The organism is Streptomyces sp. NPDC005722 (assembly GCF_040630935.1).
Taxonomy (GTDB): Bacteria; Actinomycetota; Actinomycetes; order Streptomycetales; family Streptomycetaceae; genus Actinacidiphila.
In genome coordinates, this window is the sequence record NZ_JBEXYN010000009.1 from 1 (window position 1) to 112,793 (window position 112,793).

Sequence of the window (112,793 nt, forward strand, 5' to 3'; positions counted from 1 at the left end):
GCTGAAGGGTCCGGCGGTGCGTGGGACGGGTCATCACAGGGCTGCTCCTCCGAGTCTCGGTCTCTACGGTCTCTCGACGACCACGTTGGTCGACTGTATGCAATGACCGCGAGGTGATCATAGCCAACGCAGATGCGGGCTTGAATACCCCTACCCCATTGCATCGGCAGGCTCATCGCGAGAAGAGGCTCGCAAGTGCCGTACCCGGCTCCCGAGTCGGTGCAGGTGTGTGCGACCGTGAGCCATGCTGCTTCGTCAACTGGAGTACCTGGTGGCCCTGGCCAGGGAACGGCACTTCGCGCGTGCCGCCGACGCCTGCTTCGTCTCGCAGCCCTCGTTGTCGGCGGGCATCCGCAAGCTGGAGCGCGAGCTGGACGTGCCGATCGTGCGGCGCGGCCGCCGTTTCGAGGGGCTGACCCCGGAGGGCGAACGGGTGCTGCTGTGGGCGCACCGCATCCTGGCCGAGCGGGACGCGCTGCAGCAGGAACTCTCCGAGATGCGAGGGGGGTTGACCGGCACGTTGCGGCTCGGCGCGATACCCACCGCGCTGACCGCCGCCTCCTTGCTGACGACGCCGTTCTGCGAGCGGCACCCGGGGGTGCGGGTCAGCCTGGAGTCACTGTCCTCGCGCGAGATCAGCGACCGGCTCGGGGAGTTCGAGCTCGACGTCGCGATGACGTACCTGGACGACGACGCCCTGCGCCAGGTGCGCCGCTTCCCGCTCTACGAGGAGCGCTACCTGCTGCTGACCCCCGACGACACGCCGCCGGCGGCGTTGCCGGTGGCGCGCTGGGAGCAGGCCGCCGCGCTGCCGTTGTGCCTGTTGTCGTCACGGATGCGCAACCGCCGGATCATGGACGAGTGCTTCGCCGCGGACGGGGTCACCGCGGCGCCGGCCGTCGAGACGGACTCCGTCGCCGGGCTGTACGCGCACCTGGCGGGTTCGGGCGGGCGCTGGTCGAGCGTCATCTCGCACGCCTGGCTGCACATGTTCGGGGTGCCCCCGGGGATGCGCGTGGTGCCGTTGGAAGGACCGGCGCACGGGCCCCGGGTGGGGTTGGTCATCGCCGACCGGCGGCCCGAACCGGTGCTGGCCAGGGCCCTGTTGGCGATCGCCCGCCAGGCCCGGGTGCGCGACGCGCTCGACGCCCTCGTGGAAGCGCACCTGGGCGGCTGACCGGCCATAGGGCACGGCCTGGTGAGCCGCGCGCCGCGCATCGGTCGGCTGCCTGGTGACGGAGTCGGTCACCGCGCGTTCCCGCCGGCACGGGCCGCGGCGACCGTCACGTCGAGGACGGCCGGCCCGGAACCTGCGCCGCCGATCCGTACGCGTGCGCCGACTCGTGCCACCGAACGCGGCCCTTGCCCTTCGGGCCCCGCCCCCGCGACCGCCGTTCGCGCAGTCGTCTGTTCGCGCGGCCGCCGTCAGCGGGCCGCCCTCCCGTCCTCGCCGGCGACCTTGCCGGTGCTGAGGGCGATGCGGTTCCAGGTGTTGATGGTGAAGATCAGGGCGAGGACGCGGGCCAGCTCCGCGTCGTCGAAGTGGCGGGCCGCCTCGGCGTAGACGTCGTCGGGCACGCCGCCGTGGGAGACGAGGGTGACGGCCTCGGTCAGGGCGAGGGCGGCCCGCTCCCTCTCCGTGAAGAAGGTACGGGCCTCCCGCCACACACCGATCATGTGCAGCCGGGCCTCGTCCTCGCCGGCCTTCCGGGCGTCGGAGGTGTGCATGTGCAGGCAGTAGGCGCAGCCGTTGAGGAGTGAGGCGCGGATCTGGATCAGCTCGACGAGGGCCGGGTCGAGGCCTTCGCGCGCGGCGGCGTCGAAGCCGATGAGGGCCTTGAAGGCCTTGGGGGCGGCCCTGGCGAAGTCGACGCGCGGGGCGTGGCCGTGGGCGGTCGTGGCGGCGGTCGGGGTCTGCGTGGTGTTCGTCATGACCATGAATCTACGGCCGGGAAAGACCTCGGTTAGGGTGCATTCCCGTGCCGGATTCATGGGTCAATTCAGCGGAGCGCGTCAGCAGCGACCTGCACCTGGACCTGTCCGGTCCGGGCAGTCGCCGCGCCGTGCTCATCCGCGCCCTGCGGGAGGCCGTGCGCGAGGGACGGCTCGCGCCGGGTACCCGACTGCCGCCCTACCGCTCGCTCGCCGCCGACCTCGGCCTGGCCCGCAACACCGTCGCCGACGCCTACGCCGAGCTGGTCGCCGAGGGGTGGCTGACCGCACGTCAGGGCTCCGGGACCCGCGTGACGGAACGCGCCGCGCCGCCCGGGCGCCCCCGGAAGCCGAAGCCCGCCCCCGGACGGCCCGTCCCGCACAACCTGCGCCAGGGCACCCCCGAGGCCGCCTCCTTCCCCCGCACGGCCTGGCTCGCGGCTGCCCGGCGAGCCCTGGGCGCCGCACCCGACGACGCCTTCGGGGCCGGTGATCCGCGCGGCCGCGTCGAGTTGCGCCGCGCGCTCACCGACTACCTGTCCCGGGCCCGCGGGGTGCGCGTCGACCCGGAACGCATCGTGGTGTGCTCCGGGTTCGCCCACGCGCTGCGGCTGCTGTTCGCGGGCTCGCGTGGCGTCGGCGGCGGGGTGCTGCGCGGTCCCTTCGCGGTGGAGTCGTACGGGCTCGGCTTCCACCGCGGGATCCTGGAGGGCGCGGGCGTACGCACGGTGCCGCTGGGCCTGGACGGGCAGGGCGCCCGCGTCGAGGAACTGGCCGCGGATCCACGGGTGCGCGGCGTCCTGCTCACCCCCGCCCACCAGTTCCCCACGGGCGGCCCGCTGCACCCGGCCCGGCGCGCCGCCGTCGTCGACTGGGCCCGCACCACCGGCGGCCTGGTCCTCGAGGACGACTACGACGGGGAGTTCCGCTACGACCGCGAGCCCGTCGGCGCCCTGCAGGGCCTGGACCCCGAACGGGTCGTCCACCTCGGCTCGGTCAGCAAGAGCCTTTCGCCCGCGGTACGGATCGGCTGGATGGTGCTGCCCGAGCACCTCGTCGACGGCGTGCTGGCCGCCAAGGGCGATCGCGAGGCATGGGCGAGCGTGCTCGACCAGCTCACGCTCGCGGAGTTCCTCGCCTCCGGACAGTACGACCGGCACGTCCGCCGCATGCGGCAGCGCTACCGGCGCCGCCGCGACCAGCTCGTCACCGCCCTCGCCGAAGGGGCCCCGCACATCGGCGTCACCGGGATCGCGGCGGGTCTGCACGTGGTCCTCCGGCTGCCGCCCGGCACGGAGGCGTCCGCGGTCAAGGCCGCCGCCTGGCAGGGGATCGCCCTGGACGGCCTCGCCGAGTTCCGTCACCCGGGGGCCGCCGATCCGGCCGGCGACGGTCTCGTCATCGGCTACGCCACCCCGGCGGAACACGCCTACCGGGCGGCGCTCGAAGCCCTGCTCCGCGCCCTGCCGCCCCCCGACGCCTGAGCCCTCCCACGGAGACCGCTGCCGCGGGGCCGCCCGGCAGCCGACCCCCCGGCCCACGGCCGACGTCCGCCCGGTCACCCGGTCACCCGGTCGGGCGGCGGGGGGTGCGGCGGTGATCTCCCGGCGTGAACCTTGCTGGGGATCGCCCCCCGTCCCCAGTCCCTCCGGGAGGACACATGCGGAACCGCGCAACCGGGCCCTCGCCGGAGAGGACGCAACGGTCGCGCCGGGTGGGCGCATGGGTGGCGGCCGTGGCACTGGCCTCCGGCACCGTTGCCGCCGCGGCACCGACGGGCAGCGCCCGGGAGGCTCCCGCGATGCCCGCAGCGGCCCGCGGGGGCGAGCAGAGCACGGCACACCCGTGCTTCTTCTCACCGGCGTTGCCCGGCTACTGCCCGGGGCCCCCGGGCCGGCACGGGCCTCCCGGGCCTCCCGGCCCCTCGGGCCCGGCCGGCCCTGCGGGACCCCCGGGCCCGTCAGGGCCGTCGGGTGCGCCGGGCTCCGCGGGCCCATCGGGTCCTGCCGGTCCTGCCGGTCCTGCCGGTCCCTCCGGTCCCCCTGGTCCGCCCGGACCTGTCCGTACGACGAGGGTCACCAGCCAGCCGGTACCCACGGACACGGAGGGCGACTCCGTGGCCACCGCCCAGTGCCCGCCGGGCACCACGGTGACCGGAGGGGGCGTCGCCTTCCTCACGGGACCGCCCGTTCCCGTACGGTCCTCGGACCTGGTCGGCAACGGCTGGACGGTGGTCGTCCCCGCGTCGGAGCAGCCCAGCACTTTCGTGGCGTCGGCGGTCTGCGCCCAGTGAGCGAGGCGCCCGCTGCCGGCCCGGCCCGGGGAACGGCCGGGCCGTCTCAGGCGGACGGAGGCCCGAACGCCGCCACGAGCAAGGCCAGTTCGGTGGGGTTCATGCCCTCGCCCTTCGCGTCGGTGGCACCGACGTTCACCACCATCGTGCGGGACAGGTCGCGGGTCGCGGCGATGACGCTGGTGTAGCCGTACCGGCTGCCCGTCTTGCCCCAGACCTCGCGGCCGCCGAGGGTGACCACGGACAGCCCCGCGCTGTACGAGGCCGGGGCGCCCGAACCGTACTCGCGCACCGACGGCGCGGGCAGGGTGAACATCTCCTCCAGCTGCGGCCGCGGCACCACGCGGCCGGTGAACAGCGCCCGCAGGAACCGTTCCAGGTCTGCGGTGGTCGAGATGACATCACCCGCCGCGTAGCCCTCCGTCTGGCCCCACACCGTCACGTCGCGGAGCTCGGTCGAGCCGTCGGGGCGCGGAAAGGCCTGGTAGCCGTGGTTGTGGGGGCCCTTGATGCGCGGGTCGGTGCCGGGGTAGGAGGTGTTCCGGAGCTGCAGCGGCCGCAGTATCCGCCGGCCGACCTCCTCCTCGTAGGCGTGTCCGGTGACCTTCTCGACGAGCAGACCCAGCACGGTGTAGTTGATGTTGAGGTAGTGCTGTTGCGTGCCGGGCGCGAACTCGGCTGTCTTCGCGGTCGCGTTCGCGACCATGTCCTCGGGCGTGAAGAGGTCGAACCGGTGGGCGTAGGCCCCCTCGACGGTGTCGGCCGGCATGTCCGCCGCGGGGATGCCGCTCGTGTGGTCGAGCAACTGCCGTACGGTGACGCCCCCGTACGCCGCGGGGATCAGCGCCGGCAGGTAGTGGCGCGCGGGCGCGCCGAGGTCCACCTTCCGCTCGGCAGCGAGTTGCAGGACCACCGCCGCCGTGAACACCTTCGTCACCGAGCCGGCCCGGAAACGGCCCCGCGGATCGGCCGGGCGTCCGCTGTCCAGGTCGTGCACACCCGCGCTGCCGCGCCAGGTGCCGTCGGTGCCGCCGACGCGGACGAGCGCCGCGGTGGTGCCCGAGTCGGGCAGCGAGCCGAGCGCCGCGCACAGCGCCGCGGTGTCGAGCCCGCCCGTGTGCGCGGTGGAAGCGCACGCGGACGGCGACAGGGGTGGAGCGGCCACCGCCGCCCGGGCCGCCGGGAAGGTCACGGCGCTCAGGGCGAGGACGGCGGCCAGGGCGGTACGGGTGCGCGTGGAGGTGCGGGCACGGGTGTTCATCGTGTGGTCTCCTGACGACGGGGAACGGCTCGAGCCGTTGCCTGCCATCCTGTTGATCACCGCCCCCGAGCGGATCGCCCGGGCGAGCGGTCTTGCCGCGGGCCCCGGCTCGCCCGCGCGGGGGAGGGGGCCGGACCGGCTCCCCCGGGCGGGGGATCGCCGGCCGGGTGCCCGGCGGCGGCCGCTTCCCCCGCGGTCACGAGTCCGGTCTCGTACGCGCAGATGACGGCCTGGATGCGGTCCCTGAGCCCCAGTTTCGCCAGCACGTTGCCGACATGGGTCTTCACGGTGTGCTCGCTGACCGTCAGCGCGGCCGCGATCTCGGCGTTGGACAGCCCCCGGGCGAGGTGCAGCAGCGTCTCGCGCTCCCTGGCGGTCAGCGCGTCGAGCGGTGCCGAGGGAGGCGCCCAGGACGGCCGGGGCCGGCGCCGGTACTCCTCGACCAGCCGGCGCGCCACGGTGGGGGCGAGCAGGGAGTCGCCCGCGGCCACCACCCGCACCGCGTGCACCAGGTCGTCACGTCTGACGTCCTTGAGGAGGAAGCCGCTCGCCCCCGCGCGCAGCGCCTCGTACACGTACTCGTCGGAGTCGAAGGTGGTGAGCATGATCGTCCGGCAGCCGGTCGCGGCGCTGATGGCGCGGCACGCCTCGATCCCGTCCGTGCCCGGCATCCTGACGTCCAGGAGCGCCACGTCCGCGCCCTGGAGCCGTACGGCCTCCGCCGCCGTGGCGCCGTCAGCCGCCTCCGCGACCACCTCGATGCCGGGCTGGGCGTCGAGGATCATGGCGAAGCCGCTGCGCACCAGCTCCTGGTCGTCGGCCACCACCACGCGAATCGTCACCCGTCCACCTCCGTGAAGTCGTCCGCCACCGGGAAGCGCACCCTCACCCGGAATCCCGTGCCGCCCGGGCCCGGGCCCGTCTCGACGGTCCCGCCGTGCGCCGCGGCCCGCTCGCGCAGCCCGATCAGACCGTGCCCCGTGCCACCGCCCGGCCCTCCGGCGGTGCCGGCCACGGCGCCCCTGCCGTCGTCGGTGACCGTCACCTCCACTGCCCCGGCGCCCAACTCGACGCGCACCACGGCCGATTCGGCGGAAGCGTGTCTGACCACGTTGGTCAGCGACTCCTGCACGATCCGGTAGACGGTCGCCTCGGCAGCCGGCGACAGGGACCCCGGAAGGCCCACGGGCACGTACGTGACGGCGAGACCGCCGGAGACCACCTGCTCCACGAGCAGCGGAAGGTCCACCAGGGCGGGCAGCGGCTTGCGGGACGCGGGCTCCGGGACCCCCGTGTCCTGCCTGAGCACCCCCAGCATCCTGCGCAGCTGCGCCATCGCGTCGCGCCCCGTCCCGGAGATGGCCTCGAACGCCGCCTCGGCACGCTCCGGCGCCGTACGGACCGCGACCGGTCCCGCCTCCGCCTGCACCACCATCAGGCTCACCGCGTGCGAGAGGATGTCGTGCATCTCCCGCGCGATCCGGGCCCGTTCCGCTGCCGCCGCCTGCTCCCGTTCGATGCGGTTCGCCCGTTCCAGCTGGGCCGCCCGGTCCTCCAGGGCGGCCGTGTAGGCCTTGCGGGTGTGCGTGAGACGGCCGAATCCGTAGGCCGCGCCGAAGAGGAACAGCGAGAACAGCAGCTCCCTGGCCTCACCGGAGTTCAGCGCCACCGACGGGAAGATCAGCGCCAGCGTTCCCGCGGCCACGGGGACGCGCCACCTGGCCGGCGTCAGCTCGGCGACCGTGTAGAGCGCCACCAGCGCGTTGTACGGCAGGGGCTGCCCCGGCCCGTCGACCGTGAACCGGTAGAGCGCCTGCGCGGCGAGGACGGCGGCGAGCACGGCCACCGGCGCCCGGCGCCGCCACAACAGGGGCAGCACGCCGAGCGCCGTCAGGCCGTACGACGCCCAGGTGGCGGGCGGCAGTGACGGGGAGCGGGGCACGACGAACGGGATGGTCTCGGCCGCCAGTACGAGCAGCGTCAGCCCTGCGTCCACCGTCCAGGGGCCGGCGAGCGGCAGCCGCATGCGCGATGCGAGGAGCCTCGAACGGTCGGTCACCGGCACGGCCTCCCCGCTCCCGCCCTCAGCCCGAACCGCGCAGCCCGCGGCCCCGGTCCCGGCCGGCCGCCCGGGCGGGACGCGGTTCCGGGAACCGGCAGGTCCGGGCGCTCGGTCGCCGTGCACCCGGTCATCCCTGCCACTCTCGTACCCCCGCGCCGTGAACGCCGGTCCCGACCCTGCCAGGACGCGGCCCGATACGTCGACCCTGCCGGGCGGTGATCGCCGGCGGGACCATCATCTCGCGGCCGGTCGTGCACCCGAACGACACCGAGGGAGGGGCGTCTTGCGTCGCCGGTGTCTCTCCAGGCCGCAAAGGGGGCGCGTGGGGCGCCTGTTGACGGCGGTCAGCCGGTCATACAGGGGCTGGTGGCCGAGACACGCACTTCCAGGTAGCCGGTTCGGGCGAGCACGGGCCCGGCCGTGTCGACGACGTCGCCGTTCGCGTGGACCGTGATGCGGATCTCGCCCCGCATGACGATCTCCGGGCCCGGACAGCCGCTGGAACGCGTCCTGTACGACGTGTCGCGCCCCGGCCGGCGGCAACCGGACCGCTGACCGGGCCCGGTCAGCGGTCGGGGTCCGGCCCGCCCCTGACGCCGCCTCACGCACCGCCGGGCTCGGGCGCCCAGGAAGTGCGGCCCACCGCGCCCCGGACCGCGGGGAACGAGGAGTGGAAGTCCAGCCGCCGGTCCGCGTCGGCGGCGACGCCGGAGAGGAACCCGTCCAGTGCCAGGAACACCTCCCAGCGCTCGTCGCCGGTCGCCCCGGCCAGCCGGTCCACGACCAGGTCCTCCAGTTCCGTGACGCGCTTTCCCTTCCATACCTTGTCGGCCACGCTCACCAGCAGGTCCTCCATGGTGACGGCCGCGTCCGTCCACGAGCCGTGGGTGGCCGCGAACCGTGCCAGGCGCGGCGTGACGCCCCGCGCCAGCAGCAGCGCGCGGCCCGCGTCCTCGTGGGCGCTGCCCGGGCCCGACAGTTCGGCGACGTGCAGCGCCTTGCCGATGTCGTGGGTGGCCGCGCCGAAGAGCACGGCTTCCCGGTCGACGGCCAGGACCGGGCTGTACCGCCCCACCCACGCGACCAGTTCGTACGCCACGTCGTGCACCAGCCGCAGGTGGGCCGCGAGCCTCGGCGGGGCGTCCACGTCCCGCAGCAGGCGCGCGACCTCCGGCGGCAGCGGCCGTTCCCGACCCTGGGTGAGAGCCCGGTCCAGCCGCGACCCCGGCCCGGAACCGCCGATCCCGGCGGTGGCCCCGGCGGCGCGCAGTGCGGCGACGGCCGCCTCGGCGTCCGCCTCCGGCACGTCCCGCAGCACGGCCACCGGGCTCCGGTCCGTGAGGGACCGGCACCGCTCCGCGTCCAGACCCGTCAGGAGCCCCAGCGCGGTCACGACGTCCGTCACGCGCGGCCCCACGTCCCCGAGCACGACCGTCGCCGGCATGCCGTCCCCCGTTCCCGTCTGCCCTGCCCCGCCCATGCGTCCTCCCCGTCGCTCCCCGTACGTTCCCGTCGCTCCCCGTACATCCCCGTGCATCCGGGCGGGTCCGACCCGCTCCCGGCCGACCCGCCGCGGACAGCGTGCCCGAGGCCGCGCCGGAGGGGAACCGCGCGTGCCGCACGGCCGCGTACGGCCTGGATGCCCCACTTCCCCTCCGCTTCCTGTGACAATGCCCGCGACGGCTGCCCCGCCCCCGACCGCTGGAGGACGACGACGCATGGGTGGACACCCCGAGGACACCCCCGGCCCCCGGCTCCCGCAGGCACCGGCGATCACCTGTGACGAGCCCGGGTCCTTCGCCCGGAGCGTCTTCCAAGAGCGGCACCCCGTGCTGGTACGGCGCATCCTGGACGCCGTCCCGTACGGCCCGGAGCGCCGCCGGGGCTTCGCGGCACTCCTGGAGGAGTCGCGCTCCGGCACGGTCGCCGCGTTGCCGCAGGACGCGCCGGACCGGGCGGCCTGGGAGGAGTGGGGCGAGGGCCGCTTCGGGCGGCCGTGGCCCGAACTGCCCTTCCTGTGGTCCGAGTCGTACTTCTACCGCCGGCTCCTCGACCCCGCCGGATACCTCGCCGCGGGGGCGTGGCACGGCGTCGACCCGTTCGCCCCCTTCAAGGACGCCGAGCTGGACGGTCCCGGCTTCGCCGCCGACCTCGCCGCCCTCGACGCGCTGCCCGGGCTCGCCCCCGCCGAGCGGGAACGGACGCTGCTCGCGGCCGCCGTGTGGGGCAACCAGGCCGACCTCGGCTTCACGATGGTGGCCGGGTCCGCCGACCCCGAGGCCTCCGGCACGTTCGTCGCCGACGAGTCGGAGCGGCTGTGGTCCCTGCTGGACGGCGGCACCGTCGTCGTGGTCGCCGACAACAGCGCCCGCGAGATCCTGGCCGACCTCGCCCTCGTCGACCACCTCCTCGCGAGCGGACGCGCCCGCGAGGTCCAACTGCTCGTCAAACCACGCCCGTACTACGTCTCCGACGCCACCACCCAGGACGTCCTGTCCTGCCTGCGCCGGATGACCGCCGCCCCGGGTGAGACCGGGGAGGCCGCCCGCATCGGCGGACGGCTGCTCGCGGCCCTGCGCGAGGGCCGGCTCGCCCTGGTCGCGCACCCCTTCGCCTGCGCGCCGCTCGGCTACCGCGACACGCCGGACGACCTGCGGGAGCGGTTCGCGGCGGCGCGGCTGACCGTGATGAAGGGCGACCTCAACTACCGGCGCCTGGTGGACGACCGGCTGTGGCCCCCGACCGTGCCGTTCGCCGACGTCACCGCATGGTTCCCGGGCCCGCTCGCCACCCTGCGCACCCTCAAGTCCGACACCGTCACCGGGCTCGCCCCGGAGACCGTGGCCCGGCTGGACGCCGGCGGCACCGCGTGGCGCACCAGCGGTACGCACGCCCTGGTCCAGGTCACGGTCCCGGGGTGACGGCCCGTCCGGTCAGTGCGCCGCAGGCACGGTCCGCCCGGAGGAGGCCAGCCCCGGCGGGGCCGCCGCAAGGGCGGAGCGGATCGCGTCGACCAGCGCCAGCGCCGCCTCCTCGGTGAGCTCGACGGCGACCCGGGCCGAGGGGCCGAGCGCCGGGTTGAGGAAGTCGATGTTGACGGTGTGCTCGTACGGCGCGTGCTGCGGGTGGTCGACGTAGACCATGGCCTCGGTCAGCCCGAAGTAGCCCTGGGCGCCCTTGCCGCTGCCCTCGATGCGGATCTTCTCGGTGAGGTACGTGCACATCAGAGGTTCTCCCTGAAGAAGGCCAGGACCTTCGACCAGCCGTCGACCGCCGCGTCGGGGCGGTAGCTCGGACGGTTCACGGCGAAGAAGGCGTGGCCCGCGTTCTCGTAGGTGTGGAACTCGTACGGCTTGCCCTGCGCCTTGAGCTCCGTCTCCAGTTCGGCGACGTGCTCGGGGGAGGGGTAGCTGTCCTCGGCGCCGAACAGGCCCAGCAGCGGGCCGCGCAGGTCCTTCGCCAGGTGGACGATCGGCTCGACCTGGAGCGGGAAGCCCTCCGGCGGCCGGCCCGCGACGAAGGCGCCGTAGCAGTCGACACCGGCCTGCACGTCCAGCGAGGCCAGGGCGAGGAACGCCTGACGCCCACCGGAGCAGTAACCGATCACGCCGACCTTGCCGTTGGACGACGGCAGGCCGCGCAGGTACGCGGCGGCGCCCGCGGCGTCACCCAGGAACCGCTCGTCGGGCACGCCGCCCTGGGCGCGCGCCGCCGCGGCCGCGTCGTCCGGCGAGGCGCCCGGTGCCTCGCGGCTGTAGAGGTTCGGGCAGACGGCGGCGAAGCCCTCCGCCGCGAGCCTGCGGGTGATCTCCTTGGTGGGGTCGTCGTAGCCGGGCATGTGGTGGATAACCACGACGCCGCCGTACGGACCGGGGGCCATGGGGCGGGCGGAGTACGCCTCGATGCGGTCGCCGCCGTGACCGGTGACGGTCACGGTCTCGGCGAGGAGTGCGTCATACATCTGCGTCGGTCCTTCCGGGGGACGGATGATCAGCACTCTATGCCGCACGCGCTTTCCCCCCGCCCCCGCCCCGCCCTGGCGGACGGCCGGCAACGTACCCCTCCGGGGCGGGAGCCCCGCGGCAGCGCTTAGGGTCGTCGCATGAGGGAGCGGCCCGAGGGGATCGGCGAGGCGGAGCTGGGTGACGCGCTGCGCGCGTGGGGGATCGACGTGGCGTCGTGGACGCACGAACCCGTCGGGTTCGGCGACCACCACTGGACGGCGGCCGACGTGCACGGCGGCCGGTGGTTCGTCACCGTGGCCGACCTGGTGCACAAGGGTCACTGCGGCGCGGACGCCGACGCGGCCTTCGCGGGGTTGAGCCGGGCCATGGACACCGCCCTCGCCCTGCGGGCACACCCGGGACGGGACTTCGTGGTCGCCCCACTGCCCGCCGCCGGGGGCGGCACGGTGCTCCGGGCCGGCACGCGGTACGGGGTGAGCGTCTTCCCCCACGCGGACGGCGTCGCGGGGCAGTTCGGCGACCGCCTCGACGCACGCGAACGCGGCGCCCTGCTGGACACCCTCGCCGTTCTCCACCGGACGCCGCCTCCGGCCCCCATACCGCGCCCGCGGCTCGCCCTCCCCGGGCGCGCCGCGCTGGAGTCGGTCCTCGCCGGGCTGGACGACCCCTGGCACGGCGGCCCGTACGCCGAGCGGGCCAGGGACCTGACGAGGGAGCACGAAGGGGTGCTCCGGCGCCGGCTGGCGGAGTTCGACCGGCGTGCCGCCGCCCTCGAACGCGACGGAGCGGGACGCGTCGTCACCCACGGCGAACCGCACCCCGGCAACCTGTTGCGCCAGGGCGCCGGGTACGCGCTCGTCGACTGGGACACCGTGGGCCTCGCCCCGCCCGAGCGCGACCTGTGGCTGGTCGCCGCCGGGCCCGGGGACCTCGACCGCTACCAGGACGCGACCGGCCACCGCCCGGACCGGGAGGCCATCGCCCTCTACGCCCTGCGCTGGCAACTGGACGACGTCGCCGCCTTCCTCGGCGACTTCCGCTCCCCGCACGCCGCCACGCCCGACTCCGACCTCGCCTGGCGGTCCCTGGCCGGCACGGTGTTCGCCCTGGCGCAGGCGTAGCCGCGGGCACCGGCACCGGCACCGGCACGCCCGCCGGCGGGCGTCACCGGTCGGTGGGGCGCAGCGACTCCAGGACGCGGGTGGCGGTCTCGACGTCCTGCCCGGACAGGGTGACGGCGACGCCGTCGTGCTCGAAGGTCAGCTCTGGCGCCGAGGCGCGCGCGGCGTGCCAGGCGAGCCATGCCAGGGCGAGGTTGGCCAGCCGGAAGCCGCTGTCGAGGGCGATCCGGACACCGTCCAGGGTGCCGCCGCCCACGCGGCCGGGCGCCGGGCCGCGCCCGTCGAGGGTGACCTTGGCGTTGCGCCGCACATAGGAGTCGTCGAGCAGCCAGGTGTGGAACGAGCGCAGCTCGTCCTCGGCGTCTCGCGCCTGTGTCGTGACGATGAGGTCCATCGGCACCGTTCCCCCCGGGGTTGAGCACCGTCGTGCCGTCACTGTGGCACAGCGGCGCGCGCCGACGCAGGCGTCCGCGCGAAGCCGCACGGGACGCACCGCACGGTGTCCCCGGCCGTTCCCCGCCGTCGCTTGCCGCGGCAGGACACGGGGCGCAGGCTGGAGTCATGGCTGCTCAGGGCGGGCCGACGCTCATCACGTCCGTCCAGCGGGCCTTCCGCCTGCTGGAGGCGGTGGGTGCACACGAGTGCGGCGCGCCGGCGAAACAGCTGGCGCGCGAGACCGAACTGCCGCTCGCCACCGCCTACCACCTGCTGCGGACCCTGACCCACGACGGCTACGTGCGCAAACTCGACGACGGCGGCTTCGCCCTCGGCGAGAAGCTGGACGCCCTGCACGCCGCGAGCCGGCCCCAGATGCCGCTCAGCCGCGTCCGGCCGGCGCTGGCCGCGCTGCGCGACGAGCTGTCGGCCGCCGCCTACCTCACGTTCTACGAGGACGGCGAGATCCGGGTGGCGGACATCGTCGACGGCCCCCGGACCCCGCGTGTCGACCTGTGGGTGGGCTTCGAGGAGGCGGGACACGCCACCGCGCTCGGCAAGTGCGTGCTGCGCGAGCTGGACGAGGAGGCCCGCAACGACTACCTCTCCCGGCACCCGCTGGCCGATCTCACCCCGCGCACGATCACCCGCCGCGCCGAGCTGCTGCGGCGCCTGGAGGACGTCCCCGCCCCGCCCGCCGTCATGGACCTGGAGGAGTACGCCCTCGGCACGGTCTGCATCGCGGTGCCCGTCTACTGCGGCGCCACCCTGGGCTCCCTCGGTGTGTCGCTGCGCGCGGACCGCGTCGCCGCCCTCGACGCGGTACGCGCCAGGCTGCTCCCCACGGCGAGCCGTGTGACGCGGGGCCTGTCGCTCACTATCTGAAATCCCCACCCTTGTGGCCTGGGTCATACACCCATTAACTGGTTGAAACGGACAGCGGCGGTGTGACGCCTCGCACAGGCAGGGATTGCGGACGAACATGAGTCAAGCCCCGGACCAGCCCCACGGCGGCCGCCCGACGTGGCACGTCGCCACGGGAGCGCCGTTCCTGATCATCTGCGCGGTGGCCCTCGTCGCCTTCGTCAGCAGCAGCGGGCCCGACTGGCTGCCGCTGCTCGCCGTCGGCCCGGCGCTCGCCGCGGCCATCGGGGGCCCCTGGCGCGTACTGCGCGTCGGGGTGCTCACCGTGGCGCTGGCCGCCGTCCTCGGCGCGTACACGGGCATGCCGGGCGACAAGCTCGCCATCGTGCTGGGCGCGCTGACCGCCGTCACCCTGGCGAGCGGGCTGGGGGCCGCCGCCCGCAAGCGCCGTGAGCGCGTGCTCGCGGCCGTCCGCTCGGTGGCCGAGGCCGCCCAGCAGGCGCTGCTGCTGCCCGTGCCCGAGACCGTCGGCCCCTTCCAGGTGGCGGTCCGCTACAGCGCCGCCGCGGCGGAGGCCCGGATCGGCGGCGACCTGTACGCGCTGGTGCCCACGCCGTACGGGGTGCGCCTGATCGTGGGCGACGTCCGCGGCAAGGGACTGCCGGCGGTCAGCACCGCCGCCCTGGTGCTGGGCGTGTTCCGCGAGGCCGCCTACGACGAGCCCGACCTGCTGGACGTCGTCGACCGGATCGAACGCAGCCTGGCCCGCAACCTCGGCCCCGACGACTTCGTCACCGCCGTCGTCGTCGGGCATCCGGGCCCGGGCCGCATGGAGATCGTCAACTGCGGCCACGCCCACCCCCTCCTGCTGCGCGGGGGCGACGTCGTCGCCGTCGAGTCCTCCGGCCACGTCCCGCCGCTGGGGTTGCGCGCCCTCGCCGGGGAGGACCCGGTCCTCCAGGTGCTGCCCTTCTCCGAGGGCGACCAGCTGCTGCTGTACACCGACGGCGTCATCGAGGCCCGCGACCACGGCCGCCGCTTCTACCCCCTGGACGAGCGCGTCACCCGCCACCTGACCGACGACCCCGCACGGACCCTGGCCGCGCTCCACGGCGACCTGCTCGACCACGTCGGCGGCAGGCTGCACGACGACGCCGCGCTCCTCCTGCTGCGCAACACCTGCGGCGCCGACGCCGTCACCGAGGTGCCCGTCGCCGCGGTGCCCGGCGGCGCGTACGGGGTCCGTGCGACCCGCGCGGCTGATCCGGCGGTCTGATCCGGCGGCCGGGGGAGGAGGCCGCGGCCCGGAGGAGGCCGCTCGGGCCTGGCCGGCGCCGGCCGTCAGGCGTCCTCCGCGGCCCCGTCCGGCGCGGGCAGCGGCTGCTCGGCCCAGAGGGTCTTGCCGCGGGCGTGGTAGCGCGTCCCCCAGAGCGACGCGACCTGCGAGACCAGGTAGAGCCCGCGGCCGCCCTCGTCCGTCTCCAGGGCACGCCGGACGTGCGGGGAGGTGCTGCTGCCGTCGCCGACCTCGCAGATCAGCCGGCGGTCGCGGATCAGCCGCAGCCGCACCGGCGGCGAGCCGTAGCGGATCGCGTTCGTGACCAGCTCGCTGACCAGCAGTTCGGTGGTGAACTCCAGCTCCTCCAGGTGCCACTCGGCCAGCTTCCCGGTCACCAGCCCCCGCGCCCGCCCGACCGACTCCGGCGCGTCCCTCAGGTCCCAGGTGGCGTACCGGTCCGGCGGCAACCGGTGCAGCCGTGCCACCAGGAGCGACACGTCCTGCCCGCAGCGCCCGCCGGGCACGAGCCGGCGCAGTGCCTCGTCCGCGACCTCACCCGGCCCCTTCCGGGCGGAGGCCCCGGCCCCGGCCAGCGCCCGGCCCAGCCGGAGCGCCGTCCCGTCCCCCGTCTCCGGCGCGAGCAGCCCCTCGGTGTAGAGGGCGAGCAGGTCGCCGTCGGCGTGGGCCACCTCCACGCACTCGAACGGCACCCCGCCGGTGCCCAGCCCGGGCGTCGCGGGGGTCCCGGGCACCGACACCTGGCCGTCGGGGCTCACCCGCGCCGGCATCGCGTGCCCCGCGCTGGCGACGAGGGAGCGCATGGTGATCGGGTCGAAGATCGAGTAGAGGCAGGTCGGGGCGCCCGCTCCGGGTGGCGTCGGCCAGCCCTGCTCGTCGCGCAGGCGCTTGACCTGGTCGCTCAGGTGCGTGAGCAGTTCCTCCGGCGCCATGTCCAGGTCCGCCAGCGTCCGCACCGCCGTCCGCAGCCGGCCCATGGACACCGCCGAGTGCAGCCCGTGCCCGCCCGCCTCGCCGATGACCAGGGCGGTCCGCGCGCCGGACAGCGGGATGACGTCGAACCAGGTGCCGCCCAGCCCGGGGTGGCCGCCCTGCGACAGGTGGCGTGAGGCCGCGTCCACGGTGGCCAGGGTGGGAAGCCGCTGCGGCAGCAGGTTGCGTTGCAGGGCCAGGGCCGTGGCGCGTTCCCGGGTGTAGCGGCTGGCGTTGTCGATGCAGACCGCGGCGCGTGCGACGAACTCCCGGGCGAGCAGGACGTCGTCCGCCTCGAAGGCATGGGCCCGGGTGAACCGTACGAACAGGGCCACGCCCAGCGCGGCCCCGCGGGCGAACATCGGCACCAGCAGCCAGGACCGCACGGCGAAGCCGCGGACCATCTCCGCGCGGGCGGGATCGGCGGCCTCCAGCTCGACCAGCAGCTCCTCGCCCGTCAGCAGGACCGGCTTGCCGTTGGCCAGGGCCCTGGCGGCAGGGGTGCCGGGCAGGGACGCGAAGTGGTCCACCTCGCCCGGCGAGACCACCGTCTGCGCCGGGCCGTCGGGGACCATCGTCGCCGCCGCGCGGCGCAGGGGCACCGCCTCGGCGACCGGTCCGGGCAGCGGCTCCTCACCGCCCATCACCGGGTCCAGCAGGTTGACGTAGCTGAAGTCCGCGAACCGCGGCACCGCCACGTCCGTCAGCTCCTGGGCGGTGTGCAGCACGTCCAAGGTGCTGCCGATCCGCGCGCTCGCCTCGTTGACCAGGTCGAGCCGCTCCCGGGCCCGGGCCTCCGTGGTCAGGTCGAAGACCATGTGCGCCAGGGCCACGACGTCGCCGTCGGCGCCGCGCAGCGGCAGGATCGTCTCCGACCAGACCGTGTCCCGGTCCGGGTCGCGGGGGTCGCGGCCGCGCACCTCGCTGCCGATCATCGCCCGGCCCGAGGTGAGCACCAGCCGCTGGCGCGCCTCGAAGGCGTCCGTGTCCAGCAGCCCGGTCGGGGCCACCTCGCGCATGGTGAGCCCGACGAAGTCGTCGGGGAAGCCCGTGGCGCGGATCTGGGAGTCGTTGCGGGCCAGGAAGCGCAGGTCCGTGTCGAAGACGTCGATGATGAACGGCGACTCGGTGAACAGCCCGCGCAGCAGCGCGCCGAGCAGGTCGTCGTGGCGCACCGCGTCGGCGTTCTCCGCCTGCAGCAGCCACAGGTCCCGCGCGAGGGGGTGCCCCCACAGCAGCACCCCGACGGGTGCGCCCTCCCGGTGCCGCAGCAGCAGGGGGCCCAGGAAGACCGAGTGCTCGGGGCACACGATGCCCGCGAGGCGGGCGCCGTCGGAGCGGGACCACAGCAGCCGGGACACCGGACCGCGGGCCTGCTCGGCCGCCCAGCCGAGCAGCCGTTCCGCGCCGGGGGTCCAGTTCGTCACCGTGCCCCGGGCGTCCACGACGGCGAAGGCGTCGCCTCTGGACCGGGGGAAACCGTCAGGGGCGTCGGCGAACAGCGTGCCGCGCATGTCCACCCGTCACGCCCACCCGGCCCTGGCACACCCAAGGATTCCCACAGACCAATACTGCCCGCCGTCAAGATCTGAGGCACGCGGTGCGTGCCCCACCGCTGTGACCTGCGAGGACGCGCCGTGACAGGGGCATTGCGGCGGCACACCGATGAGTTCGCGGCGCCGCACCGGTCCCCATCGTGACGGCCACCGACCCGGACGACCACCGACCCGGACGACCACCGACCCAGGGGACCCCATGACACGTCATCCCGACCTCCGCCCGGCCGCCCGGGACGTGAGCGCCCTGCTGGAGCAGATCGCCGACAAGCAACTCGACGCCCCCACGCCCTGTCCCGACTACACCGTGGCGCACCTCGTCGGGCACGTCGCCGGGCTCTGCGCGGCCTTCCGGGACGCCGCCCGCAAGGACTTCGGCCCGGCCACGGACACCGATCCCGGCTCCTCCGTCCCCGGGCTCCCGGACGCCTGGCGCCAGCTGCTGCCCGTCCTGCTGACGGAGCTGTCCGGCGCCTGGGACGCCCCCGGGGCGTGGGAGGGCGAGACCCGCGCCGGCGGGATCACCCTGCCCGCGCAGGCCGCGGGCCGGTTCGCCCTGAACGAGCTGCTGGTGCACGGCTGGGACCTGGCCCGGTCCACCGGGCTGGAGTACCGCCCCGACGAGGCGTCCGTGCAGGTCGTGCTCGCGCTGCTCACCTCGTTCGGGGCGGCGTCCGGCGACGGCTCGGGGCCCTTCGGCCGGCCCGTGCCCGTCCCGGACTCCGCGCCGCCGCTGGACCGGCTGCTCGGCCTCACCGGCCGGGATCCGGGCTGGACGCCGCCGGGCTGAGCGGCCGGCGGCCCCAGGCGGAGACCATCGGCGCCGTGGCCAGGTCGAGCGTGCCGGTCGCGACGTTCGCCAGATGGCGGTCCACCTCCTCGTCGGTGGCCAGACCGGCCGCCACGAGGCGGTCCCTGATGTGCCGCACGGTGGCCGCCTCCAGGACGGCGCAGGCCGGTGACGTGATCGGGAAGTAGGCGTCGGCCCCCACGTCCTCCAGCCCGGCCTCCCGCAGCAGGCGCGGCAGCGTCCGCCCGTAGGCCAGGTCCGCGCCCCGCTCGGCCATCAGCGCGCGGAAGCCGGAGCGCAGACGGTTGGCGAGCCGCTGCTCCGGTCCGGACTCGTCCGGGCAGAGCAGCGGCTGCAGCCCGGGGTCCGCGTCCTCCAGCAGCAGCGCCCCGCCGGGGCGGAGCGCGCCGACCATGCGGCGCAGCGCCTCCGCCCGGTCGGTGACGTGCACCAGCACCAGCCGGGCGTGGACGAGGTCGAAGCCGCCCGGTGGCGGCGGGTCGGCGGCGACGTCGTGCCGCAGCACCTCGACCACGCCGCCCGCGGCGCCGCGGGCCCACGACACGTCGATGTCGGTGGCGACCACCGCGCCGCCGGGGCCGACGCGCGCGGCCAGCCCGAGCGGCACGGAGGCGCCCCCGGCCCCCACCTCCCAGCAGCGCATCCCCGCGCCCACGCCCAGGGCGTCGACGTGCCGGAACGTCACCGGGTCGAAGAGCTCGGCGAAGGCCGCGAAGCGTGTCCCGGCCTCGGCCCGGCGGTTGTCCAGCAGATAGCCGTGGTCCTGTCCGGGGGCGTTCCCGTGGCCCGCGTCGCGTGTCGTCATGGCGCGATTCTCCGTTACCGGGGCCCTTCTCCGGCCGCCGGGGGGCGCCCGGCGATCAGGGCACTCGTGTGGGTGACAGCGAGAAGCCCGGAAGGCGGTACCCGGCGGATGGGTGCATCACGCAGTCAGTCGACATGTCGCCCGAGACTGACAGATGTCGCTTACAGCTAACAGTTACGGATATGTCCGCATTCTGTAACGCGAAGCGATTGTTCCGGTTGTGTGCGTCGCCGGTGGGCCAGAGTTGGGTCATCGGCAACCGCCGAAGCATCCGCACCGCGGGAACGGCCCGAAAGGGCCGGGAACGCACCTTGTTTGAGGGGGCATCATGTCTGCTCGTATCACCCGCCGCGTCATCGCCACCGTCCTCGCCTCCGGAGCGGTCGTGGCCGCCGCCTCCCTGCCGGCCACCGCGGCCGACCACCGCGACCACGGACGGTCCCGGGTGGTCATCGGCGACGTCAACACCCGCGACGGCCACGGCCGGTTCGGCCGCGGCGGTGACGAATGGATCGAAGTGGTGAACACCGGCCGCGGTACGGTCAACCTGCGTGGCTGGACCCTGTCGGACCGCGAGGGCAACCGCTACCGCTTCAACAACGTGCGGCTCGTCGGCCACTCCAAGGTGCGCGTGCACACCGGCTTCGGCCGCGACAGCCGGCGCGACGTCTTCCAGGACCGCCGCAACTCCGTCTGGGACCGCCGCGACGCCGCGACCCTGCGCAACGACCACCGCCAGGTCGTCGACGTGAAGTCCTGGGGCGGCCGCCGCTGACCGGCAACCGATCCGGGCCGTGCCGCCGCATCCCCGTGGCCGGCACGGCCCACCCCGTCCCCCCTCGACGGCGTGCCGCGGCGAAATCCCGCTGCGGCACGCCGTCGTGCTGCGCGAGCATGGGGGCATGGACCGTGAACCGGACGCATGGGTGACCCTGTTCAGCTACGAGAACCTGCCGGGTTGCCCCCGGCCGGCCGAGCTGATGGTCCATTGACTGCGGGACCGGGGTGTCGACTGGTGGCCGTTCGCCGGCCACGAGCTGGTGATCCACCTCATGTGCGGGATCGGGGCGGACGGGCACTGGCACGGCACCTTCGACGTACGGGTCGACGCGGCCGCCCTGCGCCGGCTCGGACTCCACCCGGACCAGCCGACGTCCGCCCCCGCCGATCCGCCGATCCCGGCCTGGTGGGGTTCGTGGGCGTACGGCCGCGGACGCCGCGGATGACGGGGACGACGGAGCGCCGTGGTCCCGGCCGGAGGACCGGCCGGGACCACGGCGCTCGCGCGTCCGGCCGCTACGGGTTGGTGTTGATGGTGAAGGTCGACGTGGTGTTCTTGATGTTCAGGTAGTTGTCGTTCATCGTCAGGTTGTTGAAGGTGACGGAGCCGACCGCCGGACCCTGCCCGGCCTCCGGCATCTCGTTGGCCCACAGGCCGAAGCCCGACTTGGCGTCGTAGGCGTCACCGCTGCGGTGGGCGCCGGTGATGGACACGTTGGTGAGGACCGTGTCCTTGATCGGGTTCTGCGGCTGGCCCCCGACGTAGTTGGTCTGGAACATGATCCCGCTGTAGGTCGGGTCCACGATGTCCACGTCGCTGACGCGGATGCCCTGGAAGACCTTCGATGCGGAGAAGAGCCAGATGCCCGGGAAGGTCTGGCTGCCCCAGAAGTGCCCGCCGCAGCGGACGATGGAGATGTTCTGGAGGTTGGTCGGGTCGGTCCCGAAGCCGTTCATCGGGTAGCCGAAGTCCAGGGAGCTGATCGTGACGCCCGAGTAGACCAGCGTGTCCGCGACGAGGATGTTGCGGAAGGTGTTGGCGTAGCCGCCGTAGACGGCGATGCCCGCGGCGCGCCAGGTCAGCAGGGACGTCAGGTTCTCGTAGAGGTTGTTCTTCTCGTCCGCCCCGCCGGCGTCGATCGCCGAGAAGAGGGCGAAGCTGTCGTCACCCGTGGCACGGGCCTCGATGTTGTCGAGGTGGTTGTCCGTGCTGCCGTTGGTCATGTTGACGCCGTCGGCGAAGGTGTCGCGGATCCGGGAGTTCGTGATCGTGACGTTGTCGGTGTTGGCGCCCCAGTACAGGCAGACCGTGTGCTCGTTCCAGACGTTGTCGATCGTCATGTTCGCGACGTTCGCGAAGTCGAAGACCTTGCCGGGGCCGTCGATGCGCGAGGTGTAGTTGCCGAAGAAGGAGAAGCCCGAGAAGGACGAGCCGTTGGCGGTGGAGTCGGCGCGGAAGCCCGCGTCGGTGTTGGACTGTGCGGACGGGGTGTGGAAGCGGGTGTACCAGGGACCGGCGCCGATGATCTTGACGGTCTTGCCGTAGACCTGGAACTTGCTGCCCGTCTCGTAGTCGCCCGGCGGCAGGTAGACGCCCTTGAGGGTGCCCGTGGTGTCCATCCGGGCCTTGTCCAGGGCGTTCTGCACGTCCTGGTGGGTGAACCCGGTCGGCGCGGTGTAGGCCGCGGGGTCGGGGTTGGCGATCGGCGAGACCTGTTCGGTGTTGACGAAGTCGATCGCGTACTGGCTGCCGTTGGCGGCGTCCTTCTGCAGCTTGATCTTCGCCCCGGCCGGCACGGTCGTGCCGAGCATCATGTTGGCCTCGTCGTAGATGTGGCGGGGGCTGCCGTCACCCGGGTTGTTGCCGGGGGCGGTCTCGCTGCCGTACAGCCACGCGTACTTGGAGGTGAGGTCGACGGCCTTGAGGAACGTGCCGTTGACGTAGACGTTCAGGGTGGAGTTGATCCCGCCGCCGCCCGCGGCGTCGGGGATCGAGTAGCGCACGACCAGGGTGTTGGTGCTGGCCTTGGTCGTGAACTCCACCGAACTGCCGGTGCTGTTCAGCGTGACGGCCTTGCGCCCGGACGCCTCGCCCGCGAGGTCGCCGACGGTGCGGTTGGGGCCGGTCACGGCGGCGCCCCCGCCGAGGACCCCGTCCTCCGCCTCGTACATGTCGTACGGCATGTTGGCGCCGCGCCCCACGAACAGGGACTTGGTGCTGGTGTTGTTCTGCTGCTTGACGGCCAGTTCGTTCGCGTCGGGCGCGATGACGGTCTTGACCGTGTACTTGCCGTTGGCGGCCGTCCAGGTGCCCAGGGAGACCGGGCTCGTGGTGCCGCCCGCGGCGATGGCGCCGCTGTAGGAGCCGGTCAGCGTCTTGACGACGGAGCCGGAGGCGGTGTCGGTGACGGTCAGGGTGATGCCGTGGGAGCCGCCCGCGGACGCGACGGTGCCCTGGTTCTTGATCGCGACGGAGAAGGTGACGGTGTTGCCCTTGGCCGGGTTGCCGGGGGACCAGCCGGTGGGCGAGGCGATCAGGTCGGAGCTGTCGACGGGCCTGACGACCAGCGGGGCCGGGCTGCTGTAGGCGTTGTTGGTGTCGTTCTGCTCGATCACGTCCCCGGCCTCGTCGACCGCGGCGCCCAGCGGGTAGCTGCCCGCGTCCCGTACGCCGATGTTCGCCGTCACCGTGGTCGAGGCGCCGGCCGCCAGCGCGCCGACGGAGGCGGTGCCGACCTTGGTGGTGCCCAGGTAGAAGGCGACGTTCGTGGTGCCCGAGGCCAGTTCACCGATGTTGCGCACGGTCGCGGAGAGGCTGACCGCGTCGGTCTCGACGGGTGCGCTCGGGGACACGGACATGCCGCTGATCGTCAGGTCCGGGTTCGGCGCCGGGGTGCCGATCACCTGGAACTCCGCCAGCTGGCCCGCGGCGGCACCGCTGTTGGCGGTGAACTGCAGCCGTACGTCGGCGACCCGGGCGCTGACCGGGATGGTCACCGTGTTGCCCGAGGACGGGTTGAAGGTGTAGCCGGCTGCCGCCTTGAGGCTGGTGAACCCGCTCGCGCCCTGCTCCCTGCCGAGCAACTGCACGGTCTGGGTGCGGGTGCCCCAGGCGCCGTCGGGGTTGAGCTTGAGGACCACCGAGGTGACGTCGGCGTTCGCCCCGAGGGAGACGGTCAGCGTGTTCGGGTAGCTGCCGCCGGCACCCTCCCAGTAGGTGGTGACGTTGTTGTCGTTGGCGTTGGCCGCGACGAAGTTCTGCGTGCTGGACGAGGCCGTGATCGGCTTGCCCACGGCCAGGTCGGAGCCGTTGCCGCCGGAGCCGTTGCGCGTGACCGTGGCGCTGGCGACGCTGCGGTTGCCCGCCGCGTCCTTGGCCTTCACGTAGTAGGAGACGGTCGCGGTGTCGGGCTGGTTGTCGGTGTACGTGAGCGTGCTGCCGGACACCGTGGCGCGCAGCACCTCGTTGGCGTAGACCTCGTAGCCGGTGACGCCGACGTTGTCGCTCGAGGCGGTCCAGGTCAGCTTGACCTGCCCGGAGCCGGGCTGGGTGAGGGCGAGGTCGCCGGGCCGGCTGGGCGCCTGCGTGTCGCCGCCGGAGCCGGTCCGGGTGACGGTGTTGCTGTTGCCGGAGACGTTGCCGGCCGCGTCCTTGGCGCGCACGAAGTAGCTGACCGTGGCGTTGTCGGGCTGGTTGTCCGTGAAGGTGAGCGTGCTGCCGGAGAGGCTGGTGCGCAGCTCGCCGTTGGCGTACACGTCGTAGCCGGTGACGCCGACGTTGTCGCCGGCGGCGTTCCAGCTCAGCCGGATCTGGCCGGAGCCGGGCTCGGTGTAGGCCAGGCCGGTCGGCGCGTTCGGCGCGGTGGTGTCACCGGAGGCGGGGCCGTACACCTCCAGCTCGGACAGCTGGGCGGCGGCCCATCCGGTGTTGCCGGTGACGTCGACCCGCAGGTAGCGGGTGGTCGTGCTGCTCAGGCTGATGGTGACGGTGTTGTTGTCGGCCGGCTTGAACGAGTAGTCGCGGGACGCCACCAGGTCGCTGAAGGACGAGCCGTTGGTGCTGCCGCGCAGCGACAGCGTCTGCGTCCGGGCCTCCCACGTGGGCGGCAGTTTCAGCACCACCTTGGTGACGGCGACGGAGGACCCCAGGTCGGCCTGGATCCACTGGGGGAAGGCGTTGTTGTTGCTCTCCCAGTAGGTGGTCTGGTTGCCGTCGTTGGCGTTGGCGGCGATGTAGGGCGCGTTGCCGCTGCTCGCGGTGAGGCTGCGGCCCCGGGCGAGGTTGTCGGTCGAGGTGGCGGAGCCGTGCACCTCGAGCTCGGAGACCTGGGCGGCGGGCCAGCCGGTGTTGGCGGTGACGTTCAGCCGTACGAACCGGGTGGGCGTGGCCGCGAAGTCGATGGTCACCGTGTTGCCCGAGCCGGGGCCGAAGTTCCGCCCGGCCGAGCCGGAGAGCGTGGAGAAGGTGGTGCCGTCGGGGCTGCCCTGGACCGCGAAGGTCTCGGTCCTGGCCTCCCAGGAGGCGGGGAGCCTGACGACGACCTGGTCGACGCTGGTGCTGCTGCCCAGGTCGACCTGGACCCACTGCGGGAAGGAGCTGCCCGCGCTCTGCCAGTAGGTGTTCTGGTTGCCGTCGGTGACGTTGGCCACCCCGTACTCGGCGTGCGAACTGCTCGCGGTGGCCGGCGCCCCCGCCGCGAGGTCGGGGCCGCCGGCGGCCGCGGCGGGCAGGGCCGACAGGCCGAGCAGCACCAGGCCCGCCGCGATCACCCCCGCCAGCAGCCGTCTGATGAACCGTTCCTTTGGCATGTCGTCCCTGTACCTCTCGTCAGAGTTGTTGGTGCCATGACATGTCGCATGTGATACGGCTGCCACGCGGAGAAAATTGCATCGATTGCTTTGGTAATTGCGCGGCCCGAGCCGATAGTTGCAGAGGTGTTTCCGGGCGTCTATGCCCCCGACCGGGCTTTCGTCTCAGTCGACACGGGCTTGCGCTGGAGTGTCGTTCAGCCGACAGACCGTTGCGGAAGCTCCGCAAGAACTTGCGCGTCCTACTCCGCGGTGCGCAGCGCCTGGTACATCGACCAGAGGACGGAGACGAGCGGCACCGCCACCACCGCGCCGATCACCCCGGCGGCGATCGCGCCGCCGATGACGGTGAGCGCGACCACCACGGGGTGCAGGCGCACCGCCCAGCTCATCACGAGCGGGTGCAGCACATGGCCCTCGATCTGGCCGATGACGACGATCAGGCAGACGACGATCGCCGCGATGAGGGGCCCCTTCGCCGCCAGCGCCACCACGGCGGCGACCGCCAGGGCGATGGGCGAGCCGATCAGCGGTACGAAGGCGGCGAAGAACTCCAGCAGCGCCAGCGGCAGCGCGAGCGGCACCCGCAGCAGGTACAGGGCGACCCCGACCAGGATCGCGTTGGTCGCCGCCACCAGCACGATCCCGTGCGTGTAGCCGGTGAACGTACGCCACGCCGCGCTGCCCGCCAGCGACACCCGGCCCCGCACGCTCCCCGGCAACTGCCCGCAGAACCAGGACCACTGACGGTCGCCGGAGTGCAGGAAGAACACCGAGCAGAACAGCGCCAGCGCGAAGACCGTCAGCACCTCGACCAGGCGCCCGGCGCCGCTGAGCGCGGTGCTGATCAGCGTCGCCCGGTGGGTGGAGAGCCACTGCCCGATCTTCGACTGCAGGTCGTTCAGCGCCTCGGGGTCGAGCCGGAACGGCGGGGCCTCGAGCCAGCGTTCGATCCGGGCCAGCCCCGCGCTGAACTCGCGCTGCAGCCCCGCGGTCTCGCCGGCGACCACCTCGCCGACCATGGCCAGGATGCCGAACACGACCAGGATGCTGCCGATCAGCGACGCGGCGACGGCCAGCGAGCGCGGGATCGCCCGGGCGAGCAGATCGGCCACCGGCCGCAGCATGGCGGTGACGACCAGCCCGAGGAAGACGGCCACCGCGATCTCGTGGAAGCGTCCCAGGGTGGCGAAGACGGCGTAGACGACGGCCCCCACGACCAGCAGCCGCCAGGAGTAGGCGGCGGCCGTGTTCAGTGCGGGGAACACCCGGACGCCGGGCCGCCTGGCCGGCCCGCGCACCTCCCGGCGCCCCGCGCGGATCCGGATCCGCCGTCCTTGGGACACCGTCCCGCACCTCCCCGTCGTGCCCGGCCGTACGCCACGCGTCCCGCGCGCCTGTCCCTGCTTGCTACCACCGGCGGCGTGCCCTCCAACGCGGCGTGCGCCGTATTCGCCCGAAGGCACCCCCGGGCCGGCGGTGGATCTGCGGGGGCCCGGCTGCTAAATTGGTCTAAACCAGTTAGCGGTCTTCCTCACCAGATCGGCGGTCCCGAAGTGGAAGTCGTCATCGTTCCGGACGCCACCGCGGGCGGCGAACTCATCGCGGGCGCCCTCGCGGACCTGCTGCGCCGCAAGCCCGACGCGCTGCTCGGCGTCGCCACCGGATCGACCCCGCTCCCCGTCTACCGCGCGCTCGCCGGACTGGCCCGGGAGGGCGCCGCCGACGTCTCGCGCGCCCGGATCTGCCAGCTGGACGAGTACGTCGGCCTGCCCGCCGGGCACCCCGAGTCCTACCGCTCCGTGGTGCTGCGCGAGGTCGTCGAGCCCCTCGGCCTCGCGCCGGAGTCGTTCATGGGACCTGACGGCACCGCGGAAGACGTCGTCGAGGCGTGCGCCGCGTACGAGCGGACCCTGGCGGGCGCCGGCGGCGTCGACCTGCAGCTGCTCGGCATCGGCACCGACGGCCACATCGGCTTCAACGAGCCGTGCTCCTCGCTGGCCTCCCGGACCCGGATCAAGACCCTCACCGAGCAGACCCGCAAGGACAACGCGCGCTTCTTCGACCACCCGGAGGAGGTGCCGCACCACGTCATCACCCAGGGCATCGGCACCATCCTGGAGGCCCGGCACCTCGTCCTGCTCGCCACGGGCGAGGCCAAGGCGGAGGCCGTCGCCCTCGCCGTCGAGGGCCCGCTGGCGGCGGTCGTCCCCGCCTCCGCGCTCCAGCTGCACCCGCACGCCACCGTCGTCGTCGACGAGGCCGCCGCGTCCAAGCTGAAGCTGGCCGACTACTTCCGGGCCACCTACGCCGCCAAGCCGGCCTGGCAGGGTCTGTGACCCCGGCGGTTCACGCGCCGGGTGCCGGGGCGGGCGGCGCGAACAGCGTGCCGCGCGCCCCGGCGTGCACGGTCCGTGCCGCGACCAGCGCCCACGCCGCCACCAGGCCCGCGTAGAGGACCAGCGCCGCCCCCTGGTAGGCCGTCGAGTGCAGCCGCAGCGCCAGCGCGCTCGTCCCCGTCACGCACGTGCCCAGCGGGAAGGTGAAGCTCCACCAGGTCAGGGTGAACGGCAGGCCGCGCCGCGCGGTGCGCAGGGTGAGCGCCGCCGCCAGGGCCAGCCACATCATCGCGAAGCCCCAGACGGGTACGCCGTAGAGGTAGCCGAACACCTCGGCCCCGGTGGCGTACGGACGGGGCAGGGCGGCGGGCGCCACGCCTCCCAGGAGGTTGGCCGCCGTGACGGACTGGCCCAGCGGGCCGAGCACGATCCACAGGGTCGGCACCATGGCCGCCGGGCCCGTCTTGTGGCGCACCAGCCTGCCCCAGATCTGCGGGATGATCACCAGGCTCGCGAGCAGGCTCATCCCGAACATCGCGTAGCACGCCAGCAGCAGCGTCAGCCGCGCCTGCCCCGCCGGCAGGTGCGGGACGAGGGCGGCCCCGGTGGCCGCGGACACCATGGGCGGCACGACCGGCATCAGCCAGCCGCCGAACGCCGAGTCGTCGGCGACCCGGTGGTCGGTCATCGCCCGGTACGGGATCCACACCCAGGTCAGCAGGCCCAGCACCGTGCCCGCCGACCACAGCGCCCCGGCCACGGCCAGGGCCGCGTGCGGCCCGGTCCAGTCGGAGCCCAGCGCCAGGGTGCCCGCGCCCACGGTCAGCAGCGCCATCGCCGGGGCGCCCCAGAAGTGCGCCATCACCGGATGGCCGGCGTGCGCCAGCGCGCGGTCGCGGTGGCGGGTCCAGTGCACCGCCCAGGCCGCGGAGAGCACCACCAGCCAGCCGGCCGCCAGCGCCCATACGACCGTGGCGGCCGTCCGCAGCCCCGGTACGTGCGCGGGCAGCCCGGCCGCCGCCGTGGCGACGATGCCGGTGCCCATCACGGAGGCGTACCAGTTGGGGCCGAGGTCGCGGAAGAGCCGGGAGGGGTGGGCCGGCTCCCGCTGCGGCCCGGTGCGCGGATGGGCGCCGGGCCGGGAGGGGACTGCGAGCTTCGAAGGCATGTCCTCAGCCTCGCCCCAGCGGGTGCGAGGCCGGTAGGGACCACTTCCGGATGGGCTCATAGACTGGGCTTATGCCCCTGCCCGAGCGTGTGAGCGACCTGGCGGCGTACGACCTGCTGCTGTCGGTCGCGAGCCTCGGCAGCGTCGGCGCCGCCGCACGCGCCCACGGGGTCAGCCAGCCCGCCGCCAGTTCCCGCCTCCGGCACCTCGAACGCCGGCTCGGCCTGGACCTGCTGGAACGGTCCCCACGCGGCTCGCGGCTCACCGAGTACGGCGCGCTCGTCGCCGACTGGGCGCGCACCGCCGTCGACGCCGCCGCCTCGCTGGACGCGGGGATCACCTCGCTGCGCGGCACCACCGAGTGCCGGCTGCGGGTGGCGGCCAGCATGACCGTGGCCGAGTACCTCCTGCCGCAGTGGCTGCTGGCCCTGCGGGCCGGCGCCCCGCGCACCACGGTCGCGCTCACCGCGGGCAACTCCGAGGACGTCGCCGCCGCCGTCCTGGCCGGCGAGGCCCACCTCGGCTTCGTCGAGGGCCCCGACGTCCCGCGCGGGCTGGTCGCCCGGCCGGTCGCGCACGACGAGCTGACCGTGGTCGTCGCCCCCTCCCACCCCTGGGCACGCCGTCGTTCCGGCGTCGGCGCCGCGGAACTCGCGGCCACCCCGCTGGTCAGCCGCGAACGGGGCTCCGGCACCCGCCGCCACCTCGAACACGCGCTGACCCGGGCGGCGGGGCTCACGCTCGCCGACCCGCTGCTCGAACTCCCCTCCACCACCGCCATCAAGACCGCCGTCGCCGACGGCCTCGCCCCGGCCGTCCTCAGCTCCCTCGCGCTCACCGCGGAACTCGCCGGCGGCAGCGTCGTCGCCGTCCCCGTGGCCGGACTCGACCTCACGCGGACGCTGCGCCTGGTGCGGGCCCACGGGCGGGAACTGACCGGGCCGGCCCGGGAACTGGCCGGGATCGCGCGCCAGGGCGCCGTCAGCGCCGGGCGGCTGGGGGCGGGAAGCGCAGGTTCCGCAGGTCGGGCGGGACCGGGGCGGACGGCCGGTACAGCGGAGGCACCTCCCCGTCCGCGGCCGCGGCCGGCGCGTCACTGAGCCGGAAGCGGTCGCGCACCCGCCCGTAGAAGTCGGTCGGCCCCAGCCGGACCAGCCGCAACCGGTGCCGCGCCTTGTACACCCCGACCCAGTCGCCGGGATCGAGGACGCCCCTCAACTGGCCGTCGATGCTGACCGCGACCCGGCCCGAACGCGTCAGCACACGCACCCCAACGACCTCGTCCGGGGCCGCCACCAGGGTGCGGTCGAAGGCCATGTGCGGCGCGACCGGCGTGAACACGATCGCGTCCATGTGCGGCGAGACCACCGGGCCCCCGGCGGCGAAGCTGTACGCGGTGGAACCCGTCGGTGTGGCCGCCACGACCGCGTCCGCGGAGTAGGACGCGAACAACCGGCCCGCCAGGTACACCGCGAGGCTGGCCTGCCGGTCCCGGGCGAGCTTCTCGAAGACCACGTCGTTGACGGCGTTGACGGCCATCGGCACGCCCCAGCCCACGTCGTCGGGATCGCTGGAGCGCACCCGCGGCGGCGGCAGCGCGGGCCCGCGCCCGTACCTCAGCAACGACTCGATGCCCTCCGGGATCTCCAGCGGCCGCGACGCCCGCAGCGTGAGCGTCATGCGGTCCTCGACGGACGCCCGGCCCTCGTGCACGCAGTCCAGCGCGTGCTCCACGTCACCGGAGCACACCTCGGTCAGGAAGCCCACGCGTCCCAGGTCCACGCCCAGCACGGCCGCCCCGCACGCCGCGGCCACCCGGGCGCCGCGCAGGAAGGTCCCGTCGCCGCCCAGGGTCACGACCAGGTCCGGGTAACCGGCGGCGGCCGCCTCCTCCTCACCGCTGTGCCGGGGCTCGTCCCTGCGCCACACGTCGATCTCCACCGCGGGGACCCCGTGGCGCGCGGCCCAGTCGTGCACGGTCGCGGCGGCCTCGCTCGCGTCCTCGCGCGCCCCGTGCACGACCATCCCGATCCGGCCCACTGGCATCACTGCCTCCCCGGCGGCGTCCGTTCCGGCGTCATGACCCCATCGTCCGCCTCCCCGGTGCGCGCGTCGCGTCGGGACGCCGCGGCCTCGCCGCCGTGCGGTGGCACGCGGGGCGGAGTACCGTTCGGCTGTTCCACAGGTGCAGGGAGGACGAACGTGGAGACCAAGCCCGCGCCGGGTGTCCTCGCCCAAGTGGCGGACCTGATCGGCCGTACGCCCGTCGGACAGCGCGGAGCGCTGTGGCGGCTGGGCGCGGACGGCCGCCAGCTCGACGCCAACGTCATCCGCCTTCCGGCGGGCACCGAGGTCCGGCCGCACGTCGAGGCCGACCTGGACGTCCTGCTGTACGTCGTCGACGGTGGCGGACACCTCTCCGGCGACGACGGCGGACGCCAGACGACCCTCGCAACCGGCGCCCTCGCCTGGCTGCCGCGCGGCACGTGCCGCGCGCTGTCCGCCGGCGCGACGGGGCTGACCTACCTCACGGTCCACGCCCGCCGCCCCGGCCTGACCATCGCCGCCCCCGCCCCGGCGCCGGAAGCGGGCGACGCGGCGTGCCTGCTGCACCGCGTGTGCCCGGACTGCGGCCGGCTGTCCGGCGAGAGCGACGCCCTGTTCTGCTCCCGCTGCGGCACCGGACTCCCGCCCCGCTGAGCCGGTCCCCCTCATGCGGCGCCCCCCCCGGTGGGGCACCGGACCCGGTCCGTGCGGCGGGACGGCGCCCCCGGCCGACCGGCCCGGCGTCCCGTCGCCGTGTTGCTCGGGTCAGGTCCACGGGCCCTGACCCGGGCCGTTGCCGCTTTAGGGCCGGCCGCCCCCGAAGGGCGGGCGTCGGGCGCACGGGTGCCGACGCCCAGGTGCCGTACAGGCTCAGAAGTCCCCCTGCAGGGGCTGCTCGGCCCAGATCGTCTTGCCCTCGCGCGTGTAGCGGGTGCCCCAGCGCTCGCTGAGCTGGGCCACCAGGAAGAGCCCGCGCCCGCCCTCGTCGGTCGTGCGCGCCCGGCGCAGGTGCGGCGAGGTGCTGCTGGTGTCGGACACCTCGCAGATGAGGTGGCTGTCGCGGATCAGCCGCAGCGTGATGGGCCCGCCCGAGTAGCGGTACGCGTTGGTGACCAGCTCGCTGACGATCAGTTCGGTCACGAAGGCCGCCTCCTCCAGCCCCCACTCCGCGAGCTGGGACTCCACGAGCGAACGGGCCCGCCCGGCGGCGGTGGCGTCCGGCGGGAGGTCCCACGTGGCGACCTGCTCCGGCGCCAGGACGCGGGTCCTGGCGAGGAGGAGGGCGACGTCGTCGGCCGCCTCGGTGGACCGGCGCCCCTTGAGCAGGGTGTCCTCGACCGCGCCGCAGGTCTCCTCCAGCGAGCCGGACGGCGCGGTCAGCGCCTCGCAGAGCATCGCCAGGCTGTCGTCGACGTCGCGGCAGCGGGTGCAGAGCAGCCCGTCGGTGTACAGCGCGAGGGTGCTGCCCTCGGCGAGTTCGATCTCCGCCGTCTCGAAGGGGAGGCCGCCGAGGCCCAGCGGCGGCCCCGGGGGGATGTTGACCAGGCTGGCCCGGCCCTCCGGGGTGACGACCACGGGGGGCGGATGGCCGGCCCGGGCGAGCGAGCAGCGCCGGGAGACCGGGTCGTAGACGGCGTAGACGCAGGTCGCGCCGACGACCGGCGGGGCGTCCTCGTCGCAGTCGCGCTGCTCCGAGGCCAGCCGGTCCACGAGGTCGTCGAGGTGCGACAGCACCTCGTCCGGGGTGGGGTCCAGGTGGGCCAGGGTGTGGACGGCGGTGCGCAGCCGGCCCATGGTCGCGGCCGCGTGCAGCCCGCGGCCGACGACGTCGCCCACCACCAGCGCGATGCGCAGCCCGGAGAGCGGGATGACGTCGAACCAGTCGCCGCCGACCCCGGTGGCGGTGTTGGCGGGCAGGTAGCGGTGCGCGACCTCGGCGGCGGGGTGCCGGGGCACGTCCCCGGGGAGCAGGCTGTGCTGCAGGGTGAGGGCCGCCTGGTGCTGCTGGGTGTAGCGGCGGGCGTTGTCGATGCTCAGGGCGGCGCGGGCGGCGAACTCCTCGGCGAGGGTGAGGTCGTCGGCCTCGAAGGGCTCGCGGCCGCGGTTCCGCCACAGGCTGATCAGGCCGAGCACGAGGCCGCGGGCGAGCAGCGGGACCACCATCAGGGAGTGCGCGCCGACCTCGCGGGCCGCCCGGGCCCGCGCGGGGTCCTCGTCGAGCCAGGCCATGGCCCGGTCCATGTCGGACTCGAAGACCGGACGGCCCTCGGCCAGCGACCGCGCCTGCGTGGAGCCCCGGGGGATGACGATGGTCCGGCCCACCGGGTACATGATCCTCTCGGTGTCCGGCAGGACCGACTGGACCGCCGCGCGGCAGACCACGGGGAAGGCGTCCTGGGCGGGCTCGTCCCCGTGCGGCACGGCCTCCAGCAGGTCGACGGTGGCGCTGTCGGCGAGCCCCGGCACGGCCACCTCGGCCAGTTCGCGGGCGGTGCGGCCGACGTCCAGCGTGGTGCCGATGCGGGCCCCGGCCTCGCTGAGCAGCGCCAGTCTGCGGCGGGCCCGGTGGCGTTCGGTCACGTCCTCGACGGTCTGGGTCACCCCGAGCACGTGCCCGCCCGCGTCCTGCATCCGGAACGCCGATACGGCCACGTACAGTTCGCGCTGCGGGTCCCGGCGCAGCCGGCAGGGCTGCTCGGAGAAGATCGAGGAACGGCCCGTCGCGAGCACCTGCCGCAGCTGTTCGTCCACGGCCTCGGCGTCCGGACCGTAGAGGAAGTCGGCCGTGCGCAGGCCCTGGTGATGCTCCGGCGGGACGCCGCTGAACTTGGTGATCGCCCGGTTCACGCGCAGGAAGGTCAGGTCGGGCGCGAAGACCGCGAGCCCGATGGGGGAGCGGCGGAACAGCCCGTCCAGCACCCACCGGTCGGTCTCCCACTGCACGACCTCGGCGGCCGGCGCCGCGACCACGTACCACTCGCGGCGGTCGTCCTGCCGCGCCACGGCGCGCACCCGGCAGGCGACCTCCACCCGGCGCCCGTCACGGTGCAGCACGGGCACGATCCCGAACCAGCCGCCCTCGCGGACGCACGCCGCGGTGACGCCGAGCACCAGGTCGAGGTCGGCGGGGTGCACGAGGAGTTCGGGTGCCGGGCGGCCCAGCACCTCCCCGGCCCGGTGGCCGAGCAGCGTCTCGGCGCGCGCGCTCCAGCCCACCACGGAAGCGTCGTCGTCCAGTACCACCGAGGCCGCGCCGTGCACCGAGAACGGGTCCTCCGGTGACTCGCTGAACGTCCTGGCCGGGTTGTCCATCGCTACCACCGTCGCACGTGCCGGAGCGCCGGGCGCGCCGCGTCAACTCCTGTGGTTCCCCGCCGTGGCTCGGGACGGGCGCCCGTACGGGCACAGCTCCAGTATCGGCCCGTCCGGCCGGTGGCGCCTGGCCCGGCGGGCCACGTCGCGCGCTCACCGCGGGGGCTCATGGCCGGTGGTGGTGGCGGTGGTGGTCGCGCGGAGCGGCCGGGCCAGCAGGATGGCGACGTCGTCCTGTGCGCCGTCGGGCAGCAGCCGGGCGAGGACGCGGTCGCAGATCCGGGAGAGCGGCGGGCCGGGATCGCGCAGGGCACGGGCGAGTTGGCGCATGCCCTGGTCGAGGTTGCGGTCGCGGGCCTCGATCAGGCCGTCGGTGTACAGCACCAGCACCGCGTCCGGCGGCAGCCGTACCCGCTCGGTCTGGAAGTCCCTGCGGCCCACGCCCAGCGGCGTACCGCTCGGGCCGTCGAGGAAGGCCACCTCGCACCCCGGCCCGGTCACCGCGGGCGGCGGGTGGCCGGCGCGGGCGACCAGGCAGCTGCCGTCGGCCGGGTCGTGGACGGCGTAGACGCAGGTGGCCATCTCGTTCTCGCCCACGTCGGCGACGGCCGCGTCCAGCGAGCGGAGCAGCTCGGCCGGGGGGATGTCGTGCCGGGCCAGGGTGCGCACCGTGGTCCGCAGCTGCCCCATGACGGCCGCCGCGTGCACCCCGTGGCCCATGACGTCCCCGATGACCAGGGCCGTCCTGTCGCCGGGCAGCGCGATGACGTCGAACCAGTCGCCGCCCACCTCCTGGTCGCTGGCGGGCAGGTACCGGCCGGCCAGCTCCAGCCCGGGCACCTCGGGCAGCGCGGTGTTGGCGAGGCTGCGCTGCAGGGTGAGGGCGGCGCGGCGCTGGGCGGAGTACATCCGCGCGTTGTCGATGCCGAGCGCCGCGCGGGCGGCGAGTTCGTCGATGAGCAGGTTGTCCTGGTCGTCGAAGGGCTCGCGCCGGCGGGAGCGGGTCACCATGACGATGCCCAGCACCGTGCCGCGGGCGACCAGCGGGACCATGCGGGCGGAGCCCAGCGTCCGCAGGTAGCCCCTCAGCCGCTCGTGCTCCGGGCCGGGTACCAGCCGGGGTATGTCGGCCCTGGTGAGCCTCAACGGCCGGCCCTCCACCATGACCTGCTCGTACGCCGAGGCCCGGGGCACCTGGTGCGTCATGCCGACGGCCAGGTCCTCGGCCGGGGCCGCGGGGTCGGCGAAGGACACCGCGAGGCGGCGCACCATCCCGTGGGCGGAGGCGGTGGCCTCGTCCGGGTCGAGGACCTCCTCCAGCAGGTGCACGTCGGCGGAGTCGGCCACCCGGGGCACGAGCACCTGCACCACCTCCTCGGCGGTCTGCCGCAGGTCGAGCGTGGTCCCGATGCGCGTGCCGGCCTCGGCGAGCAGGGCGAGGCGCTGCCGTCCGCGGGTCGCCTGGAGCTGTGCCCGCTCCTCGCGGGTGATGTCGATCAGGGAGGCGATCACGCCCAGCCGGCGGCCGCCGCCGCCGAGCAATGGCGAGAAGGAGCACGACCAGACCCGCTCGGCAACGGGGTCGGCGCCCGTCCGTCCCAGGCCCCGGAAGTCCACCACGGGCTCGCCGCGGGCCAGGACCTGCCGCATCACGGTCTCCAGCGCCATGGTGTTCAGCCCCGGCACGACCTCGCTCACGCGCCGGCCGATGTGCTGCGCCGCGGGCACCCCGTTCATGCGGGCCAGCGCCTCGTTGACCCGTACGTAGCGCAGGTCGGGGCCCAGCATCGCCAGACCGATCGGGGACTGGGTGAACAGCCCCTCCAGCGCCGCCAGCGAGTCCCGCATGCGCAGCACCGCCGAGGTCTCGGCGGCGATGCCCATCAGCCCGGTGCGGCCCTGCGGGTCGGCGGTCGGGCAGATCCACATCTCCATGGTCACCAGGTGGCCGTCGCGGTGGCGCACCGGCAGCGTGCCCACGACGGCCTCGCCCGACAGCACCCTGCGCGTCAGCTCGTCCGCCAGCTCCCAGTTCGCCACGGGGACCAGCAGGGGCGTGGCGCTGCGGCCGAGCACCTCCTCCGCGGTGTGCCCGAAGAGCTCCTGCGCCGCCAGCGACCACTGGGAGATGCGGCCCTCGGAGTCGATCCGCCACATCGCGATCGGCAGCAGGTCGCGGAACACGCCCGCCTGCCCGACGGCCACCTGGGGCTGACCGACGTCCTTCGCCGACTGCTGCATGTCCACCGCGACGACCCATCCCCGGGAACGAGGGGCGTTCTCATCCGGCCGGTCGCGGGCGGCGCGACCCGCCGGGCCCGACCTGCCGATGTCGCTCATTGTGAGGCAATTCCAACAGAACAGCCTATTCGGAGATACCGGGCGCCGCCCGGGCTGGCGGGAGCGGGCGCCGTGTCCGGCCGATCTGGGTTAGCGTCGAAGGCATGAGGACCGTCCGGCGGATCCTCCGCCTCCTGCCCGTACTCGCCGTGATCTGCGGTGTGCTGGGACTCGTCCTCGCGACGGGCGCCGGGGCGCGGGCCGCGGGAGGCCTCGACGCGGCGGCCGCGGCCCTCCGCCAGGGCCCGGTCTACGTCGACCCCCGGGCGCGGGACGTGCTGTCGCCGGCCGAGGCGGACACCCTCGCCGGGCGCATCGAGAAGGCGGACCGCCCGGTCTTCGTCGCCGTGCTCCCGGACACCGCGGAGTTCCCCGCCACCACGCTCCTGCAGGACCTGCGGACCAAGGTCGGCATCACCGGCGTGTACGTCGTCGCCCTCGGTGACCGCCTCGACGCCGGCGCGGACCCCGCCGTGATGCCGCACAACGCCGTCGAGAACCTGGCCGGCGCCGTAAGCCGCTCCGACCCCGGCGACCCCGCGGCGATGGTCACCGGCTTCGTCGACCAGGCACTGCCGCAGGCGGGCGGGCACGCCCCGGCCTCGTGGGGCGGCGGATCCGCGGGCGGCGGCACCGGGGTGCTGGTCGCGCTCGGGCTCCTGGTCCTCGTCGTGGGCGGCGGGGCCGTCCTGGTGTCACGGCGCGCCAAGAGGCGCCGCGAGGAGCAGGACCGGCGCCGCCTCGACGAGCTGCGCCCGGTGGTGGACGAGGACGTCACCGCCTTCGGCGAGGAGCTGAGCCGGATCGGCTTCGACCCGGCCGGCGCGACGGCCGACGACGCCATGCGCGAGGACTACACGCACGCCCTGGACGCCTACGACACCGCGAAGACCGCCATGGACCGGGCGCGGTCGCCCGACGACGTCCGGCCGGTCAGCGAGGCCCTGGAGGAGGGGCGCTTCGCGCTCGCGACCCTGGAGGCGCGCATCGGGGGCAGGCCGCTGCCCGAGCGCCGCCCGCCCTGCTTCTTCGACCCCCGGCACGGTCCCTCCGTCGAGGACGTGCCGTGGGCGCCCGAGGGCGGCGGCGCCGAGCGGGCCGTACCGGTGTGCGCGGCCGACGCCGCCCGCCTCGCGGACGGCCTGGAGCCCATGGCCCGCCAGGTCGGCACGCCCCGCGGCCCCCGCCCGTACTGGGAGGCGGGCCCGGCCTACGCGCCCTGGGCGCAGGGCTACTTCGGCGGCGGGATGCTGCCGGGGATCCTCGTCGGGACGCTGCTGGGGGGTTCCCTCGGCGGCGGATGGGGTGGGGGGTTCGACGGGGGCGGGGGGTTCGACGGGGGCGGGTTGGATCAGGTCGGCGGCGACTACTCGGGTGCGGACTTCGACCCCGGGGACTTCGGGGGCGGGTTCGGGGACGGTTGAGGGTGCCGGTGGGTTGTTGGGTGCGGCGCCGTTGTGGTTGCTGTTGGGTTTCTCCCCCACCCTCCCACCCGATTGCCCGGCGCGATTGGTGCGGGTCTCGCACGTCGTTGTGGGGCCGGGGCCGCGCCGGCGCACTCCCCCAGCCTTCGGCCGGGGGGACCCCCAGAACGCTCGCGGTTTACCCCCACATCATTCGGCGCCGCGTGCGCCGCTCGTCTCCCCCAGCCTTCGGCCAGGGGGAGCACCCCGACACACCCCCTCCCGAGGTATGGGCGCACAACGGCCGGTGGGGGGTGAGGAGGCAGCCCGGGGGCACCGCACCTGTCCGACGCACCCCCAACTGGACACCCTGCGCCCGAACGAAGGGGGTGCCTCCCCCAGCCTTCGGCCGGGGGTGCCCCCACCTCCCCCACCCCCTCGGTATCGACAGCGACCGCCGTCTCGCGCCCTGCGGGCGCAAAGATGCTGGCTGCGGATGGGAGGGCGGGGGCGCTCGTCTTCGGCGGTGTGCGGGTGGGTGGTTGGCTGGGGTTCAGGCGCCGGAGCGGGGCTGGTTGTTCGTCTGGCTCGGGTCTCGTTACCGTCCGCGGGTATAGATGGCCGGTGACCACGCCCACCCTCCGTGGGTGGCGCGCCCGCCGTAACCGGCGTCTGCGGGTGCTTCCCCGATCCGACATCGGGCTCTCTTCCGACGGCTATTCCGCTGAAAGCGGGCCCGATCTCACGCCGTCCGCCCGACAGCACCCCGAAGCACCCGCAGTCGCGGCGGCCGGTGGGTGGTCAGAAGTCAGTCCGGGGGTACCGCACGTGTCCGATGCACCCCTCACCGGCTGTCACCGCCCACGCGAGAACGGCGCCCGTGCAACGGGATGGACGGCGCCCGACGCAGACGTAGGCGGCAACTCCGGACTGCCTCCTCACCCCCGACCGGCGGTTGTGCGCCCATACGACGGGAGGGGGTGTGTCGGGGTGGGCCCATGGGGGTCCCCCCGGCCGAAGGCTGGGGGAGACGAGCGGTCAAGTGCGGTGCCCAAGGATGTTGGCGTAAACCGCGAGCGTTCTGGGGGTCCCCCCGGCCGAAGGTTGGGGGAGTGCGCCGGCGCGGCGCCGACCCCACAACGAGGTGCGAGACCCGCACCAATCGCGCCGGATGGGGGTCCCCCCGGCCGAAGGCTGGGGGAGGGCGGGAGGGTGGGAGACAGCCCGCCGCAGGCGCAAAGGACCCGCACCCGGCGCAACGGACCGCACCGAACCGTCGGGCGGCCAGCGCAGCCGACCCGCACACGACACAGGCCGCAACCACAACCCCGGGTGGCGAAGGGCACCGCTACGCCGAGAGGGCGTCCCCGCCTTCCGGCGCGTCGGCGCACGCGAAGGCGAGCTCGTCCAGGGAGATGCCCAGCGCCGCGGCGAGGGCGGCCACGGTGAAGAAGGCCGGCGTGGGGGCGCGGCCGGTCTCGATCTTGCGCAGGGTCTCGGCGGAGACGCCCGCCGCCGCGGCGACCTCGACCATGCTGCGGTCGCCGCGGGCCTGCCGCAGCAGTGCCCCGAAGCGTTCGCCGCGTTGCCGTTCCCAGGGGGTCAGGGGAGTTCGCACCATGTCCGTGATACTAATACCGGTATAAGAATTGGGTGCCCCTGGGGGCGGAAAAGGAGTGACGGACATGGTGGAGATCAAGACCGACGTCGCGCTGGCGGCCATGCGGGAGGCCGGGCGCGTCGTGGCGCGTGCGCTCGCCGCCGCCCGGGAGGCGGCTCGGGTCGGGGTGTCGCTGCGGGAACTGGACGAGGCGGCGCGCGCCGTCCTGGACGGGGCGGGCGCGCGGTCGCCCTTCCTCGGCTACCGGCCGTCGTTCGCGCCGACGCCGTTCCCCGCGGTGATCTGCACCTCGGTCAACGACGCCGTCGTGCACGGCATCCCCACCGCCTACCGGCTGCGGGACGGCGACCTGGTGAGCGTCGACTGCGGCGCCGAACTGGAGGGCTGGACCGGGGACGCCGCGATCAGCTTCACCGTCGGCACGCCACGCCCCGCCGACGTGCGCCTCATCGAGGCCACGCGGCGGGCCCTCGACGCCGGGATCGCCGCGGCCACCGTCGGCAACCGCGTCGGCGACATCTCGCACGCCATCGGCACCGTCGCCCGCGAGGCCCGCTGCGGCATGCCCGGGGACTTCGGCGGCCACGGCATCGGCCGCCGGATGCACGAGGACCCCCACGTTCCCAACCAGGGCCGCCCCGGGCGTGGTTACCCGCTGCGGCACGGGCTGGCCCTCGCCATCGAGCCGATGCTGATGGCCGGGGGACGCGGCGGCTACCGCACCGCCCCCGACGGCTGGACGCTGCACACCGAGGACGGCAGCCGCGCCGCCCACTTCGAGCACACCGTCGCCATCACGGACGAGGGCCCGCGCATCCTCACCGCGCCGTGACCTGGCCCTCGAGCGCGGAGCGCAGCCAGGTGTGGGCGGCACCCGGGGTCGGGTGCGCCGGGCCCCTGAGTTCGCCCACGAGTTGCCAGTAGCGGTCGATGCGGGGTTCCGCGGCGAGCATGCCGCTCAGCCGGCGGCGGAAGCCCGGGGTGTCGCGCTGCCCGAACGACCGCGCGTGGGCGGTGACGAAGCAGTCGAGCGCCTCGCCCGCGCCGGGATCGCGGTCGGCCAGCAGGTGCGGCGCGGCCAGCTCGTAGGCCTCGTGAAGTCCCTCGTACAGGGCGGCGGGACGGGGGCCCGTGTCGGGCCGGTGCGGCGCGAGCCGGTGGACGGCGCCGGGCGGGCAGGAGGCCGAGGTGAAGGCGTGCAGCCGGGCGAAGGCCAGGACCTGGGCCGGGGCGGGATCGTCCGGCGGCTGCGGTACGGCGAGGTCGACGACCCGGGCCAGCACGGGGGCCGGCAGCCGCGCGGGCTGCAGCCAGCGGCGCCAGAAGCGGGCCATCGCGTCCGTGCTCGGCGGTACGGGGACGGAGCCGACCAGCTCCAGGCGCTCGGCGCGCTCCTCGGCGGTGCAGTCCCGCAGCAGTCGCAGGGCGGCCTCCCGCCAGCGCAGGGCGGCCAGTTGGGAGCCCAGCGTCCTCAGGTGACCCGCGACGGCGTCCTCCAGGGCGTCCTCCCGCTCCAGGGCCCGCGCCACCTCCGGCACCGGCAGGTCCAGGGCGCGCAGGGCGCGGATCTGCCGGAGGCGGGCGAGTGCCCCGGGCGCGTACCGGCGGTGGCCGCCGGCGCTGCGGGCGGCCTCGGGCAGCAGCCCGCGGTCCGAGTAGAAACGGACCGTCTTGACGGAGACACCGGCCCGCGCGGCGAGCTCCCCGATGCTCAACGTGCTGTCGGACTCCACCGCTTGAACCTCCCTCAGGGGGAGTTCCTACCGTACCTGCGAGCGCGGGCGGCCGGACGGCCGCTTCGCGGACCACCGCGTGCGGGAGGCACACATGACCGTGTTCGTACTCGTTCCCGAGGCCCACACGGGCGGCTGGGTGTGGGAGGACGTCGCCGGGCGGCTGCGGGAGTCGGGCGCGGCCGCCCTTCCGGTGGCCCTCACCGGCATGGCGGGCTCCGGCCGCCCGGCCGGGCCCGGCACCGACCTGGAGACCCATGTCGAGGACGTCCTGCGGGCCGTCGACACCGCCGGGTCCCCGGACGCGGCGGACGTCGTGCTCGTCGGCCACGGCTACGGCATCCACCCGGTGGTCGCCGCCGCCGACCGCAGGCCCGGGCGGGTCGCCCGCGTCGTCCACCTGGACGCGGGCCTGCCCCGGGACGGCGACCCGCCGCTGAGGTTGCTGCCCGACCGGGAACTGGGCGCCCGCCTCTCGGCCCCGGCCGGGGGTGACGACGCGTGGCGCGTGGCCCCGCCGGCGCCCGGGGGATGGGAGCGCTGGGGCAGTACGGCGGGCGTGCCGGATGCCGCGCTCGCCCGGCTCGCCGCCGACGCCGCGCCCCAGCCCGCCGGGACCCTGACCCGGCCGCTGCGTCTGTCGGGGGCCGCCGCCACCGTGCCGACGACCGGCGTCCTGTGCACCGGCAACGGTTCCGGCATCGCGACGGTGGAGGCGCTGGTGGGTCTCGGGCACCCGGAGCTGCAGGCGCTCACCGACCCCCGCGTCACCCTCTTCGAACTCGCCACCGGCCACTGGCCGATGCTCTCCCTCCCCGGCGAACTTGCCGACGTCCTGCTGAGGGCGGCCGCCGGGGAGGGCCACCGGATCCGCGCGACGGGTGAACCGCCCGCGCATCTGCGGCCGTTCCTCCTCGACGTGCCCGAACGGCCCCGCGAGCGCCGCGAGCGCGCGGACCTGTACCTCCCGGACCGCGCCGACGACGAAGGGCCCCGCCCGGCCGTGGTGTTCGTGCACGGCGGCCCGGTGCCGCCCGGTGCACGTCCGACTCCGCGCGACTGGCCGGCCTTCGTCGGCTACGGCCGCCTCGCGGCGGCCCACGGGGCGGTCGGCGTGACCGTCGACCACCGGCTGCACGACCTGGGCGACTTCCCGCGGGCCGCCGAGGACCTCGCCGGAGCGGTCGAGCTCGTCCGCGCCGATCCCCGGGTCGACGCCGGCCGGGTCGCGCTGTGGTTCTTCTCCGCGGGCGGGCTGCTGTCCGCGGACTGGCTGGCGGCGCCGCCGCCGTGGCTGCGCTGCGTGGCGGCCACCTACCCCGTCCTCGCGCCGCTGCCCAACTGGGGCCTGGCCGCTTCCCGTTTCCGGCCCGCGGCCGCCGTGCACGGCGGGGCGCCGCCGTTCGTCCTGACCCGGGTCGGACGGGAGCGTACGGAGATCGCGGCGACCGTCGAGGAGTTCCTGTCCGCCGCCAAGGACGCCGGGACGGACGTGGAGGTCCTCGACCTCCCCGACGGCACCCACGGCTTCGAGACGACCGACCACGGCGAGCAGGCGCGCGGCGCCGTGGAACGGGCGATGCGCACCGTCCTCCGGCACCTGCGGGGCTGAGCCTCAGACCCCCGCGGGCAGCCGGGACGGCGGTACGGCCAGCACCGGGCAGGCCGCGTGCGCCACGCAGTAGCGGGCGACCGAAGTGCGCAGCGCACGCGGCAGCAGGCCGCGCGACCCCGTGCCGACGACCAGCAGGTCGTCGCCGCGGGCGGCCGCCTCGACCAGCACGTGCCCGGCGGGCCCGCGCCCGGTCCCGGCACGGAAGTCCGGCAGGCCGGGCGCGGCGCCGGCGCCGAAGGCCTCCTCCAGAGCGGCGTGCAGCCGCTGCCGCGCCTCCTGCTCCCAGTCGAAGGGCCGCGGCGGGAGCGGCACCCGGCGGTAGCCGAACTCCTCGGGGGGCGGCTCCCACGCCAGGACCGCCAACAGGCCCGCGGAGCGGGACCGGGCCTCCGCGACCGCCCGGTGCAGCGCGGCCAGACTGCCGGGGGAACCGCTCAGGCCGACGACGACCCGCCGGCCCGCGCCCGGTGCGCCCCGAAACGGCGACTCGATCACGGACAACCTCATCTCTCGGCCTACGACCAACGGCGGCGCGCCCCGGCGCGGCCGGTCAGCGCATCCCGGACGCGTCCAGCACCGCGCGCGCCGCGGTGCCGTCGATCCGCGCGCCGAGCCGCCCCAGCACCTCGGCCCCCTCGCGGAGCGTGCCGGCCGTGAGGGAGCGCCGCGCGTCCCCCTCCAGCCGGTGCCACAGCAGCGGATTGGCCTCCAGGACGCGGGGATCGAGCTCCAGCCACCGGCCGTGCGCGTCCCACAGGAGCAGGCGCCGTGACACGCCGGGGGACTGGCGGACGACGGTCAGCGCGTCGGTGCGCACCCTCCGCTCCCGCAGCGGGCCGCGCACCGCAATCCACCCGTCGCCCGCGGTCACCCGGTCCGGGTGCAGCAGGACGAGCACGATCACGGCGAGGACCAGCCACAGCGCCGCACGCCGCCCGGTCAGCGTGCCCGCGGCCGCGTCGAGCGGCACCGCCAGGCACAGGAAGGCGAGCGCGCAGCCCAGCGCGCGCCGCAGGTCGGTGCGCCAGTGGCGGTCACCGGTCGTGTCCTGCCGCGCGGGCCGCGGAGCCGTTCGCCGTTCCATGGGGCCGACCGTAGGCAGGGCCGAGCCCGCCGGGCGCGGCCCTGACGGGCCTTTGACGAGGGCCGGCGTCGTCTTTGCGCGCCCCTGACGTGCGGGGGCCCGACTGCCGGCCGCCCTCCCGCCCCGTCGCTCAGCCGACGTGGACGCGCGGCCTGCGGCTGCGGTCGGGCTCCGCCTCGCGCAGCACCTCGCGGGTGACCGGGGCGACCTCGCCCTGCCCGAAGAGGAAGAACCGCAGGAAGTTGGCGAACGGGGTGCCCTCGGTCCACTCGAAGTAGATGTGCGGACGCTGCCCGGTGGTGTCGCGGACGTGCAGCAGGAACGCCGCCAGCGCGTTCGGGATGGACGAGCTCTCCAGGGTCAGGACGCGGTAGCGGTCGTGGAGGACCTCGCCGCGGACCACCAGGCCCGCCTCGAACTCCGAGGGGTCGGCGACGGTCACCTCGACGAAGACGAAGTCCTCCTCCGCCGGCAGGTCGTTGTCGGACCGGATCTGCTTGATCTTGTCCCGGTACTCGGCGGCGTCCCGCCGGTCGGGCTCGTTGGCGATGAAGCGGATCGTGCGGTGGGAGATGTCCCGTACGAAGCGCTCGGCCATGTCGTCCATGCCGATGCCGGTGATGCGCAGTTCGAAGGCGCGGGCGAGCCGGGACAGGAACGAGATCAGCATGATGCCGACGATGAAGCAGGCACCGATCTTCACGCCGTCCGGGCGCTCGAAGACGTTGACGACCGTGGTGTAGAGGAAGACGGCCGAGATCACCCCGAAGCCGATCGTCCAGTTGCGCTGCCCCGCCTTGCGGGCGGCTATGGTCACCGCGATCGCCGCGGAGGAGATGAGCACCAGCACACCGGTCGCGTAGGCGCCGCCCTGGGCGTCGACGTCGGCGTCGAAGATCCAGGTGACCAGGAACGCGACGAGGGTGAAGACCAGCACCATCGGCCGTACCGCGCGCGCCCAGTGCGGCGCCATGCCGTAGCGCGGCAGGTAGCGCGGCATGAGGTTGAGGAGCCCGGCCATCGCCGAGGCCCCGGCGAACCACAGGATGCAGATCGTCGACACGTCGTAGACGGTGCCGAAGGCGTTGCCCAGGTACTCGTGCGCGAGGTAGGCCAGCGCGCGGCCGTTGGCCCGGCCGTCCGCCTCGAACTCGGCGGCGGGGATCAGCAGCGTCGTGATGAAGCTGGTCGCGATGAGGAAGCAGCTCATGATCACGGCGGCCGTGGTCAGCAGCTTCTTCGTGTCGCGGATGCGTCCGGCGGGACGCTCCTCGGTGTCGGACGGGTCGCCCTTGACGTGCGGCATCACCGCCACACCGGTCTCGAAGCCGGACAGGCCCAGCGCGAGCTTCGGGAACACCAGCAGCGCCACCCCGACCATCACCAGGACGTTGCCGTGCTCGGTGGTCAACGCGTGCGACCAGTCGGTGACCACGTGCCCGGCGGTCGCCACGTGCCACAGGCCGACGACCACGACGACCACGTTCAGCGCCAGGTAGATGCCGACCAGGGCGACCGCGACGCCGATCGCCTCCAGGAAGCCCTTCATGAAGACCGCGCCGAGCAGCGCGACCAGCAGCAGGGTGATGAGCATCTGCTTGTCGTGCAGCGAGCTCGCCAGGTGCGGGTTCTCCACCAGGTGCGTCGAGGCGTCGGCCGCCGACAGCGTGATGGTGATGAGGAAGTCCGTCGCCGCGAAGCCCAGCAGCGTCAGGACGAAGAGCTTGCCCTTCCAGAACGACAGCAGCCGCTCCAGCATGGCGATCGAGCCCTCGCCGCGCGGGCTCTCCTCGGCCACCCGGCGGTACACCGGCAGTGCGCCGGCCAGCGTCACGACCACCAGCACGATGGTGGCCACCGGCGACAGCAGGCCCGCCGCCAGGGCCGCGATGCCGGGCTGGTAGCCGAGGGTGGAGAAGTAGTCGACACCCGTCAGGCACATGACCCGCCACCAGCGCTGGCCGTGGTCGTGCCGTTCGGGGGCCGCCTGTCCGCCCTGCTGGTGCCGGGCCATGTCGGACAGGCCCTCGAGCATCCACGCGCGCAGGCGACCCGTAGGGACGGGGGAGGACATCCATGCTCCTGACGTACTGCGACTGGTTCCCGCCACCACGGGATGGCCTGGTCAGCGTACGCATCGGCCGGCGCCCGATCCCCCGTACGGCCGCGTCACGCCGTTAAGATTCCGTCAAGGGTCCCCGCCGTGTCGCTGACGTGTCCTTTACGCCCCGCTCCGGTCAGGACGTGGGTACGAGGACGTCGTGGTGCGGTCCGCCCACGACGACCTTGAGCGCTCCCGTGTCGGCCGCCGACGCGAAGACCTCGTAGGCCTCCGCCATCTCGTGCAGTTCGAAGGTGTGCGTGACGAACGCCCCGGTGGGCAGCTTCCGGGCCTCCAGCAGGCGCAGCAGGGTGGGCGTGGAGTACGTGTCGACCAGGCCGGTGGTGATGGTGACGTTGCGGTCCCACAGCTCCTCCAGGTGGAGCGTGGCCGGCCGGCCGTGCACACCCGCGTTCGCGACCCGGCCGCCGGGCCGGACCATCCGCGTGCACGTACCGAAGGTCTCCGGCAGCCCCACCGCCTCGATCACCACGTCGGCGCCGAGCCCCGCGGTGAGGTCGTCGACCAGTTGCTCCGGTTGCTCGCCCGCCGGGACGACGGCGTCCGCGCCCAGGTTCTTCGCCGCCTGCAGGCGGGCCGCCGACACGTCGACGGCGATCACGGTGTGCGGGGAGCACAGCTGGGCCGTCGCGACGGCGGCCAGGCCGATCGGGCCGCAGCCGACCACGGCGACGGTGTCCCCGGGCCGTACCCGGCCGTTGAGGACGCCCACCTCGTAGGCGGTGGGGAAGACGTCCGAGAGCAGGACCGCGTCGAGCCCGGTCACGTTGTGCGGCAGCACGTGCAGCGAGGTGTCGGCGTACGGCACGCGCACGTACTCCGCCTGCGTGCCGTCGATGCGGTGCCCGAGCACCCAGCCGCCGCCGTCCAGGCACTGCCCGTAGGCCTGCTCGCGGCAGAACCGGCAGCGCCCGCACCCGGACACGCAAGCGACCAGCACCCGGTCGCCGGGCCGGACGGTGTCCACGTCCGCGCCGGTCTCGACGACCTCGCCCACGGCCTCGTGGCCGAGCACCGTGCCGGGAGCGACGCCGGGCACGTCGCCCCCCAGGATGTGCAGGTCGGTGCCGCAGATCGCGGCGGTGTCGACGCGGACGATGGCGTCGCTCGTGTCCTGGAGGACCGGATCGGCCACCTCCTGCCAGGCGGCGCGTCCCGGACCCTGGAAGACCCATGCCTTCATGGCGTTCCGCTCCTTCGGGCTGAGCTGTCTCCCCCCTCCCAGCGTGGGCGCGGCCGGCGGCCCTCGCATCCGGCGCCGGGGGCGGCCGTCACACCCGGTTCTGCGTCAGGTCGAAGCGCACGTCGACGACGCCTTCCACCGACCGCACCAGGCGGTCCGCGACCGGCACCAGGGAGCGGTCGCCGAGTAGCCCGCTCAGGGTGACGACCCCTTCCTCGACGTCGACCTCCACCGAGCGCCACGCGTCGGGGAAGAGCCGGGCGACCACGTTCTCCCGGACGTCGCGCGCTATCTCCTCGTCGGACCGCAGGAAGACCTTCAGCAGGTCCCCGCGGCTGACCACGCCCTTGAGCATGCCGCGGGCGTCCACGACGGGCAGCCGCTTGACCTGGTGCCGCGCCATGGCGCGGGCCGCCTGGGCCAGGGAGGCGTCCCCGCGCACGGTGACCGCGGGCGCGGTCATCAACTGCTCGGCGGTGAGCGCGGCCGCCTTGCGGGACGCGGCGGACGCGGCGGACGCGGTGGACGGGCCGGACGCGGTGGACGTCACCGGGGGCGGCTCGTCCTCCCGGTGCTCCTCCTTGCGCAGCAGGTCGGCCTCGGAGACGACGCCCACGACGCGCGTGCCCTCCTCCACCACCGGCACCGCGCTGACGTGCCACTGCTCCAGGGCCCGCACGATCTCCTTGAACGAGGCGAGGCGGGTGACGGCGACGACCCTGCACGTCATCACGTCGCCCACCGTCGTCGGCTGCCGGACGGCGTTCATGGCGGCCTCCACGACCCGGGACGAGCCCCCTGCTTCCAGTCTCGGCCGGTACGGCGGCGCGCGCACGGCCCGCCCGCTCCCGCTCAGCCCCTCAGCCCCCGAACGTGAGCGGCACCGTCTCCAGGACGACCCGGCGGCCGTCCTCGGCGGACAGGACGTACGCGGTGAGGGTGCCCGGCCCACCGGCCGCGCGGTAGGGCACGGTCACGTCGAAGGTGCCCCGGGTGCCGCTGCCGGAGGTGGCCGCCACCCGTACGTCGGCGACCGTGCGGCCGGAACGGTCGGAGAGCCGCAGCCGGAACTCCGCCTCGAAGGTGTCGGCGGTGCCGTGCACCCGCAGCGGCGCGGTGACGGTGTCGCCGAGGAGCGGCGACTCCACGAGGACGGCGGGGGAGAGGTCCTCGAAGTCGGCGCGGCCGAGGGGGCGCCCGCCAGCCGCCGTGCCGAGGGCGGCCGCCGGGCCCCCGTCCACGCGGAAGCGCACCTTCTCCACGCCGGCGAACCGCGTGGCGGTGAACACCACTTGGGCGAGCCGCGCCGCGACGGACGCGCCTCGGGGGCCGTCGTCGAAGCGGCCCGAGAGGTCGACGGTGGCGACGCGGTCGCGTACGGCCAGCGAACGCAGCACCGTCCCCGAGGGGATCGCCGTCGCGCGGTCCTGGCCGCGCTCGGCACCGCTCGGCCCGGCGAGCAGGGCCCGCAGGGCCTCGGCCGCGGTCGCCGGGCCGGCGACGGTGCGCGGCGCGGCCGACAGCTTGCCGCCGTGGAGGAAGTAGACGGCCGTGCGGACCGCGCGGGGCGCCTCCGTGGCGGACGCCGACGCCGACGCCGAGGCGGACGCGGACGCGGTCGGGTCCGGCGACGTGCCGCCCGGCGCGGCGGATGCGGAGCCCGGCGGGCCGGAGCCGGCGGTCCTGGAGGGAGTCACGGAAGCCTCCCGGCCGGAGCCACCGCAGGCGGACAGCAGAGCGAGGGCCACCCACGCGGCGGCGAGCGCCCGCGCGGGGCGTGAGGAAGCGAGCCGGGCACCGTCCATGTGAGTCCTCCCCTCCGGCCTGCGCCCAGCGTGCCCGCTCCCGCCCCCGTACGCCATCACCCGGGAGGGTCAGGAGCGGCGGAACAGTGCCGCCCAGAGGAAGTCCTCGCCGAAGCACGCGGATTGCGCCGGCTCGTCGCGCATGCGGCGCAACTCGACCTCCGCCAGCCCGGAGAAGATCCGGCGCAGCGCGTCCGGGGTGTAGGCCAGGCCCCCGTGCAGACGGGACTCGCGGTAGAAGTCCGCGTCGTCGAGCTCGGACCCCATGGCGCCGGCCGCGAAGCACGTCAGCGCCAGATGCCCGCCGGGCGCCAGGAGTTCGTCCAGCAGCGCGAGGTAGCTGATGCGCCGGTGCGGCGGCAGATGGTGGAAGCAGCCCGAGTCGTGGACCAGGTCGTACGGGCCGCGCAGCGTGGTCCCGGCCAGGGCGAAGGCGTCACCGCGGTGGAAGCGCACGGCCACCCCGGCCTCGCGGGCCCGCTCGCCGGCCCAGGCGATCGCGGCGGGGGAGAGGTCGACGGCGTCCACGGTGAACCCCCGCGCGGCCAGGTAGCGGGCGTTGCGCCCGGGACCGCACCCGAGGTCGAGGACCCGGCCGCCCGGCCTGATCAGGCCCCGGTCGAGCCACTCCACGAGGTTCTCGTCCGGCTTGTCCACGAAGAACGGCACCGGCCGGGACCGGTCCTCGTAGAACGCGTCCCACCACTCCGCCGCCCCTTCGCTCCAGCGGTCGGCCCCCGCCTCGAACAGGTCGTCCAGGAGCCTCAGCACGTCGTCGACGTCGCGGATACCACGGTCCATCAGATCCCCTTTCCCGATGGGGCAACGCTAGGCGCCGCGGCCCCGAAAGCCCAGCTCAGCGGCTGTGCCCGAACCCCGCGTACGCCCGCCTCCCCCTCCCCGGCGGCACCCCCGTCCGCCGCCCCGCGCCCCGGCCGCGCACCCGCCCGCACCGCCCCCGAAGCCCTCCGCGACCCCTTCCCGGGACACGCCGGGCCCGGTTTTCCCACGGATTTCCGCGTGCGGCTAGGACAGGGTCGCCGCGTGGTCCGGGACGTAGGTCTGCAGGTCTCGGGGCGGGCGCTGGTAGCCGGTCGACCCTGGGCGGGGCGGGAGTTCGAGGGCGGGGAGCGGGACCTCCTCGTAGGGGACGCTCGCAAGGAGGTGGGCGATCATGTTGACGCGGGCGGCGCGCTTGTCGTCGCTCCCGACGACGTACCAGGGGGCCTCGGGGATGTCGGTGTGCACGAACATCTCGTCCTTGGCGCGCGAGTACGCCTCCCAGCGCGGGATGGACTCCAGGTCCATCCCCGACAGCTTCCAGCGGCGGGTCGGGTCCTGCAGGCGGGCCCGGAAGCGCTGCTCCTGCACGGCGTCGCTGACGGAGAACCAGTACTTGCGCAGGATGATGCCGTCCTCGATCAGCAGCCGTTCGAAGATCGGGCACTGGTGCAGGAAGCGCACGTGCTCCTCGGGGGTGCAGAAGCCCATCACGTGCTCCACGCCGGCGCGGTTGTACCAGCTCCGGTCGAACAGCACGATCTCCCCGCCGGCCGGCAGGTGGTCGACGTAGCGCTGGAAGTACCACTGCGTGCGCTCGCGTTCGGTCGGCGCGGGGAGCGCGGCGATGCGGGCGGTGCGCGGGTTGAGGTGCTCCGTCACGCGCTTGATCGTGCTGCCCTTGCCGGCCGCGTCGCGCCCCTCGAAGACGACGACGAGCCTGTGCCCACCGGCCCTGACCCACTCCTGGAGCTTGACCAACTCGACCTGCAGCCGCAGCAGTTCCCGCTCGTACACGCCGCGCGGCAGGCGGTCCTGCCCCTTCTTGTCACCCATGCCCTGGTGCTTGTCACCCATGCCCTGGCGCCCTCGCTTCCGTAGGAAGCCCACGGTACGGTCCCGGGGCCTGCCGGCACGGTGGAACGGGGCCGCGGGTCCGCCGGCCGGCCCATGCGGGCGGGGGCGGCCCGGGGGCTCAGCCGACCGGGCTGGTGCCGCCCGGGGCGCCGACGGCGTGACCGGGGGCGGTCGCCGGGAACGGCAGCCAGGGGCCGCGCGGGTGCCCGTGGCCGTGTGCGTGCGGGAGGGCCGCGAAGGGCGGCGGCAGCTCGGTGTCCGCGCCGTCCGGTGCGGTCCCCGGGGCGGTCTCCGCCGTGGGCTTGGCCGCGTCGGCGGCCGGGGCTTCCGGGGTGTACGGGGCGCTGGTCGTCGGTGCCGGGGTCGGGGCGGGGGTGGTCGCCGGCGGGGTCGGGTCCGGCGTGTCCGTCGGCGTGGGAGTCGGCGTGGGCGTGGGCGTCGACGGCGGGGTGGCGCTGTCGGTGGGCTTCGGGGGCTTCGGCGTGCTCGCGGGCGGCTTCGGGTGGGCCGGCTTGGTGGTGGCGGGCTTCGCCGTGCTCTTCACGGGCTTCGGGTTCGTGGCCTTCGCCTTGGCCTTGCTCTTCGCCTTCGCCTCGGCCGGACGCTTCGAGGGCGCCGCACCGGTGCCCTCCTCCGCCCCCGGCGCCGCCTCGCGGCGCCCGCTGTCGGCCTCGACGAGGCCGTGCTCCGGCTGCCCGGAGGCGCTCGGCACGATCGAGGTGACGTGGATCTTGGAGGAGCCGGACGAGCGGTCCGCCCCGGAACCGTCCGAGCCGGACTGCTGGAGTGCCCACGCGGTGCCGCCGAAGGCCGCGGCGGAGGCGACAGCCGCGGCGGACAGCTTGAGCCGCAGGGAACGCCCGCGGCGGTGCTTGGCCTGGTTGCGCATGTGAGACGAGGACCCTTTCGGCTGGCCCCCGCCCGGAAAGCCGGCTGCCGCGCTGCGCGGCCGGGGCCGGATACGCAAGGACTCTGCGCGAGCATTCCCGTCGACGCAAGGGCCTGACCTGCGCGGTCTTCGGAAGCGGAAGGGCAAGTTCCGAAAATGTGCAGGTCAAGGCCATGATGAAGCGCGCAAATCGGGTCATGTGACATCGCCCACGTCTTTCGCGTGACGGACGTCCCGAAGTGGTGCACAAGGGTCCTTCCGCATCTTCACGGGCGATGCGGACGAACGGCGTCGTCGCGCCGCAGGCGCCGTCGACGCGAAGATCCACCGGCTTGCATACTCGGGAGCGCCGTTCGGCGACCCTGGGCACCACACGCGGAGGCATGGACGTGGAGTACACGAAACTGGGCAGGACCGGGCTGGACGTCTCACGGATCTGCCTGGGATGCATGAGCTACGGCGCACCCGACCGCGGCAACCACCCGTGGACGCTCGACGAGGACGCCGCCCGCCCCCTCATCCGCGGCGCCGTCGAGGCCGGCATCACGTTCTTCGACACCGCCAACGTCTACTCCGACGGCACCAGCGAGGAGATCGTCGGCCGGGCCCTCGCCGAGTACGCCTCCCGCGAGGAGATCGTGCTCGCCACCAAGGTGCACGGCCGCATGCGCCCGGGCCCCAACGGCGCGGGACTGTCCCGCAAGGCCGTACTCACCGAGATCGACGCGAGCCTGCGCCGGCTCGGGACGGACTACGTCGACCTCTACATCGTCCACCGCTGGGACCCGCACACCCCGGTCGAGGAGACGATGGAGGCCCTGCACGACGTGGTGAGGTCGGGCAAGGCGCGGTACATCGGCGCGTCCTCCATGTACGCCTGGCAGTTCTCCAAGGCCCAGTACACGGCGGAGCGCAACGGCTGGACGAAGTTCGTCAGCATGCAGAACCACTACAACCTCCTGCACCGCGAGGAGGAGCGCGAGATGCTGCCGCTCTGCGCCGACCAGGGCGTCGCGGTCACCCCGTGGAGCCCGCTCGCCCGGGGGCGGCTGACCCGCGACTGGGACGCCGGCAGCGCCCGGCAGGACACCGACGAGTTCGGCGGCACCCTCTACCTCGAGGAGGACCGGGTGATCGTCGAGGCCGTGGCGACGATCGCGGCCCGGCGCGGCCTGTCGCGGGCGCAGGTCGCCCTGGCGTGGCTGCTGGGCAGGCCCGGGGTCACGGCGCCCATCGTCGGCGTCGGCAAGGAGGCGCACCTGCGCGACGCCGTCGGCGCGCTGGACGTGCGTCTGACCGAGGAGGAGCTCAAGGAACTGGAGAGCCCGTACCGGCCGCACGCCGTCGTGGGCTTCTGAGCGGCCCTGTGGCGGGGGCAGGGAGCTGCGTCCCCGGCCCTTGCCACGGCGTGACGCACGGGCCGCCGGGGCCGTGGCCGTGGCATCTTCCGGCCGAGTTCGAGGCCCGGTGTCACAAACAGGGAGGGTGTCCTGTCCTCGTGGGGGACATTCCCTGTTTGGAGGAACACATGGGCGCTGAGCACGCACACCTGCCCCCCGGTGTCGAACTGGTCGGGAGCCTGCCGGAGGCGGCGGGGCGGATCCCGGCGGGCGCGGAGGCGAGGACCGTCCGGGTCACCCTGCCGCCCGGTGACGCGGGTGCTCCGCCGCACCGGCACCCGGGCCCGGTCTTCGGCTACGTGACGCAGGGCGAGATCCTCTTCGAGCTGGAGGGTCAGGCGCCCCGGGTGCTCAAGGCCGGTGACGCCCTCTTCGAGCCCGGCGGCGACGTGATCCACTACCAGGGCGCCAACAACCTCACCGACGCGCAGTCCCAGCTGGTGGTGGTCATGTTCGCACCGCCCGGCAGCCCGGTGCTGACGCTGGTCGGCGAGGAGGAACTGGCCGAACGACGGCACCTCAGGGTGCCCCGGCGGTGACGCCGCCGTCCAAGTGACGTCGTCGGCCCCGCCGTCGCGCCGGGGAGACGTCTCCTTGTCCGGCACGCCCAGCAACGCCCGGAGCACGCCCTCCCCGGCGGGCCCGGGCCATCCGTACAGTTTGTGGTGACACGTGGTGGTGAACGTCCTTCCCGGCATGCCTCGCACAGAAAGCGTCGTCTGCTCCGTCCCCCGCGGTGGACCGGACCCTGGGGGAGGCGGTCAGGACCCCGTCCCCTCGGCCTCCAGGAGCCGCGTCGCATGACCGCCGACCCCCTTCCCTCCCTGGTCGGCCGGCGGCGCGAGTGCGCGGCGCTCGACGAACTGCTGGCCGGTCTGCGCGACGGCGGGTCCCGGGTGCGGGTGATCCGCGGTGAGGCGGGCATCGGGAAGTCCGTGCTCCTGGAGTACGTGGCCACCCGGGCGTCACACGTGACGGTGACCCGGGCGAGCGGCATCGAGGCCGACATGGAACTGCCCTACGCGAGCCTGCACCAGCTCTGCGCGCCGTTCCTGGCCGAGGTCGACGCGTTGCCCGAACCCCAGCGCGACGCCCTGCGCGTGGCGTTCGGGACGGCGGCCGGAGACCCGCCCGACCGCTTCCTGGTCGGCCTCGCCGTGCTCACCCTGCTCACCCGGGCCTCGGAGACCCGGCCGGTGCTCGTCGTGGTCGACGACGCCCAGTGGCTGGACCAGGTGTCGCTGCAGACGCTGGAGTTCGTGGCGCGGCGACTGCTCGCCGAGGCGGTCGCGATGACGTTCGCGGTACGCGAGCCCGAGGGGCGGGCCGCACTCGCGGGTCTGCCGGAGATGCGCATCGGCGGTCTCGACGCCACCGCGGCCGGAGAACTCCTCGAGGCAGCCGTCGGCGGCCGGCTGGAGAAGCGGGTGCGGGACCGGTTCGTGGCCGAGATGCACGGCAACCCGCTCGCGCTGCTGGAGTTCTCCCGCGGCCGGACCGCCGCCGAGCTGGCGTACGGCCTGGACTCCGGTTCCCCCGGCGTCCAGGGGACGGTGGCGGGTCGCGTGGAACGGGACTTCGCCGGCCGGCTCGGTTCGCTGCCCGCGCCGACCCGCACGCTGCTGCTGATCGCCGCGGCGGAACCGGTCGGCGACCCGCGCCTGCTGGTCCGTGCGGCCACCTCCCTGAAGATCGCCCCCGACGCCGCACCGGCCAGGGCGGCCGGCCTGATCGAGTTCGGCGAGTCCGTCCGGTTCCGGCACCCGCTGGCCCGGTCGGCGGTCTACCGTCAGGCAGGTCCCGAGGAACGCCGCGCGGTGCACCGGGCGTTGGCCACCGCCACGGACCCGGTCCTGGACCCGGACCGGCGTGCCTGGCACGCCGCGCAGGCCGTCGACGGGCCGGACGAGGACGTCGCGGCGGGGCTGGAGCAGGCCGCCGGCCGCGCGCGGCTGCGCGGCGGCATGGCCGCCGAGGCCGTACTGCTGGAGCGGGCCGCCGAGGTGACGCCCGACCCCCGGCCGCGGGGGCGCCGGGCGCTCGCGGCCGCCGAGGCCCACTTCTCGGCCGCCTCGCCCGACCGGGCCACGGCGCTGGCGACGCTGGCCGAACTGTGCCCCCTCGGCCCCCTGGACCGCGCCCGCGTGGCGCGCCTGCGGGCCAGGATCCTCTTCGCCCGCAGCCGCAGCGACGAGGCGGCGCCCCTGTTCCTGGACGCCGCCGCGCAGTTCGCCGCAGCCGGGTCGCCCCTGGCGCGGGAGACCTACCTCGAGGCGATCGGCGCGACCGTCTTCGCGGGCCGGCTCCAGGGCCCGGCGGGCGCCCGCGCCGCGGCGGTCGCGGCCCGCGGGTCCGGGGCGCCCCCCTCGTGCTCGATCGCCGCCGACCTGCTCCTGGACGGTGTGGCCACCCTCCTCGTCGGTGACCTCGAGACCGGTGGCCCGGCGCTGCGCCGTGCGCTGGAGCCCCTCGCGCACGAGGACGTCGGTACCCGGGAGGCGACGATGCGCTGGCTCCTCCTGGCCCCGGTCGCCCTGGAGGCGTTCATCCACTACGCCTGGGACCTGACGGCGTGGGACACGCTGGCCACCCGTGCGGTGCGGCTGGCCCGCGACATCGGGGCGCTCGGCGCACTGCCGCCCGCACTGATCTACGCCAGCGGGGTGCACATCCACACCGGCGACTTCGCCGAGGCGGCGCGCATGATCGACGAGGCCGACGCGATCGCCGCCGCGACCGGCCACGCCCCGCACACGTACGCGACGCTCGTCCTGGCCGCGTGGCGGGGCGACGAGGACGCCGCCGCCGGATTCATCGAGGAGGCCGAGGCCAGGGCCGTACAACGCGGCGAGGTCTCGCTCCTGGGCGCCACGGGCTACATCCAGGGCGTGCTGTTCAACGGCCTGGCACGCTACGACCGGGCCCTGGCGGCCGCCCGTACGGGCATCGAGCACGACGGGTTCAACTTCACGGGCCTGTCGCTGGTCGAGCACGTCGAGGCCGCGACGCGGTGCGGCGAGCCCGATCAGGCCCGGGCCTCGCTCGCCCGGCTGGTCGAGCTCACCCGCGCCGCCGATTCCGGGTGGGCCCGTGGCGTCACCGCCCGCAGCCGGGCGCTCCTCACCGACGGCGACGAGGCCGACGCCCTGTACCGGACGGCGATCGAGGAGTTCGGCCGCGACCGCGTGGTGGTGGCCGTGGAGCTGGCACGCGCCCACCTGCTGTACGGCGAATGGCTGCGCCGCAGCCGCCGGCGTTCGCCGGCCAGGGAGCACCTCCGTACGGCCCACAGCATGTTCGACGGCATGGGGGCGAAGGCGTTCGCCGAGCGGGCCCGGCGTGAGCTGCTCGCCTGCGGCGAGCGCGTCCGGGTGCGGGAGGCCGGGCCGGCGAGCGCGCTGACACCGCAGGAGTCGCAGATCGCGACGCTCGCGGCCGGCGGCATGACGAACCCGGAGATCGGCGCGGAGCTGTTCATCAGCCCGCACACGGTGGAGTGGCACCTGCGGAAGGTGTACATGAAGCTCGGGATCGGCTCGCGCCGGGCCCTGCAGGGCGCCCTCTCGGCCGCGGGCAGCACGGACGACGGGGACGACGACGGCGACGACGCGGACGTGCGGCCGGTGCGGGCCGGCTGAGTACCGTCCCCGTGCGGACCCCCCCCCGGGCGAGACCCCGGGGGGAGCACCGGACCACGCACCGGACCACGCACTTCCGGGGCGCGGCGGGCGGTGCCCCGGAGGGAGGGTGGAGCCATCGCCCGCCACGGGCGCCGTCCACCCAGAGGAGTCCCCGATGTCCGCGTCCGGCCTGAAGACGACCTCGCCGACCGCATCCCGGCCCGTCCGGCCGCCCGAGGAGGACCCGCACGTCGTCCCGGAGGAGCTCCGGGAAGCGGACGCCGCGTTCGACGACGCCCGCAGGCTGATGTTCGGGATCGCCTACCGCATGCTCGGCAGCGTGCGCGAGGCCGAGGACGTCCTGTTGGACGCCTGGTCGCGCCGGCGGAGCACGGGCCCGGCCGAGGTACCGGACGCGCACCTCGTCATGATGGTGACCCGACTGGCGATCGGCGAGCTGCACTCCGCCCGGGCGCGCCGGCGGAGCTACGTCGGCCCCTGGCTGCCGGATCCGGTGCCGACCGCCGACGACCCCGCCGTGGGCGCCGGGAACGGGGAGGCGCTGGACGTCGCCACGCTGACGCTGATGGACGGACTCACACCGGACGAGCGCGCGGCCTACGTGCTGCGGGAGGCCTTCGGCTTCCCCGACGCGCAGATCGCCGAGATCATCGGTCTCTCCCGGACCGAGGCGCGCCGCGTGGTCGCGCGGGCACGGGAGTTCATTGCCGAGTCCACCCGGGACGCGGGAACGGCGACGGCCGCCCGGCCGTGACGGGGAGCCCGTGACGGGGAGCCCGTGACGGGGACCCGTGACACCGCCCGCTCAGTCGCCGGCCTCGAAGTCGAGTCGCCGTGCGTCGTCGGGGAGCCACGGGGCCGGGGGGCCGTCGCGCCAGGTGTCGTGCCAGGCGGACACCGCCTCGACGAAGGGCCGCGGGGGGAGGTAGCGGTGTGCCTGTACGTAGTGGCCGATGAGGAAGGGCGCCGCGTAGACCTCCGTCGGTGAGGCCGGGACGCGGATCTCGCTGCTGCCGCGGGGCGCCCCCCGCACGTCGCCGGCGGCTTCGCACAGTTCGCAGGCGTGCGCTCCCAGGGTGGCGTTGACGTACTGGCCGTGCAGGACGCGGTCCAGCCCCCGCACGAATCCGGGCGGGGGCGGGCCGACGGTGTGGGGGTGTTCCGCCGTCAGCCATCCGATGTTGATCCGCTGGTAGCGGGGGGTGAAGGAGACGACGCGGGTGCCCTCGCCCTCCCAGAAGGTGTCCTCGGGCGACTCGGTGTAGGGGCTCAGATCCTCGTGGAACGTCACGGGGGAACCCTGGCACGTCGTGCCGTGCGTCCCGCGCGGACCCTCCGGCCGCACTGCCCGCTCAGGTGGTGGCGGGCGGGATGTTCTGGTTGGCGCGGAAGAAGTTGTGGGGGTCGTAGGCGCGTTTGACCGCGGCCAGCCGGTCGTAGTGGCCGCGGTAGGTGTGCTGGACCCGGTCGGTGCCCTCCTGTTCGCCGAGGAAGTTGATGTAGGCGCCGCCCATGGAGTGCGGGTGCAGGTCGGTCCAGTAGTCGACACACCACCGGCGTACCGCCCCGGCGTTGGCGGGCAGGGGGTCGATCCCGGCGATGACGCCGGACCACACGGCGTCCCGGTAGGCCCAGGCGGTGCCGTCGCCGCCGGTCCGGTGGGCCGCCCCGTCGACCGGGTAGAGGTGCATCGTGGACAGGCCGGTGGGCAGCTTCCGGCCGTACTCCTCGTGGACGGCGACGGCCTCGTCCGTGATCGCGTCGAAGAAGTCGCCGCGCCAGTACCACTGCAACCCCTTCGGGAACAGCCCGTCGAACATGCTCTGCAGGGCGGGGTAGGGCATGGGCGCGGTGAAGTGGAACATCGGCGGGCCGGGCTCCTCGACGACGGCCAGGGCCTGCGCCAGCCGGTCCTCCTCGGGCTCGCCCGTGAGGCACCACACCACGCCGCACGCCTTCCGCCCGTGGAGCGTCTCCGGGAAGGGCGGCCCGGGCGGCACCGTGAGCAGGGCGAAGAAGCCGCTGAGGTCTTCCGGCGCGGCGGGGAGGAACTCCCGGTACCAGCGCAGCACTTCGCCGGTGCGGTCGACGGGCCAGACGGTCAGGCCGACGCCGACCGTGTCCACGGGGTGCAGCCCGAAGGTGAACTCGGTGACCACGCCGAAGTTGCCGCCGCCGCCCCGCAGGGCCCAGAACAGGTCCGGGTGCTCGTCCTCCGACGCGGTGACGAACGTCCCGTCGGCGAGGACCACGTCGGCGGACCGCAGGTTGTCGACGGTCAGCCCGTACCCTCGGGTCAGGTGCCCGTGGCCGCCGCCGAGGGTGAGACCGCCGATCCCGGTGGTCGACACCGTCCCGGTGGGGGTGGCCAGGCCGAAGGCGTGCGCCGCGTGGTCGAGGTCGCCCTGCAGGCTCCCGCCGCCCACGCGGGCGGTCCGCCTCCGCGGGTCGACGTACGCCCAGCGCATCGGCGTCAGGTCGAGCGTCAGCGCGTCGTCGACCACGCACAGTCCCGCACCGCTGTGTCCCCCGCCGCGTACGGCCAGTTGCAGCCCGGTGTCCTGGGCGAAGGAGAGCACGGTCCGTACGTCCGCCACGTCGACGCATCCGGCGATCGCGGCCGGACGCCTGTCGATCATGGCGTTGTAGACGCCGCGGGCCTCCTCGTAGCCCGGGTCCCCCACCGCGGTGACCGGGCCCCTCAGTGTCTCCCGCAGGCTCCGCAGGGCCTGCTCGTCAATGCCGCCCATGGCCGAACACCCCAGCTCGTGCGTGTGACGCCGCCTCCGCCGTTTCCATTGTTCGCCTGCCCGCCGCCCCCTGCACGTCGGCCTCCCGCCGTGCGGGCCGGGCCGGGAGCGCGCGGCGGGAGCGCGGCCGGAGGCCGGTCGGGCCGCAGGGGGGCGATGTTGGTCTAGACCTTGACAGGTATAGGCCAATCCGGTTCATTGCTCAGTGCGAAGCACGACAACTCCCCCCACACAAGGAGCAGTTACGGTGATGCGACGTACCCTCGCCGCCCTGACCACCCTCACGGCCGCCGCCGGCCTGGCCGTGGCCCTCCCCGCCGGCACGGCCTCCGCCGCCTCCTGCGCCTCGGCGTGGAGCGCCGGCGCCGTCTACACCGGCGGCATGACCGCCTCCTACGGCGGACACAACTGGCAGGCCAAGTGGTGGACGCAGGGCGAGACCCCCGGCACGACCGGCCAGTGGGGCGTCTGGGCCGACCAGGGCACCTGCGGCGGCACGACCGACCCGGGCAACCCCGGCAACCCCTCGGGATTCGTGGTCAGCGAGGCCCAGTTCAACCAGATGTTCCCGGGCCGCAACTCCTTCTACAGCTACAGCGGCCTGGTCGCCGCCCTCTCCGCCTACCCCGGCTTCGCCAAGACCGGCAGCGACACGGTGAAGAAGCAGGAGGCCGCCGCCTTCCTCGCCAACATCGCCCACGAGACCGGCGGACTGGTCTACATCGTCGAGCAGAACACCGCCAACTACCCGCACTACTGCGACACCAGCCAGCCCTACGGCTGCCCCGCCGGTCAGGCCGCCTACTACGGCCGCGGCCCGATCCAGCTCAGCTGGAACTTCAACTACAAGGCCGCCGGCGACGCCCTCGGCATCGACCTGCTCCACAACCCCTGGCTCGTCGAGCAGGACGCGGCCGTGGCCTGGAAGACCGGCCTGTGGTACTGGAACACCCAGAGCGGCCCCGGCACCATGACCCCGCACAACGCCATGGTCAACCAGGCCGGCTTCGGCCAGACCATCCGCTCCATCAACGGCTCCCTGGAATGTGACGGCCGCAACCCCGCGCAGGTGCAGAGCCGCGTCAACAACTACCAGCGCTTCACCCAGATCCTGGGTGTCGCCCCGGGCGGCAACCTCAGCTGCTGAACGAGCCGCCCTGCGCGCAACGGAGTGTGCACCGTTGAACGGTGCATGACGCCGCCTCCCCCCGGGCCGCGGTCCGGGGGGAGGCCGCCGCTCCGTGCGCGGAAGTCCTCGCAGGCACCCCGTTGTCCGTGACGCCGCTGGTCAGAACGGTCACGGGGGCGGCGGACGGCCCGCGCCACCCTGTGTATGATCCTCAGATTTCCGCCAGATTCCCGGTCTGCGGCCACCCGTCGTTCACGGGTTCGTCGCCATGGGACGGCTTGCTGGGAGCGAAGTTATCTAGACAACTTTGCCCACCCGTACGCCGCCGCGGCGGCGCCGGGGCGGAGAGGACCCAACACCGTGCCATCCCTCTCACAGGTCGCCGCATCCGGGAGCAGCGTCGCGCTCGACTCCACGACGCCTCCGCAACGCGGCGACAAACTCACCTTCACCTGGTCGACGGACGCCCCAGACCCCAAGAACTGGATCGGCGTCTACGACGGCGACCGGCAGCCCGGCAGCGGCGCCGGCTCCCTGGTGTGGACGTACGTCACCGGAACGTCGGGCAAGACGACCCTCGACACCTCCGGCCTGAGCGGCGGCCCGTACACCGTCTACCTGCTGGCCAAGGACGGCTACGGCGTCCTCGCCAAGACCGAGCCGTTCAGCTTCGCCGGCCCGCCCACCGGCGACTTCGTCGAGCTGCGGACGCCGAAGCCGTTCGAGGGCGACAAGCTCTCCTTCCACTGGACGACCGACGCGCCCCACCCCAAGAACTGGATCGGGGTCTACGACGGTGACCGGGTCCCCGGCAACGGCGCCTCCCTCGCCTGGGAGTACACCCCCGCCGCGTCCGGCGACATCACCATCGACACCTCCGGCCTCAGCGGCGGCCCGTACACCGCCTACCTGCTGGCCAAGGACGGCTACGGCATCCTCGCCCGCACCGCCCCCTTCAGCTTCGTGCCGCGCCCCGTCATCCCGCGCCCGCACGCCGCCGTCGACGCCGTCACCACCGCCGCGCAGACCGCGGGCACCGCCTTCTCCGTCGCACTCGGCGGCCTGTGGATCCGGCCCGAGGGCAACGCCGAGGGCAGCGCCACCTTCCGGCGCGCCGGCGGCGACCCCTGGCTGACCGTCGCCGCGGACGGCACCGTCAGCGGCAAGGCCCCGTCCACGGCGCCCCGTACGCCCGGCCGGCTGGTCGTCTCCGTCACCGACAGCGCCGCCGGCAGCGACACCGTCACCGTGCAGGTGCCGGTCCGCACGAGCAAGGACCGGCTGACGCTCAAGGTCGCCGCACTGAACCTGTGGGACGCGGGCGGCCACGTCGACGGCGCGCTGGAGAAGCAGTTGCGGCTCGTGCTGACCCAGGGCCTCGACGCCGTCGCGCTCCAGGAGTGCGGTGACGACGGCGCCCAGCGGCTCGCCGCCGCCCTCGGCTGGCACGCCCACCAGGCCGGCGGCCTCGGCATCGTGAGCCGCCACCCGCTCACCGACACCCTCGCCCCCACCGCCTCCCTTCCCGCCGCCGCCGCGACCCTGCGGCTGCCCGGCGACCGCACCGTACGGCTGTGGAACGCGCAGCTGGACGAGGCCGAGTACGGGCCGTACGCCGTGCTCGCCGGACGCACCGCCGCGCAGGTCGAGGCCGCCGAGAAGGGCACCGCGCGCTACCGGCAGACGCAGGCCCTGGTCGCCGCCATGCGCCGGGACATCGCCTCCCGCGGTCCGGTCGTCCTCGCCGCCGGCCTCGCCTCGCCGTCGCACCGCGACTGGACGAGCCGCACGTCGTCCGCGCACGGCGGCACCGGCCGGCTGCGCTGGCCCGTCACCGAGGCCCTGGAGGACGCCGGCCTCACCGACGCCTTCCGCGCCGAGCACTCCAACCCCGCGAAGGACCCCGGCACCACCTGGTCGCCCGTCCGGCCGCAGCACGAGGGCGGCGGCGCCGAACCCCAGGACCGCGTCGACCAGGTCCAGTACGCGGGCCCGCTCAAGGTCGTCGAGGCGCACACCCTGGTCACCGGCTGGCCCCGGCCCGTCCCGGACACCGCCGGCAACGGCTGGCCCTCCGACCACGCGGCCGCCGTCGTCACCTTCTCCCTGTCCGCCCGCGGCTGACCCCGAACGACCCGAAGGACACATTCACCCATGACCGAGTTCAGCCGCCGGGCCTTCATCGGCACCGCCGCCGGAGCCGCCGCAGCGGTCGGCCTCCCCGCCACCGCGGAGGCCACCGGGCACGGCCCCGGGCACGGCAGCATCGAGGACGTCAAGCACGTGGTGATCCTCATGCAGGAGAACCGCAGCTTCGACCACTACTTCGGCACCCTCAGCGGCGTACGGGGCTTCGGCGACCGCCAGGCGGCCGTCCTGTCCAACGGCGACCCGGTGTTCCGCCAGCCCGCCCGCGGACGCGAGGAGGGCCACCTCCTGCCGTTCCGCATGGACACCACCAAGTACAACGCCCAGAACGCCGGCGGCCTCCCGCACGACTGGGACAGCGGCCACTCGGCCGTCAACAACGGCGCCATGGACAAGTGGGTGTCCGCCAAGGGCGAGCGCACCATGGGCTACTTCACCCGTGAGGACATCCCCTACCAGTACGCCCTCGCCGACGCCTTCACCCTCTGCGACGGCTACTTCTGCTCGCTGAACGGGCCCACCGACCCCAACCGCCTCTACCTGTGGACCGGCACGGCCGGCCCCGGCGTCGACGGCACCACCGGCCCCTGGACCGACAACACCCCGGTCACGGACAACCCGGTGGCGGACTGGACGACGTACGCCGAGCGCCTCCAGGACGCCGGCGTCAGCTGGCGCGTATACCACAACCCCGACGGGTCGGACGACCGCGACGGCGACTACGACGACAACGCGCTGTCGTACTTCAAGCAGTTCCACGAGTTCCCCAAGGACGACCCGCGCTACATCAACGCCATGACGAGGTTCGACCTCACGGCGTTCGACGAGCACTGCAAGGACGGCACCCTGCCCACCGTCTCCTGGCTGGTGGCGCCGTACCTGTTCTGCGAACACCCCGCGGCCAGCCCCGACTACGGCGCGCACTGGGTCAACACGGCGCTGCAGTCGCTGTTCTCCAACCCCGACGTGTGGAAGCACACCGTCTTCCTGCTCATGTACGACGAGAACGACGGCTACTTCGACCACGTCATCCCGCCGTTCCCCGAGCCCGGCACCAAGGACGAGTTCGCGAACGGCAAGGCCATCGGTCTGGGCAGCCGGGTGCCGCTGTGGGTCGTGTCGCCGTGGTCGCGCGGCGGCTGGGTCAACTCCCAGGTGTTCGACCACACGTCGGTGGTGCGCTTCCTCGAGCGCGTCACCGGGGTGAAGGAGCCCAACATCTCCGACTGGCGGCGCACCGTCTGCGGCGACCTCACCAGTTGCTTCGACTTCACCAAGCCCGACTACAGCGTCCCCCGGCTGCCGGACACCGTCGCGCTGATGGCCAAGGCGGACGCGGGCAACGCGCTGCCCGCGGTGAAGGTGCCCGACCACTCCGAGATGCCCGGGCAGGAGGAGGGCCGGCGGCCGCACCGCCCGCTGCCGTACCGGCCGTGGGCCGACGTGACCGTCGACCGCGCGAAGGGCAAGGTCACCTGCCGGCTCACCAACGACGGCACCGTCGGCTACCACTTCACCGTGCTGCCCAACACGGCGCTGCCCTTCACCGGCACGCCGTTCACCGTGCCGCCGCGCTCGACGCGCACCTACGAGTGGGACGCGGCGGCCACCGACGGCCGCTACGACTTCTCCGTGCACGGCGCCGACGGCTTCGTCCGCCGCTTCTCCGGGACGGTCGTCCCCGACGGGCAGGACGACGTGGCCGTCCCGGCCGTCACGGCGACCCTGCGGCACGACGGGCGGCCGGAGAACGCGGCCGTCGAGTTCTACCTGCGCAACGACGGCGGCACCGAGGCGGCGTTCACGCTCACGCCGAACGACTTCGCCGGCAAGGAGCAGACCGTGTGGGTCCGCCCCGGCGACCGCACCCGGGTGACCTGGCGCACCGACGGCGGCCGCTACGACGTGACCGTCACCGCGGGCACCGGCACCCGCTTCGTCCAGCGCTACGCGGGAACCGTCCACTCCGCGTGAGGCCGGCCGGAGGGGACGGGGTACGGGCCGCCGCCCGCACCCCGCCCCCTCCGGATAGGGTCGGGGGGATCCGGCCGCGTGCGCGGCCCGCACGGCACGAGCAGCGCAGGAGACCACGGTGCGGCAGGAGCAGGGCACCCCGGACAGTGAGCTGCGCTACCGCAAGGTCGCGGCAGAACTGCGCGAGGCGATCATCGCGGGCGAGTACGCCGCCGGCACCAAACTGCCCCCCGAGGGCACCCTCGCCGAACGCTACGGCGTCTCGCGCGGCACGGTCCGGCACGCGCTGGCCGTACTGCGCTCGGACGGCCTGGTCACCTCGCGCCGCGGCACCCGGCGCACGGTGCTCGGCGGCCCGCGGGCGCAGAGCTTCTCTGAACTGCTGAGCTTCACCAACTGGGCCCGCTCCATCGGGGAGACCCCGGGCGGCCGCGTGGACAGCGTGGTGCGGCGCCCCGCCGAACCCTCCGAGGCGGGCCAGCTCGGCCTGGAGGAGGGCGCCGAGGTCTACCTCGTCCTGCGGCTGCGGACGCTGTCCGGGGAGCCGGTGATGGTCGAACGCTCCCTCTACCCGGCCCGGATCGGCGCCCTGGTGGCCGAACTGCCGCCCGACACCGTCTCCCACACCGAGGCCCTGGTCGCCCACGGCGTCCTGTTCACCGACGCCGACCACACCATCGACCTCGCCTGGGCCGACGCCGACGACGTCCGCCTCCTGGACTGCCCGCCCGGCCAGGTCCTGCTGCGCGAGCGGCGCCGCACCACCGACCCCGAGGGGGCCCCGGTGGAGTGGTCCGAGGACCGCTACCTGCCCGGCACCATCGCCTTCACCGTGCACAACTCGGTGGCCGCCTCATCCCTCGGCCGCCGCCACAGCCCGCGTCCGGGGAAGGACTGAGTGTCGGGGAACCTGGACCGGGTCATCGCGGCCCTGGCCCATCGCCTCGGCGCCGCCCCCGGCGACCCCTCGGGCGTCCTTCACGACGAGCACGAACGCTGGGCGCTGTACCGGCGGGCCTTCGACGACCCGGCGTGTCTGCCCGACCTGTTCGACGCCGTGGCTGTCGAGCCCGACCCGAGCGTCGCCCTCGGCATCGTCCTGCACGTCCTCGGCGGCCTCCCGCCCGACGAGCGCCCGGCCTGGACCGCCCGCCTCGGCAGCGACCGTGAACGGGCCTACGCGGACCGGCGCGCCCGCGAACTCGGCCTCCTGCAGGGCGCGTCGGTGACCGCCCTGCTCGTCGACGAAGCGGTCCAGGACTCGTGGTCGGACTGGCTCCAGCTGGGCCTCGCCACGTCCTCGCCCGAGCCCGCGGTCCTCACCCGCCTCGCGTCCGCGGGCCGTACGAAGCGCATCCGCCGCCTCGCGTCCGAACGCGAGCACTCGATCCGCCCCCAGGACCCCCGTCCGGGGAAGGTCCCGGGGGAGGCCTAGGCGCCGGGCGGTCCGCCGGCTGACGGTGACGTAATACGCTGGCCCGGAGCGGGCGCGCGAGGATGTGCGCGTGATCGAACGGGAGTCCGCGGTCCGGATCGTCGAGGCAGAGCGCACCCTGCGGTAGAGGCTGCCCGTGCTGTCACCTGCACAGGCCCTCGCATACGTGAGCGGACTGCAGCAGGGCGGCGTACCCGTGGGCCTCGGGGACATCGTGGCCAGAACGCTCGTCGAACCCCTGGATCCGGTGTTCGCAGTCGAGACCATTCGCCGGGGACGGCCCGGCTAGGGCACGGCTCCCCGGAACCTCCGTTCCGTGGGTCCGGAGGAACGTCCGGTGCGCCTGTGGGTGCTCCCGCTGTGCCTCCGCGCGCTCCTTCTGGTGGGCGGTCGCGGCTGTCATGGTCGCTCTCGGCGGTACGGACCGTCGCGGGTGACCGGCATCGGGGGGACGCATGACGCGGCGTTGGCTTGTGACGGGGTGTTCGTCGGGGTTGGGGCGAGCGCTGGCGGGAGCGGTGGCGGAGGCCGGTGATCTGGTGATCGCCACCGCGCGCAAGCCGGCTTCCCTCCGGGAGTTGGTGGCCGCGTACCCGGACCGGGTGTCGGCGGTGGCGCTCGATGTCTGCGACCCCGGGCAGTGCGAGGCGGCGGTGACGCACGCGGTCGACCGCTTCGGCGGGGTGGACGTGCTGGTGAACAACGCCGGGGCGGGGCTGTTCGGCGCGGTCGAGGAGGTGTCCGACGGGGAACTGCGCGCCCAGCTCGATCTGCTGACGGTCGCGCCGTGGCGGCTGAGCCGCCTCGTCCTCCCGTCGATGCGCGCCCAGGGCTCCGGCCACATCGTCAACGTCTCCTCCCTGGCCGGGCGGATGGGGCTCCCGGGGCTGTCCGCGTACGTGGCGGGCAAGTACGCGCTGGAGGGGATGACCCAGGCCCTCGCGGTGGAGGTGGCGCCCTTCGGGATCAGGGTGCACGCGGTCGAGCCCGGTCAGTTCGCCACCCACTACGGATCCGCCGTGACCGAGTCCGCCGACCGGATCCCCGCGTACCTGGAGAGCACGGGAGAGGTGCGGGAGGGCTTGCGGGCCATGGCGGGCAGTCCTGAGCTCGGCCGTCCCGAGGCGTTCGCCACCCATGTCCTGCGGTTGGTCGCGGCCCGGCCGGCATTCGTGCGCGTGCCGATCGGCGAGGACGCCTACGCCTACCTGGACGCGATCGAGGCCGCCACGCGCGAGGAACTCGCGGCGGCCCGCGGCTTCGTCCACGCCCATCCGCCGGCGCCGCCGCGCGGGGAGGCCGTCGTGACGACGCCGACCACGCTCCCGGAAGTCTGACACGGCCGGTCGGGGGCGTGTCCCGAGGGCGTGGTCACCTCCAAGCGGCCCAAGACCTGGGTGGATACCATTCCGCGCCATGAGACGTTCGTTGATCGCGTTGGGTGCCGCAGGGGCCATCACCCTTGCCGTGGGCGGTTTCGCAGTCGGAGCCGCCCGGCAGGACGGCCTGTCCTCCGGGCGGTCCGCGACCTGTGAGCAGCCCCGGCAGGAGTTCGGGACCCGGGCCCGTCAGATCCGGAAGCAGGTCCGGCAGGAGGTGGCGGACGGGGAGGTCGACGCCCAGCAGAGCACCTTGGACAGGACCCGGGCGAAGATCCTCAGCGTGCTCGTGGAGCAGAACCCCACGTGTTTCGACGTGGGGACACGTGCGGCGGCCGAAGTCCTGCTGCAGCGTCCCTCCGGGGGCGAGGCGGACGTGGCCCTGTGCGACCTCACCGGCATCGGCGCCGAGGACTGCTGGGTTTCCGAGGACTGAAGCGTGTGAGCAGGGGGTGGCCGCGGGCCCGCGTGGCACGGACCCGCCCCCTGCTCGCCGCTGCGGCTGTTGCCGCGCGGGCAGATAGGAGCATATGCTCGTAACTCGAGGGGCGGCCCGCGAGGCCGCCCGTGAGAGCACTGAGCCGCATGCGAGAAGGAGCCGCACCATGACCACCGTGAGGGCAGCTGCCGTCCAGATCAGCCCCGTCCTTTACAGCCGTGCCGGCACGGTCGGGAAGGTGGTGGAGAAGATCCACGAGCTGGGACGGAGGGGCGTCCGGTTCGCGGTCTTCCCGGAGACCGTCGTCCCGTACTACCCGTACTTCTCCTTCGTGCAGCCGGCCTACGCCATGGCCGGGGAGCACCTGCGGCTGATGGAGGAGGCGGTGACCGTGCCCTCCGCCGACACCGATGCGATCGGTGCGGCGGCCCGCGACGCCGGCATGGTCGTGTCGATCGGCGTCAACGAGCGCGACGGCGGCTCCCTCTACAACACGCAGCTGCTGTTCGACGCCGACGGCACGCTGATCCAGCGCCGCCGCAAGATCACGCCCACCTACCACGAGCGCATGGTCTGGGGCCAGGGCGACGGCTCCGGGCTGCGTGCCGTGGACAGCGCCGTCGGCCGCGTCGGGCAGCTGGCCTGCTGGGAGCATTACCAGCCGCTCGCCCGCTACGCCCTGATCGCCGACGGCGAGCAGATCCACGCTTCCATGTTCCCCGGCGCGTTCGGCGGCCCGCTGTTCGCGCCGCAGATGGAGGTGGCCATCCGTCAGCACGCCCTGGAGGCAGCCGCCTTCGTCGTCAACGCCACTGCCTGGCTCGACGCCGACCAGCGGGCGCAGCTCGCGGCGGACACCGGTGCTCCGGCCGCGGTGTTCTCCCAGGGGTTCTTCACCGCCGTCGTCGACCCCGAGGGCAGCCTCGTCGGCGAGCCGCTCACCTCGGGGGAGGGCGAGGTGATCGCGGACCTGGACCTGACGATGATCGACCGGCGCAAGCGCCTGATGGACGCCCGTGGCCACTACAGCCGCCCCGAATTCCTCGGCCTGTCGATCGACCGCACCCCCGCCGCCCCGCTGCTCGAACGCGGCGGCCACGTGCCGGCCCAGCCCGTGCACCTGCCCGACGACGGCCTCCGCTCCGGGGTCTGAGGCGCCGCCGCGTCAGGTTCCGCGACCACGGCGGTCCGCCACCGCGGTCATGCCCCCGGGCGTGGGGCGCGGGCCCGGATCACGCCCGCAGACCGCCGTCGACCGGGAGCACCGTCCCCGTCACGTAGGAGGCGCGGTCGCTCAGGAGCCAGGCCGCGGCCTGGGCGATCTCGTCGGGATCGGCGGCGCGGCGCAGCGGGGTGCGTTCGTTGAGCCGGTCGACGGTGCCGGGCGAGTGCTCGTCCCAGGCACGGATCATCTCGGTCAGCGTGGTGCCGGGCGCGAGGGCGTTGACGCGGATGCCCTCCGGGCCGTACGTGATGGCGGCCGACTCGGTGAGGCTGTTGACCGCCCGCTTCATCGCCGCGTAGGGGGACAGCGCGGGGTTGCCCCTGAGACTGCCCACGGACGAGTTGTTGACGATCGCGCCCGTGCCGGCGGTGGCCCGGATGGCGGCGACCTCGGCGGACATGGCCAGCCACGGACCCTTGAGGTTCACGGTGTAGACGAGGTCGAAGTCCGTCTCGGGCACCTGGTCCATGGGGGCCGGCGGCACGCTGGTGGCCGCGTTGTTGAAGGCGACGTCGAGCCGGCCGTACCGGTCGACCGCGCCGTCGACGGCGGCCCGGACGCCGGCCGCGTCACCGAGGTCGCACACCACGTACTCCGCGGTGCCGCCGGCCGCCCGGATCTGCTCGGTCACCGCCCGCAGCTGGTCCTCCGTACGGGCGGCGAGCAGCACCCGGGCGCCCTCCCTGGCGAACAGGCGGGCCGCGGCGGCGCCGATGCCGCGGCCCGCACCGGTGACGAGGGCCGCCTTGCCGGCCAGCAGGCCCATGGTGTCGGGGGTGGGGGCGGAAAGGGGGGACCGATCGGTCTGTGCGTTGTCCATGGCACCGAGCCTGCGTCCGGCAGCGGAGCGGATCCAGACACCACCGGTACCTGGATGGGCTCCGCCGCCCCCTGCACACTGGACGGCATGGACAGACGCGAGCTGGCCGGCTTCCTGCGCGGCAGGCGTGAGCAGATCACCCCTGCCGAGGTGGGTCTGCCCGCCGGGCCGCGCCGTCGTACCCCCGGGCTGCGCCGCGAGGAGGTGGCGCAGCTGGCGTTCATCTCGACCGAGTACTACACACGGCTGGAGCAGGCCCGCGGTCCGCGCCCGTCGCGCGAGGTGCTCGCCGGTCTGGCGCGGGCCCTGCGCCTGTCCGACGCCGAACGCGACCACCTGCACCACCTCGCCGGTGCCCCGCCCGGTCCGCCGGCCGGGCCTTCGCGCGAGGTGCGGCAGAGCATCCTCGACCTCCTGCGGCGGCTGCCGCACGCCGCGGCGATCGTGCTCTCCGCGACGTACGAGGTGATCGCCTGGAACGACCTGGCGGCCGCCCTCCTGGAGGACTTCTCCGTCCTGTCCCGGCACGAGCGCAACCTCGTGCGCCGGGCCTTCCTCGCACCGCGCTCGCGGGACCGGCTGCTGTACGACCCGTCCGAAGCGCGGGCGTTCGCGCACGCCGCGGCCCGCCACCTGCGGGTCACGGCCGCCAGCTACCCCGGCGACCCGGAGGTGGCCGCCCTGGTGGACGACCTCCTCGCCGGCAGCGCGGAGTTCGCCCGGTTGTGGGCCGCCCACGACGTGAGCGCCGAGCCCACCCTGCGCAAGACCCTCGACCACCCGCTGGTCGGTCCCGTCACCGTGAACTGCGACGTCCTCGACATCACCGACCGGGACCAGCGCGTCGTGATCTACACGGCCGACCCCGGTTCTCCCGCCGAGCAGGCGCTGCGGCTGCTGTCGGTGGTCGGCACGCAGCACATGGGGGTACCCGGCTGAGCCGGGGTCTGCCGTGGGGCCGTCCGGGCCTCGAGGGCCTCAGGACGCTCCGAGGCCGTGCAGCAGGGTGTCGACGACGACGTCCGCGGCCCGCGCGGGACTCAGCTCGGGCAGTTGCCGCGCCACCAGGTGCATGAGCCGGGGGAGCAGCGCACTCGCCCACCCTTCCGCGAGACCGGGACGCAGCAGTCCTTCGCCGCCGGCGCGTTCGAGGAAGGCGTCCACCTCGCGGACGGACGCCTCGCGCCGCGCGCGGACGTCGTCGTCGGCGAGCATGCGGGCGAGGTCGACGGGCCAGGTGCGGTTGACGGCGATGACGTTCTCGACGTAGCGGTGCAGGGCGACGGCCACGGGCGCCTCACGCAGTCGGGCGTCCTCGATGGCGTGCTCGACGGCCGTGAGGCGGGCCTCGTGGACGGCCGCGAGGAGCTCGTCCCGGGACGAGAAGCGCCGGTAGACGGTGCGCCGGTCCACCCCCGCCTCGGCGGCGACGGCCGCGATGCCCGCGCCGGGATCGGCGGCGAGCATGCGTGCTCCGGCGGTCAGGACGGTTTCCAGGTTGCGTGCTGCGTCGGCTCTCATCGCAGGGAGTCCAGCGGTGGGGTGTGGAACCTGTGACGTCTATTGCCTCTGCGATGCGGTGGTCATCTCTCTAAGTGCTACAGTTCTGTGGCAGATAAAGTTCCGGCGATGCCAGGGCCGTGAGGTCCGGCCGGCGCGGACGGCGGACGGCCCGCCGCCCCGTGCACCACTTCCCGAGAGGCAGGTCCCGATGCCGAAGGCACCCACGTCCCCGTCACCCGCGCCAGGTGGCGTCGCCGCCGCGATGAGCGCGCTGATCCTGGCGGTCCTCCTCGCGGCCCTCGACCAGACGATCGTCTCGACCGCGCTGCCCCGGATGGCGCGGGACCTGAACGGGTTCGACGACATCGCCTGGGTCAGTGCCGCGTACCTGCTCGCGTCGACGGCGGCGACACCGCTGTGGGGCAAGCTCGGCGACATGTTCGGCCGCCGGCGGCTCTACCTCGCCTCGGCCTCGATCTTCCTGGTCGCCTCGGCGCTCTGCGGCCTGGCGCAGAACCTGGCCGAGCTGATCGGTGCCCGCGTGCTGCAGGGCGTGGGCGGCGGCGGCATGATCGTGCTGACCTTCGCCCTGGTCGGTGACATCGTGGCGCCGAGCGAACGCGGCCGCTACCAGGGCATGTTCGGTTCGGTCTACGGCGTCGCCAGCATCGTCGGCCCCCTGCTGGGCGGCGTCTTCACCGACCACCTGTCCTGGCGGTGGGCCTTCCTCGTCAACCTGCCCGTGGGTGTCGTCGCCCTGGTCATCGCCGCACGGGCGCTGCCCGCGGCCACCAGGGGCGCCCGGGTCCGCGTCGACTACCCCGGCGCCACCCTCCTCGCCGCCATCGCCACCGGCCTGGTCCTGGTCACGTCCTTCGGCGAGCGCTGGGGCTGGGGCTCGCCGGCCATCGTCGGCCTGATCGTCGCCACCGTCGTCCTGGCCGTGCTGCTGGTGCCGGTCGAGCGCCGCGCCGCCGCCCCGGTCCTGCCGCCGGCCGTGTTCGCCTCACGGACCGTGGTGTTCTCCTCGCTGATCGGGTTCCTCGCCAACGCCGCGATGTTCGCGGTGCTCGTCTACCTGCCGACCTACCTCCAGATCGTCCACGGGGTCTCGGCCACCCTCTCCGGCGTCCACATGCTGCCCCTGGTCGCCGGCCTGGTCGTCAGCCAGTCCCTGGCCGGCCGCTGGGCCGCGCACGCCGGGCGGTTGCGGGTGATCCTCCTGGCGGGCCTGCTCGCCAACCTCGCGGGGCTGCTCCTGCTGGGCACGATCGGGGCGGCCACCGGCACCCTCGTGCTGAGCGGCTACTTCCTGATCACCGGTGTCGGCATCGGCATGGTGCCGATGGTGGTGCTGACCACCGTCCAGAACAGCGTGCCCGCCGCCGATCTCGGTGCCGCCAGCGCCGTGGTCACCTTCGCCCGCTCCATCGGCGCGGCCTTCGGCGTCGCCGTCTTCGGCACCCTCCTCAACACCGGCTTCGCCGACCGCACCCGTGACCTGCCGGCCGACGGCGGCTTCGCCGCCGCCCGTCCCGACACCATCGGCCACCTGCCCGCCGCCCTGCGCGACACCGCACTGGACGCCTTCGCCCACGCCACGGCCGCCGGATACCTCTGGATCGCGCCCACCCTGGCCGTCGGCGTCCTCCTCGCCCTCTTCCTCAAGCCGGGGGCGGGGAAGGCGCGGAAGCCCGGTGAGAGCGCCGGTGCCGCCGAATCCGCCGCCGAACCCGCCGTCGACGCCGCCGCCCCGGCCGCCTGACCGACCGGGCCTGCGTGAGCGCGGGTCGTCCCGTCCCCTGCGAAGCCCCGCTGTTGCCGTCCCGTGACAGAGCGGGCTCGCAGGCATCACACGGCCCGCCCAGGCTCGACCGACAGGCGCACGGCGTGGACGTGCACGGGCCCTCCCCCCGCCCCGGGCACGCCCCGGGGCGGCGTCGGATGGCGAACGCGCCACCCCGGGCCGTGAGTCGGCGCGGGAACGAGCGGACGGCAGGGCGACTCGATGACTCACCACGGCACCTTGGACCCGGTGACGGGCGAAGCGGCTGCGACACGGCTGTTCTCGTCACGATCGCGTGGCACCCGCACCGGCACCACGCACCCGCGCCCGCGCGGCGGGGGGCGCAACCGGTGGCGCCGAGGCGCCCTGACCGCGGCCCTGGCCGTGGCCGTCGCGCTGCTCATGCTGCTGCACTCAGCCGTCCCGAACGGGCACCGGGCGTTCGGCCGGCACCTCGGCAGCCTCCTGGAGACGCTGCTCCCGTGGCTGGGCCTGGCCGTCCCACTCGTCCTTCTCCTCGCCCTGGTCCGGCGGTCCGCGACGGCACTGGTCGCCGCCGTGCTGCCCGCCGTCGTGTGGGTGGGCATGTTCGGCGGCCTCCTCCTCGACAAGGGGACGGACGGCGGGAACCTGATGGTCGCGGCCCACAACGTCGGCGACGTCAACCCGGACCCTGCGGGCACCGCCCGGAAGCTGGCCGCGTCGGGCGCCGACGTCCTCGCGCTGGAGGAGATGACCGACGACGCGGCGCGCGTGTACACGGCGAAGCTCGCCGGCACGTACCGGTACCACGCGGTCCAGGGGAGCGTGGGGCTGTGGAGCACGTACCCGATCAGGGAGGCGAAGCCGCTCGACGTCTACGGCACCGACCGGACGCTGCGCACCGTGGTCGACACCCCGCACGGCGCGCTCGCGGTGTACGTGGTGCACCTCTGGTCGGTCCGCGTCACCCCGCGGTCGGGCTTCACCACCTACCAGCGCGACATGGGCGCCGACGCGGTCGGCCGGGCCGTCGCGGCGGATCCCGTGCACCGGGTCGTCCTGCTCGGCGACTTCAACGGCGGCACGGACGACCGGTCGCTCGCCCCCATCACCTCACGCATGCGCTCCGCCCAGACCACGGCCGGCCGGGGCTTCGGCTTCACCTGGCCGTCCTCGTTCCCGGTGGTGCGCATCGACCAGATCATGGTGCGGGGCGTCCGGGCGACCTCCTCGTGGACCCTGCCGGGGACCGGCAGCGATCACCTCCCGGTCGCGGCACGGCTGAGGTTGTAGGGCCGCCCCGCCGGATCGACGAGGAGATCGGGTTCCTCCGGTCCCGTCGTCGATCCTCACCTACAGTGCGGTGGGGAGGGACGCCCGGATCCGGCGTCCCGCACCGCGGAGCCGTACGAGGCCGCTCGGCGGGACCGCGCAGCCAGTGCAGAATCGAGGTCGGCAGCCGATGGACGCCGCAGCGCAGCACCCCGACATGTCGCACGGGGCGCGCACGACCGTCCACAGCGCCGTCTCCACGGCCCTGGCGATGTGCAGCGATCGCACCCTGCAGGCCCTGGTGGATGCGGCCGTGCCGATCGGGTCCGGCATCGGCGGCACGTCGTCCCGGATGGAGGTCGCCGGAACCCCGGTCTTCGTGAAGCGGGTGCCCCTCACCGACCTGGACACGCTCCCCGAGAACGTGCGCTCCACGGCGAACCTGTTCGGGATGCCCGACTGCTGCCACTACGGCGTCGGCGAGGTCGGCGGACCGGGCTTCGGTGCCTGGAGAGAGCTCGCCGTGCACACCATGACGACCAACTGGGTGCTCGCGGCGGAGTACGAGGGCTTCCCCCTGATGTACCACTGGCGGGTGCTGCCCGACTCGGCGCCGCTGCCCGAGGAACTGGCCGACGTGGACCGAGCCGTCGCCTACTGGGACGACAGCCCGCAGGTGCGGCGCCGCATCGAGGCTCTCCAGCGGTCCTCGGCGAGCGTCGCGCTCTTCCTGGAGTACATCCCGCAGAACCTGCACCAGTGGCTGGGCACCCGGCTCGAAGCGGGCGACGAGGCCATGGACCGGGCCTGCGCGATGGTGGAGCGGGAACTGGAAGCGGGCGTCTCGTTCATGAACAGCCGCGGACTCCTGCACTTCGACGCCCACTTCGAGAACATCCCGACCGACGGCCGCCGCCTCTACTTCGCGGACTACGGCCTCGCGCTCTCCTCCGCCTTCGAACTGTCACCGGCCGAGGCCGGCTTCTTCGACCGGAACCGGGCCTACGACCGCTGCTACACCGTCACCTACCTCGTGAACTGGCTGGTCACCGCCCTGCAGGGATTCAGCAGGGAGGACCGGGACGGTCGCTACGAGCTGGTGCGCGCCTACGCGGACGGCAAGCGCCCCACCGGCATGCCGGAGGAGGCCGCGGCGATCATCTCCCGGCACGCGCCGGTCACCGCCGTGGTGTCCGACTTCAACCGCACGTTCCAGCGCCGGAGCCGGCGGACCCCCTACCCCCTGGAGGCGCTCCGCCGGCTCGGCGGGACGGACGGCCCCCGCCTCCGCTGAAGCGCACGACCCCTGCCCGGCCGTGCGCGCACCGGCCAACAGCCGCTCGACGGCAGCGACGGCGGAAGTGCTCGTCCAGTGAGCGACCTCTACCAGAATGAGCCCTCACCGGATCACACGGTGCACGTGCACGTCCGGAACGCCGACCAGATCGGCCGCGTCCAGTGGCCGGCCGAACAGGTAGGCGGCCGGTTCACCGGCAGGACGGAGTTGTCGGGGCTCTGAACCCCGGAAACCGTCATGTGCGTCAGCTGTTCCGGGGGCGCCCCCGCTCGGACGGCTCCGGGGACCGTGGGGCGGGGATGGCGGGCAGGTCCACTTCGGCCCAGACCGCCTTGCCGCCGCCCAGGAGCGGGCGGGAGCCCCAGCGGCGGGAGAGCTGGGTGACCAGGTAGAGGCCGCGGCCGGTCTCGTCCATGGGGTGCGCGCGGCGCACACGCGGAGCGGCGTTGTCGGTGTCGAACACCTCGCAGGTCAGGGACTGGTGCCGGATCAGGCGCAGTTCGATGGGACCGGTGCCGTGGCGGAGGGCGTTGGTGACCAGTTCGCTGACGATGAGCGTCGTCCGGTCCTGGACGCCCTGCAGTCCCCAGGAGGCCAGCTGGTGGGCCGCCAGATTCCTGGCCCGGCGGACCACGGTCCTGTCGACGGGCAGCGTCCAGGAGGCGACCCGGTCCGCGCCGAGCGAACGGGTACGGACCAGGAGCAGGGAGACGTCGTCGTCCCCGGACTGGCCGCGGCGGCTCTCCGCCACGAGGGCGCAGAGGTCGTCCAGGGACCGGCCGGGCTGGGTGAGCACGGTGCCCAGGCGGCGCATCCCCTCCTCGATGTCGTGGTCCCGGTGTTCGATCAGGCCGTCGGTGTACAGCGCGAGGAGGCTGCCCTCGGGCAGTTCGATCTCCACCGACTCGAAGGGGTCACCCAGCCCGATGCCCAGCGGGGCGCCGGTGGGCAGGTCGGGGAAGCTCGCCCGGCCCTGCGGGTCGACGACGGCGGGCGGGGGGTGACCGGCGCCCGCCATGGTGCAGCGGCGGGTGGCCGGATCGTAGACGGCGTAGAGGCAGGTCGCGCCCATGCCCGCCGGGGTGTCGTGCTCGTCGCCGTCGGCCAGGCGCTGGAGCGTGTCGTCGAGGCGGGTCAGCAACTCGTCGGGGGGAAGCTCCATGTCGGCGAGGGTGTGGACGGCGGTGCGGAGCCTGCCCATCGTCACGGCGGCGTGGAGGCCGTGCCCGACGACGTCCCCCACGACGAGGGCGACCCGGCCGCCGGACAGCGGGATCACGTCGAACCAGTCGCCGCCGACGCAGTGGTCGACGTCGGCCGGCAGGTAGAGCGAAGCCGTCTCGACGGCCGCGCCGCCCTGCAACTGGCGCGGGAGCAGGGTGCGTTGCAGCGTGAGGGCCGCGGTGTGCTCGCGGGTGTAGCGACGGGCGTGGTCCAGCGACCTGGCGGCGCGGGCGACGAGTTCCTCGGCGAGCAGCAGGTCGACCTTCTGGAAGGGTGCGGGGTCGGCGGTGCGGACGAACAGCGCGGTCCCCAGCAGCATGCGCCGCGCGCGGATCGGCACGACCATGACGGAGTGCGCGCCACTGCGGCCGAGCCGGCGCGCCAGCTCGGGGGTCGCGCCGGCCCACGCGCTGAGCGTGACGTCGAACGCCGGCTCCAGACGGGACCTGCCGGTGCGCAGGACCTCGTGCAGGGGCGAGCCGGGAGGTACCCCGATCGGTTCACCGCGCAGCCACGGCGACTCCGGGACCCCCGGGCGGATCGAGGCCACGCCCGCACGACGGAAACCGGGAGGACGCGCGCCCATCGTGCCGATGCGGACCGGGGGCCCCTCGCCGAACGAGACCGACTGCTCCAGGTCCACGGCGACGTAGTCGGCCAGCAGGGGCAGGGCGAGGTCGGCCAGCTCCTGGCCGGCCTGCATCACGTCCAGCGTGCTGCCGAGGCGCGCACCGGCCTCGCCGAGGGCGGCGAGGCGCTCGTGCGCCCGCCGGCTCTCGCAGACGTCGGTGCTGATCACGCACACACCCAGCGCCCTGCCGTCGGCGCCCTGGAGGCACTGGAACGACACCGCGAACGGGTGCTCCGGGCCGGGATCCGCCGGGAAGCGCACGCGGTACTCGTGGACCTTGACGGTGCCGCTCTGCAGCACCTGCCGCATCAGCCCCTCGATGGCCTCGGACTCGGCGTCGGACCGCTCGTCGGCGAAGCGCGTTCCCAGGCGCCGGTCGTGGGGGAGGCCGTCGTGGCGTTCCATCACGTCGTTCGCGTAGACGCACCGCAACTGCGGGTCGCGGATGACGATGCCGATCGGCGCGCGGGTCAGCAGCGGTCCCCGCACGGATCCGCCGGTCGGGTCCGAGGCCGGCGCGCCCGCGTTGACCAGGGACATCAGCCAGTGGGGCGCTCCGTCCCGCCCCCGCACCGCCGAGATCCGCACGGTCGCGCCGACCGTGTGGCCGTCCCGGTGCCGTACCGCCGTCGTGCCCGACCAGCCGTCGCGGGCCCGGCACCGCTCCACGAAGGCCGACATGGTGGACGGCGCGCCGAAGTGCGGCAGTACGAGGGCGGCGGACCGGCCGACCGCCTCCGCGGCGGAGAAGCCGGAGAGCTGCCGGGCGGCCTGGGTCCATCCGATCACCGTCGCCCCCTCGTCGAGCAGGGCGAACGCCGTGTCGGAGACTTCGGACGTGTTCAGTTGTCGGCCGAGCGTCACCGCGTCGGAGCTGAATGTGGTCGCCAAGTCGATGTCCCGGTTGGTGTGGATGTGCGGGGGCGGCACATGGACGAGGCCGCACTTCCCTTTGTCCGGTGTTGACCGGATGAGGGACGGTTCTGTGACAGCCCGCCGCCGAGGGGAGCCGGCCGGGCCCGCGCCCCCGCGACGGGCGCGCCGTCCGGGAGGCCGCGCGCCCCCGCGCCGGGTGCCCCGGGTGGCGGTTTTCCGACGGCACACCTCGGAGGGCGGCACGTCACACGGCTCACGGAAGCTGTCCGGCGGCGCAGGAGCACACTGCCGATCACTCCTGCCCCCGACGGCAGGTTTACCACCCCGGGGGCGCTGATCCGCCCCGTTCGCGCCGTACCTCGCGCCCTCCCCGGGCTGCTTGAGTGGATCACAGGGTCACCGCCGTCACGTCCTCACCGACCGGCGCGGTCGCCTCCGTCCGTCGACCAGCCCTGCTGGAGGGAATGTGTCCACACTGGACAGCGCCACCGGTCCCGCCGTCGAAGAACCCGCCCCCGACCCCACGGCCGAGCAGCTCACCAGCCTGAGCACCCGCGCGGCACGCCAGCTCGCCACGACCACCAAGTCCGAACCGCAGATGCAGGCCATCACCTCGCGGTGGCTGCTGAAGGCCCTGCCGTGGGTGGACGTCAAGGGCGGCACGTACCGGGTCAACCGGCGTCTGCAACTGCGCACGAACCGCGGCCGCGTGCACTTCGAGCACAACGGGAGCGACGACATCCGCGTCATCCCGCAGTCGCTCACCGAGCTGCCGGTCCTGCGCGGCTACGGCGACACGGACGTCCTGCGGGAGATCGCCGGCCACTTCCGGCCCCAGGAGGTACGTGCCGGGCAGGTGCTCTTCGAGGCCGGCCAGCCCGTGACGGAGGTGTACCTGGTCGTCCACGGCAGGTTCACCCGCTACACCAGCGGCAAGTACGGCGACGAGGGGATCATCGGGGTCGTCACGGACGGCGACCAGCTCGGCGACGAGGCCGTGGGGCAGTCCGACCCGCTGTGGTCGGCCTCGGTGCGGGCCGAGACGGCCGGGGTGGTCCTGGCGATGCCCTGGGCCGCCGTCGAGGACCTCACCGAACGGGCGCCCTCCCTCGGCGCGCACCTGCGGTCCTACGTCGACCGGCAGCACCGGCCGATGAACCGCAAGGGCGAGGCCGACGTCCCGGTCCAGGCCGGCCACGTCGGCGAGCCGACGCTGGCGGGCGGCTTCGTGGACTACGACCTCGCGCCGCGCGAGTACCAGCTGTCCCTCACCCAGAGCGTGCTGCGGCTGCACAGCCGGGTCGCCGACCTCTACAACGACCCGATGGACCAGACCGAGCAGCAGCTGCGCCTGACCGTCGAGGAGATCCGCGAACGGCAGGAGTGGGAGCTGGTCAACAACCGCGAGTTCGGCCTGCTGCACAACGTCGACTACGGCCAGCGGGTCAGCACCTTCGCCGGCCCGCCCGTCCCGGACGACATGGACGAGCTGCTGTCGATGCGGCGCAAGACGAAGGTCTTCCTCGCCCACCCGAAGGCGATCGCGGCCTTCTTCCGGCAGTGCAACCGGCGCGGTCTGATGCCCGGCACCGCGACCCTCGACGGCCACGAGGTGCCGGCGTGGCGCGGCGTCCCGATCCTGCCCTGCGGCAAGATCCCGATCCGCGACGACCAGACCACCAGCATCATCGCCCTGCGCACCGGCGAGGCCGACCAGGGCGTCGTCGGCCTCTACCAGACCGGCATCCCGGAGGAGCACCAGCCAGGCCTGAACGTCAGGTTCATGGGCGTCGACTCCGCCGCGATCATCAGCTACCTCGTCACCGCCTACTACTCGCTGGCCATCCTCGTGCCCGACGCGGCAGGGATCCTGGAGAACGTCCAGGTCGGCCGGCTCCCCGAATGACGGCCTGGAGCAGCCCGTGACCACACGACCCACCACCTTCACCCTGCCCGGACCCCCGAGCGTCGCCCGCGGCGCGGGAGCGCGGCGGCACGGCCCGATCCCCGGACTGCTGTACCGGCCCGCGGTGCCCGCCGACCCGGAGAAGGTCCAGGAGGTCGACCTGCGCGTGGAGGCCTGGGCCCGCACCAACGACCTCTTCCCGGCGGCCTGGCGGGGCGACTTCGCCGGGTTCCAGTTCGGCCGTGCCGTCGTGCTCCAGCACCCGGGGGCCGCCGACCTGGAACGCCTCACCGTCGCCGGCAAGCTGCTGCTCGCCGAGAACATCGTCGACTCCTGCTACTGCGAGGAGGACGAGGGCCGCGGGGGAGCGCGCAAGGGCCTGGGCGGACGCCTGGTCATCGCCCAGTCGGCCCTCGACCCGTACCACGGCACCCCCGCGCTGGAGGAGGAGTGGCGGCGCGGCGTCCAGGCGGACGGGCCGCTGCGCTCGTACCACCTCGCGCTGCGGGACTTCGCCGTCCTGGCCTCACCGAGCCAGACCGACCGGTTCGTGCACGACGTCGCCCGGCTGCACCTGGGCTACCTGGCCGAGGCCGCATGGGCGGAGACCCGCCACGTGCCGCAGGTCTGGGAGTACCTCGTGATGCGGCAGTTCAACAACTTCCGGCCCTGCCTGTCCATCGTGGACGCCGTGGACGGCTACGAACTGCCCGAGCAGGCGTACGCCCGCCCCGAGATCCAGCGGATCACGGCCCTCGCCTGCAACGCCACGACCATCGTCAACGACCTGTACTCCTTCACCAAGGAACTGGCCGGCGACCCGGCGCACCTCAACCTCCCGCAGGTCGTCGCCGCCAACGAGGGGTGCGGCCTGAAGGAGGCCTACCTCCGGTCGGTCGGGATCCACAACACGATCATGGCGGCCTTCGAGGAGGAGTCGGCCCTGCTCGCGGCCACCTCGCCCCTCGTGGAGCGCTACGCCCGGGGGCTCGCCGCCTGGGTGTCCGGCAACCACGAGTGGCACGCCACCAACAGCCACCGCTACCACCTGCCCGACTACTGGTGACCGACGCCCGTCAACACACCGGCACACCACCCATGCACCACGAGGAGCAACAGTTGACCAACGCCCCTGCCGCCCGGCCCGCGGTCCTTCCGGTCCCGGCCCAGTCCACCTACCAGAGCCGGATCGCGGACTACTGGAACGCCGAGGAGAACCCGGTCAACCTCGAACTGGGAAGGATCGACGACCTCTACCACCACCACTACGGCATCGGTGAGGCCGACACCTCGGTGCTCGACGAACCCGATCCCGACCGGCGGCGCAAGCGCCTGACCGCCGAACTGCACCGCCTGGAGCACGCCCAGGCCGAACTGCTCGCCTCCAACCTGGGGGACCTCTCCCCGGACGACCGGGTCTTCGACGCCGGCTGCGGACGGGGCGGCGGCAGCGTCGTCGCGCACCTGCGCTACGGCTGCCACGCCGACGGGGTCACCCTCTCGGCCAAGCAGGCCGCCTTCGCCAACGACCAGGCCCGGGCCCGGGGCATCGAGGACAAGGTCCGCTACCACCACCGCAACATGCTCGACACGGGCTTCGGGACCGGCGCCTACGCGGCGTCCTGGAACAACGAGTCCACCATGTACGTCGAGCTGGACCTGCTGTTCGCCGAGCACGCCCGCCTGCTGCGCCGCGGGGGCCGGTACGTGACCGTCACCGGCTGCTACAACGACACCTACGGCCGGGCCTCGCGCGAGGTGTCGCTGATCAACGCGCACTACATCTGCGACATCCACCCGCGCTCCGCGTACTTCCGGGCGATGGCGCGGCACCGTCTGGTGCCGGTCCACGTCGAGGACCTGACCGAGGCCGCGATCCCGTACTGGGAGCTGCGCAAGCAGGCGGACCACCTGGTCACCGGCATCGAGGACACGTTCCTCGACGCCTACCGCAACGGCAGCTTCCAGTACCTGCTCATCGCGGCCGACCGGGTCTGACCCTCCGCACGGCGGCGGTCCCCGGTGACCCGCGGACGCCCCCCACGGGCAACCGCCCCCCACCGGCGCGTGACAGGCGCGCCGGTGGGGGGCGGCCGTGCGGATGAGGCGCAGCCGTCGTGGTACACGGCACCCCCTGATGGGACAATTCACCCAGGGGCACGTTCCCGCCTGCTGGGGAACCGCAGACGGAGGCCGTTGCGAGCCCCGCTCCCGGTTCTGGGAGGTGCACCGCGTGCGTCCGGTCCGACTCAGCAAGAGCTTCGTCCTCCTGCTCCTCAGCGTCGTGCTGATCTCGGTCGTACGGCTGGCGCTGGCGGCCGCCGACGTGCACGTCATGGGCATAGCGGAGTACGCCGTCCTCATCCCGGTCGTGGCCAGTGCCCTCCTGCCGGTGCGGGAGACCGTGATCGTCGGACTGTTCAACCTGGCCGCCGCCGTCGGGCTCTACGGGGTCCTGCTCCGGGACATGGGACGGGCCAACCAGATCACGATCATCACGGCCCTGGCCCTGGCCCTGGGCGTCAGCTGGGCCGTCTGCAGCATCCGTGTCGCCGGCGAGAACCGCTTCCGGCGGCTGGTGATCGCCCGCGAGCGGCTCGCGCTCCTGAGCGAGGCCAGCAGCCGCGTCGGCAGCACCCTCGACGCGGCGCGAACCACCGAGGAACTGGCCGAGGTCGCCGCGCGCCGCTTCGCCGACCACGCCACCGTGGACCTCTTCGAGAGCGTCCTGAACGGCGACGAACCCGTCCTGCGGCCCGGCACGGGCGACCTCACCCTGCGCCGTACCGCCGAGGCGGGAGCGGCGCCGGCTCCCGGCGGCGTCCGGCCGGGCCGGAGCGTCGTCTACCGGGAGGCGGCGGAAGCCACCCCCGGGCTCTTCACCGGAACGCCGAAGCTGCTGGAGGTCACCGACGGCGCCCCCGTGCCCGGCGCCGCGGTCACGGTTACAGGCACGGGCGGAGCGTGCTCGGCGCTGGCGATCCCCCTGCGGGCACGCGGGGTGACCCTCGGGGCCGCGCTGTTCTCGCGTTCCCCGGGCCGGGACCCCTTCGACGCCGACGACCTGCTCCTGGCCCAGGAGATCGGGGCCAGGGCCGCGGTGTGCGTCGACAACGCCCGCCGCTACACCCGTGAACGCAACACCTCCCTCGCGCTGCAGCGGAGCCTCCTCCCGCCGTCCGCACCGAGGCAACCGGCGGTGGAGGCGGCCACGCGCTACCTGCCCGCGGGGCTGTTCGCGGGCGTGGGCGGCGACTGGTACGACGTCATCCCGCTCTCCGGCGCCCGGGTCGCCCTGGTGGTCGGCGACGTGGTCGGCCACGGCGTCCACGCCTCGGCGACGATGGGGCGGCTGCGCGCCGCCGTACGCACACTGGCCGACATCGACCTGCCGCCCGACGAACTCCTCACCCACCTCGACGACGTCGTCACCCGCCACCACGTCGCCGGCGACGCCAGGGACGCGAGTCGCGCGACGGGACCGGCCGCCGGCGAGATCGTGGCGACCTGCCTGTACATGATCTACGACCCGCTGTCGCGCCGGTGCACGGCGGCCAGGGCCGGCCACCCGCCGCCCGCCGTCATACGCCCCGGATCGGACGTCGAGTACCTCGACGTCCCCGCCGGTCCGCCGCTGGGCGTGGGCGGGCTGCCCTTCGAGACGGCCGAACTGGAACTGCCGGCGGGCACACGGCTCGCCCTCTACACCGACGGCCTCGTCGAATCCCCGGGACACAGCATCGACGAAGGCCTCGGAGCCCTCCGCAAGGCCCTGTCCGAGCCGCTCTCCTCGCTCGAGGACATGTGCGACCACGTCCTGCACACGGTGGCGGCAGAAGGGTCGCGGGACGACGTCGCCCTCGTCATCGCCCGCACCATGGAGCTCGACGGCACGCACGCCGCCTCGTGGAACCTCACCGAGGACCTCGCCGAGGTCGCCCGCGCCCGCGACCTCGCCGCGTCCCGGCTGGAGGGCTGGGACCTGGGCGAGCTGGCGTTCACCACGGAGCTGGTCATCAGCGAGCTGGTCACCAACGCCATCCGCTACGGCTCGGGCCCGGTCCAACTGCGGCTCATCCGCGAGGACACGCTGATCTGCGAGGTGTCGGACGCCAGCAACACCGCACCGCACCTGCGCCGGGCCCGGATGCTCGACGAGGGCGGCCGGGGGCTGTTCATCGTGGCGCGGCTCGCCGAGCGCTGGGGCACCAGGCAGCGCCCCGACGGGAAGACCATCTGGGCCGAGATCGCCCTTCCGGACCTGGGCCCCTGGAGGGCCGGGGACACCTCCGTACGGTAGGGCCCCGCGTCGGCGGCGGGGCGGGCATCGGCCGCAACAGCGCCTGAGTGGGGCCGGCGCCGCGGGCCGGGCCCACCGCCGGGAAGGACAGGGATCCACGTGGACGAACTGCTCGGCGCGGCCGTCGAGGCACACGGCGGAAGCGCGCGCTGGAGTGCGCTGACCCGGGTGCGGGCCACCCTGGTCAGCGGAGGACTCCTGTTCGCGGCCAAGGGCCTGTCGCAGGATCCAGAGCCACGCGAGATGACCGTGCTGCTCCACGAGCAGCGTGCCTCCGTCGCGCCCTTCGGCGCCCCCGACCGGAAGACCGACTTCACGCCGCGGCGGGTGAGCATCGAGACGCTCGACGGGCGGACGGTGGCCGTGCGCGACGACCCGCGGTCGTCCTTCGCCGGCCACACCCTCGACACCCCCTGGGACCCGCTGGACCGTGCCTACTTCAACGGCTACGCGATGTGGACCTACCTGACCACGCCGTTCCTGCTGACCATGCCCGGCTTCACCGTGTCCGGGATCGAGCCGTGGCGTGAGGGGGACGAGCTCTGGCGCGGCCTGCGCGCCGCCTTCCCTCCCTGGATCGCCGGCCACAGCACCCACCAGGACTTCTACTTCGGCCCCGACCACCTGCTCCGCAGGCACGACTACCACGTCGACGTGGCGGGCGGTTTCGCCACCGCGCAGTACGTGTACGACACCGTGGAAGCGGACGGCATCGTCGTGCCCACCAGACGCCGGGCCTACCGCCGCGACGCCGGCGGTCACCCCCTCCGCGACGAGGTCATGGTCGCGATCGACCTCGGCGACATCCACTTCGCCTGACGTACGACGCGGCACCGGCGCGGCCACAGTGCGTGATCGGTCAAGGTGCCATGCGCTGGGTGTCAAGATCCGCCGTTCCCCCGCCCCTACGGTCGTGCTGACCACCACGTCCGGACCGCGCGCACGTGGCGTCCGGCCGGCCCCGCGCTGCGCAGCGCAGGATGGGAGGCAGCGAATGAGCGGCCCGAAGCAGTTCGAGGACAGGGCGCAGGACGCGGCACTGGTGTGGCACGCGGTCGGTGCGGGGGCCCTGATGGGGGTGGCGACGGTCTGCGCCGTCGTCCTGTCGTGCCCCAGGGTGCGGGTGGCGTTCCCGGTCACGGCGTCGGTCGTCGTGCTGGCGCACGGCTGGCTCCGGTGGCGGGACCAACGGCGTGCGAAGGCCGCCCGTGAGGCGTCCGAGGTGGTGCGCGGCGTCCTGCTGCGGCCGCTGCCCGCGCGCATGGGCGGCCTGCTGCTCGCCTCCGTCTACCGTCCGTGCGGGGGCAGGGAGCTGGTCGGCGGCGACCTGTACGCCGTCGCGCGCGCCGCAGGGGCGACCCGGCTCATCATCGGGGACGTGCGCGGCAGGGGACTGTCCTCGTTCCTGGACGTCGCCGCCGTCCTCGGGGCCTTCCGTGAATGGGCCCCGCGGACCGCCTCGCTGACCGAGCTGTCCCTGCGGCTGGAGGAGAGCTACCTGCGCCACCTCGCCGACACCGGCGACGGCACGGCCTCCGAGGCCGACGAACGCTTCGTGACGGTGCTGATGGTGGAGGTGCCGGACGGGGACACCGTCGCCCGGATGATCAACTACGGCCATCCGCCGCCCGTCCGGGTCCGGCCCGACGACGTGCGGCTCCTGCCGGGCGTTCCCTGCCCGCCGCTCGGGCTCGGCCCGCTGTGCGACGCCGAGGCGCACGAATGCACCTTCCTGTTCGGCCCGCACGACACGCTCCTGCTGTACACCGACGGCCTCATCGAGGCCCGCGACTGCGCAGGGGTCTGCTTCCCGCTGCTGGAGCACGCCCTCACCTGGATGGCGAAGGGCCGCTTCGCCGGCGGGGAGGGCCGGCTCTACGGGATCCTGGGGGACATCCTCGACGACGTCGTGGCCCACTGCGGTGTGCTCCCCGCGGACGACCTCGCGATGATCGCGCTGGCCCGCAGGCAGGAGGAGGGCGGCGGCGCGATCCCCCGCCAGCCGGCCGGTCAGGACCAGTCGGGCGACATGGGCGCGGCACGCCCCGCACGCTCGGACCGGTCGCCCCCGGGCCCCGGGTGAAGCCGCCGCCCGTCAGGGTCCCCCGGGTCGGCCCGGTCCGGCCGCCCTGCCGCGCCACTCGACCGGGGACATGCCGTACGCGGCGCGGAAGGCACGGCTGAAGTGGGCGTGGCTGCCGAACCCCCGCCGGTGCGCGATCGCCTCGACCGTCAGGCCGGCCAGGTCGGGACGCTCGAGGTCGTTCCGGCAGGCCTCCAGCCGCAGGTGCTGGATCAAGCGGCCGACGCTCCGGTCCTCGTCCTGGAACAGCTTGTGCAGGTACCGGACGGAGATGTGGTGCGCGGCCGCGACGGTGGCGGGGGTCAGTCCTGGCTCGTCCGCGTGCGCCCGGATGTACTCGCGGACGCGGAGTCTCAGCGTCGCCCCGGAACCGGGCGCCTGCACGTCGCGCCGGGTCTCCCCGGTGGCCAGCGCGGTCAGCACGTCGACCAGGCCGCGCTGCAGGAACCGTTTCGGCCCGGTCACGCAACTGCCGGCCGCGGCCGCGGTCGCGAGCCGGTTCACGTACGCGGCGAGGATCGCCGCGACGTAGTGCTCGGGAGGGTAGGTCCGGCCCGTGACGTCCAGCAGGATCGCGTCGGGAAGGTCGAGGAGTTCGAGGGGGACGACCGCGGCGTTCTGGAACACGCCCCCCGGGAAGTCGCGGACGAAGGGCCGCCGGGTGTCGAGCAGGAGCAGTTGTCCCGCGGTGAGGAGCATTTCCCGTCCGTCCTGGACCGCGACGCTGCTGCCCGCCCCCTGAAGGCTCACGATGAGTGCGCCGACGCCGTCGGCGGTGGCCATCTCCGGTGTCCGGGCCATGCGTTGGGCGCTCGCCTCGACGTGCCCCACGCGTATCGCGCCGACGGAGGTGCGCCGGAGGGAACCGTGCAGGGCGACACTTCGGTGACAGCTGACCTCGAGCTGGGTGAAGGAACTCCGGACCGTCTCCGTCCAGAATTCCGCCCTCTCGTCGGGCGGGACGACGTCGGTGTGAAAGGACTCGATCACGATGCCCTCCCTCGAGGGGAGCCGGAACACAGAGATTCCGGTCCCCGAGTGGAGTCGCTTCGCAGGGGGCACGCCCGAGCGACCGCTGCTGCCACGATAACCGTCCCGGACGGCCGGTGAACGGGGCGTCCCGACTGTGCGGGGAACCCGCAGCCGGGCGCCGTGGAACTGCGGGAAAGCCGCATGGGGCCGCCGGCCCGGCCGCGGGCGGGGCGCCGGATCCGCCGGCGCGTGTCGCGGTCATGCCCCCGCCAAGCCGCCCGCCGCCGGGGGCGGTTCGGGGCGCGGGCCGCGGCGGCGAGGGCGTTCGCCCGGTGCGCCGGCGCCCCCGTCGCGCGGACACGAGGGGGAACGCGAGGGGGGCGCCGGCACCCGGCGGCTCAGCCGCGCAGCAGCGAGGCGAGCAGCGGGACGAAGTGCTCGAACGGGGGCGTGACGGCGTCCGGGTCCTTCGCCTCCTCGTCCCAGCGGCGGACGGCGACGGCGTCGGCCGCCCCCGGCAGCCCGGCGAACTCCGCCGCCTGACGGGGCGTCATCACGCCGCCCTGGACCTCCAGGGTGTACTTCGACGCCTCGGACAACCGGTCGTGGTAGCCCGGTTCGACCGCGCAGAGGTAGCGCTTGGCGGCCACGTGCAGCCGCACCGGCTCGGTGACCTCGGGGCCGAACCAGCGGCCCAGCAGGTCGGCGCCGGTGTGGCTGTGCCGGTTGTCGCTGCCGCTCATCAGGTCGTGGCCGGTGACGACGTCGCCCCGCACGTGCCCGAGGTCGTGCAGCAGCGCGGCGGCCACCAGGTGCGGCGGGGCGCCGGCGGCCTCGGCCAGGGCGCCCGCCTGCAGCATGTGCTGGGCCATGGTGACGGGTTCGCCGAGGTACTCCGCGGACACCGCGCCCGCGAACAGCTCGGCGAGCGGGTCCAGGGTGTCCGCACGGCGCAGGACGGCCAGGGTGCTCGCCAGCCCGTCCAGGTCGGCGTAGCAGCCTTGCAGGTGGCGCGCCCCGTCCTGGGCGAAGGCGGTGCGGGCGTGCAGCAGCCGGGTGTTGTCGAAGACCAGGCAGTCGCCGGGCGTCAGGCGCAGGTCCAGCTGCAGCTCGGGGCGGAGCAGCAGGTCGGCGAAGGTGCGGTAGGCCGTGTAGAACGCCTCCAGCTCGTCCGCGGCCATCCGCAGCGTGCCGATCGAGCGGTTGTTGAACCGCACCTCCCGCACGCGGCCCAGCGGGTCGGTGCCGATCAGCGGACGGTCGGCGCGCAGCACGGTGCCCGCGTCGCGGAAGACGAACGGGACGGGCGTACGGGTGAGCACGTCGAACGCCTCCGGGTCCTCGCGGCGCAGCAGCGCGGCCGCGGCGAAGCCGTCGACGAGACCGGAGTCGCCGCCGGCCGCGTCGTTGACCAGGCAGTGCAGCAACTGGAGCGTCGGAACCGGGTCCCGGTACGGGTTGTCGGTGTGCGGCGTGATGGCGGCCGAGGTGAAGGCCAGGTTGTTGGGGTCCGGCTCGACGCGTACGTCGAAGAGCTTGCCGTAGTTGGTCTCGCGGACGTACCCGAAGGTCTCCGCCACGTCGAGCACCTGGCCCTCGCGCCCGGGCACACCGCGCAGCAGCATGAACCCGAGCCGCAGCACGGACTCCAGCATCCGGGCCCGCACGCCCGGGTCGCCCGCGTACTCCTCCCAGCCGGCCTCGGGCAGGCGTCCGGCGACCTCGCGCGCGGTCCACAGCTCCTTCCCGGCCTCGCTGCGCAGGTCCCCGTGCCCGGTCCGGCCGGGCCGGACGGCCTGCAGCCACGCCAGCGGGTACGACGAGCGGTGCCCGTCGGGTTCCCAGACGACCGCCACGGCGGGCTCCCCGTCCCCGGCGGCGTCGGCCGCGGAGCCCACCCGCAGCCCGTCGGGCAGGGAACTGATCTGGAACAGCTTCTGGCCGGACCGCGGGTCGCGGCACTCGGCGCAGGGGCAGTTGTCACGGAGCCACATCGCCGGCAGGTCACCGACGGGGAAGCTGGGCAGGGCGGACACGGTCACTCCTCGGGGCAAAGTTGTATAGCCAACTTCTCCGACCGTCACAGGCGGACGCGACCTGGAGGTGACCTGGATGTGGCGCGGCGGCGAACAACGCCCCGGCGTGCGCGGAGGGGGGACACGGGGCGGCGTTGCTTGTAGCATGGCGACCGGTTACCGACCGGTAGGTACGTCCCCGGGCCGCCCACCAACCCACGGAGCAGCCATGCCCACGCTCGACCGCCAGGACGACGTCTTCATCCTCGACCTCGGGGACACCGAGAACCGCTTCCACCCCGACTGGATCGCGTCCCTCGACGCGCTCCTCGACGAGGTGGAGAAGGCGGAGGGGCCGCGCGCCCTGGTCACCGCGGCCACCGGCAAGTTCTGGTCCAACGGACTCGACCTGGAGTGGCTGTCCGCCCACGGCGACCGGGCCGGCGCGTACGTCACCGGCGTGCAGGCGCTGCTCGCACGCTTCCTGACCCTGCCGGTGGCCACCGTCGCCGCGCTGCAGGGCCACACCTTCGCCGCGGGCGCGATGCTCTCCCTGGCCCACGACCTGCGCGTGATGCGTGCCGACCGGGGCTACTGGTGCCTGCCGGAGGCGGACATCCACATCCCGTTCACGCCGGGCATGTCGGCCCTCATCCAGGCCCGCCTGCACCCGCAGACGGCCCACGAGGCCATGACCACCGCGCGCCGCTACGGCGGTTCCGACGCGCTGGCCGAGCGCATCGTCGACCGTACGGCGGGCGAGGACGAGGTCCGCGCGGCGGCCGTCGCCCTCGCCGGTCCCCTGGCGGGGAAGGCGGGTCCCACCCTCGGCACGATCAAGACCCGTATGTACGGTCCCGCGCTGGCCGCCCTCCGTCAGGAGGACGTCCCCCTGGGCTGAGCCGCGCGCCGGGGGCCGGGGTCAGCGGGGGTCGTGGAACCAGCTGCCGGGCAGGTCGTCGCGCACCCGGTCGAGCGCCTCCCCGGTGCGGGCCCGTGCCCACAGGAAGGCGCGGTCGTCCTCGCGGAGTATGACGTCGGTCCCGGCGAACCAGCGCGTGCCCGGGTCCTCACCGGCCGGGTAGGAGGGGAACGGCAGCGGGGTGAACAGGCCGCCCAGGGACTCGAATTCGGCCTCGTCGAGGTCGTCGCGGAAGTCGCCGAGCCCGGACGGCCCGTGCAGCGACTCCGACAGCACGATCTCGACGCAGGCCCACGAGAAGCGGTCCAGCCACCCCGACCACCGCTCGGCCGAGCTGTCCGCGAGGTCCGGCTTCATGACGACCGGCGGATCGGCCCGGTGCAGGTCGGTGAGGAGGACGCCCCACGACGCGGCGCCCTGGTTCTCGTACCGGAAGACCAGCGCCTCCTCGCGGGGGTCCACGTGCAGTTCCGCCGGCGTGAGCAGCCTGTCGTGGTTGCTGGTCAGGTCCGGACGCCGGCCGAAGAGCCGGTATGCGTCGCGGAGCACGGCGGGGAGGGCGAAGCCCAGGCGCTCCTCGGCGGCGGCCAGTTCCGGCTCACCGCACCCGTCGCCGTCCCGCAGCGGCACGAGCCAGTGGCCGGCGAAGCCGCGCACGAACCGCAGGGCCCGGGCCGGGTCCGTCATGCCCGCGGCCAGCTCCCGCCGCACGTCGAAGTCGTCTGTCATGCGCGCACGTTATCGCGCCGCCGCTCCGCGTCCGCCACCGCGGACCGCGCGCAGCGCGACGACCGCGGGGGCACGTGGAGGGCGCGGCCCGCCGCGAGGAGGAAGGGCCTGCCGTACGGCTCCCGGCGGTGCGCGTGGCATCGTCACGGGACCGGCCGCCGCCGCGCGGAGGTGGCCCGGCCACAGGGTCAGCGTCGCGGCGACTCGACCGCGAAGCGGTCCTCGTCCATCAGCGACCCGGACTGCTTCACCGACGTCACCACCGGGGTGAGCTGGCTGCTCTGCACACCCTCGATCCGGGCGATGCCCTGGGTGAGGAACAGGTAGAGCTCGTCGAGGGAGCGGCACATCACCGCCGCGAACAGGTTCTGCCGACCCGACATCGCCCCGACGTACGTGACCTCGGGCATCGCGGCGATCGCCCGGCCGGCCGCCTCCAGCCGTGACGGTGCGACGCTGAGCCACAGCCCGGCCCGCGACGTGTAGCCCAGCGCGGCCACGGCGAGGTCGACGTCGATGGCCACGACACGGGCTTGCGTCAGCAGCTCGAAGGCCCGCGCGGCCCGGCCTTCGGTGATGCCGGCCGCCGCCGCGAGGTCGGTGTAACTCGCACGTCCGTCCCTGGCCAGCACGGCGATGATCGCGCGGTCGTGGTCCTCGAGCGCGACCGCTCCGCCGTGGAGGGGTGGCGCCGGGTCGGGGGCGTCCTCGGCGCGGAGCCGGGCACCGGCGGTCCCGCCGAGGGCGTCGGCGAACATCGACCGGTAGCGTGCCGCGCCTCCGAGGTACTGGTGGAGTTCCACCGCCGCGTCGATGGCCAGTACCGGAGTGCTGCGCGGAAGGCGCTGGATCAGGAGGTCCTCACGCGTCTCCGCCGAGAGCGAGCGGACGGCGAAGGTCACCTCGGCCCCGTCGGCGCTGGTCGTGACCCAGGACACGTCCTCCCGGGCGGCGAGCGAACGGGCCAGCGCCGCGGTGCCGTGCGGCTTGCAGCGCAGGCGCACCATCCACGTCGCCTGCCCCAACGGCCGGGGGTTGACCACCCCGATGACCCGCACGAGACCCGCCCGGACGAGGCGGTGGTAACGGCGTGCCACCGTCGGCTCGGACACCTCCACCGCCGCGGCGATCCGGCCGAAGGCCGCGCGCGGCGCGATCTGCAGGGCGTGGATGATTCTGCGATCGACGTGATCGACCGTGAGGTTTTCCGTCTCTTTGACGCTGATCATATGGGTGATCCTACGCCGTGCGGCAAAAGCGTGAGGGATGTCGACGGGGCCTGGGTAGCGTCGGGGCACCGATTCGAGGAGACCTTCATGCGTAAATGGCTGCCCCTGCTCACCGTGTGTCTCGGCACCTTCATGTTGCTGGTGGACGTGACCATCGTGAACGTGGCGCTTCCGTCGATGGCGGAGGACCTGGACACGTCGTTCGGTTCGCTGCAGTGGGTGATCGACGGTTACGCACTGGCGCTGGCGGCGTTGCTGCTGGGCGCGGGGGCGTTGGCGGACCGGCGCGGGCACCGGCCGCTGTACGTGCTGGGGCTGGCGGTGTTCGCGGCGGCGTCGCTGGCGTGTGCGTTCGCGCCGTCGGCGACCGGTCTGGTCGTGGCACGGGTCGTGCAGGGCGTCGGCGCGGCGGCGATGTTCGCGACCACGTTCGCGCTGCTGAACAGCAACTACACCGGCCGCGACCGCGGCCACGCGTACGGCGTCTGGGCCGCTGTGGCCGGGGCGGCGTCCGCTGCCGGGCCGCTGCTGGGTGGCCCGCTCACCCAGGCCCTGACCTGGCATGCGATATTCCTCGTGAACCTGCCGGTGTGCGTGCTGGCGATCGTGTTGTGCGCGGTCGCGGTCGAGGACACCCACGCCCCCGAGAAGCGGCACCTCGACCTGACCGGCCTGGTCACCTTCACCGCGTCCGCGGCCGCGATCACCTTCGGTCTCATCGAGGCCGACGAGGCCGGCTGGTCCGGCCCCCGCAGCTGGCTGCCGACCGCGGCCGGCGCCGTGATGCTCGCGCTGTTCGCCCGGGCCGAAAGCCGGGCCCGCGTCCCGCTGCTGGATCTGCGTCTGCTGCGCAACCGGGTGTTCGCCGGGGTGCTGCTGGTCTCGTTCTCGCTGAGCGCGGCCGCCTTCGTCTCCTTCACCTACACCTCGATCTGGCTGCAGTCGGTGGCCGGGCTGTCCCCGGTCTCCGCCGGCCTGGTCGGGTTGCCGATGTCCGCCGCGGCGTTCGTGGTCTCGCTGGCCGTGGGGCGGGTCCTGCACCGCTGGCATGCCGGGCCCACCATCGCCGTCGGCCTGGCCCTGATCGGCGTCGGGAACCTGACCACGTGGTTCGTCCTCGGCCGGGCCACCGGCGCTGCCGCGTTGCTGCCCGGCTACCTCGTCGTCGGCCTCGGTGTCGGGCTGATCGCCCCCACCCTCAACTCCACCGGCATGGCGGCGGTCCCGGCCCAGCGCGGCGGAATGGCCGCCGGCGCGGTCAACACCGCCCGACAACTCGGCGCCGCCTTCGGCATCGCCCTGCTCGGCAGCGTCTTCGCCGCGGGTGTGCGTTCCTCGCTGAACGGCACGACGCTGCACGACCCGGGAGCGCTGGCCACCGCCGTGGCCTCAGGACAGGCCGGCTCCGTCCTCGCCGACGCCCCCGCAGCGGCACGCGACACCATCCAGGCCGCGTTCAGCGCCGCCGCCGTCCACGGCATCCGCGAACTGTTCCTCGTCAGCGCCGTGATCGGCCTCGTCGTCGCCGCGGTGACCCCGGCACTGATCGTCAGGCGCCCGAAGGAGAACGGGCGGCCGGTCCCGTCGTCGCCGCCGGCCCGTCCCGCACGGGAGAACGCACCCGAACCCGGTTCCGGGGCCGACGCCACCGGCCGGCCGTGACCTTCGGCGCGGCGACGCGGCGACGCGGCGTCTCGCGTCGTCGGACGCGGCGCGCGCCACGCGGGATCAGGGGCGCGTCCTGGATCACTCCGCCGGGGCTACGCCCTGCGCGGCCCGGTCAGCCGGCGACGGCGAAGGAGTGGTGCTCGTGGGCCACCAGCCAGCGTCCCTCGTGCTTGCGCAGCCCGAGCGTGAGCCGCAGCCGGAGTCCGGGGTCCGCGGCGAAGTCCTCCGCGGTGCCGCAGCGGAGCAGGGCGTGGGCGAACGCCACGTCGTCGCCGGCGGTGACCTCCAGGGACACGAGCTCGAACGCGGCGCCGCCGGCCTGCCACGCGAAGAACGGCGGCCACACCTCCCGGTAGGCGGCCCGGCCCCGGACGCCGTCGTGGGGAGGCGGGACGTCGAACATCACGATGTCCTCGGCGTGGTCCGCGACCACCGCGTCCAGGTCGCCGCGGTGCACCGCCTCCGCCCAGCGTTCCACCAGCGCCCGGATCCGCGCCTCGTCGTCCCGCATGCCGGCCCCTCCCGTGCCGCCCGCGCGGCGGACACCCACCGGCGTCATCCTGCCACCCGGGGGTCCCAGGCGAACCGAGCCCCGAGAAACGGTGCGCGTGGGGCGCGTGGGCGGGAATCCCGCGAGTCGGTGCGGTGGCGTGCCCGCCGGATTAGCGTGCGGGCATGGCACTCCGCTTCCCTGCTCCGGTCACCATCGACGGCCGGTACGCGCGGCTGGTCCCGCTGTCGCCGCTGCACGTACCCGCGCTGTTCGCCGCCGCGCGCGCCGACGAGGGCATGTGGCGCTGGCTGTCGACGACACCACCGGGTTCACCGGGCGAGATGGCGTCGCTGGTGGAACAGCGGCTGGCGCAGGCGGCGGCGGGGGAGTCCGTGGTGTTCGCGGTCGTCCCGCACGCCACGGAGCGCCCGTCGGGATGGGCCGCGTACATCGACGTCTCGGTCGTCGACGAGCGCGTGGACATCGGCTGGAGCTGGCTGGACCCCGCCCTGTGGGGCAGCCCGGTGCACCTGGAGACCCACTTCATGCTGGTCTACTACGCCTTCGAGGACCTGGGCTTCGGGCGCGTCCAGTGGCGCCTGGACGACCTGGACCTGCCGACCCAGGACGCGGTCTCCCGCATCGGCGGCATCCGCGAGGGCGTGCTGCGCCGGCACTGCCGCCGCGTCGACGGGTCGTGGCGCGACACCGTCTATTACTCCCTGGTCGCCGCGGAGTGGCCGGCCGTGCGGGAACGCTGGATGGCGGGCTGGATCCTCGAGTGAGGCCGGGGGGCCGCCGAGGGCGTCAGTGCCCCTTGCGCGTGCGCCGCCAGGAGAACGGCCCCGGGAGGTCGACGGACTCGGTGCGCTCACCGCGGGTGTTGACCGTGTGGTGGACGCCCTTGCTGCCGGTGGTGATGGACAGCGAGCGCTTGTTGATGTTCAGGCGGACGCCGGGCAGGATCCGGAACGACTTGCGGAAGTGCAGCGGCATGTCGTGCTCCTTTGCGAGAGTTCGGTCTGGAGTACGTGTGCCCTGCTGACGCCCTTTCATCAGGGGCTCTTCGCGGCGGAGTCGTGCGACGCCGGGTCAGCCCCCGGGGCCGCGCCGCGGCAGGCGGGCGGCGATGCCGTCGACGAGGAACCCCAGGCTCAGCTCGAACTGCTCGTCGGGGCCGGGACCGGAGGGCGCCTCCATCCACCGCGCGAGCAGCGGGTGGCGTCCGCCCTCCGCGGCCAGTTCGCGGGCGGTGGTGACGGCGGCGGCGAGCTGCCCCGGGGTGTGGATGCCGTGGCGGCGGCGCATCGCGAGCTCCTCGGCCTCCTGCTGGGCGCTGCCGAGGACGTGCCGGTCCAGGAGCGCCGCGTAGGTCATGGCCTCGCCCAGCGCCGCGCCCCGGCCGACGAGCACCTGGAGCACGAACTCGGTGCGGCGCATCATGTGCGGCCCCAGCGGCGGGCGCGTCGGGGCGAGTTGGGCGAACCACAGGTGCCGCTGGACGACGGTCCAGGTCCCGGTGGCCACCGCGAGCAGGTCGGCCCGCCAGTCGGGGCCGGGCGCGGAGGGCAGCGGCATCTCGGCGGTGACGGCGTCGAGCATGAGGTCGACCATGCCGTCCTTGCTCATCACATGGCGGTAGAGGGCCATCGGCGTGTACGGCCCGAGCCGCTTGGCGACCGCGGCCATCGTCAGGGCCTGCGGACCGCCCTCGTCGGCGACGGCGATCGCGGCGCGCACGATGTCGTCCCGCTCCAGCGGGCTCTGGCGGCGCCGCGGTGCGGGCCGCGTCCAGATCAGCGGGGCCGGGGCGCTCTCCGGGGACTCCTTCACGGAGGGAGTTTACAACGTCAGCTAGAGTATATGACGTATACGCAAGAGAGAGGGAGCAGCCATGACCCAGCCCACCGCCCCGGCCGGGATCCGCCTCGGCGTCGTCCGGGGCATCAGCTACGGCCTGTTCGGGGCACCGGACAGCTTCGTGCCGGAGGCGCGGGGGCTCGGCGCCGGCCTGGTGCGCGTCTTCCTCTACTGGGGCCAGCTCGAGCCGGAGCCCGGACGGTACGACTGGTCGGCGGTCGACGCCGTCCTCGGGCAGCTCGATCCGGCGGCCGAGCTCTGGGTCACCGTCTGTGCCAGCTCCCCGTGGGCGACCCGGCAGCCGAGCGGCTTCCTCCCGTCCTCACCCGCCCTCGACCCCGCCGGGTACGAGCGTTTCGTCCGCGACCTCGCCGCCCGCTGCCGGGGCCGTGTCGACTACTGGCAGTGCGGCAACGAGCCCAGCAACACCGGACTGCTCTGGGCGGGCACCGCACCGGAGTACGTGGCCCAGCTCACCGCCTTCCACCGCGCCGTGCGGGCCGCGGACCCGGCCGCCGCCGTCGTCCTCGGCGGCTGCGGATACGACGTGCTGTCCGGCCCCGCGGACAGCGAGGCCCGGCGCTTCTTCGACCACGTCGTCGAGCACGGCCGCGACGCCTACGACCTCTTCGACGTCCACCTCTACGGCGACCCCCACGCGATCCCGGACCAGGTCGCCCAGGCGCGCGCGATGATGCGCCGGCACGGATACGAACGCCCGGTGGTGGCGGGGGAGTACAACGGCCCCACCCTCTTCGAGTTCCCCCGGGCCCAGGCGGAACTCGAACACGCGATGACGGCCGCCTTCACGGGGGCGGCCGAGCCGGGCGAGGCGCCGGACCGGGCGACCATGCGCCTGCTCTACGAACGCGCCGCCGAACTCCCGCCGGAGCTGCGCATGTTCATGGAGGACTGCCCGCCGGAGCTCGCCGGCCGCCGCGACCGCGTGAACCGCCGCCAGATCGTCACCCGCACCCTCCTCGCCCTCGCCGCGGGCGTCACCCGTACGGCCTGCTGGAACCTCGCCCCGGAGATCCCCGGCTACCGCGACCGCCTCAACCTCATGGGCTTCCTCTTCGGCGGACTCGCCCTGATGGACTACGAGGGCGCCGCTCCGACCCGCCGCCGCCCCGCGGCCGAGGCCTTCGCGCTCCTGACCGCGTACCTCGACGGCGTCACCGGCGTCCGCCGCCTCGCCGCGGATGACCCCGGGCTGTACGTCTTCCAGGTGTCCCGGAAGGGCCGTGGTCCGCTCCGCGTCCTCTGGCGTTCCGGCGACCCCTTCACCGGCGAGGACGATCCCGCCTCCCTCGCCGGCCTCCCCTGGCCGCACGCCACCGCCCACGCGACCGACGCCTTCGGCGCCCCCGTGCCGCTGCGCCGGGCCGGGGACACCGTCGGCGTCCCCCTCTCGGTCACCCCGGTCTTCCTCTCGGCGGAACCCGGGGGCGGGTGACCGCGCGGGGCTCAGGCCCCGGCCGCGTGGGCCCAGAACGCGCGCATCGTCGCGGGGGCCGCCGGCCCGGTCAGTTCGACCTGGGTGAGCAGCACCGTCACGGTGTCCGTGGCCGGGACGATGTGCGCCGCCGTGCCGGTCCCGCCGATCCAGCCGTAGCGTCCCGGCACGTTCCAGGGGGCGAGGGGCACGACGTCCACGGACCCCCCGAACCCCCAGCCCTGGCCCTCCAGGAAGAGCTCGTTCGCGCCGCGCTCCTCCGGCGGCAGGTGGTCGGTCGTCATCAGGCGCACGGACTCCTCCGACAGCAGCCGCCGGCCGCCCGCGGTGCCGCCCGCGAGCAGCATCCTGCCGAAGGCGTACCAGTCGTCGACGGTGGACACCAGGCCGCTCGCGCCGGACGGGAACGCCGGAGGACTGCTCCACTGCCCGTCGGGGGCGTCCACCAGCTCGAGACCTCCCGGCGGATCCGGACGGTAGTAGCCGGCGAGGCGGCCGATGCCGGAGGGCGGCACGGAGAAGCCGGTGTCGGTCATGCCCAGCGGTCCGAAGATCCGCTCCGCCAGGAACTCGGGCAGCGGACGGCCGGACACCCGGGCGACCAGGACGCCCTGGATGTCGGAGCACGTGTTGTAGAGCCAGGCCTCGCCCGGCTGGCGCAGCAGGGGGATCCCGCCCAGCGTCGCCATCCAGGCGTCCGGCGCCATGACCTGCTGCGGCCGGGGCGGTCCCTGCAGCAGCTCGCCGAACAGCGGGGCGAGCGCGGGCAGGGAGAAGTCCGCGGGGAATCCGTAACCGGCGCGCGAGGCCAGCAGGTCGAGGACGGTGATCGGCGCCGCCGCCGGCACCACGTCGTCGAGCGCGCTCGCCGGGGTGCGGACGACCACGGGCCCGGCCAGCTCGGGCAGCCAGGCGGCGACGGGGTCCGACAGGGCGACGAGGCCGTCGTCGACGAGCATCATGACCGCCGCGGCGACGACCGGTTTGGTGATCGACGCGATGCGGAAGAGGGAGTCCCTGGCCATGGGGGCCGGGTCCGTGACGCCCAGCGTCCCCACGGCAGCCACCTCCACCCGGTCGCCGCGCGCGACCAGGCCCACCGCCCCGGGCACCGACCCGTCGTCCACGAACGCCTGCAGGACCTCGCGCAGCCGCGGCTCCATCGCCTCCACCTTCCCTCGTGTGCCGTCACCGGGAAGGACCCCCGGAGCGACGAGGACTCATCGGTGCGCGGGCGGCGCCCCGTTCGGCGGTGTGTTGCAGGGGGCGGCCCCGGGCACCCGCGTAGCGTACGGAAGGCCGGCCCGTATCGGGGTGTACACGGAGGAAAGGGCACCGGATCCATGCAGCAGGAACGCGGTGGCCGCTGTGACGTGATCGTGGTCGGGGCGGGCGCCGCCGGGCTGGCCTGCGCGGCGGACCTCGTCGTGGCGGGCCTGACGGTACGGGTGCTGGAGGCCTCGGACGCCGTCGGCGGACGGATGCGCACCGACCGGCACCGGGGCTTCCTCCTCGACCGCGGCTTCCAGGTCTTCAACACCTCCTACCCCCAGGTGAAGCGCCGTCTGGAGCTGGAGGCGCTGCGGCTGCGGCCGTTCACCCCCGGCGTCCTGGTGCACACCTCCCGCGGCCGGCTGCGCTTCGCCGACCCGACCCGCCCGCCGTACGCGACCGGCGACCTGCTGCCCGGCCGGCTCGCGTCGGGGCGCGACCTGGCGGCGCTGGGCGTCCTGAGCGCCCGTGACATGGTGCTGCCCGCGGGCAGGCTGCGCGCGGGCGCCGACACCACGACGCTCACCGCGCTGGCCGCCGCGGGCATCTCGCCCGAACTGGTGGAGACCCTGTTCCGGCCGTTCCTGTCCGGGGTCTTCCTGGAGGACGAACTGGAGACCTCCAGCCGCTTCTTCCACTTCGTCTGGCGCAGCATGCTGCGCGGCACCCTCGCCCTGCCCGCCGAGGGGATCGGCGCCGTGCCCGCGCAGCTCGCCGGGCGACTGCCCGCCGGCACGGTCCGCACCGATGCCCCGGTGCGCGAACTGACCGGCGACGGGGTGCTGCTGGAGGACGGCACGGACCTCGCCGCGCCCGTCGTGGTGGTGGCCACCGGACCGGGAGCGGCCGCCCGCCTGCTGCCCGGCCTCACGACCCCGCCCACGCGGACCGTGACGACCTACTACCACGCCGCCGACGGGTCGCCGCTCGGCGAGCCGACGCTGATGGTGGACGAACGCCGCCGCTTCCTCAACACCGTGGTCCTCACCGAGGTGCAGCCCGGACTCTCCCCGGACGGCCGCGCCCTGGTGGCGACCTCGGTGCTCGGCGCGCCGGGCCCCGCCGACGAACCGGCCCTGACCGCCGCGCTGTCGGACGCGTACGGCACGGACGCCGCCGCCTGGGAGCCGTTGCACCGCTGCACCGTGCGCGAGGCCCTGCCCGCGATGCCGGCGCCCCATCCGATGACCCGCACGACCCGCTTCGCCCCGGGGCGCCATGTGTGCGGCGACCACCGGGCGACCGGGTCGCTCCAGGGCGCGCTGGCCTCGGGCACGCGGGCGGCCCGCGAGGTGCTGTCGGACCGCCGCAGGGCGGCGACGCGGCTGCGCTGAGCGCCTGAGTTCCCGGGTCCCCGGGTGCCGGGGGCGGTGGTGCGCCCGGGCGCTCAGTCGATCGCGGCGTCCACCAGCACGGTGGCGATGGCGCGGGCGTGGGCGCCCGGGCCGCTCGCGTTCAGCGCGGTGCTGCGTGAGACGGCGCCGTCGTACAGCAGGGCGAGCCGCTCGCCGAGCTCCTCGGGGTCGCGGGCACCGGCCTGCCGCGCGAGGGCGGACAGCCTGCGGGCGAACTCGGTCTTGTAGGCGGCCACCAGCACGTGGACCGGGTGGCCGGGGTCCGGGACCTCGACGGCGGCGTTCAGGAAGGGGCAGCCGCGCAGCGGGCCGTCCATCGTCCGCGGGCGCCAGTCGAAGATCGCCAGGAGCTGCCCCCGCGGGTCCGGGCAGGGCTCCCCGGGGACCACCTCGGGGGGGAGCAGGCCGTCCTCGAGTGCGCTCAGGTAGGCCTGGACGAGGTCGTCCTTGCTCGCGAAGTGCGTGTACAGGGTGCGCTTCGACACGTTGGCGACGGTGGCCAGCTGGTCCATCCCGGTCGCGTTGACCCCCTGGGCGATGAACAGCTCCGTCGCCGCCTTGAGGATCCGCTCCCGGGCGCCTCGGCCACTGCGCCGGCGTACGGGGGAGGGTGCGTCGCTCATGCGTCGAGGATACCGATCGTTTTACTTCACCGGAAACGGCTGCTACGGTTGTGCTTAAGTAAACCGATCGGTGTACTTAAGCCGGTGTGGGGCTTCCCCCGCCCCGCCCGGAACCTGCCACCCCGTCCCCGTTCCGTCCCCTTCCCGCGGGGACGAGGGCCCCGTTTCCCCCACGCACGCACCGCTTCGCGCCGCGACGCCGCGGCGACCCTCCGACGTCCCGTCGTGCCGGGCCGCCCCGGCCCGTGTACGGCGCGACCGTGCCCCTTCCCGGAGACAGACCATGACCCGTACCCCTTCGCACCCCGTCGGCGCCGGCGCCGTCGGGCGGACGCCGGCCGCCGGCGGCCCGGCCGTCCCACGCCGCACCCCGCACCCCGGGGTCGTGCTCGCCGTCCTGGCGACCTCGGTGTTCCTCTCCGCCCTCGACGCCTTCGTCGTCAACGTGGCCCTGACCCCCATCGGGCGCGGTGTGGGCGAGACCTCGCTGTCCCGGCTCAGCTGGATACTCAACGGCTACGCGATCGTGTACGCCGCGCTGCTCGTCCCGGCCGGGCGGCTGAGCGACCGCTACGGCCGCAAGGCCGGATTCCTGCTCGGGCTGGGCGTGTTCACCCTCGCCAGCCTCGGCGCCGCCCTCAGCGGCGACCTGTGGGTCCTGGTCGCCTTCCGCTTCCTGCAGGCCGCGGGCGCGGCCGTCCTCACCCCGGCCAGCCTCGGTCTCGTCCTGACCACGGCGCCGCCCGCGAAGGTCGCCCGCTCGGTGCAGATCTGGGCGGCCAGCGGCTCGCTCGCCGCCGCGGCGGGGCCCGTGGTCGGCGGTCTGCTCGTCCAGCTGGCCTGGCAGTGGATCTTCCTGCTCAACCTGCCGATCGGCGCGGCGGCGTTCGTCCTCGCGGCGCGGCTCCTGCCGGGCGGTCGGGCCGCCACCGACGCGCGGCTGCCCGACCTCCTCGGCGGGGCGCTGCTGGTGGTGGCCATCGGCGCGCTCGCGCTGGGCCTGGTCCAGGGCCCGGAATGGGGGTGGGCGACCGCACCCACCGCCGGTGCCTTCGCCGTCGCCGCCGCTGCGCTGGCGGCCTGCCTGCTGCGCTCGGCCCGCCATCCCGTCCCCGTGGTCGACCTCGGCCTGCTGCGCGACCGGGTGTTCGCCTCGGCGAACGTCGCCGCCCTGCTGTTCTACGCCGCCTTCGCGATCCAGTTGCTGGGCCTGACCCTGTGGCTGCAGCAGGTGTGGCACTGGTCGGCCGTCGAGACCGGGCTCGGCGTCGCGCCCGGCCCGGGCATGGTCTTCGCCGCCTCGGCCCTCGGGCGGCGGATCGGCCGACGCGTGCCGGTCGGCACCGTGGCGGCGCTCGGCTCCGTCCTGGTCGCCCTCGGTACCGTCTGGACCGCCCTGCACGCCGGAGGGGACCTCGACTACGCCGTGGACATCCTGCCCGGCTGGCTCGTGGCCGGCGTCGGCGTGGGGCTGGCCCTGCCCACGATGATCTCCTCCGCGACCGCGGGCCTGCCCAGGGAACGCGCCGCCACCGGCAGCGCCGTCGTCACCATGGCCGGCCAGGTCGGCACGGTGCTCGGCGTCAGCGCCCTGGTCGTCGTCCTCGCCGCCGCCGGTCCCGGGGACCCGGCGCACACCTTCGCCGTCGCCTGGTGGATCTCGGCCGGCGTCGTGGCGCTGAGCGCGCTCGCCGTCCTCGGGATCAGCCCCCGCGCCGCCCGGCGCGGCTGACGAACCGCCGGCGGCCCCACCCCCCCCGAAGCCCTCCCACCCCACCTCACCCCGCACCACAAGCGACCACCCGTCAAGGAGAGAAGACCCCATGCGTCACACGACCTTCGGACACCGGACCGGACTGCGCGTCTCCGAGTACGCCCTCGGCACCGGCAACTTCGGCACCCGCTGGGGCGCCGGCGCCGACCTGGACGAGTCCCGCCGGATGTTCGACAGGTTCGCCGAGGCCGGCGGCACCTTCATCGACACCGCCGACACCTACCAGGCCGGCGAGTCGGAGGAAGTCCTCGGCACCCTCCTCGCCGCGGACCGCGACCACTTCGTCGTGGCGAGCAAGTACAGCGTCGGCGCCGGCCCGCACCCGGACGTCTCCCGGAGCGGCAACGGCCGCAAGAACATGGTCCTGTCGCTGGAGGCCAGCCTCAAGCGCCTCGGGACCGACCACCTCGACCTGTTCTGGGTGCACTTCCCGGACGACCTCACCCCCGTCGAGGAGATCCTGCGCGGCCTGGACGACCTCGTCAGCTCCGGCAAGATCCTGTACCTCGCGCTGTCGAACTTCCCCGCCTGGCGCGTCGCCCGCGCCGTCACGCTCACCGAGCTGCGGAACCTGGCCCCCGTCGCCGGCATCCAGGTCGAGTACAGCCTCGTGGAACGGACCGCCGACCGCGAGCTGCTGCCCATGGCCGAGGGCCTCGGGCTCGGTGCCGCCCTGTGGTCCCCGCTCGGCGGCGGCCTGCTCACCGGCAAGTACCGAGGCGGTCCCGAGGGCCGGCTCAGCGACCTGAAGACGCTGATCCACACCGAGTCCTCCGCCCGGAAGACCGCGGTCGTCGACACCGTCCTGGCCGTCGCCGAGGAGACCGGGGCGACGCCCGCGCAGGTGTCCGTGGCCTGGCTCCGCGAGCGCGCCGCCCGCGCCGCCACGTCCTTCGTGCCGATCATCGGCCCGCGCAACACCGCCCAGCTCGAGGACTACCTCGGCGCGCTCGACGTACGGCTCGCCCCCGAGCAGTACACGCGCCTGAGCGAGGTCGGCGCCGTACCGCTCGGCGTCCCCCACGAGGCCACCGCCGGCATGATGGGCCGGCTCCGCGGCGGCGACGCCTCCCTGGTGGCCGGGCCGGTGCGGCCGGTCGCCTGATCCCGTGCGGTGCGGGCGGCACCGGTCACCGCGACCGGGGCCGCCGCCCCGCGGGCTCCGGTGGACCGGATCCCCGCGGTCCGCGATGCTGGGGATCCGCACCACGGGCGAGCCGGGGCGGCGAGCAGAGGAAGGACGGCGCGGCATGCCCATCATCTCGCGCGGATTCCACGGCCGGCGCCCCACGTCGGGCAACAAGCTCCCGCCGGGACAGTACGAGACCTTCGACTTCCCGGTCATGTCCGCCGGCCCCACCCCGCGGATCTCCCACGACGACTGGGAGTTCACCGTCGTCACCGAGGACGGCACCCGCCACCGCTGGAACTGGGCGGAACTCGTCGCGCTGCCCGCCGAGACCCCGACGGTCGACCTGCACTGCGTGACGAAGTGGTCCAGGTTCGGCACCCACTGGCGGGGCGTCTCCCTCGACACGCTGCTCGCCGACGTCGAGACCGCCGCCGAGTACGCCCTCGTTCACTCCTACGGCGGCTACACCACCAACCTGCCGCTGGAGGACCTCCTCGACGGGCAGGCGTGGATCGCCCACGAGTACGACGGCGACGAACTCGCCGCCGAGCACGGCGGTCCCGCCCGGCTGCTGGTCCCGCACCTGTACCTGTGGAAGTCGGCGAAGTGGGTCCGCGGCATCCGGCTGCTCCTGGAGGACGAGCCCGGCTTCTGGGAGAGCGTCGGCTACCACGACTACGGAGACCCATGGCGCGAACAGCGGTACCAAGGCGACTAGGCGACCGCCTGCGCTGGCAGGCGGCCGAACTGGCCGAACGGCGACCCGAGTCGGTGGCGGCGTGGACCCTCGTGTTCGACGTGCCCGGCTGGCCGGGCCACCTGCCGGGACAGCACGTCGACGTCCGGCTCACCGCGGAGGACGGCTACAGCACCGAGCGCAGCTACTCCCTGGCGTCCGCCGCCGACGGCGACCGGGTCGAACTGACCGTCCAGCGCGTCGAGGACGGTGAGGTCTCGCCCTACCTGACCGACGACCTCGCCGTGGGGGACGCCGTCGAGATCCGCGGTCCCGTCGGCGGCTGGTTCGTCTGGAACCCCGGGCAGACCGAGCCGGTCCTGCTGGTCGGCGGCGGCTCCGGGCTCGTCCCCCTCATGGCGATGCTCCGCGGCCGCGCCGCCGCGGGCAGCCGCGCCCCGTTCCGGCTGCTGTACTCCGTGCGCACGCCCGAGGACCGGTTCTACGCCGCCGAACTCGACCGGGGCGCGCCCGGCGTCGACACCACCTACCTCTACACCCGTTCGGCACCGGACGGCGGCCCCCGCCCCGCGGGCCGGATCCAGGCGCGCGACCTGGCGGAATGGGGCTGGCCCGCGGACTTCGAACCGACCTGCTACGTGTGCGGACCCACCGGCTTCGTCGAGACGGCCGCGGGACTGCTGGTGGCCCTGGGGCACCATCCGGACCGCATCCGCACCGAACGCTTCGGCCCCAGCGGGGGCTGACCCCGCGTCATCGCACCGTGAGGAGACCACCGGCCATGACCGAGCGCTACGCGGCCCGCCTGATCGAGGTGCCCGACGAGGGCGTCCGCCTCCACCCGGAGCAGGGCACGGCGCCGCCCGAGCGGCCGACGGAGGTCAACCTGCTCGGCATGGCCGTCGCCCTCGCGCTCGGTGCGGCCGGCTACGAGCACCACCCGGCCCTGCGCGACCCCCGGCTGCAGACCCTGGAGGCACTGCTCGCGGGCGAGGCCGTCATGCCCTGGCGCCCGCCCGCCGCGGAGGCCGGGACCGCCGCGTACGTCGAGTGCGAGAGGTCCGGCTCCGGCGTCTTCACCTGCGCCGTCCGTCACCGGCCCGCCGAAGGGGCCTGACCCCCGCGCCGGGGTGGTACCGGCGTTCCCAGGTTCACCGGGGCCTGCCCGTCCTGCGATGGAGGGCGCCGAGCCCGCTGTTCCAACGGATCGACGGGTGGTGGTCCGGGACACGGCCGCCACGGAGACCCGAACGAGGAGAGCAGTGCCGATGCTTGCCACCGCCGCCCCCGGGGACCGATGGTTCGTGGGCTTGCAGTTCAGCACCCCCCGCGGTGCCGTGCGCAGCCACTACTACGTGGTCGGAGAGGCCACCGACGCCGACGACGCGGTGCGGACCGCGATGGACCGTGCCGCGGACGCCTACGAGCGCGCGGCACGGGAGGACGCCGCGATCGACGGCGTCGAGGTGCGCCGGCTGCGCTGGAACCCCCTGGGCTGGGCCTACCTCACCGCCCCCGACCGCGCCGGTGGCACGGAGGACCGGTGGGCCTCCTCCGTGGGAGGCGGGTGCGGGACGGCGTGGAGCACCTGATCACCCTGGACGACTCCGGGCGCATGGTGCCCACGGACCGCGCGGCCCCGGCACGCGCGGTGGCCGGCCTGATCGACGGACCCCTCGACGGTCCGGGCCCGCTGCGCCGGGCGGGCCTGGGACTCCTGGTGCCGGGCCGCCACGCGGAGGCCGTCGCATTCCTGGAGCGCTCACTTGCGCTCGCCGACGAGCGGTTCGCCGTCGCCGTGCACATCGACCTGGGCGACGCCCACCGCTGCGCCGGTGCCCCGGACGCGGCCGGGCCCCACTACCGGCAGGCCCTGCGCCTGGCCGAGGAACACGCCCCGGACCTGCTCTCCTTCTGCTCGCCCCGCCCGCCGCCGCCCCGCCCCCGGTGGCGCGGCCGGACCATCGGCGGGTTAACTGGGTGGGTCGATGGGAGGTGGACCGTGCCTCGTGACCAGCGACCCGGGCACGGACCGTCAGCGTGAGCGGCACCGGCGCCCCCGACGGGGCGGGCATCTACGAAAAGGCCCTGTTCGAGCAGGCCAGGACGGCCCTCGAGGTGTACGACCTGCGACTGCGCGTCCTGCGGGCCAACCCCGCGGCGCTCGCCGTGCGCGGCCTGCCCGAGGACGCCGTCGTCGGCGCCGCGCTCGCGGACCTGGACGACGGCATCCTGCTCTCACCCGTCATGCAGGAGGTCCTGGACAGCGGCTCCGCGGTCTTCGACCGTCCCGTCAGTGCCCGTCCGGCCACCGATCCGGGCACCGACCACGACTACGCCGTCACCGGCTACACCCTGCGGGACGACGGGCGGGCCATCGGCGTCGCCGCGATGGTCCACGACGTGACGGAGGAACTGCGCAAGCGCAGGGAACTGGACCTGCTGAACATCGCGCGCGCCACCATCGGCAACTCGCTGGACCCGCTGCGCACCGCGCAGGAACTGGCCGACATGGCGGTGCCGTGCTTCGCGGACGCCGTCGCGGTCGACCTCATGGAGTCCGTGCTGACCGGCGACGCGCCCGTCGGCCCGGTCACGGTCCGGCTGCCGATGCGCCGCGCCGCCTTCTCGTCCCGCGACGGGCAGTACGGCGCCTACGCCGTGGGCAGCGCCAGTCACTTCGCGTTCCCCACGCCGTACACGCAGGCCCTGGGCGACCTGCGGCCGCGACTGGTGGAGGCGGTGCCGTCCTCCGGCGGCTGGCTGGTGCACGACCGGGCGCGCGCGGACTTCATCGCCCGCTCCGGGACGCACTCGCTCATCGTGACGCCGCTGACCGTCCACGGGCTCGTCATGGGCCTGGCCAGCTTCTACCGGGGCGACCCGCGGACGTCCTCCTTCGACGAGCAGGACCTGTCGCTGGCGACCCAGCTCGCCACCTGCACCGCGATCTGCGTCGACAACGCCCGCCGCTTCACCCGCGAGCACACGGTCGCGACCACGCTGCAGCGCAGCCTGCTGCCCCGCATGCCGCCCGAGGCGGCGGCGGTCCGGTCCTCGCACTGCTACATGCCGGGCCGCTACGGCGCCCACTGGTTCGACGTCCTGCCCCTGTCGAGCTGCCGGGTGGGGCTGGTCATCGGGTACGTCCCCGGCGAGGACCTGCAGGCGTCCACCGCGATGGGACGGCTGCGGACCGCCGCCTCCACGCTGGCCGCGATGGACCTCCCGCCCGACGAACTGCTCGCCCACCTCGACGACGTGGGCCGCCGGCTGGCACTGGAGCAGGACGCGGACCCCGTCACGCTGCACCGCGCGCGGCCGCCGTTCACCGCCTCCTGCCTGTACGTGACGTACGACCCGGTCACCCAGGAGTGCGCGGCGGCGACCGCCGGACATGCCGCCCCGTTGGTGACCGCCCCCGACGGGGTGGTGAGCACGCTGGAGGTGCCGCCCGGGGCGGAGCTCGGCCAGGGCTCGCCCTACGAGACGGTGACGAAGCGGCTGCGGGCCGGGAGCCTGCTGACGCTGTACTCGGACGGCAGCAAGCGGCGGCACCCCGCCGAGGCCGAGGAGAGGCTCAGCCGGCTGCACGAGGTGGTCGCCGATCCCTGGACGTCCCCCGAGGAGGTGTGCGACCAGATCGTCTACAAGGTGCTGCGCGGTGCGACCCCGCAGGACGGCTCCGCCATCCTGGTGGCCAGGACCCGGGTCATCGAACCCGGCCACATCTCCTGCTGGACCTTCCCCGCGGAGGCGTCCTCCGTCCGCGAGGCCCGCCGTGCCGCGCACGGCCGGCTCGCGGAGTGGGGGCTGGAGGACCACGCACCCGTCACCGACCTGGTGGTCAGCGAACTCGCCACCAACGTCGTCCGGCACGCGAAGGGCCCCATCCGGCTGCGGCTGATCCTCGACCGGGCACTGACCGTGGAGGTGCACGACGACGCCGACACCGCGCCGCACCTGCGCCACGCCCGGCTGCAGGACGAGGGCGGCCGCGGTCTCTTCCTCGTCGCCTCCCTCACCCAGCACTGGGGCACCCGCTACGACGAGACCGGCAAGACGATCTGGGCCGAGCAGGAGCTGACGGACGCCTGACGCGGGCAGGGGCCCTCTTCGTCCGCACGCCGCCCTCCCGCCCTCCCGCCGCCGCCCTCCCGCCCGGACCCAACCGGTGGCGGGGAGGGCTCATGTCCGGGATCACGCCCGCCCCGGACGCAGAGCCGAACCCGTCGCGGACGCGCCCCGGTCCCGGGCGGTGACCTCGGGGTACCCCGGCGTGGTCGTTCCGCTCCTCCCGGGTACGACCGCCCTCCGGCCTCCCGGGGTGGCTGCTAGGGTGGCGCGGATCTCCGAATCGGGAACCAAGGGAGTCAGAACGTGGCGGGTGACGACGACATCTCCGGGTGATACCGGGTGTCCTCGGCCACCGGCGGGTGCGCACGATGCGCCGGCGCCGTGGCCGTTTCGTCATGCCTTCCCACACCTCCCTTCCCGCACGGCGGCCCCTTCGCCGTGCGCGGCGACCTCCCGAGGGCCCACCCATGTCCGACGCGTACGCCATCTGCGCCCATCTGCGCTTCTCCTTTCCTGACGGCACCCCCGTCTTCCAGGACCTGTCCTTCACCGACGGCGGCGGGCGGATCGCCCTGACCGGCCCCAAGGGCGCCGGCCGGTCCACGCTGCTGCGCCTGCTCCACGGCGACCCCGAGCCCGGGGAGGGCGGCCTGGTCAGGCGCGCCGACGACCGCGTCGCCCACCTCTCGCAACGTCTCGACGGGCCGGACGCCGACCGCACGGTGACCGGGAACCTCGCGCGGTTCGCCCCGGCCGCACCGGAGGCCGAGCCGATGAACCCGCTCGCCCGCTTCTCGTTCCGGGGCTCGCGTGCGCACCTGCCGGTCGGGGTGCTGTCCGCGGGCGAACGCCTGCGCGCCGCCCCGGCCCGCTCCCTGTGCGCCGAGCCCGCCCCGCACCTGCTCCTGGACGAGCCGACCGACGACCTCGAGCTGGTCAGCCAGGACGAGCGCTGCATCGAGCGGATCGGCGCCGGGCGCCGACCGCCTCCGCCGGAGGGGCGGCTGCGGGACACCGGCGCCGCTCCCGCGTAGCCCGGCTCCGCGCCCGGCCCAGGTCCGCCCCCGCCGTCCTCCTCGCACCCCCCGTCCTCCCCGCCCCGGCCGCCGTCACGGCGGCCGGGGCCTGCGACCCCTTCCCCTGGTGATGCCGTGAACCAGCCAGTCCTGTCCGCCCTGTCCGCCCACGACCTCGTCCGCACCTTCGGCGGCCGACGTGTGCTCGACGGCTTCTCCCTCACCGCCGCCCCCGGGCACCGGATCGGTCTCGTCGGCGAGAACGGCGCCGGCAAGTCGACCCTCCTCGAACTGCTCGCCGGAGTGGCCGAACCCGAGGCCGGCACCGTGGTGCGTCCTCCCGACCTGGGCTTCCTGCGCCAGGAACTGCCCTTCCCCGGCAGCGCCACCGTCGGCGAAGTCCTCGACGACGCCCTGCGCGAGGCACGCCGGTCGCTGGCCGAGCTCGACCGTCTCGCCGACGCCCTCGCCGCGACCCCGCAGGACGCGCCCGGCCACGGCGAACTGCTCGACGCGTACGCGGCGGCGCTCGACACCGCACAGACCCAGGAGGCCTGGGACGCCGACCGCCGCGCCGACGTCGTGCTCGCCGGTCTCGGCCTCGGGGACGTCACCCGCGACCGCGAACTGGCGCGGCTGTCCGGCGGCCGGCGCGGCCGGCTGGCGCTCGCCGCGCTCCTGGTGCGACGGCCCACCGCGCTCCTGCTCGACGAGCCGACGAACCACCTCGACGACACCGCCGCGGCCTTCCTGGAGGAACAACTGCGCGGCCTGCCGGGCGCCGTGGTGGTCGCGAGCCACGACCGGGCCTTCCTCGACGCCGTCTGCACCGATGTGATCGACCTCGACCCGGCGGCGGACGGCCCGGTCCGCCACGGTGGCAACTACAGCGCCTACCTGAAGGCGAAGCACGCGGAACGGGCCCGCTGGCAGCGGCGCTTCGAGGCCGAGCAGGAGGAACTCGACCAGCTTCGGGGGTCGGTGGAGGTCACCGCGCACCGGGTCGCGCACGACCGGCCGAAGCGCGACAACGAGAAGATGGGGTACGGCCACTCCGGCGGCCGTGTGCAGCAGCAGATCTCCCGCCGCGTGCGCAACGCCGCCCGCAGACTGGGCCAACTGGAGCGCGACCAGGTCGCCAGGCCGCCGGAGCCGCTGAGGTTCCGCGCCGCCGCGCTGGCCGCCCGGTCCGCCGAGGGCGTCCTGCTGGCGCTGCGCGACGTCCATGTGCCCGGCAGGCTCACCCTGGACCGCCTCGACGTGCCGGCGGCCGACCGGCTGCTGGTCACCGGCGTGAACGGCGCGGGGAAGTCGACCCTCCTGGCGGTGCTCGCCGGGCGGCTGGCCGCGGCGGGCAGCGTGCGTCGCAGGGAGGGCCTGACCGTCGGGTTGCTCACCCAGGACACGGTCTTCGAGCGGCCGCACCGCACGGCACGGGAGACCTACCTGGCGTCGCTCGGCGCCGGGCGCGCGGAGGCGGTGCCGCTGGCCGACCTCGGGCTGCTGGGCGCCCCGGAGCTGGACCGGCCGGTCGGGCAGCTGTCCGTCGGGCAGCGGCGCCGGCTGGCCCTGGCCCTGCTGGTGGCCGACCCGCCCGAGCTGCTGCTGCTCGACGAGCCCACCAACCACCTCTCGCCGCGGCTCGCGGACGAACTGGAGGACGCGCTCGGCCCGGGACCGGGCGCGATCGTCGTCGCCAGCCACGACCGCCGGCTGCGTTCCCGCTGGAGCGGCCGCGAACTGCGGCTGGACGTCTCGTGACCCGTACCGGGCCCGCCGCGCCCCACGCCCCGCGGGTGTAACCTTCAAAAACGCAATGGAGGGTTACCTGGGAACGGGGGCGCCGAGCATGACGGCCGGTACGACGGACGACGACTTCCTGCTGGAGCTGCTCAACACGACCCCGGTCGTCGACGGGACGCCGGTGGACGAACTGGCCGGCCCGGACGCCGGCCGCCGCTGGCTGCGCGCCCACGGCGGCACGGGGACCGCCCCGGAACTGCGCCACCTCCTGGCGGCACGCGACGCGCTGCAGGGCGTCACGCGCGGCGAGGGGGATGCCGCGGACCTCCAGGAGCTGCTCACCGGCGTGGCCCGGGTACCGCGGGTGGGCGCGCACGGCATCGACTGGGTGCTGGAGGCGCCCGCCGACCGCATGCCGGCCGTCCGCGCCGTCACGGCCTGGGGCGCGCTCCAGGAGGGCAGGCCAGGACGCCTGCGGCCCTGCGCCAACGACGAGTGCCGGCTGTTCCTGCTCGACCGCAGCAAGGCCAACACCGCCCGCTGGTGCTCCATGGCCGCCTGCGGCAACCGCATGAAGGCCCGGCGGCACCACCGCCGCGCCCGCGCCACGGCCGCCGACTGAACGACCGGCGGGGCGTGCGACCGGCGGAACGTACGACGGCGGCCCGGGACCGCAGGGGTCCCGGGCCGCCGAGGGCCGCCACGCCGCCCGAGCCCGTCACCAGGGCGGCGAGGCGGGGCCGGTCAGTCCTTCGCGCGCACCGGCAGCCGCCAGTTCGGCCGCGGGAAGTGGCAGGTGTACCCCTCGGGGTAGCGCTCCAGGTAGTCCTGGTGCTCCGGCTCGGCCTCCCAGAACGGCCCCACGGGCTCGACCTCGGTGACGACCTTGCCGGGCCACAGGCCCGCGGCGTCGACGTCGGCGATGGTGTCCTCCGCGACGCGCTTCTGCTCGTCGTCCACGTAGTAGATCGCCGAGCGGTAGCTCAGGCCGATGTCGTTGCCCTGGCGGTTCAGCGTCGACGGGTCGTGGATCTGGAAGAAGAACTCCAGCAGCGCCCGGTAGTCCGTCGCCTCGGGGTC

General features: G+C 74.3%; 96 protein-coding genes and 1 pseudogene (1 of these 97 running past the window's edge). 53 read left to right on the forward strand and 44 right to left on the reverse strand.

The window, feature by feature from the left end:
* Nucleotides 1-244: 244 nt before the first annotated feature.
* A complete protein-coding gene (locus ABZ479_RS13390) occupies nt 245-1,177 on the forward strand; it encodes a LysR family transcriptional regulator (RefSeq protein WP_499602849.1) in 933 nt (310 codons plus the stop codon).
* A gap of 248 nt (nt 1,178-1,425) precedes the next feature.
* Here the strand turns inward: ABZ479_RS13390 and ABZ479_RS13395 are convergent, their stop codons facing one another.
* Nucleotides 1,426-1,938 carry a carboxymuconolactone decarboxylase family protein gene (locus tag ABZ479_RS13395; RefSeq protein WP_500461698.1) on the reverse strand — a complete coding sequence of 171 codons (513 nt, stop codon included), beginning with the start codon at nt 1,936-1,938 and terminating at the stop codon, nt 1,426-1,428.
* Nucleotides 1,939-1,979: 41 nt separating this feature from the next.
* Between ABZ479_RS13395 and pdxR the strand changes: the two genes are divergently transcribed.
* Nucleotides 1,980-3,416, forward strand: a complete 1,437-nt coding sequence (gene pdxR / locus ABZ479_RS13400) for a MocR-like pyridoxine biosynthesis transcription factor PdxR (RefSeq protein WP_500461699.1) — start codon at nt 1,980-1,982, stop codon at nt 3,414-3,416.
* Nucleotides 3,417-4,048: 632 nt separating this feature from the next.
* Entirely contained in the window at nt 4,049-4,225 is a 177-nt protein-coding gene (locus ABZ479_RS13405; protein WP_500461700.1) for a hypothetical protein, read from the forward strand.
* 46 nt (nt 4,226-4,271) lie between these two features.
* On the opposite strand, the gene ABZ479_RS13410 is transcribed toward ABZ479_RS13405, so the two are convergent.
* The 5 genes from ABZ479_RS13410 to ABZ479_RS13430 form a co-directional block, all read right to left on the reverse strand.
* Entirely contained in the window at nt 4,272-5,486 is a 1,215-nt protein-coding gene (locus ABZ479_RS13410; protein WP_500461701.1) for a serine hydrolase domain-containing protein, read from the reverse strand.
* Between the two features lie 56 nt (nt 5,487-5,542).
* Complete coding sequence (locus tag ABZ479_RS13415; RefSeq protein WP_500461702.1) at nt 5,543-6,328, reverse strand: response regulator; 786 nt, start codon at nt 6,326-6,328, stop codon at nt 5,543-5,545.
* Complete coding sequence (locus ABZ479_RS13420) at nt 6,325-7,512, reverse strand: sensor histidine kinase (protein ID WP_500461873.1); 1,188 nt, start codon at nt 7,510-7,512, stop codon at nt 6,325-6,327. Before ABZ479_RS13420 ends, ABZ479_RS13415 begins: the two co-directional genes overlap by 4 nt.
* 380 nt (nt 7,513-7,892) lie before the next feature.
* Complete coding sequence (locus ABZ479_RS13425) at nt 7,893-8,021, reverse strand: hypothetical protein (RefSeq protein ID WP_500461703.1); 129 nt, start codon at nt 8,019-8,021, stop codon at nt 7,893-7,895.
* A gap of 128 nt (nt 8,022-8,149) precedes the next feature.
* Nucleotides 8,150-8,764: an HD domain-containing protein gene (locus tag ABZ479_RS13430; RefSeq protein ID WP_500461874.1), complete on the reverse strand. Its 615-nt coding sequence runs from the start codon at nt 8,762-8,764 to the stop codon at nt 8,150-8,152.
* Nucleotides 8,765-9,266: 502 nt separating this feature from the next.
* Here ABZ479_RS13430 and ABZ479_RS13435 point away from each other — a divergent pair.
* On the forward strand, nt 9,267-10,469 hold the full coding sequence (locus ABZ479_RS13435) for a damage-control phosphatase ARMT1 family protein (RefSeq protein ID WP_500461704.1): 1,203 nt from the start codon (nt 9,267-9,269) through the stop codon (nt 10,467-10,469).
* A gap of 12 nt (nt 10,470-10,481) precedes the next feature.
* Here the strand turns inward: ABZ479_RS13435 and ABZ479_RS13440 are convergent, their stop codons facing one another.
* Together ABZ479_RS13440 and ABZ479_RS13445 are read right to left on the reverse strand one after the other, a co-directional pair.
* Nucleotides 10,482-10,772, reverse strand: coding sequence for a DUF6295 family protein (locus ABZ479_RS13440; RefSeq protein WP_500461705.1), 291 nt, complete (start codon nt 10,770-10,772; stop codon nt 10,482-10,484).
* Nucleotides 10,772-11,509: a dienelactone hydrolase family protein gene (locus tag ABZ479_RS13445; RefSeq protein WP_500461706.1), complete on the reverse strand. Its 738-nt coding sequence runs from the start codon at nt 11,507-11,509 to the stop codon at nt 10,772-10,774. Before ABZ479_RS13445 ends, ABZ479_RS13440 begins: the two co-directional genes overlap by 1 nt.
* Before the next feature lie 141 nt (nt 11,510-11,650).
* Here ABZ479_RS13445 and ABZ479_RS13450 point away from each other — a divergent pair, with 141 nt between their 5' ends.
* A complete protein-coding gene (locus ABZ479_RS13450) occupies nt 11,651-12,634 on the forward strand; it encodes a phosphotransferase (protein ID WP_500461707.1) in 984 nt (327 codons plus the stop codon).
* A gap of 43 nt (nt 12,635-12,677) precedes the next feature.
* Here ABZ479_RS13450 and ABZ479_RS13455 read toward each other — a convergent pair whose 3' ends face one another.
* A complete protein-coding gene (locus ABZ479_RS13455) occupies nt 12,678-13,028 on the reverse strand; it encodes an effector-associated constant component EACC1 (RefSeq protein WP_500461708.1) in 351 nt (116 codons plus the stop codon).
* A 167-nt stretch (nt 13,029-13,195) separates the two neighbouring features.
* On the opposite strand from ABZ479_RS13455, the gene ABZ479_RS13460 reads away from it, so the two are divergent.
* Complete coding sequence (locus ABZ479_RS13460; RefSeq protein WP_500461709.1) at nt 13,196-13,954, forward strand: IclR family transcriptional regulator; 759 nt, start codon at nt 13,196-13,198, stop codon at nt 13,952-13,954.
* A 97-nt stretch (nt 13,955-14,051) separates the two neighbouring features.
* Nucleotides 14,052-15,209, forward strand: a complete 1,158-nt coding sequence (locus ABZ479_RS13465; RefSeq protein ID WP_500461710.1) for a PP2C family protein-serine/threonine phosphatase — start codon at nt 14,052-14,054, stop codon at nt 15,207-15,209.
* 65 nt (nt 15,210-15,274) lie between these two features.
* On the opposite strand, the gene ABZ479_RS13470 is transcribed toward ABZ479_RS13465, so the two are convergent.
* On the reverse strand, nt 15,275-17,716 hold the full coding sequence (locus ABZ479_RS13470; protein ID WP_500461711.1) for a SpoIIE family protein phosphatase: 2,442 nt from the start codon (nt 17,714-17,716) through the stop codon (nt 15,275-15,277).
* 241 nt (nt 17,717-17,957) lie between these two features.
* On the opposite strand from ABZ479_RS13470, the gene ABZ479_RS13475 reads away from it, so the two are divergent.
* Nucleotides 17,958-18,548, forward strand: coding sequence for a TIGR03086 family metal-binding protein (locus ABZ479_RS13475; protein ID WP_500461712.1), 591 nt, complete (start codon nt 17,958-17,960; stop codon nt 18,546-18,548).
* On the opposite strand, the gene ABZ479_RS13480 is transcribed toward ABZ479_RS13475, so the two are convergent.
* A complete protein-coding gene (locus ABZ479_RS13480; protein WP_500461713.1) occupies nt 18,511-19,374 on the reverse strand; it encodes a methyltransferase domain-containing protein in 864 nt (287 codons plus the stop codon). The two genes, ABZ479_RS13475 and ABZ479_RS13480, sit on opposite strands and share 38 nt — an antisense overlap.
* A gap of 328 nt (nt 19,375-19,702) precedes the next feature.
* On the opposite strand from ABZ479_RS13480, the gene ABZ479_RS13485 reads away from it, so the two are divergent.
* Together ABZ479_RS13485 and ABZ479_RS13490 are read left to right on the forward strand one after the other, a co-directional pair.
* Nucleotides 19,703-20,149: a lamin tail domain-containing protein gene (locus ABZ479_RS13485; RefSeq protein WP_500461714.1), complete on the forward strand. Its 447-nt coding sequence runs from the start codon at nt 19,703-19,705 to the stop codon at nt 20,147-20,149.
* 265 nt (nt 20,150-20,414) lie between these two features.
* Nucleotides 20,415-20,600 carry a hypothetical protein gene (locus ABZ479_RS13490; protein ID WP_500461715.1) on the forward strand — a complete coding sequence of 62 codons (186 nt, stop codon included), beginning with the start codon at nt 20,415-20,417 and terminating at the stop codon, nt 20,598-20,600.
* 70 nt (nt 20,601-20,670) lie between these two features.
* Here the strand turns inward: ABZ479_RS13490 and ABZ479_RS13495 are convergent, their stop codons facing one another.
* Together ABZ479_RS13495 and ABZ479_RS13500 are read right to left on the reverse strand one after the other, a co-directional pair.
* A complete protein-coding gene (locus ABZ479_RS13495) occupies nt 20,671-24,963 on the reverse strand; it encodes a discoidin domain-containing protein (RefSeq protein WP_500461716.1) in 4,293 nt (1,430 codons plus the stop codon).
* Nucleotides 24,964-25,205: 242 nt separating this feature from the next.
* On the reverse strand, nt 25,206-26,264 hold the full coding sequence (locus tag ABZ479_RS13500; RefSeq protein WP_500461875.1) for an AI-2E family transporter: 1,059 nt from the start codon (nt 26,262-26,264) through the stop codon (nt 25,206-25,208).
* Between the two features lie 255 nt (nt 26,265-26,519).
* On the opposite strand from ABZ479_RS13500, the gene nagB reads away from it, so the two are divergent.
* Nucleotides 26,520-27,302: a glucosamine-6-phosphate deaminase gene (nagB, locus tag ABZ479_RS13505; RefSeq protein WP_500461717.1), complete on the forward strand. Its 783-nt coding sequence runs from the start codon at nt 26,520-26,522 to the stop codon at nt 27,300-27,302.
* A gap of 10 nt (nt 27,303-27,312) precedes the next feature.
* Here the strand turns inward: nagB and ABZ479_RS13510 are convergent, their stop codons facing one another.
* Nucleotides 27,313-28,470, reverse strand: a complete 1,158-nt coding sequence (locus ABZ479_RS13510; RefSeq protein WP_500461718.1) for a TDT family transporter — start codon at nt 28,468-28,470, stop codon at nt 27,313-27,315.
* 71 nt (nt 28,471-28,541) lie between these two features.
* Between ABZ479_RS13510 and ABZ479_RS13515 the strand changes: the two genes are divergently transcribed.
* Nucleotides 28,542-29,570 (forward strand): LysR family transcriptional regulator, encoded by a 1,029-nt coding sequence (locus ABZ479_RS13515; RefSeq protein ID WP_500461719.1) that lies wholly within the window; start codon nt 28,542-28,544, stop codon nt 29,568-29,570.
* On the opposite strand, the gene ABZ479_RS13520 is transcribed toward ABZ479_RS13515, so the two are convergent.
* Nucleotides 29,452-30,516 (reverse strand): NAD(+)/NADH kinase, encoded by a 1,065-nt coding sequence (locus ABZ479_RS13520; RefSeq protein WP_499602824.1) that lies wholly within the window; start codon nt 30,514-30,516, stop codon nt 29,452-29,454. The two genes, ABZ479_RS13515 and ABZ479_RS13520, sit on opposite strands and share 119 nt — an antisense overlap.
* A gap of 156 nt (nt 30,517-30,672) precedes the next feature.
* Here ABZ479_RS13520 and ABZ479_RS13525 point away from each other — a divergent pair, with 156 nt between their 5' ends.
* The gene (locus ABZ479_RS13525; RefSeq protein ID WP_500461720.1) at nt 30,673-31,170 is read left to right on the forward strand and encodes a cupin domain-containing protein; all 498 of its coding nucleotides are present in this window, start codon (nt 30,673-30,675) and stop codon (nt 31,168-31,170) included.
* A 216-nt stretch (nt 31,171-31,386) separates the two neighbouring features.
* Here ABZ479_RS13525 and ABZ479_RS13530 read toward each other — a convergent pair whose 3' ends face one another.
* Nucleotides 31,387-33,828 carry a SpoIIE family protein phosphatase gene (locus ABZ479_RS13530; RefSeq protein ID WP_500461721.1) on the reverse strand — a complete coding sequence of 814 codons (2,442 nt, stop codon included), beginning with the start codon at nt 33,826-33,828 and terminating at the stop codon, nt 31,387-31,389.
* A gap of 153 nt (nt 33,829-33,981) precedes the next feature.
* The gene (locus ABZ479_RS13535) at nt 33,982-36,069 is read right to left on the reverse strand and encodes a SpoIIE family protein phosphatase (RefSeq protein WP_500461876.1); all 2,088 of its coding nucleotides are present in this window, start codon (nt 36,067-36,069) and stop codon (nt 33,982-33,984) included.
* Nucleotides 36,070-36,272: 203 nt separating this feature from the next.
* On the opposite strand from ABZ479_RS13535, the gene ABZ479_RS13540 reads away from it, so the two are divergent.
* A complete protein-coding gene (locus tag ABZ479_RS13540) occupies nt 36,273-37,592 on the forward strand; it encodes a hypothetical protein (protein ID WP_500461722.1) in 1,320 nt (439 codons plus the stop codon).
* Between the two features lie 1,327 nt (nt 37,593-38,919).
* On the opposite strand, the gene ABZ479_RS13545 is transcribed toward ABZ479_RS13540, so the two are convergent.
* Nucleotides 38,920-39,192: a helix-turn-helix domain-containing protein gene (locus ABZ479_RS13545; RefSeq protein ID WP_500461723.1), complete on the reverse strand. Its 273-nt coding sequence runs from the start codon at nt 39,190-39,192 to the stop codon at nt 38,920-38,922.
* A 64-nt stretch (nt 39,193-39,256) separates the two neighbouring features.
* Here ABZ479_RS13545 and map point away from each other — a divergent pair, with 64 nt between their 5' ends.
* Nucleotides 39,257-40,024, forward strand: a complete 768-nt coding sequence (gene map, locus ABZ479_RS13550) for a type I methionyl aminopeptidase (RefSeq protein ID WP_500461724.1) — start codon at nt 39,257-39,259, stop codon at nt 40,022-40,024.
* On the opposite strand, the gene ABZ479_RS13555 is transcribed toward map, so the two are convergent.
* The gene (locus tag ABZ479_RS13555) at nt 40,011-40,925 is read right to left on the reverse strand and encodes a helix-turn-helix domain-containing protein (RefSeq protein ID WP_500461725.1); all 915 of its coding nucleotides are present in this window, start codon (nt 40,923-40,925) and stop codon (nt 40,011-40,013) included. The two genes, map and ABZ479_RS13555, sit on opposite strands and share 14 nt — an antisense overlap.
* A 94-nt stretch (nt 40,926-41,019) precedes the next feature.
* Between ABZ479_RS13555 and ABZ479_RS13560 the strand changes: the two genes are divergently transcribed.
* Nucleotides 41,020-42,537 (forward strand): alpha/beta hydrolase, encoded by a 1,518-nt coding sequence (locus ABZ479_RS13560; RefSeq protein ID WP_500461726.1) that lies wholly within the window; start codon nt 41,020-41,022, stop codon nt 42,535-42,537.
* Between the two features lie 3 nt (nt 42,538-42,540).
* Here ABZ479_RS13560 and ABZ479_RS13565 read toward each other — a convergent pair whose 3' ends face one another.
* The 9 genes from ABZ479_RS13565 to ABZ479_RS13605 form a co-directional block, all read right to left on the reverse strand.
* Nucleotides 42,541-43,035 (reverse strand): universal stress protein, encoded by a 495-nt coding sequence (locus ABZ479_RS13565; RefSeq protein ID WP_500461727.1) that lies wholly within the window; start codon nt 43,033-43,035, stop codon nt 42,541-42,543.
* A gap of 55 nt (nt 43,036-43,090) precedes the next feature.
* Complete coding sequence (locus ABZ479_RS13570) at nt 43,091-43,624, reverse strand: hypothetical protein (protein ID WP_500461728.1); 534 nt, start codon at nt 43,622-43,624, stop codon at nt 43,091-43,093.
* A 130-nt stretch (nt 43,625-43,754) separates the two neighbouring features.
* Complete coding sequence (locus tag ABZ479_RS13575) at nt 43,755-45,698, reverse strand: APC family permease (protein ID WP_500461729.1); 1,944 nt, start codon at nt 45,696-45,698, stop codon at nt 43,755-43,757.
* A gap of 163 nt (nt 45,699-45,861) precedes the next feature.
* Complete coding sequence (locus ABZ479_RS13580) at nt 45,862-46,929, reverse strand: alcohol dehydrogenase catalytic domain-containing protein (protein ID WP_500461730.1); 1,068 nt, start codon at nt 46,927-46,929, stop codon at nt 45,862-45,864.
* An 88-nt stretch (nt 46,930-47,017) separates the two neighbouring features.
* Nucleotides 47,018-47,698 carry a CBS domain-containing protein gene (locus ABZ479_RS13585; RefSeq protein WP_500461731.1) on the reverse strand — a complete coding sequence of 227 codons (681 nt, stop codon included), beginning with the start codon at nt 47,696-47,698 and terminating at the stop codon, nt 47,018-47,020.
* A 91-nt stretch (nt 47,699-47,789) separates the two neighbouring features.
* On the reverse strand, nt 47,790-48,626 hold the full coding sequence (locus ABZ479_RS13590; RefSeq protein WP_500461732.1) for a GerMN domain-containing protein: 837 nt from the start codon (nt 48,624-48,626) through the stop codon (nt 47,790-47,792).
* Between the two features lie 177 nt (nt 48,627-48,803).
* A complete protein-coding gene (locus ABZ479_RS13595; RefSeq protein ID WP_500461733.1) occupies nt 48,804-49,535 on the reverse strand; it encodes a class I SAM-dependent methyltransferase in 732 nt (243 codons plus the stop codon).
* Nucleotides 49,536-49,760: 225 nt separating this feature from the next.
* A complete protein-coding gene (gene ppk2 / locus ABZ479_RS13600) occupies nt 49,761-50,570 on the reverse strand; it encodes a polyphosphate kinase 2 (protein WP_500461877.1) in 810 nt (269 codons plus the stop codon).
* 139 nt (nt 50,571-50,709) lie between these two features.
* Nucleotides 50,710-51,480, reverse strand: a complete 771-nt coding sequence (locus tag ABZ479_RS13605) for a hypothetical protein (RefSeq protein WP_500461734.1) — start codon at nt 51,478-51,480, stop codon at nt 50,710-50,712.
* A 389-nt stretch (nt 51,481-51,869) separates the two neighbouring features.
* Here ABZ479_RS13605 and ABZ479_RS13610 point away from each other — a divergent pair, with 389 nt between their 5' ends.
* The 4 genes from ABZ479_RS13610 to ABZ479_RS13625 all read left to right on the forward strand — a co-directional run bounded on the left by ABZ479_RS13610 (nt 51,870) and on the right by ABZ479_RS13625 (nt 57,275).
* A complete protein-coding gene (locus ABZ479_RS13610; RefSeq protein ID WP_500461735.1) occupies nt 51,870-52,838 on the forward strand; it encodes an aldo/keto reductase in 969 nt (322 codons plus the stop codon).
* Between the two features lie 170 nt (nt 52,839-53,008).
* On the forward strand, nt 53,009-53,419 hold the full coding sequence (locus tag ABZ479_RS13615; RefSeq protein WP_500461736.1) for a cupin domain-containing protein: 411 nt from the start codon (nt 53,009-53,011) through the stop codon (nt 53,417-53,419).
* Nucleotides 53,420-53,680: 261 nt separating this feature from the next.
* A complete protein-coding gene (locus tag ABZ479_RS13620) occupies nt 53,681-56,518 on the forward strand; it encodes a helix-turn-helix transcriptional regulator (protein WP_500461737.1) in 2,838 nt (945 codons plus the stop codon).
* Nucleotides 56,519-56,675: 157 nt separating this feature from the next.
* Nucleotides 56,676-57,275, forward strand: coding sequence for a sigma factor-like helix-turn-helix DNA-binding protein (locus tag ABZ479_RS13625; protein WP_500461738.1), 600 nt, complete (start codon nt 56,676-56,678; stop codon nt 57,273-57,275).
* Nucleotides 57,276-57,326: 51 nt separating this feature from the next.
* Here the strand turns inward: ABZ479_RS13625 and ABZ479_RS13630 are convergent, their stop codons facing one another.
* Both ABZ479_RS13630 and ABZ479_RS13635 read right to left on the reverse strand, forming a co-directional pair.
* Nucleotides 57,327-57,812: a DUF7919 family protein gene (locus ABZ479_RS13630; protein WP_500461739.1), complete on the reverse strand. Its 486-nt coding sequence runs from the start codon at nt 57,810-57,812 to the stop codon at nt 57,327-57,329.
* 61 nt (nt 57,813-57,873) lie between these two features.
* The gene (locus ABZ479_RS13635) at nt 57,874-59,271 is read right to left on the reverse strand and encodes an FAD-binding oxidoreductase (protein WP_500461740.1); all 1,398 of its coding nucleotides are present in this window, start codon (nt 59,269-59,271) and stop codon (nt 57,874-57,876) included.
* Between the two features lie 250 nt (nt 59,272-59,521).
* Between ABZ479_RS13635 and ABZ479_RS13640 the strand changes: the two genes are divergently transcribed.
* The 8 genes from ABZ479_RS13640 (at nt 59,522) to ABZ479_RS13675 (ending at nt 68,928) form a co-directional block, all read left to right on the forward strand.
* Nucleotides 59,522-60,418, forward strand: coding sequence for a glycoside hydrolase family 19 protein (locus tag ABZ479_RS13640; protein WP_500461741.1), 897 nt, complete (start codon nt 59,522-59,524; stop codon nt 60,416-60,418).
* 342 nt (nt 60,419-60,760) lie between these two features.
* Complete coding sequence (locus ABZ479_RS13645; RefSeq protein WP_500461742.1) at nt 60,761-62,524, forward strand: endonuclease/exonuclease/phosphatase family protein; 1,764 nt, start codon at nt 60,761-60,763, stop codon at nt 62,522-62,524.
* 30 nt (nt 62,525-62,554) lie between these two features.
* Nucleotides 62,555-64,522 carry a phosphocholine-specific phospholipase C gene (locus ABZ479_RS13650; RefSeq protein WP_500461743.1) on the forward strand — a complete coding sequence of 656 codons (1,968 nt, stop codon included), beginning with the start codon at nt 62,555-62,557 and terminating at the stop codon, nt 64,520-64,522.
* Nucleotides 64,523-64,640: 118 nt separating this feature from the next.
* A complete protein-coding gene (locus tag ABZ479_RS13655; RefSeq protein ID WP_500461744.1) occupies nt 64,641-65,420 on the forward strand; it encodes a GntR family transcriptional regulator in 780 nt (259 codons plus the stop codon).
* Entirely contained in the window at nt 65,421-65,957 is a 537-nt protein-coding gene (locus tag ABZ479_RS13660) for a hypothetical protein (protein ID WP_500461745.1), read from the forward strand.
* A gap of 455 nt (nt 65,958-66,412) precedes the next feature.
* Nucleotides 66,413-67,294, forward strand: a complete 882-nt coding sequence (locus ABZ479_RS13665; RefSeq protein ID WP_500461746.1) for an SDR family oxidoreductase — start codon at nt 66,413-66,415, stop codon at nt 67,292-67,294.
* A 79-nt stretch (nt 67,295-67,373) separates the two neighbouring features.
* The gene (locus ABZ479_RS13670; RefSeq protein ID WP_500461747.1) at nt 67,374-67,772 is read left to right on the forward strand and encodes a hypothetical protein; all 399 of its coding nucleotides are present in this window, start codon (nt 67,374-67,376) and stop codon (nt 67,770-67,772) included.
* 169 nt (nt 67,773-67,941) lie between these two features.
* Nucleotides 67,942-68,928 carry a nitrilase-related carbon-nitrogen hydrolase gene (locus ABZ479_RS13675; protein ID WP_500461748.1) on the forward strand — a complete coding sequence of 329 codons (987 nt, stop codon included), beginning with the start codon at nt 67,942-67,944 and terminating at the stop codon, nt 68,926-68,928.
* A gap of 79 nt (nt 68,929-69,007) precedes the next feature.
* Here ABZ479_RS13675 and ABZ479_RS13680 read toward each other — a convergent pair whose 3' ends face one another.
* Nucleotides 69,008-69,820 (reverse strand): SDR family NAD(P)-dependent oxidoreductase, encoded by an 813-nt coding sequence (locus ABZ479_RS13680; protein ID WP_500461749.1) that lies wholly within the window; start codon nt 69,818-69,820, stop codon nt 69,008-69,010.
* 87 nt (nt 69,821-69,907) lie between these two features.
* Between ABZ479_RS13680 and ABZ479_RS13685 the strand changes: the two genes are divergently transcribed.
* A complete protein-coding gene (locus ABZ479_RS13685) occupies nt 69,908-70,759 on the forward strand; it encodes a helix-turn-helix transcriptional regulator (RefSeq protein ID WP_500461750.1) in 852 nt (283 codons plus the stop codon).
* A gap of 39 nt (nt 70,760-70,798) precedes the next feature.
* Here ABZ479_RS13685 and ABZ479_RS13690 read toward each other — a convergent pair whose 3' ends face one another.
* Complete coding sequence (locus tag ABZ479_RS13690; protein ID WP_500461878.1) at nt 70,799-71,287, reverse strand: TetR family transcriptional regulator; 489 nt, start codon at nt 71,285-71,287, stop codon at nt 70,799-70,801.
* Between the two features lie 298 nt (nt 71,288-71,585).
* Here ABZ479_RS13690 and ABZ479_RS13695 point away from each other — a divergent pair, with 298 nt between their 5' ends.
* From ABZ479_RS13695 to ABZ479_RS13705, 3 genes are all read left to right on the forward strand, one after another.
* On the forward strand, nt 71,586-73,088 hold the full coding sequence (locus ABZ479_RS13695; protein ID WP_500461751.1) for an MDR family MFS transporter: 1,503 nt from the start codon (nt 71,586-71,588) through the stop codon (nt 73,086-73,088).
* Between the two features lie 270 nt (nt 73,089-73,358).
* Nucleotides 73,359-74,384, forward strand: a complete 1,026-nt coding sequence (locus tag ABZ479_RS13700) for an endonuclease/exonuclease/phosphatase family protein (RefSeq protein WP_500461752.1) — start codon at nt 73,359-73,361, stop codon at nt 74,382-74,384.
* Nucleotides 74,385-74,553: 169 nt separating this feature from the next.
* The gene (locus ABZ479_RS13705) at nt 74,554-75,657 is read left to right on the forward strand and encodes a protein kinase family protein (RefSeq protein ID WP_500461753.1); all 1,104 of its coding nucleotides are present in this window, start codon (nt 74,554-74,556) and stop codon (nt 75,655-75,657) included.
* A gap of 247 nt (nt 75,658-75,904) precedes the next feature.
* Here ABZ479_RS13705 and ABZ479_RS13710 read toward each other — a convergent pair whose 3' ends face one another.
* Nucleotides 75,905-78,406: a SpoIIE family protein phosphatase gene (locus ABZ479_RS13710; protein ID WP_500461754.1), complete on the reverse strand. Its 2,502-nt coding sequence runs from the start codon at nt 78,404-78,406 to the stop codon at nt 75,905-75,907.
* 451 nt (nt 78,407-78,857) lie between these two features.
* Between ABZ479_RS13710 and ABZ479_RS13715 the strand changes: the two genes are divergently transcribed.
* The 6 genes from ABZ479_RS13715 (at nt 78,858) to ABZ479_RS13740 (ending at nt 86,680) form a co-directional block, all read left to right on the forward strand.
* The gene (locus ABZ479_RS13715; protein ID WP_500461755.1) at nt 78,858-80,297 is read left to right on the forward strand and encodes a family 2B encapsulin nanocompartment shell protein; all 1,440 of its coding nucleotides are present in this window, start codon (nt 78,858-78,860) and stop codon (nt 80,295-80,297) included.
* A gap of 16 nt (nt 80,298-80,313) precedes the next feature.
* On the forward strand, nt 80,314-81,363 hold the full coding sequence (locus ABZ479_RS13720; protein ID WP_500461756.1) for a family 2 encapsulin nanocompartment cargo protein terpene cyclase: 1,050 nt from the start codon (nt 80,314-80,316) through the stop codon (nt 81,361-81,363).
* Between the two features lie 32 nt (nt 81,364-81,395).
* Nucleotides 81,396-82,295: a geranyl diphosphate 2-C-methyltransferase gene (locus tag ABZ479_RS13725; RefSeq protein ID WP_499605574.1), complete on the forward strand. Its 900-nt coding sequence runs from the start codon at nt 81,396-81,398 to the stop codon at nt 82,293-82,295.
* A 235-nt stretch (nt 82,296-82,530) separates the two neighbouring features.
* Nucleotides 82,531-84,597 carry an ATP-binding SpoIIE family protein phosphatase gene (locus ABZ479_RS13730; protein WP_500461757.1) on the forward strand — a complete coding sequence of 689 codons (2,067 nt, stop codon included), beginning with the start codon at nt 82,531-82,533 and terminating at the stop codon, nt 84,595-84,597.
* 99 nt (nt 84,598-84,696) lie between these two features.
* Nucleotides 84,697-85,416: a hypothetical protein gene (locus ABZ479_RS13735; protein WP_500461758.1), complete on the forward strand. Its 720-nt coding sequence runs from the start codon at nt 84,697-84,699 to the stop codon at nt 85,414-85,416.
* Between the two features lie 175 nt (nt 85,417-85,591).
* The gene (locus ABZ479_RS13740; protein ID WP_500461759.1) at nt 85,592-86,680 is read left to right on the forward strand and encodes a PP2C family protein-serine/threonine phosphatase; all 1,089 of its coding nucleotides are present in this window, start codon (nt 85,592-85,594) and stop codon (nt 86,678-86,680) included.
* Between the two features lie 12 nt (nt 86,681-86,692).
* On the opposite strand, the gene ABZ479_RS13745 is transcribed toward ABZ479_RS13740, so the two are convergent.
* Nucleotides 86,693-87,670, reverse strand: coding sequence for a helix-turn-helix domain-containing protein (locus ABZ479_RS13745; RefSeq protein ID WP_500461760.1), 978 nt, complete (start codon nt 87,668-87,670; stop codon nt 86,693-86,695).
* A 380-nt stretch (nt 87,671-88,050) separates the two neighbouring features.
* Nucleotides 88,051-89,688, reverse strand: a complete 1,638-nt coding sequence (tmpA, locus tag ABZ479_RS13750; RefSeq protein ID WP_500461761.1) for a 2-trimethylaminoethylphosphonate dioxygenase — start codon at nt 89,686-89,688, stop codon at nt 88,051-88,053.
* 208 nt (nt 89,689-89,896) lie between these two features.
* Here tmpA and ABZ479_RS13755 point away from each other — a divergent pair, with 208 nt between their 5' ends.
* On the forward strand, nt 89,897-90,568 hold the full coding sequence (locus ABZ479_RS13755) for an enoyl-CoA hydratase-related protein (protein ID WP_500461762.1): 672 nt from the start codon (nt 89,897-89,899) through the stop codon (nt 90,566-90,568).
* Between the two features lie 21 nt (nt 90,569-90,589).
* Here the strand turns inward: ABZ479_RS13755 and ABZ479_RS13760 are convergent, their stop codons facing one another.
* Nucleotides 90,590-91,318: an SMI1/KNR4 family protein gene (locus tag ABZ479_RS13760; protein ID WP_500461763.1), complete on the reverse strand. Its 729-nt coding sequence runs from the start codon at nt 91,316-91,318 to the stop codon at nt 90,590-90,592.
* A 188-nt stretch (nt 91,319-91,506) separates the two neighbouring features.
* Nucleotides 91,507-92,547, reverse strand: a complete 1,041-nt coding sequence (locus ABZ479_RS13765) for an Lrp/AsnC family transcriptional regulator (RefSeq protein ID WP_500461764.1) — start codon at nt 92,545-92,547, stop codon at nt 91,507-91,509.
* A gap of 87 nt (nt 92,548-92,634) precedes the next feature.
* Between ABZ479_RS13765 and ABZ479_RS13770 the strand changes: the two genes are divergently transcribed.
* Entirely contained in the window at nt 92,635-94,209 is a 1,575-nt protein-coding gene (locus ABZ479_RS13770) for an MFS transporter (protein WP_500461765.1), read from the forward strand.
* A 118-nt stretch (nt 94,210-94,327) separates the two neighbouring features.
* Here the strand turns inward: ABZ479_RS13770 and ABZ479_RS13775 are convergent, their stop codons facing one another.
* On the reverse strand, nt 94,328-94,726 hold the full coding sequence (locus tag ABZ479_RS13775; RefSeq protein WP_500461766.1) for a YybH family protein: 399 nt from the start codon (nt 94,724-94,726) through the stop codon (nt 94,328-94,330).
* Between the two features lie 164 nt (nt 94,727-94,890).
* On the opposite strand from ABZ479_RS13775, the gene ABZ479_RS13780 reads away from it, so the two are divergent.
* Nucleotides 94,891-95,493 carry a GNAT family N-acetyltransferase gene (locus ABZ479_RS13780; RefSeq protein WP_499605554.1) on the forward strand — a complete coding sequence of 201 codons (603 nt, stop codon included), beginning with the start codon at nt 94,891-94,893 and terminating at the stop codon, nt 95,491-95,493.
* A gap of 22 nt (nt 95,494-95,515) precedes the next feature.
* On the opposite strand, the gene ABZ479_RS13785 is transcribed toward ABZ479_RS13780, so the two are convergent.
* Both ABZ479_RS13785 and ABZ479_RS13790 read right to left on the reverse strand, forming a co-directional pair.
* The gene (locus ABZ479_RS13785) at nt 95,516-95,704 is read right to left on the reverse strand and encodes a DUF4236 domain-containing protein (RefSeq protein ID WP_499605552.1); all 189 of its coding nucleotides are present in this window, start codon (nt 95,702-95,704) and stop codon (nt 95,516-95,518) included.
* 96 nt (nt 95,705-95,800) lie between these two features.
* Nucleotides 95,801-96,541: a TetR/AcrR family transcriptional regulator gene (locus tag ABZ479_RS13790; RefSeq protein WP_500461767.1), complete on the reverse strand. Its 741-nt coding sequence runs from the start codon at nt 96,539-96,541 to the stop codon at nt 95,801-95,803.
* Between the two features lie 61 nt (nt 96,542-96,602).
* Here ABZ479_RS13790 and ABZ479_RS13795 point away from each other — a divergent pair, with 61 nt between their 5' ends.
* Nucleotides 96,603-98,024, forward strand: coding sequence for a hypothetical protein (locus tag ABZ479_RS13795; protein ID WP_500461768.1), 1,422 nt, complete (start codon nt 96,603-96,605; stop codon nt 98,022-98,024).
* A gap of 11 nt (nt 98,025-98,035) precedes the next feature.
* On the opposite strand, the gene ABZ479_RS13800 is transcribed toward ABZ479_RS13795, so the two are convergent.
* On the reverse strand, nt 98,036-99,187 hold the full coding sequence (locus ABZ479_RS13800) for a serine hydrolase domain-containing protein (RefSeq protein ID WP_500461769.1): 1,152 nt from the start codon (nt 99,185-99,187) through the stop codon (nt 98,036-98,038).
* 180 nt (nt 99,188-99,367) lie between these two features.
* On the opposite strand from ABZ479_RS13800, the gene ABZ479_RS13805 reads away from it, so the two are divergent.
* Entirely contained in the window at nt 99,368-100,630 is a 1,263-nt protein-coding gene (locus ABZ479_RS13805) for an NAD(P)/FAD-dependent oxidoreductase (protein ID WP_500461770.1), read from the forward strand.
* A 53-nt stretch (nt 100,631-100,683) separates the two neighbouring features.
* Here ABZ479_RS13805 and ABZ479_RS13810 read toward each other — a convergent pair whose 3' ends face one another.
* Nucleotides 100,684-101,274 (reverse strand): TetR/AcrR family transcriptional regulator, encoded by a 591-nt coding sequence (locus tag ABZ479_RS13810; protein ID WP_500461771.1) that lies wholly within the window; start codon nt 101,272-101,274, stop codon nt 100,684-100,686.
* 283 nt (nt 101,275-101,557) lie between these two features.
* Between ABZ479_RS13810 and ABZ479_RS13815 the strand changes: the two genes are divergently transcribed.
* The 6 genes from ABZ479_RS13815 to ABZ479_RS13840 all read left to right on the forward strand — a co-directional run bounded on the left by ABZ479_RS13815 (nt 101,558) and on the right by ABZ479_RS13840 (nt 106,469).
* Complete coding sequence (locus tag ABZ479_RS13815; protein ID WP_500461772.1) at nt 101,558-103,006, forward strand: MFS transporter; 1,449 nt, start codon at nt 101,558-101,560, stop codon at nt 103,004-103,006.
* Nucleotides 103,007-103,097: 91 nt separating this feature from the next.
* Nucleotides 103,098-104,153 (forward strand): aldo/keto reductase, encoded by a 1,056-nt coding sequence (locus ABZ479_RS13820; RefSeq protein ID WP_500461773.1) that lies wholly within the window; start codon nt 103,098-103,100, stop codon nt 104,151-104,153.
* A gap of 145 nt (nt 104,154-104,298) precedes the next feature.
* On the forward strand, nt 104,299-104,898 hold the full coding sequence (locus ABZ479_RS13825; protein WP_500461774.1) for a molybdopterin-dependent oxidoreductase: 600 nt from the start codon (nt 104,299-104,301) through the stop codon (nt 104,896-104,898).
* Complete coding sequence (locus ABZ479_RS13830) at nt 104,868-105,623, forward strand: ferredoxin reductase (RefSeq protein ID WP_500461775.1); 756 nt, start codon at nt 104,868-104,870, stop codon at nt 105,621-105,623. Before ABZ479_RS13825 ends, ABZ479_RS13830 begins: the two co-directional genes overlap by 31 nt.
* 35 nt (nt 105,624-105,658) lie before the next feature.
* Nucleotides 105,659-105,994 carry a hypothetical protein gene (locus tag ABZ479_RS13835; protein ID WP_499605536.1) on the forward strand — a complete coding sequence of 112 codons (336 nt, stop codon included), beginning with the start codon at nt 105,659-105,661 and terminating at the stop codon, nt 105,992-105,994.
* Between the two features lie 151 nt (nt 105,995-106,145).
* Complete coding sequence (locus ABZ479_RS13840; protein ID WP_500461776.1) at nt 106,146-106,469, forward strand: hypothetical protein; 324 nt, start codon at nt 106,146-106,148, stop codon at nt 106,467-106,469.
* Nucleotides 106,470-106,639: 170 nt separating this feature from the next.
* On the opposite strand, the gene ABZ479_RS13845 is transcribed toward ABZ479_RS13840, so the two are convergent.
* Entirely contained in the window at nt 106,640-106,771 is a 132-nt protein-coding gene (locus ABZ479_RS13845; protein ID WP_500461777.1) for a hypothetical protein, read from the reverse strand.
* A gap of 146 nt (nt 106,772-106,917) precedes the next feature.
* On the opposite strand from ABZ479_RS13845, the gene ABZ479_RS13850 reads away from it, so the two are divergent.
* The 4 genes and pseudogenes from ABZ479_RS13850 (at nt 106,918) to ABZ479_RS13865 (ending at nt 112,335) form a co-directional block, all read left to right on the forward strand.
* Entirely contained in the window at nt 106,918-108,975 is a 2,058-nt protein-coding gene (locus ABZ479_RS13850; protein WP_500461778.1) for an ATP-binding SpoIIE family protein phosphatase, read from the forward strand.
* A gap of 533 nt (nt 108,976-109,508) precedes the next feature.
* Nucleotides 109,509-109,988 (forward strand): annotated as a pseudogene (locus ABZ479_RS13855) (ATP-binding cassette domain-containing protein); the annotation flags it as partial.
* Between the two features lie 117 nt (nt 109,989-110,105).
* Complete coding sequence (locus tag ABZ479_RS13860) at nt 110,106-111,731, forward strand: ABC-F family ATP-binding cassette domain-containing protein (RefSeq protein WP_500461779.1); 1,626 nt, start codon at nt 110,106-110,108, stop codon at nt 111,729-111,731.
* A 55-nt stretch (nt 111,732-111,786) separates the two neighbouring features.
* On the forward strand, nt 111,787-112,335 hold the full coding sequence (locus tag ABZ479_RS13865; RefSeq protein ID WP_500461780.1) for a CGNR zinc finger domain-containing protein: 549 nt from the start codon (nt 111,787-111,789) through the stop codon (nt 112,333-112,335).
* 122 nt (nt 112,336-112,457) lie between these two features.
* On the opposite strand, the gene msrA is transcribed toward ABZ479_RS13865, so the two are convergent.
* Nucleotides 112,458-112,793 carry the 3' portion of a peptide-methionine (S)-S-oxide reductase MsrA gene (gene msrA, locus ABZ479_RS13870; protein ID WP_500461781.1) on the reverse strand. Its footprint extends 177 nt past the window's final position, so 336 of the gene's 513 nt are visible here — the last part of the coding sequence; its start codon lies beyond the right edge, outside the window — the gene reads right to left on this strand; its stop codon occupies nt 112,458-112,460.

What these genes read in the sequence shown, in the direction of transcription:
- ABZ479_RS13685 (WP_500461750.1), top strand. Translation starts at nt 69,908, where the DNA reads ATGGACAGACGCGAGCTGGCCGGCTTCCTGCGCGGCAGGCGTGAGCAG.
- ABZ479_RS13705 (WP_500461753.1), top strand. Translation starts at nt 74,554, where the DNA reads ATGGACGCCGCAGCGCAGCACCCCGACATGTCGCACGGGGCGCGCACG.
- ABZ479_RS13390 (WP_499602849.1), top strand. Translation starts at nt 245, where the DNA reads ATGCTGCTTCGTCAACTGGAGTACCTGGTGGCCCTGGCCAGGGAACGG.
- ABZ479_RS13865 (WP_500461780.1), top strand. Translation starts at nt 111,787, where the DNA reads ATGGAGGGTTACCTGGGAACGGGGGCGCCGAGCATGACGGCCGGTACG.
- ABZ479_RS13760 (WP_500461763.1), bottom strand. Translation starts at nt 91,318, where the DNA reads ATGACAGACGACTTCGACGTGCGGCGGGAGCTGGCCGCGGGCATGACG.
- ABZ479_RS13410 (WP_500461701.1), bottom strand. Translation starts at nt 5,486, where the DNA reads ATGAACACCCGTGCCCGCACCTCCACGCGCACCCGTACCGCCCTGGCC.
- ABZ479_RS13545 (WP_500461723.1), bottom strand. Translation starts at nt 39,192, where the DNA reads ATGGTGCGAACTCCCCTGACCCCCTGGGAACGGCAACGCGGCGAACGC.
- ABZ479_RS13805 (WP_500461770.1), top strand. Translation starts at nt 99,368, where the DNA reads ATGCAGCAGGAACGCGGTGGCCGCTGTGACGTGATCGTGGTCGGGGCG.
- ABZ479_RS13580 (WP_500461730.1), bottom strand. Translation starts at nt 46,929, where the DNA reads ATGAAGGCATGGGTCTTCCAGGGTCCGGGACGCGCCGCCTGGCAGGAG.
- ABZ479_RS13690 (WP_500461878.1), bottom strand. Translation starts at nt 71,287, where the DNA reads ATGCTCGCCGCCGATCCCGGCGCGGGCATCGCGGCCGTCGCCGCCGAG.
- ABZ479_RS13440 (WP_500461705.1), bottom strand. Translation starts at nt 10,772, where the DNA reads ATGTGCACGTACCTCACCGAGAAGATCCGCATCGAGGGCAGCGGCAAG.
- ABZ479_RS13395 (WP_500461698.1), bottom strand. Translation starts at nt 1,938, where the DNA reads ATGGTCATGACGAACACCACGCAGACCCCGACCGCCGCCACGACCGCC.
- ABZ479_RS13575 (WP_500461729.1), bottom strand. Translation starts at nt 45,698, where the DNA reads ATGTCCTCCCCCGTCCCTACGGGTCGCCTGCGCGCGTGGATGCTCGAG.
- ABZ479_RS13825 (WP_500461774.1), top strand. Translation starts at nt 104,299, where the DNA reads ATGCCCATCATCTCGCGCGGATTCCACGGCCGGCGCCCCACGTCGGGC.
- ABZ479_RS13530 (WP_500461721.1), bottom strand. Translation starts at nt 33,828, where the DNA reads ATGGACAACCCGGCCAGGACGTTCAGCGAGTCACCGGAGGACCCGTTC.
- ABZ479_RS13540 (WP_500461722.1), top strand. Translation starts at nt 36,273, where the DNA reads ATGAGGACCGTCCGGCGGATCCTCCGCCTCCTGCCCGTACTCGCCGTG.
- ABZ479_RS13615 (WP_500461736.1), top strand. Translation starts at nt 53,009, where the DNA reads ATGGGCGCTGAGCACGCACACCTGCCCCCCGGTGTCGAACTGGTCGGG.
- ABZ479_RS13465 (WP_500461710.1), top strand. Translation starts at nt 14,052, where the DNA reads ATGAGTCAAGCCCCGGACCAGCCCCACGGCGGCCGCCCGACGTGGCAC.
- ABZ479_RS13635 (WP_500461740.1), bottom strand. Translation starts at nt 59,271, where the DNA reads ATGGGCGGCATTGACGAGCAGGCCCTGCGGAGCCTGCGGGAGACACTG.
- ABZ479_RS13510 (WP_500461718.1), bottom strand. Translation starts at nt 28,470, where the DNA reads ATGCCTTCGAAGCTCGCAGTCCCCTCCCGGCCCGGCGCCCATCCGCGC.
- ABZ479_RS13560 (WP_500461726.1), top strand. Translation starts at nt 41,020, where the DNA reads ATGACCGTGTTCGTACTCGTTCCCGAGGCCCACACGGGCGGCTGGGTG.
- ABZ479_RS13470 (WP_500461711.1), bottom strand. Translation starts at nt 17,716, where the DNA reads ATGCGCGGCACGCTGTTCGCCGACGCCCCTGACGGTTTCCCCCGGTCC.
- ABZ479_RS13515 (WP_500461719.1), top strand. Translation starts at nt 28,542, where the DNA reads ATGCCCCTGCCCGAGCGTGTGAGCGACCTGGCGGCGTACGACCTGCTG.
- ABZ479_RS13665 (WP_500461746.1), top strand. Translation starts at nt 66,413, where the DNA reads ATGACGCGGCGTTGGCTTGTGACGGGGTGTTCGTCGGGGTTGGGGCGA.
- ABZ479_RS13520 (WP_499602824.1), bottom strand. Translation starts at nt 30,516, where the DNA reads ATGCCAGTGGGCCGGATCGGGATGGTCGTGCACGGGGCGCGCGAGGAC.
- ABZ479_RS13800 (WP_500461769.1), bottom strand. Translation starts at nt 99,187, where the DNA reads ATGGAGCCGCGGCTGCGCGAGGTCCTGCAGGCGTTCGTGGACGACGGG.
- ABZ479_RS13815 (WP_500461772.1), top strand. Translation starts at nt 101,558, where the DNA reads ATGACCCGTACCCCTTCGCACCCCGTCGGCGCCGGCGCCGTCGGGCGG.
- ABZ479_RS13585 (WP_500461731.1), bottom strand. Translation starts at nt 47,698, where the DNA reads ATGAACGCCGTCCGGCAGCCGACGACGGTGGGCGACGTGATGACGTGC.
- ABZ479_RS13480 (WP_500461713.1), bottom strand. Translation starts at nt 19,374, where the DNA reads ATGACGACACGCGACGCGGGCCACGGGAACGCCCCCGGACAGGACCAC.
- ABZ479_RS13830 (WP_500461775.1), top strand. Translation starts at nt 104,868, where the DNA reads ATGGCGCGAACAGCGGTACCAAGGCGACTAGGCGACCGCCTGCGCTGG.
- ABZ479_RS13795 (WP_500461768.1), top strand. Translation starts at nt 96,603, where the DNA reads ATGACCCAGCCCACCGCCCCGGCCGGGATCCGCCTCGGCGTCGTCCGG.
- ABZ479_RS13740 (WP_500461759.1), top strand. Translation starts at nt 85,592, where the DNA reads ATGAGCGGCCCGAAGCAGTTCGAGGACAGGGCGCAGGACGCGGCACTG.
- ABZ479_RS13445 (WP_500461706.1), bottom strand. Translation starts at nt 11,509, where the DNA reads ATGTATGACGCACTCCTCGCCGAGACCGTGACCGTCACCGGTCACGGC.
- ABZ479_RS13420 (WP_500461873.1), bottom strand. Translation starts at nt 7,512, where the DNA reads ATGCGGCTGCCGCTCGCCGGCCCCTGGACGGTGGACGCAGGGCTGACG.
- ABZ479_RS13840 (WP_500461776.1), top strand. Translation starts at nt 106,146, where the DNA reads ATGCTTGCCACCGCCGCCCCCGGGGACCGATGGTTCGTGGGCTTGCAG.
- ABZ479_RS13640 (WP_500461741.1), top strand. Translation starts at nt 59,522, where the DNA reads ATGCGACGTACCCTCGCCGCCCTGACCACCCTCACGGCCGCCGCCGGC.
- ABZ479_RS13625 (WP_500461738.1), top strand. Translation starts at nt 56,676, where the DNA reads ATGTCCGCGTCCGGCCTGAAGACGACCTCGCCGACCGCATCCCGGCCC.
- ABZ479_RS13460 (WP_500461709.1), top strand. Translation starts at nt 13,196, where the DNA reads ATGGCTGCTCAGGGCGGGCCGACGCTCATCACGTCCGTCCAGCGGGCC.
- ABZ479_RS13755 (WP_500461762.1), top strand. Translation starts at nt 89,897, where the DNA reads ATGCCCACGCTCGACCGCCAGGACGACGTCTTCATCCTCGACCTCGGG.
- ABZ479_RS13595 (WP_500461733.1), bottom strand. Translation starts at nt 49,535, where the DNA reads ATGGACCGTGGTATCCGCGACGTCGACGACGTGCTGAGGCTCCTGGAC.
- ABZ479_RS13485 (WP_500461714.1), top strand. Translation starts at nt 19,703, where the DNA reads ATGTCTGCTCGTATCACCCGCCGCGTCATCGCCACCGTCCTCGCCTCC.
- ABZ479_RS13570 (WP_500461728.1), bottom strand. Translation starts at nt 43,624, where the DNA reads ATGGAACGGCGAACGGCTCCGCGGCCCGCGCGGCAGGACACGACCGGT.
- ABZ479_RS13725 (WP_499605574.1), top strand. Translation starts at nt 81,396, where the DNA reads ATGCACCACGAGGAGCAACAGTTGACCAACGCCCCTGCCGCCCGGCCC.
- ABZ479_RS13680 (WP_500461749.1), bottom strand. Translation starts at nt 69,820, where the DNA reads ATGGACAACGCACAGACCGATCGGTCCCCCCTTTCCGCCCCCACCCCC.
- ABZ479_RS13695 (WP_500461751.1), top strand. Translation starts at nt 71,586, where the DNA reads ATGAGCGCGCTGATCCTGGCGGTCCTCCTCGCGGCCCTCGACCAGACG.
- ABZ479_RS13810 (WP_500461771.1), bottom strand. Translation starts at nt 101,274, where the DNA reads ATGAGCGACGCACCCTCCCCCGTACGCCGGCGCAGTGGCCGAGGCGCC.
- ABZ479_RS13435 (WP_500461704.1), top strand. Translation starts at nt 9,267, where the DNA reads ATGGGTGGACACCCCGAGGACACCCCCGGCCCCCGGCTCCCGCAGGCA.
- ABZ479_RS13675 (WP_500461748.1), top strand. Translation starts at nt 67,942, where the DNA reads ATGACCACCGTGAGGGCAGCTGCCGTCCAGATCAGCCCCGTCCTTTAC.
- ABZ479_RS13425 (WP_500461703.1), bottom strand. Translation starts at nt 8,021, where the DNA reads ATGCGGGGCGAGATCCGCATCACGGTCCACGCGAACGGCGACGTCGTC.
- ABZ479_RS13835 (WP_499605536.1), top strand. Translation starts at nt 105,659, where the DNA reads ATGACCGAGCGCTACGCGGCCCGCCTGATCGAGGTGCCCGACGAGGGC.
- ABZ479_RS13495 (WP_500461716.1), bottom strand. Translation starts at nt 24,963, where the DNA reads ATGCCAAAGGAACGGTTCATCAGACGGCTGCTGGCGGGGGTGATCGCG.
- ABZ479_RS13455 (WP_500461708.1), bottom strand. Translation starts at nt 13,028, where the DNA reads ATGGACCTCATCGTCACGACACAGGCGCGAGACGCCGAGGACGAGCTG.
- ABZ479_RS13775 (WP_500461766.1), bottom strand. Translation starts at nt 94,726, where the DNA reads ATGCGGGACGACGAGGCGCGGATCCGGGCGCTGGTGGAACGCTGGGCG.
- ABZ479_RS13535 (WP_500461876.1), bottom strand. Translation starts at nt 36,069, where the DNA reads ATGCAGCAGTCGGCGAAGGACGTCGGTCAGCCCCAGGTGGCCGTCGGG.
- ABZ479_RS13475 (WP_500461712.1), top strand. Translation starts at nt 17,958, where the DNA reads ATGACACGTCATCCCGACCTCCGCCCGGCCGCCCGGGACGTGAGCGCC.
- ABZ479_RS13765 (WP_500461764.1), bottom strand. Translation starts at nt 92,547, where the DNA reads ATGATCAGCGTCAAAGAGACGGAAAACCTCACGGTCGATCACGTCGAT.
- ABZ479_RS13605 (WP_500461734.1), bottom strand. Translation starts at nt 51,480, where the DNA reads ATGCGCAACCAGGCCAAGCACCGCCGCGGGCGTTCCCTGCGGCTCAAG.
- ABZ479_RS13620 (WP_500461737.1), top strand. Translation starts at nt 53,681, where the DNA reads ATGACCGCCGACCCCCTTCCCTCCCTGGTCGGCCGGCGGCGCGAGTGC.
- ABZ479_RS13780 (WP_499605554.1), top strand. Translation starts at nt 94,891, where the DNA reads ATGGCACTCCGCTTCCCTGCTCCGGTCACCATCGACGGCCGGTACGCG.
- ABZ479_RS13450 (WP_500461707.1), top strand. Translation starts at nt 11,651, where the DNA reads ATGAGGGAGCGGCCCGAGGGGATCGGCGAGGCGGAGCTGGGTGACGCG.
- ABZ479_RS13820 (WP_500461773.1), top strand. Translation starts at nt 103,098, where the DNA reads ATGCGTCACACGACCTTCGGACACCGGACCGGACTGCGCGTCTCCGAG.
- ABZ479_RS13670 (WP_500461747.1), top strand. Translation starts at nt 67,374, where the DNA reads ATGAGACGTTCGTTGATCGCGTTGGGTGCCGCAGGGGCCATCACCCTT.
- ABZ479_RS13650 (WP_500461743.1), top strand. Translation starts at nt 62,555, where the DNA reads ATGACCGAGTTCAGCCGCCGGGCCTTCATCGGCACCGCCGCCGGAGCC.
- ABZ479_RS13770 (WP_500461765.1), top strand. Translation starts at nt 92,635, where the DNA reads ATGCGTAAATGGCTGCCCCTGCTCACCGTGTGTCTCGGCACCTTCATG.
- map (WP_500461724.1), top strand. Translation starts at nt 39,257, where the DNA reads ATGGTGGAGATCAAGACCGACGTCGCGCTGGCGGCCATGCGGGAGGCC.
- ABZ479_RS13785 (WP_499605552.1), bottom strand. Translation starts at nt 95,704, where the DNA reads ATGCCGCTGCACTTCCGCAAGTCGTTCCGGATCCTGCCCGGCGTCCGC.
- ppk2 (WP_500461877.1), bottom strand. Translation starts at nt 50,570, where the DNA reads ATGGGTGACAAGAAGGGGCAGGACCGCCTGCCGCGCGGCGTGTACGAG.